The sequence below is a fragment of the Roseibium hamelinense genome (assembly GCF_007830545.1).
GTDB classification, from domain to species: Bacteria; Pseudomonadota; Alphaproteobacteria; order Rhizobiales; family Stappiaceae; genus Roseibium; species Roseibium hamelinense.
Map to the genome: position 1 here is coordinate 57,672 of NZ_VLLF01000006.1, position 115,343 is coordinate 173,014.

Genomic DNA, 115,343 nt, shown 5'->3' on the forward strand with positions numbered 1-115,343 from the left:
TGGGCTGGCGGCGGGTTCCCTACATCTGGATGGGGACTTTGTTACAATTTGGCGGTCTCGCGATCATGCCATTCGCACTGCTTCTTTTGCAGTCTCAAACCACGGGGCCTGAATGGGCCGGACCTGTTGGGGCATGCTTGGCGTTTTTGCTAACCGGTCTCGGGATGCACATGGCTCAGACCGCGGGCCTTGCCTTGGCGACAGATCTGGCAGCCGAGGAGACCCGTCCGCGAGTCGTGGCCCTGATGTATGTCATGCTGTTGGTCGGCATGCTCGCAGCTTCGCTGGTGCTGGGTTGGCTGCTTGCGGACTTCTCGGCAAAGACATTGATACAAGTTGTTCAGGGGGCGGCGGTCGTAACAGTAGCCATCAACATTGTTTGCCTGTGGAAGCAAGAGCCGCGGAACCCTCAGTTTACCCGGACCTACCGTGAAACACTCTCATTTTTCGAAGCATTCCGTGCTTACCGCCAAGACAAAGGCACTTTACGCTTAATGGTGGCTGTTGCACTCGGGTCGGCTGGTTTTGCTATGCAAGATGTCTTGCTTGAGCCCTACGGCGGTGAGGTTTTGAAGCTGTCAGTCAGCCAGACAACGCTGCTCACCGCAATTTGGGCATTTGGAACTCTGGCCGGATTTGGCTACGCAGCGAAGGCGCTGGCGAATGGGCGGAACATCTACAGGCTGGCTGGTCTTGGCATCATCATCGGCGTCTGCGGGTTTTCAGCTATCGTGTTTTCTGAACCGCTGCAGGCCGCCAATCTGTTCCGGTCCGGAACGTTCTTGATTGGCGCGGGCGGGGGGCTTTTTGCCGTAAGTACCTTGCTTGCCGCGATGTCCCTTGCCGATAAGTCCGACAACGGGTTTGCAATCGGCGCATGGGGTGCAGTTCAGGCAACTGCAATCGGTGTCGGTCTGGCATCAGGTGGGATAGTGCGCGATGCGGTCAATGCGCTGGTGCCTGCCGGCGGTGTGGAGGCAGCCCTGCATGCACCGGCGGCCGGCTACGGTGTTGTCTATCATATTGAAATTGCCTTGTTATTTGGAAGTTTAGTGGCGATCGGACCTTTGGTCAGCCGTCACCGCACCGGAACCCAATCCACCCCAGCCCGCTTTGGCTTGGCGGAGATGCCGGGTTGAAGCCGGGAGACATGGAGGAGAAGTGTCATGGAAATCGGAGCCATAACTCAATATATCGATGTCGCGCAGGTGACACTTTACGTATTTTGGGTGTTTTTCGCGATCCTGATTTTTTACATCAGGCTCGAAGACAGGCGCGAAGGATATCCGCTTGAAGCCGATGGCAGCGGAGCATTCAACAAGGACGCCTGGCTTTTTGTTCCGCCAGCGAAAACCTTCTTGCTGCCTCACGGCCATGGCGAAGTCAGCGTGCCGGATGACAAGCGCGATAATCGGGACCGACCCGTTCCGGGTGAAAAAATCGCGAATTTCGAAGGCGCACCTTATGTGCCTACAGCAGAGAACCCGATGCTAAGTTCTATCGGACCGGGGTCATGGGCGGAAAGATCCGACACCGTGGACCTGACTCACGAAGGCGCAGCGAAAATTGTTCCGATGCGAATCGATAAGGACTGGGCAATTGCTGAGGGTGATACGGATCCCAAAGGCATGCGCGTTGTCGGCTGCGACCTCGTGGTGGGCGGCACTGTCGTTGATGCGTGGATCGACCGCTCCGAACAGATGATGCGGTATCTTGAAATCGAAACCGAGGTCGGGGCCGCACCACGTCGCGTGCTTGTGCCGATGAACTTTACAGTCATGCGCAACACCCGCGAACGTGAAAAGATCTTTTACGTGCATGCGATCACTGGAGAACAATTCGCTGATGTTCCGGCGATTGCATCGGACAGCCAGATAACTTTGCTCGAAGAAGATAAAGTCACCGCTTACTATGGTGCCGGACTGCTTTATGCGACGCCGGCGAGGCAGGAGCCCCTGGCATGACCATGCATCCGAATTCGCCAGAACATGATCTGGAACCGGTCCCAGGCCTTCCGGCCCAGCTGCCGGTGGGTGAGAAAATTCTCTGGCAAGGTGCCCCCGACGGTTCACTGGTGGCCCGCCGGGTACTGAAGTCTCACTGGATTGCAGGATATTTCGGCGTTTTGCTGATCTGGACGCTGGTCAGTGGGTTTTTAGACGGGCGTCCATTGGGCGCAATTGCCTTTTCCGGTGGCGCGGTTTTCGTCATGTGCGCCATTGTGATGGGGTTGATTGAACTGTTTGCTTGGGGCGTGCAGAAGACCACGCTTTATACGATCACCAACAAGCGGATTGTCATGCGCATCGGTGTGGCTCTTTCGGCAACGTTCAACTTGCCTTTCAGCCAAGTTGTCTCGGCGGATATGCGCAAGGACGCGAAAGGCCACGGTGATATCAGCCTTGTCATGAAACCCGGGCATCGTCTCTCGTTTCTCGTTTTCTGGCCGCATGTCCGTGGATGGCATGCGGGCAACATGGTGCCGCAACTGGTCTGTCTCAAAAGGGTTGAAGATGTTGCCGCAATCCTCGGCCGGCAGCTGAGCCTGTCATCGGCCCGCGTGCCCTTGCAAGCTGTAGATCAACGGCCAGAAAACGCTTTCGTCAATGGTGCCTCTACGGTAGCTGCGGAGTAAGGAAAAATGGCAAAAAAGCTGTCATACGGAAGTCTGGACCGCAAACCCAAACGCCGCATCGTTCGATTTCCGGTTCTCCCGCTCTATGCAGCCTTTACGCTCATTGGTTTGGCGGTAACTGCAACGGTGTTTGGAACGGTGACTGGCATCGGGACGGTCAAGGACACGTTTGGCCAGCCAACCGCTATTCGGGACATAATCATCACCGGCAGCGTTTCGGAGCCGGTTTATGTATACGACGCCCGCACCGGAGACCTCATCCAGAGCTTTGAAGTACAAGACGGCGGATTTGTACGCGGATCGTTGCGGGCATTGGCTCGTTTGAGATTGGTCAAGGACGCCGACCAGGAAGCGCCCTACCGTTTGATCAGATGGGAAAACGGCGTTGTGTCGCTATCAGACACCGTTAGTGGAGAGCGCATTTACCTTAACGCGTTCGGCCCAGACAATGCAGCGGCGTTTGCAGCGCTGCTCGACAGAACGGGAGGAAGCCGCACATGAGCCTGATTTCAGCTCTTTTTCGACGAAAGGAAACCGTGCCTTGTACCGTTGAGATCAACAATACATTCGAGGCGCTCGGCGCTCATGTAAGGTTCGACGGTGGTGTGACGGTGGGCCCTGGGGACGAAGTGATGGTCGAAGGCGCGCCAGTGGATGTGCCGTATGGAGAAGAACAGACCTTCCGCCGAACTGCGGTTATCACTAGAGCTTCTGGTTTAGAACGGGTCTGGACGCGGGCGACCGGCGATCTCGAATTCATGGAACTTTGCGAATTTTCATTTTCAGAAAGGGCAATAGCATGAACAAGGCACTGGATACTGATATTGTCCAAAAAGACGCCAAGCCCGTTAACGAGACGACGCAAGCGGCGCTTGAATCGACAATGCTCAACCCCCGTTTTTACACCACGGATTTCGATGAGATGGATCGCATCGACGTTTCCGGCGTACGTGCTGAATGGGATGCGTTGATCGAAGAATTGCGATCCGACCCCAACAAAGGGCACTTTAAGCGTACCGCAGATTGGGATGATTTAGACATTGAAGGGCTGCCTGACGATCTCCGCCGAGAGCTGGTCGATTTTCTTGTGTCTTCGCTGACAGCTGAATTTTCAGGCTGCGTGCTTTACAAGGAAATGAAGCGGCGCGGCAAAAACAAAGAGATCTGCGAGCTTTTCGGGTTCATGAGCCGCGACGAATCCCGCCATGCGGGTTTCATCAATGATGCGCTTAAGGACTTTGGAATTGGGGTCAACATGGGCTTTTTGGCCAAGACCAAAAAATACACCTACTTCAGGCCCAAGTTTATCTACTACGCTACCTACTTGTCGGAAAAAATCGGCTACGCGCGTTATATTACAATCTACCGACACCTCGAACGTCATCCCGAAAACCGGATCCATCCGATTTTCAAATGGTTTGAAGAATGGTGCAATGACGAATTCCGGCACGGTGAAGCGTTTTCATTGATCATGCGCTCCGATCCCAAACTCATCAGCGGCCGGAACAAATACTGGATCAAGTTCTTTCTGCTGGCCGTTTTTGCAACCATGTATGTGCGTGATCATGCCCGTCCCGCGTTCCACAAAGCGCTTGGCATTGACATCAACGACTACGACATGAAGGTCTTCCGGTTGACCAGTGAGATTTCCAGACAGGTCTTTCCGTTGGAACTTGATCTCGACAATCCGAAACTGCTGGCTGGTTTCAAGAAGCTTGAACGGATCAATCAAGCGATCTGTGCTGCAGACGAGCGCGGCGGTGCGGGTGGCTGGATCGCTAAAAAATTCCACATGTTCCGGGCGGGATTGTCGTTTGCCGGGCTGTACCTGTTGCCGACAAAGGCGAATGAAATTCCGGCCACAAGCAGACTTCACCCAGTCTGGTGATCGGCTGGTAGAGAGGAAACACGATAGTGTCTGGCGTTGTTGCGGTTGGAATTGCGATCTTCACCTGGTGGTTTGCCACCGGCGTGGTCATGATTCTCGCGCGTCAGGGGGAGCGCCATGCAGGAATGGTCATGGCTCTTGTCACGATTGCAGCGCTTGGCGGACTTGCCGCACTTGCGTTGACGCGCGATAGCCTCACCGCAGTGTCAGCCTATATCGGTTTTTTCGGGGCCCTTATGCTCTGGGCATGGCACGAAACGGCATTCCTGTTGGGGCTGGTTACAGGTCCGCGCCGGGTCGGCCTTGAACAGTCACCGATCGAAAAAAGCCGATTTCGCGCGGCCTTCCGGACCGTGCGCGATCACGAGCTTGCGCTGGCTGCAACAATACTGTTTCTGGGGCTGTTGTTGGGCGGGGCGGCCAATCAGGCAGGACTATGGACATTTATTCTGCTATGGGGCATGCGGCTGAGCACCAAGGTCAATATTTTTCTGGGCGCACCCCATGCTGTGAATGAACTTTTGCCGCATCGACTTTCCTATCTGGAAACTTACTTTCGAACTGATCGTCTCAGCAGGGTGTTCTGGATTTCTTTGACCGGATGCACTGTTGTACTACTGAGCTTGATCGGGGCGGCAGCTTGGGCAAATTCGGAGTACGGACAGATAGTGGCGAGCCTGCTTGCCGCCTTCACCGGCCTGGCTTTGCTTGAACATCTGTTTTTGGTGTTGCCCGTCAAAGACAGCGCATTGTGGCATTGGGCGGCGCGGCTGTGTCCCGCGAAGCTTGAAAAAACTAACAAAACGGCAAATATGCCGGACAAACCAGAAGACTCCTGTCCGAAAACGGCCGGGGCGTAGGCGAAAGGAACGTCTTATGGATCTGAACGGATATCTTGAGGAGCGTCTCAACGCCCTTCATGAGAATGGCAATTACCGTGTATTTGCCGATCTTGAGCGCAAGGCCGGACAGTTTCCGCGAGCGCATCGCCATCGTTCCGACGGGCAAGTCGAAGATGTTACGGTGTGGTGCTCCAACGATTATTTGGGCATGGGCCAGCATGAGAAAGTCACTTCGGTCATGACCGAAGTGATTGCGAAATGTGGTGCCGGCGCGGGCGGTACCCGCAATATCTCAGGGACCAATCACTATCATGTCTTGCTGGAGCATGAGCTGGCCGACCTGCATGCGAAAGAAGCTGCGCTTATCTTTACCTCCGGGTACGTCTCCAATTGGGCGGCATTGGGCACACTGGCTTCTCAGGTCCCAGGAATGATTGTCTACTCCGACGCCCTTAATCATGCCTCCATGATCGAAGGGATCCGTCACGCGCGCTGCGAAAAACGGATCTTCAAGCACAATGATCCGGCAGATCTCGCCAGGCTTATGGCTGCGGACGATCCGCGCGCACCAAAGATGGTCGCATTTGAGAGTGTCTATTCCATGGATGGCGATATCGCTCCGATTGCAGATATCTGCGATGTGGCAGACCGCTTCAACGCAATCACGTATTTGGATGAAGTCCATGCTGTTGGGATGTATGGTCCGCGCGGTGGTGGCGTTGCCGAACGCGAAGGCCTCATGGACCGCGTAACGATCATCGAGGGAACGCTCGGAAAGGCGTTTGGGGTGATGGGCGGTTATATCACGGGTTCAAAAACTATTGTTGATTTCGTGCGCTCTTTCGCGAGCGGCTTTATATTCACAACCGCTCTACCACCGGCGCTCGCCGCTGGTGCTGCAACGTCAATCCGTCATCTTAAGGAAAGCACTTCAGAACGCGAAGCACACAAGGCAGCCGTTGCAAAAGTGCGGGCGGCACTTGACCGGCGGGGTATCCCGCACATGCCAAATCCAAGTCACATAGTGCCGGTAATGGTGGGCGATGCCAAAAAGTGCAAATGGATTTCCGATATCCTTCTCGACAACTATGGGATCTATGTCCAGCCGATCAACTATCCGACCGTGCCGGTTGGGACCGAGCGCTTGCGGATAACTCCTACACCGTTCCATACGGATTCGGACATCGATCACCTCGCTTGTGCGTTGTGTGACTTGTGGTATCAATGCGCCCTCGCTCGGGCTGTGGCCTGACCTCATGTCTGGGGTCGTTTCTTTCACGCTTTTTGCGTTTGAAACGGTTCCTTCCAAGTGCTGGGCATTAGGGCAAATGGCAGTCGCCAAGCGCCATCTTCGAGCTATTCCGCAACTCGAGTTCTTTAGACTAATGGGTACCGGAGCGGGTGCGGGGTTTTCCATACGGCCGAACTTTGGTGTTTTTTCGTTTTTTGGTGTATGGCCAAATATCGATGTCGCTAAGGACCAGCTGTGTGAAGCGCCTGTGTTCAGACGGTACTTTAGCCACGCAAAACGAAGCTGCACGTTTCTCCTGGAGCCGGTATCGAGTCGGGGAGCTTGGGATGGCTTCGAGCTTCCCATTGATGACCCCGCACCGTTCCAGAACTGGCCTGTCGTGGCCTTGACACGGGCGACGATCAATCCGTTCAAGGCGCGTGCTTTCTGGCGCCACGTTCCGGCGATTTCTGACCGGGCGGAGCAGGACAAGGCGCAGTGTTTTATGATTGGCACAGGTGAATTGCCCTGGTTCAGACAGGTGACGTTTAGCGTCTGGCGTGATGAGAAAGCGCTAAGACGGTTCGCGAGACAAACGCAGAGCCATGGCGTTGCTGCAAAGCGAGCATTTTCTGAATCCTGGTTTCTTGAATCTTGTTTTTCTCGGTTTAACCTCTTGGGTATCTCCGGAGATTGGCCAGGACTTCAGAATGTTTCCGAGCTTCTCGAACCGCGGAAAAGGCCGGACCCGCAACGGCTTCCTACACGAAGTGACGAGGTTTTGGTTTGACCCATCAACCAATCATCATCCCGGCAATCGCATCAGATGGCAGCCTGTACCCGGTCGAAAAACTGCAGGCGCACCGGGAGGCTCTATTCCATATGGCCGTGTCGGTGTTCGTGTTTGACGGGCCGCTTTTGCTGATTCAACGCCGGGCGATCGGCAAGTACCATTGTGGTAGCCAGTGGGCCAACACATGTTGCAGCCATCCACATTGGAACGAAGACCACAAAATATGCGCCGAGCGACGTCTAAAAGAAGAACTTGGATTCACCGTTCCACTAACTGAACAGCGGGTGTTCGAGTATTCGGCCGATGTAGGAAGCGATCTTCACGAACATGAACAGGTCACTATGTTCACGGCTGATGTAAACCGGGCAAGCCTTGACATAGTCCCAAATCCCGAGGAAGTCAGTGAAATCCGTTGGGTTGGGGCGAATGACCTTCGCGATGAAATCGCGCGTTCGCCAGCCCATTTTACACCTTGGTTTCGGATTTACATGGACGAATTCCCGGATTTTTCCTTTTAGTTGAACACGATACGCGACCTTCACGAGGGCATATTCGTTTCGTCCGAGGACCAGTCCCTCCGAACTGCCGTTTGCTGCATGCATGGCAAAAAAAACCAGGCTGCGGAACAGCCTGGCCAGTTGCGGGCAAAGGTACGTGCGGGCCCTACTCAGCCAACACAAGTCTGGTTTGTTCGTCGTCTTTGGTCTTGAGCGAAGACGTGTCTCCAGGTGTCTCGGCTGGAGCGAGTGTTTCCGTAACGCCCGGTTGATATGTCGTGTAGTCCGGAACCCCGGTACTTGTCTTTTCGCTCAAAGCATCCATGTAGTCTTGGAGCATAGAGACACCGTAGAGCGGTTTTTGAACGCCGTTGTGGCAAGTTGAACAGCCGACCTTAAATACATCTCCTTCGGGTCCAAGGCGGTTCTCTGGAAATACCGGTGTCAGCCCGACCATATAGTCGTTGTTCAAAGCGCGGCTCATGCGGATGCCATGCCATGCGGTAACACGTTGTGGCGGGCTTTGGTCCCATTCGTTAAACGCACGGCTGTTGTGGCAGGTCGTGCAGTTGGCACCCAGGCTTTCTGACATGTGCATCATCAACGCCCAAGTTGCCTCGGTCTCCTTGGTCGTAGCCGGATTGTCACCTGTTGGAAGGGCGGTATCCGAATGAACGCGGATTTCCTGGTCGCCAAGGAGATAAAGTGCCAAGGCGTTCTGTGGCATCGATGTGCGGCCGACAAACTCACCAACAACGTTTTGACCTGCGCGATAGCCCAGGTCGCCGCCGGCTGGCTTGGGTTCATTGTCGAACCACCAAACGTTCTTTGGTACCGGCTGGCCCCGATGGCAGGTGTAGCAGGTCACCCCGACGTTGGCGACGTGGGCCTTCCAGTCTTCATTGATGGCCTGGTTCATCTGGATCATCCGTCTCGACACTACTTTTGTGTAGACATCGTCGAGTGCGAAGTTCTCCTCATTGTGGCAGTAAGCGCAGCCTTGTTCAGGTGAAACCCATTCGGTGATGGAGGCCATAAACTGGTTGAACTGATCATCCGAGAGATCCCCCAGAACCTGAACGTTTTCGTATATTTCGCCGGCTTTGGGGCCGGAAGGATCCGGATCCCACGGAGCTTCCGGAACCTCGTTTGCGATACGAAGCTCGTTTTCTTTTTCTCGGTCCTTGGTCAGGTACATGCCGGTGCCGCGATAGCCGATTTGCTCGGAATCCACAGGTGGTAAGTCCCAGTCGGTTCTGAAGATCATGGCGGCGCTGAACAGCACGACACCGCCGACCGCGAAGGGTACCCAGAGTTTCATTGTCCCGATCCTCCCAATGCTGGGTCAACGACGGTGCCCCAAGCTTCCGGGATTGGCGTCGGTGCGACGATCCCGTGTTTGATGCCCCAAAGGTACCAATTGTCGACAACCGTGCCGGTCAGCAGGATGCCGATTCCGCCGGTGATCGGTGTCAGTACTGCAAACCACCAGGCCCAGCGGTGTACGGATTCCATTGTAGCGTTGAACCCCATGGTCCAGCGCCAGAACAAAGCGGCGCGTTCAGACGCGGTGCCCCGGTCCGTGATCTGTTCGAGTTCGCGCTCGCCGCCATAGCGGGTTACTGCCAGGATGGTTGCGCCATGCATGGCAAACAACAGAACTGAGCCGTATAGGAACACGATCGAAAGACAATGGAATGGATTGTAATATAGGTTGCCGTAGCGGATTGAGAGAGCTGCGGTCCAATCGAGATGTGGGAAAATCCCGTAGGGCACGGCTTCGGCCCAGCTGCCCATCAAGATGGGCCGGAACAAGCCTAGCACCAAGAACAACCAAATGGCTGCGGCAAATGCCCAGGCGACATGCGTCCCCAATTCAAGCTGCCGGGCCCGAGTGTAGACACGCACCCACCACAACAGCACCGAAGCAAGCAGGAACAAACTGGCGATGAGATACCAGCCCCCCTCGCTGAGCGGGACAAATGGGGAGAGGCCATACTTGGCGGGCGGCGGCTCGAGGGCAACCCAGAATAATTGCCTGATGAATTGGATAGGATCCCATCCGACGGAGGCGAGCATATTGAAGCCCGTGATCACGAACCAGACCGTCCCACACAACAGGGAAGCAGTTCCGAGGAATCCCAGATAAATCGGCCCGATCTGCGCGTTGCCGAACCATCCGGCCAGCCAGTTGAAAAACGGTTTTCCGGTGCGTTCGTCATTGCCACGGGGCAATGGGATTCCAGCTTCAAGCGGGCCGCGGACCTGGATCTGTGTGAAGATGTTTTGATATTCCATGTTCCTATCCTCCTCAGCTCCAGATCGGCAGGTCGAGCCACCAGCTCCACCATTGTGGCCAGCCTTGGTTCCAGAATGGGCCGCTCAAGACGATACAGACCGCGCTCCAGAAGCCCGCATTGAGGGCCAGAACCAGACCGAGCCGGTGGATGCCTAAGGTGCCGATCGAATAGCCAATCGTGTCCCTGAAAAACGTGTCTTCGTATTCTGGGACTTTCACCTCGGCTTTTTTCGGCGGGAACTCTTCAGTGTTACCTGGATTGGCGGCTGACAGGATCAGGCCACCGTGCAACGACAGCGCTAGGGTCGTTGTGAAGAAGAACGTCACAGCGAGCATATGCGCCGGATTGTAGTGGAAGTGCAGATACTGATAGCCAACGTTGGATACCCAGTCGAGATGACTGAAAATCCCGTAAGGGAAGCCGTGTCCCCATGCGCCCAACAGAAACGGCCGGATGACCACCAATGTTACGTAGGCGAAGATCGCGACGCCGAATGCGAAGGGAACATGGTAGCCGATGCCAAGTTTCCGGCAGATTTCAACTTCGCGCAGGGCCCAGGAGCAGAAGGCTCCAATGGCGCACACGGTAATGATCTGCCAGAGCCCACCATCGGCGAGTGGTGCAAGGCCTAGACCATAGCTCAAGTCAGGCGGGTCAATTGAAATACGCCAGATATTCCATGTTGGGCCGAGGGCCGCACCATACAAAATCAGCGCTGTGCCAAGCGTGGCAAAGAAGATCGTCGTCATCCCGAAAAAGCCGAGATAGAACGGCCCGATCCAGAAATCGAACAGATCGCCGCCAATCAGAGTGCCGCCGCGGACACGGTATTTTCGTTCGAAGCTCAAGAGTGCCATCGTACATTCCCCCGATTGCGGTGAACCGGCATGTTGGCCGTTTGGACCAGGTAAGTTTGAGTTCGGAATTGGCTGCGGGCGAACACGGGTGCGCCGTCCGCAGCCAGATATTGGTTTGTCTTCCAACCGTTACCGAAGACCGAGTTGGACCTCGGACCCGACTGGCTGTTGGAGCTGGTTATTGAACCGGTGCACCAACCAGCCAGTTGAAGCGCTCCGTACTCAGCAGGACGAGGTGAATCATCACTGCCAGGCCGAAGAGGAAAACGCCCTGGACGACCAGCGTTTTGCGCGGGTCGAATAGCATCCAGATTCTCCACATTGTGCTTCTCCCTTAGGCTAGTGTTGGAAGGAGCGCCGTGACCGTTTGGCCGACGCCTTCAAGAGACGCATAGCCTTCCGGTCCCGGAATCCACGGGCGCCAAAACCAGACCAGCAAGTGTGCGACGACAGCAACCGCCACAAACAGGAACATGCCCTGGAGATAGTACTTGTGGAACTCCTGCGCCTCGCCTTCGGACATGCCGGTCAGCGAGACGGAATTTGGACTGGACATAAAATTACCTCCTAGTCACAAGCGCTGCGGCACCCCGCAGCCGGGTTGCTTTCGGGTGTCATAAGACGGCCCGTCAGCGGTCACGCCCACCATGACAGAGGGCGATCCTTCATTGCGGCTACACGATGAACGCATAACCTGCGGTTGCGTGGGCAGCTGCCCAGGCTTCCGAAATAAAATTCTGGTCCGTCCGGCGGGGCTGGCCTTTCAGTGCATAGCCGGCACGGCGGAAAATCACCATTGCAAGGCAAAGGATGAAGGACACGGCGACGAGCAGCCGGTATTCCGCGCGGTCTTGCCAATTGTCGATGCGCCCCTTGTGCTTCATTCTGTCCGACCGCATGCGATCCTCCACGTTATGCCGGGCGATGCGCCCGTTGGGTTCAAACTGCATTTCCCAATGCCTTGCGGCGGAACGTCGTTTCGACATCGTCCACCATGACAACGTCCCGGCCTTTGTTGCGGGCCGAAGCTTCCGCTGCATCCCGTAGCCGTTTCGCCGCTGAAATCCGGATCAGGACGGGTTCTTTTGAGATCAAATTTTCCAAATGCTGGGCAGCTGCGTCCTGCCAGCTCACCTCGGCTGCTGCACGGGCAGGCGTTGCTTCGACCTGGTCCATTTCCGTCGACAGGGGAAGAATGTGGAACAGAGCGTCGAACAGGGCATTGCAATATTCCTGCGTAAGCCAGACAGCCCCGGAAAAACCCATAACCGGTGTCCCCGTGTGGCGGCGGATAATGGCGCCGGGAAAGGATACGGGTATGTAAGCCGCGCGGGTTCCTGTTTCGGCGAGATAGAGCCGTTCATTGTAGGATCCGAAGACAATCATCGGCTTGGTTTCAAAGATCTGCCGCCGGATCTTTTCATTGTCGGGTTTTACGCCGGCGGACCTGCGCTGCGAAAAGGCGCAAGGCATGCCAAGATCGTCTTCCAGGAAATTGCGAATGCCGCGTTCATAGGTTTCGCTCGCCACCACGGCAAAGCTTGCCGTGCCGAAAAAGTCTTGCGTTACGGAGCGCCACAGATCCCAAAGCGGCTTCAGTGTTGTGTGCCGCTCCCGCTCAATAAATGGTTCCGGATCGAGGTCGAGCAGTTCTCCCAATTTGCGCAGGAAGGCAGTGGTCGAATGCAGTCCAATCGGAGCCTGCAGATAGGGCCGGTCGAGGCTTTCGCATAATTGGCGCCCGAACTCCCGATAAAGGCATACATTGACTTCCGCATCTGCAAGTCTTGCGACTTCGTTCAAATGGGATCCTAACGGGAACGTCATGTTGACTTCAGCGCCGATGCCCTCGATTAGCCGGCGGATCTCCGCTAGATCAGACGGCATATTGAAGGTGCCGTAGATCGCACCGACGATATTGACTTTTGGTTTTTCACCTTCTTTACGCGGCTTAAGCGCCTTTACTTTTCCTTTGTGCGGCCCGTACTCTGTCCAAAGCCATTTCAGGGCGCGGTCGGCCGATTGCCATTGGTCTTCGTCAATAGTTCTTGGAAGGAACCGCAGGATGTTTGTACCTTCCGGCGTGACACCACCGCCGATCATTTCAGCTATGGAACCGGTAACGACAACTGCCGGCAGTTCCGGATCCAGCACTTTGCGGGCCCGTTTCATAGCCTGTTCGGTGCCATGTTGCCCAAGTTCATCCTCGGACAATCCGGTTACGACAATCGGAAGTTCGTGCGGGGGCAGGGCATCTGTGTAATGCAACACAGAGGTAACAGGCAGATTTTCGCAGCCCACCGGGCCATCAATAATCACCTGAAGGCCCTTGATTGCGGTAAAGGCATAGACCGATCCCCAATAGCCGCCGGCTCGGTCGTGATCGATGATCAACATCCCACGGCCTCCCCGTTGTCGACAGCGTTCTTTGCGACCCTGCTGGTCTTGGCGTGGCGCTTACGCACCGCTTCAAGATCGCTTGGGGTCGTTTCCCATACCCCAGCCTTGTCGCCTTGACCGACACCTTCGAAGAAGGATTTCATGTCATCAAAACGCGCCTTGTTGGCCATCGCGGCATTAATGACACCTGCCAGAGATCCCGCTCCGGCCGGCCCCATCAGCGGCCTGGCCGAAATCAGATTTGTAAAATAAAGAGCTGGCGTTGCTCTCTCTTTGGCGTGCTGCACGACCGGTGTCGTTCCAATGGCAAGATCCGGCAAAAACTCTTCAACCGCTGCAATATCCTGCTCAAGAGATGCGCGAAATTGAACATGAACGCCTTTGGCGCGCAGCCAGTCTGCGTCATCGCGCGACATATCCGTTGAAGGACATGCGCTGCCGACATATCGGACATCGGCCCCGCTCTCGATCAAAAGGCGAGCGACCAGCAGCTCCGAGCCTTCGTAACCAGACAGCGTTATCCGGCCCGAAATTGGGTTCGCCTTCAAAGCTGCTGAAATCGCATGCCGTATCCCGTTGCGCACCTTGTCGACCTGTGCCTGTGGAACATTACAAGTCTGGCCGATCGCCTGAAGCCATGCATCGGTTCCCTCAGCTCCCACCGGTGCTGAGCCGACCACCGGACGGCCGGCCGTCCGGAATTCCCTTATTGATGCGGTGTAGAACGGGTGAATTGCAGCGACCGCAGCGCAATCAAGCGCAGAGTAAAGTTCACGCCATTCTCTGACTGGCGTTACCGGACCGCAGGCAAGCCCCATTGGCTCAAGCAGTTTCCCAATGATGACCGGGTCTGCCGGAAACATCTCACCCAAAAGCGTAACAGTCGGCTTGTCATTGACGCCGTCGCGCGGCGGCATAACCGGGCCCGTTTCGGCTTCCCTACGGGCATAGGCAAGCATAGCGGCAGACAACACATCCTTTGCCTCGGCATGGGTCGGCACACCAAAGCCGGGAACATCAATCCCTACGATCCGAACACCGTCAATTTCCTTTGGCAACATTTGCAAAGGGATGCCAGAGGCGGTTGGAACACACAGATTGGTGACGATGATTGCATCGTATTTTTCCCGATCTGCCATGAGGTGTACCGCATCGCGGATGTCCTCGTAGAGTTTGCCGGTTACAAGACTTTCTGAATTAAAAGGCACATATCCGACCGACCGGCGCGCGCCATAAAAGTGAGACGTGAAGGTCAATCCGTACACGCAACATGCAGAGCCGGACAGAATTGTCCCTACACGACGCATGCGCAGTCCAACCCGGAGCGAGCCAAAGGCCGGGCACATGGATTGCGGCTGGTCATGAGGGCCAACAGGATAGTCCTTGCTGAAGCCTTCGAGCAGCTCTTGCTTGCCTGACGCCATGGCTGCCGCCCGCATTTTCTCCGCCCCTGCATGGCAGGCGGTGTCAACGGTATCTGCCGCCGTTGGGCTTTCCACCTGAGGGCTGGCCATGTTGGTCGAGCGGTCCATGATCCTTACACCGTGTCGTAGATGATTTCGAGGGAAGGTTTGGACAGCGAACTGGCAGCACACATGTCCTCTTCGGTTGCCGGATCCAGAACAATGCCTGAGGTCTTGTCGGATGCTTCGAAAAGCCCGATCAGATCGTCCTGGGACAGTGGTTCAGGCAGGATCGGCGGTGCTTCGCCAAGTGCTGTAGCCAGCTGCCCGAACAACGGCCCCCACTGGTTCTCCGGATGTCCGATGATCTGATAATTCGCGCTTTTGCGCCGGATATCTTCGTGCTGCGGGATGGCGGCGAGCACCGGTATGCCGACCGATTCAGCAAATGCCTGCGCCTCTCCTGTTCCATCGTCTTTGTTGATCACAAGGCCAGCAACGCCAACATTGCCGCCGAGCTTGCGGAAATACTGGACTGCTGAACAGACGTTGTTGGCGACATAAAGCGATTGCAGGTCGTTGGAGCCTACGACCACGACTTTCTGGCACATGTCCCGGGCGATCGGCAGGCCAAAACCGCCACAAACGACATCGCCCAGAAAGTCGAGCAGAACATAGTCGAAGTCCCAGTCGTGAAAGCCTAGTTTTTCAAGCGTTTCGAACCCGTGGATGATGCCGCGCCCGCCGCAGCCACGGCCGACCTCTGGTCCGCCGAGTTCCATCGCGAAAACACCATCCCGCTTGAAGCACACATCGCCGATTTTAAGATCTGCACCCGCCTCTTTCATTTTCGAAGAAGTTTGGATGATTGTCGGGCACGCCTTGCCGCCAAAAAGCAGGGAGGTGGTGTCGCTTTTCGGATCGCATCCGATCAGCAGGACTTTTTTTCCCAATTGCGCGAGCATGTAGGACAGGTTGGCAAGGGTGAAGCTCTTGCCGATGCCGCCCTTGCCGTAGATCGCGATAATCTGCGTTTCCTTGGTGGCTGGTCCGGTTATTGGTTCCGGTAGAGGCGCTGCAGCCTCCTTGCGCAGGGTGTCGTAAACCTTCGAGACACCGTCGGTGATTACGCCGTCGCTCATTGCGGTGTCCTCCAATCAAGTATCATTTTGACGCAGGCCGGATCCCAAAAAGCGGTTTGGTAGGCCGATGGCGCGTCGGAAAAACGGGCTGTGTGTGTGATCAAGCCTTTCAGGGACAGGCGTTCCTGGGCGATCAGTTTTGAAACAGCGGACAAGTCTTCCGGCTTGAACTCGGTCGCGATCTGAATACGTGCTTCACGCATGAAGGCTGGTGCGAATGCAAAAGAAAGCCGCTCGTCATAGAAGCCAGCGAGCGTGATCGTACCGCCGGGCTCCAAATGTGATACACACAAGTCGATAACATCCTGAGTGCCGCTGGCGTCCAGGATTGTATGAAACCGCATGTCCTTCTGGTTTTCTGCGCAACTGACGTTGTAAGGAAATTTGCCGCTTCGGCGCACGGCGTTCTTTTCCCAGACAGCGGCTTGCGGCATATCAAGGGCTTCCATTACGCGAATGACAAGCCGCCCCAAAAGCCCATGACCGATCACAAGATCTGGTGCTTCGGTTCCTGGACGCATCAAAGCGTGATGTGCAGTTGCTGCCAGAGACAGCAATGTGGCATCTGCCTCGAGGGATTCATTTACCGCAATAACACGGGAGGCCGGTGCAATGAGATGTGAAGCTGTAGCGCCAAACAGGCCGGCTGCGTCTTGGTAGCAATTGGCACCTGGAACAAGCACGATGTCGCCGGTCCTATGCTTTCCGGCTGCATCGCCTTTCAAGACGCGTCCAACGGTTTCGTAGCCGGGAACAAGCGGGTAGGTCAGGCCCGGGAAGACGGGCATCGTGCCCTCGAACAGACGTTTCTCAGTGCCTGAACTGATGCCGCTCCAAAGTGATTCCACCAAAACGTCTGCGCCAGACTGCTCCTTCAGCTGAAGGGGTCTTACATCGACCGATTGCGGTGCTTCAAAAAGGACGGCGTTTGTTTCCATGGTTCTTGGCAAGCCTGTATTGTCAGGTTGCGCTCCTCCTAATGTCAGAATAAATGTACATCTCAAAGTGTCAATCAAATTTTACATAGATAGGTGTAAGTGCGGTGTTACGCCTGGACCTCTAAAACCGTTAGAAGCATCGGATTTGACGTCTTTATCAGGCGGAGGCGCTTGAAACCTGCCAGTTTGGTCAAGTCATTGATTTCACATGGTGTGCGGCATCGGCCGCCGCCCATCGCAAAGAGATAAACTGAAAAATAGGCCGCCGAGATCTGTTCGGCCTTCGAGGTGCCGGCCATCGGCTCCGCTATCATAAGCTTGGCGCCAGGTTGCATAGCCTTGCGCACATTACTGAGCAGTCTAATGACAGAATCGTCTTGATGGTCGAACAAGACCCGGATAAGGCAGTAAAGGTCGTGGTCCCGAGGAACCTCATCGTCAAAAAAGCTGCCGCTATGGAAAATGCACCGGTTGGAAAATCCGTGTTTCTCCATGGCCTCTTGCGCCTCGGCGATGACGGCCGGTAGATCGAACAGATGCAAGGAAAGGTGTGGGTGCCGCGTGCCAATTGCTCTTAGAAAACGCCCGGTTCCTCCGCCGATATCGACGATTGTTTTGAAGTCACTGAACCTGCAAGAGGCAGCAATCTCGTCTGCCAGCATTTGCTGGCTAGAACTCATAACCTGCGAATAGGCTTTTGCCTCTGCGCTATCTACGCCGTGTTTTCCAGTATAGCTCCAGAACGTGTGCAATTCTGTGTCACGGTGTCCCGTGTGCAGCAGCTGTTGGGCTTGGAGTAAATCCCGGTAGAGCACATCATGATGGCGGATCATGTCCTGCAAGCCAGCATCCGAAGCAACCACTGCGCCATGGTCGCCAAGTGCGAACATACCATTGTCCAATTTTTGCAAGATGCCGAGCGCTGTTGCTGATTGTAGCCAGGGTTCAAGATTCCGAACAGGGAGATCAAGCCGGGCGGCGATCGCGGGAGCTGGCAAAGGTTGCTGCTTCAGTAAATCCAAAATGCCCGATTTCAAACAGACGGACAGAACCTGCGACTGGACAAATCCACTTATGATCGTCATCAGGTCCGCAGCCCGTGCGTTTGCAAACCGGCGGCCGAACGGCATCCGTCTCAGCCAGTGATGAAAGGCTGGTGTGCTGACCGCGCGTTGACGCAAAAGACGGATCCGGTCCCGCAGTCCGAGGCGGGTTTTGCCATCCTGTGCGGGTGAACCTATCGCAGCGTTTTCAGACATGGCCTTGTTACGCTGCCGATTGAGCCAGTTTCTTTGGCACTAGCCGCTTGGCTTCGCCGAGGATCAATTGCCGGAGCATGTCCGCGCCGGCACATTCCGGGATCGCATCTGCTGCTTTGCGGACGGTTTCCTGCAACAGAGTGACAGCGCCTGCAAGCCCCAGTTCCTCGACAGCATTGGGCCGGGCATGAGCCACGTCCTGGCCCACCGGTTTGCCGAGTTCTTCGATCGTTGCAGCTGTATCGCGTAAATCGTCAGCGACCTGGTATGCTGCCCCGAGCGCTTCTCCTAGTTCAAGCCACTTGAGTGGATCGGCGTTGGACGCAATGGCGCCCGCTGCTGTTGCCCCGGTAAATAATGAGGCGGTTTTGGCGCGGTGATAGTCGCGCAGATCAATTTCCGGCTCGCTTTCCCATGCTTGTCCGGCAACAAGGCCGTGTGGCGTGCCGACTGCGCGGCCAATAGTGGTTACCAGCGGACCAAGTGTCTCAGGCGCCTGAGCACATCCGCGTGCCAATGTTTCAAATGCAGACACAATCAGCCCATCGCCCGCAAGAACAGCGAGCGGTTCGCCGAACTCCGCGTGGACAGAGGAGCGACCGCGGCGCAGATCCGAGTCATCAAAACATGGTAAGTCGTCATGAACGAGCGAGGCGCAGTGAAGCAACTCTATCGCCGTTGCGGCAGCTGTAGCTGCATCCGGGTTGCGATCTCCGGAGGCTAGCGCAACGGCGAGGCATAAGCGGGGCCTGATCCTGGCTCCACCCGGAAAGACTGCGTGTCTCACCGCGGCGCAGACTTTCGGAGGTTTCCCCCCTGCAGTTGCAAATGTGATTGCCTGCTCCAACCCGCGCTCAATGCGATTTTGCAAGTTCATCACACGCCCCTTGTGTCATAATTTCTATACGGTAGACAATGTCAAATAAGATTGACACAATGAAATGGAATGTCAACCAATGTTGACGGAAGTTCTTGGATGATGCTTGAGAAACCGGTCGTAGTTGTTGGGGCAGGCTTTGGTGGCTTGGCGGCCGCAATTCACCTTGCGTCGGCCGGCGAGCGGGTTCTGCTGCTCGAACGGCAAGCCTATCCAGGTGGCAAGGCACGCCAAGTGCCGGTCGGTGGCGCAAGGATCAATGGGGGTCCAACCGTTCTCACCATGCGGTGGGTGTTTGATGATCTTCTGCAGAAGGCGGGCGACACACTTGAGCGCGCAGCTCAGGTGCAGGCTGCGGACCTTTTGGCGCGTCACGTCTGGAACGCCGGCGGTTACCTTGATCTATTCGAGGAGCCTTCAAAAAGTGCCGCCGCAATTGAATCGTTTAGCGATGTGGAAAATGCCGAGGGCTATCTTCGGTTTTGCGCCGACAGTGCAGATGTTTTTGAGAGATTGAAAACGACCTTTATCGACGCGCAACGGCCGGGACCATTCGAGCTGACCCGCCGGATGGGCTTTGGGGACCTTTCGGGCAACTTGAAATTGCGACCTTTTTCTACGCTCTGGAAGGCGCTTGGTGACTATTTCCCTGACAAGCGGCTCAGGCAATTGTTCGGCCGCTATGCTACCTATTGTGGATCATCGCCGTTTGAAGCGCCTGCCACCTTGATGCTGGTCGCGCATGTCGAGCAATGCGGCGGCTGGCGGCTGCCGGGTGGAATGAGTTCCCTGGCTGTTGCGCTTGTTCGGGCAGCTCAAAAGCTCGGTGTCACTTTCCAGTTTGAGACGGAAATCGACAGGATCGATATAGCCGGCGGGCGTGTCCAGGCGGTCAGACTGGCGGGCGGAGATCAGATCGATGCGTCTTCGATCGTCTTCAACGGAGATGTCTCGGCATTGCCGGCACTTTTGCGCCCGGATAATTCAGCCCGCTCTTTCAGCCCGTTAACACAGCAGGAACGATCGCTGTCTGCGGTCACTTTTGCCATGAATGGCAAGCCGACAGACTTCCCGCTGGCCTATCACACCGTGTTTTTTGCATCCGATTACCAAGATGAATTCGATGCTGTATTCCGGCGCGGCACAATGTCTCCTGGAGGCACCGTCTATGTCTGTGCGCAGGACCGTCTGGATGACCAGGCACCTGCGGGTGCCGGCAAAGAGAGGCTTTTGTGTCTCGTTAATGCCCCAGCTGCCGGCGATAGAAACCTGCCGGATCAACAAGAGGTCGCATCATGTCTGAAGACGTCAATCGAACTGATGGAACGATGCGGATTAAACCTCGATCCAGACCCTGCGGACCTGGTCACGACTGGTCCTACGGACTTTCACCGGTTGTTTCCGGCCTCTGGGGGAGCGCTTTACGGTCCGAAGACCCACGGCTGGATGGGGGCGTTCAACCGTGCAGCGAACCGGACCGAAATCCCGGGATTGTATCTGGCGGGGGGCAGCGTTCATCCGGGACCGGGCGTGCCGATGGCAGCGCTTTCCGGGAAACTTGCGGCGGAATGCTTGGTGTTGGACCGCGGTTCGATGCGCCGGTTCCGCCGGGGGGGTATCTTTGGTGGTATGTCGACGGCTTGAGTGAATGCGGGCGTTTCGGGTTGAGCGTCATCGCTTTTGTTGGGTCTGTCTTTTCACCCTATTACGCTTGGTCAGGCCGCAAATCGCCGGAAAACCACGTGTGCATCAATGTTGCGCTTTATGCGCCTTCGGGAAACCGTTGGGCCATGACCGAGCGCGGTCGCGAGGCACTTTCGCGTAATGCTGAGTCATTCAGGGTCGGGCCAAGTTCGCTGACCTGGCAGGATGGTGCTTTGGTGCTCAATCTGGATGAGCGCGCTGTGCCGCGGCCGCCCAAAGAGTGGTATCCGGAGCGCCTGCGCTGCCGAATTCAATTAATACCCAAAGCAGTTACGAGGCGTCAGTTCTGTATTGACGCGCAAGGTGATCACAACTGGTGGCCGATTGCGCCTCTGGCTGACATCTCGGTTGAGTTCGAAGGTGCCCGCGAGAGTTGGACCGGTCACGGTTATCTGGACAGCAATTGGGGTTTGGAGCCTCTGGAGTATGGTTTTGAGTATTGGGACTGGGCCAGAGGCGTCTTGCCGGATGGCCGTGCCGTTTTGATCTATGACGTCAATCGCAAAGACAAGACCCGCCATTGCCTTTCATTAACAGCGTCTGAGGATGGCGCCATTTCAGAGCATGATAAGCCGGCTAAATCCAGTCTGCCACATGGTTTTTGGAGAATGAAACGTAGTGGCCATCATGACGAGGGAGCTGCAGCCGAGGTCCTGTCGACGCTCGAGGATAGCCCGTTTTACATGAGGTCCAAACTGAAAACCCAATTGTTGGGGCAACCTGTTGAGTTAATTCATGAAAGCCTGTCCGGCGACCGGTATGCCTCGCCTCTTGTGAAGCTGATGCTGCCGTGGCGCATGCCACGCAGGTCAGGCTGGTAAGCGGGTCAGGAGTCGGGCGGCGGGTTTTCGCGCTCTTTCCGCTCGCGCTCTTCACGTGCTTTGATATCGCGCTTCAGCGACTTTTGCTGCCAAATGATGAAGGCGATGAACCCTCCGAAAACCAACACAATCTCAAGAAGCGCAGCCTCAGGCATTCAATCCGCTCCGTTCATGGTTTTCCCTGCGGCGCATTTCGGACAAAGCTATCAATTCCAGCATCCGTGCAGCCTTGGCGTCGAGACCATGAACACGCTGAGGCATTGATTTAATGCATGGCTCGGTCAGAAACCGGGTCGCAGGATCGGGCGGCGCGGTATCGCATCTGCGCGTCAGACTCGTTTTCAAGCACGCCAAGCCAACGAGAAATAGTTTTTTCGTGGTGCTGGTATGGGCGCGTCTTGTGATGCTGTCGAATCTGTTCCTTGCAACTTCGTCTCCGATTGCGCGATATATCAGCCCCGCGCTTGTGATCGCGATCCGGCATCCAAAAGGTAGCTCGGCAATACCCGTAAGTGCCCTCTTGTAGAGGATATCGGCCTCGGTGAGCAGCCGCTGCGTCGCACGCCGGATATTTTCAGTTTCGCCGCCGCGTTCAAGATACAGCGGTAAATCATGTTCATCACCGGACAGCCATTTCAGTGGCAGATAAACGCGGGCGTTCAAAGCATCTTCGCCGACATCCCGCGCAATGTTTGTAAGCTGCATTGCTAGACCGAGGTCGGCAGCGCGAGCAAGAGTTGCTGCATCCCGTTGTCCCATCACCAAAGTCATCATGACACCGACGGTTGACGCGACGCGGGCTGCATAGCCCTTCAAGTCCTCCAATGTCTCATAGCGCTTTCCAGCCGCGTCCCAGGCGAAACCCTCAATCAAGGCGTCGGGAAGGTGCCGAGGAATGTCAAAGTGTTTGACCAGGATTGCGAAAGCCTGATCACAAGCCTCTACCGGTTTTTGAGTTGAATAAATCACACTCAGCCGGTTGCGCAGAAGCTCCAAGCTTTCTTGCGGATCAAAGGCATCGTCGATCAAATCATCCGCATTGCGGCAAAATGCATAAAGTGCACGGGCGGCGCATCTCGTGTCGGGTGGTAGAAGCAGTGAGGCGGTCATAAATGACTTCGACCCGTCATTGATTGCAAGGTCACAGGTGCGTTGTAGCTCGGGAGGCAAAGCAAACGGTTTAGGCGTTTTGGCGAGCATGCGGCACCACGGAGTCAAGAATTTTGGCTGAGGAGATAACCCCCGGAAGGCCGGCACCGGGATGCGTTCCAGCGCCAACGATATAGAGGTTTTCCAGCTCTTCGCTTTTGTTGTGCGGCCGGAACCAGGCCAGCTGGGTTAGAAGCGGTTCCATTCCGAAGGCCGCCCCCTTGATCGATAAAAGTTCGTTCTTGAAGTCGACCGGTGTCATCAGTTTTGACGTCACCACGTGATGCCCAAGGTCCGGCAACATTTCTTTTGCCAAATACGCTTCAATTCGTTGGCGGTAGCGCTCCACAAGATCCGAAGTCCATGTGAATTCGGCTTCCAGGTTGGGCACCGGCGACAGCACGTAAAAACTGTCACACCCATCCGGCGCCATTGACGGGTCGGTCGCTGTTGGCCTGTAGAGATACAGACTGAAGTCTTCGGCGAGCACTCTCCTGTCAAAAATATCGGTCAGAAGACCCTTGAAGCGTGGGCCCATGACCACTGTATGATGATCAATATTGGGATATGTCCTGTTTGTTCCGAAATACCACACGAAGAGACTCATGGAGTGCTTTGCCCGATCGATCTTTGCGGCTGTCCATCGTTTAGCCCGTTGAGTCTTCAAAAGGTTCTTGTATGTCCAGCCGGTGTCCGCGTTTGAGACGACAATCGACGCAGGGATTGTGGTGTCGTCGCTGAGCGTAACTCCCGATGCTCGACCTTTGTCTTCGTCGATCCTTGCAACTTCGGCGTTGCAAATCACTTGTCCGCCTTGCCCGTCGATCAGATTGCACAACCCCTCCACAAGGGCGTGTGTGCCTCCCATGGCATAATGAACGCCATATTGTTTTTCCAAATAGGAAATGAGACTCATCATGGCGCTGGTTCGCAGCGGGTTGCCTCCAATAAACAGCGGATGAAAGCTCAAGGCTACGCGCAACCGCGGATCTTTGATGTGGCGTCCCACAAGGTTGAACACCGAGCGATCGGCGCGCCTTCTGATCAAATCCGGCAACACGGCTGCCATAGCGGCCAAGCTCCCGATTGGTCGATCCACCATGCCTGTAAAGCCTGCTTCGAAACAGCGGGCACTTTCTTCAAGGTAGCGCTCATAGCCTGCAACATCCCCGGGGCTGAGGCGGCTGACCTCAGCCCTAATGCGGGTTTCATCTGCAGATGGCCGGAATTCGGATCCATCATCGAAACGGACGGCGTAGAACGGGTCAAGGGCGACCAGTTGAACATCATCGGCCAGGGTCTTGCCGCATAATTTCCAGAGCTCTTCCAGAACGAATGGGGCCGTAATGATCGTCGGCCCCGCATCGAAGGTGAAACCATCCTGGCGGAACCGGCGTGCCCGCCCACCCGGCTGATCAAGCCGTTCCAGGACAGTGACGCGATACCCACGGGCTCCAAGGCGGACTGCAGCTGCCAGCCCGCCGAAACCCGAGCCGATGACCACTGCATGTGACCTGCCATCTTCGGCATTGCGTTGTAGAGCAATATGGCGCTGATACGTCATGGGTGTTCCAATCGGCTAGTTGCGGTGAAGAGCGGCTAAGCTGCTGCTTTCGACGTCTCCCGGATCAAATTTGCGACGATTTGCGGTTCTTCTTCATGGACAAGGTGCCCGCCGTTTTGAACGCACAAGAATCGTCCATTTGGCAAACTGTGCGCCGCTGCCTTGGAAACACGTGCCGGAACCATGCGGTCATCCCGGGCGGCGATCAGCAGCGTTTCGCTTTCGATTGTTCCAAGGTCTTTGATAAGCGGCGCCAGGTCCCAGCCTGCCATCATCCCGAGCGCTCCGCGGACATGTTTGGGCGTGTTAAACAGATGGCGGTAACAAGTCATGCTGTTTGCTGGCACATGCGATCCGGTGGCGCGGATCAGGCGGTCAGACAGGCCCCCAAACCGCGCTTGAAATGCGAAAACCCGAGGGGTTAGGGGATTGGCAAACAAGAGTTTTGCCAGGGGCGACAGGATGCTGGCGCCTGCAATCTGTTCCAATGCGCTGTTGACCCCGAAAATATTAGTGTTTGCTAAGGTGCCGGTTTTAGAAAGCTGAAGCAGGACCGCTGCCCCTGCAGAGTGACCGACTGCGTTAGCTGGCCGAATGTCCAGTGCGTCGAGCAGTGCCGTAAGCGCGGCTGACATGCCTGGAAGGCTCAGCTGTTGAGAAGTCGCATTGCGTGTGAAGCCGTGGCCAGGCAGATCCGGAACAACGACATGCCAATCCTCAGAGAAAAGACGGGCAAGCGGACCCATGGAGTGGCCTGATGCTCCGGTGCCGTGCAGCATAAGGCATACCGGCTGCGCGGTGTTCCCGAAGAACTGAACGTGCCAATCGATGTTGGCAGCGCGCACAAGACGGCTTTTGTTGCGATCAGGCCATTGTGCTGTTTCCAGTTGCCGCGTCAACCAATCCGGACGGGATGGGGCGCTGCGACCATGTGCTGCATTGGCGTTGGTTTGTGGCGGCGGGGAACGTGTCATGTCTTTTCTGCCAGATGGCGGCTGACAATCTGCGATACGGCGGATGCAGTGACATGCGGCAAGGCGCAGTACTCAGCCTCCATCGCCTTGGCTAGATCCAGAGCCAACGGCTTCGGCCGGGCCGCGATGTCGATAAAAATGGACCTGATACCCAATGCAGCGCCTTGCCGGGCCAGCTGAACAGCTTCCTCGGATGCCGATTTGCGGTCCACGTTTCCAGCAAGGCTGATATTGCCGCGCCCGTCCGTAAGGTAGACGATTAGGGGCGTCTGTCCCCTCTGTTTTGCGTGTTCGGCCAGTTCAAGAGAACGCATGATACCGCTTGCCAAAGGCGTTGCTCCACCGCCTGGCAGCGCTGCAAGGCTTCGCTTCGCTCGCACCAATGACCGGGTTGGCTCAAGCAGCGTGTCAGCGGATGTTCCGCGAAACGCGACAAGTGCGACACTGTCCCGGCGGACATAACAATCGGCAAGGAGCAGCTCTACGGCGCCCTTTGCTTCCGCGAGCCGGGACAGTGCTGTCGACCCCGAGGCGTCGACAGCGAAGATGGCAGTGGTTTCCGATCGATGCTTGAAACGTACAAACCGGAAATCTGTGGGTGAGATGCGCAGGCCAAGATCCGCCGTCCAACCCATTTGAAGTGCAACTGGGTTCCGCAACCTCTGCCAGGGTATCGCAGCCCGCAATGTGGCCGAAATGTTGGGGCGGACGCCTGAAAAAGGTGCTTTTGCTGTCAGCCCAACCGGGCGGCCCCGGCTGCTTTTTAAGGTTCGGTTTCCTGATTTTCCGGTCTTCGCATTGCGCAAGGCTCTCGACTTTTTGTCGCTATTCAGAGCACCGGTAATACTCGCGTTTGCCGCTTGAACATTCACCAGAAGGTCTTCCAGGTCGGAAAGCGTTTCTGGAAACTTGTCTGTGTTCTGGTCGGCTTCTTGTTGGGATGATTGGCTGTCTGATTGCTGGTCCGGTGTGGCTGCGTCCTCCGTGGGCGCTTCAGCGACTTCAGGAATGGCTATATCTTTGAAGACAAGCCGCGCAGCATGCGCGAGATGACTGTCGGTCGCGTCGTTGCGGCCATCGAGTGCGGCAACCATGCGAGCGATTTTTGAAAGCCCGATTTGAACGCGGAGTGACCCTGAGCCAAGAAGAACAGCCAAATCGGAAATCTGCTGTTGTTGCTTGTCTGACAGCGTAACCTGCTGCCAATCAACAGGCTGATTGGTGCGATTGCCTCGGCCAGTGTCCATTGTCTCAATGGTTTTCAAGTCGAGGCCGTCGACACAAACATCCAAGACTAAGCGCTCGGAAAGAACAGCGGGAAGCTGCGGCTGCTCGTCTCCTGCCTCGTCAAAGGCGACGATCACGCTTCGGATGGCGCCGCCTCCCTTTTGGGTGTCTTGCTGCAGAGTGCCCTCGGCAGCCTGGGCCAGAAGCGAGGCCGATGCCGCCTCCAGGCGCTCGGCCATAGAAACCAGAATGTAGCCTCTGTTGGCGCGCTCCAAACTGCCGACCCTGCGGGTGATCCGTCCGGCGACAAGGGATGCGACAACGTCTATATCGCTACGTAGATTTTCCGGCGTGCAATTGGACGGAATTCGAACCAACGGCCGCTCATTTGGGATGCTTGATTTTAGATAGACCAGCCACTTTTCACGTGCCGGAGAGGGACTACCCCGTACCCTCGCAGACACACCTGCGTCTGGAAAGTGTGTCAGAAGGCGCGCGGCGAGCAATGCGTCTTGCCATTTTTGCTGTCCGGCAGCGATATTGCCGACGGTATCAGGCATTTCCCACCGTCATTTGACTGACCTCTCCAAGGGCCCGGCTTACCCGCGCCGTCGATCCGGCTTCGTCCAGTGGATCACGGCGCAGCCTGTGGCACAGAGCCATTGGCGCAACTGAAACCGCGTCTTTCAGCGTCACAGTGCTACGTTTTTCGAAGGCGGCGTGTGCGCGCGCCGCACGGATCAGAGTCAACTCGCCTCGAAGACCATCGATCCCGAGCCGCAAACAAAGCTCTGCACAAAATGCGAAGACACTGTCCGGAGTTTCCATGTCCGGGATCAGTTTGCGCGCAGCAAGTACTCTCCGCTGGAGTTTTTGATCCATCGCCGCCCAATCAGCGCAAAAACTACCTGTGCTGGCTTCGTAGGCCTCCCGCCGCTTAACGACCTCTACGCGCGTTTTGACATCCTTCGGCGAGGAGACGTCAACTGACAGTCCAAAGCGGTCGAGGAGCTGTGGCCGGAGTTCGCCTTCTTCGGGATTTCCGCTGCCAACCATAATGAACTTTGCCGGATGCCGGACGCTCAAGCCTTCGCGTTCGACAACATTCGTCCCGGAAGCCGCGACGTCCAACAGCAAATCGACCAGATGGTCTTCCAGCAGATTGACTTCATCAATGTATAAAAAACCTCGATGGGCTTTGGCGAGGAGGCCGGGGGCAAAACTCCGTTCTCCTTTGAGAAGAGCTTTTTCAAGATCGAGAGCGCCGCAGACGCTGTCTTCGGTCGCGCCCAGTGGCAAGTCGACGATCGGGGCGGTCACTTTCACTTTTGCAGGTTTTGGGGAGCTGTTGCAGATCGTGCATTCCGATGACGGGTGGGCTGGTACACAATTGTAGGAACAGCCTTTGCGTGTCTCAATTTTCGGCAATAAATTTGCAAGTGCACGCACAGCAGTTGATTTGCCTGTTCCCCGGTCTCCGAAAACCAGTACACCACCGAGCGCAGGCTCGATCGCGGCCAGCAGCAAGGCGTGTTTCATTTCGTCTTGACCGACAATCGCGGAAAAAGGAAAGGGGCTTTGCATGATGTTGGGCCCTTCGCGTTCTGTAGTCACCAACCGGACCAGTCCGGCATAGCATGAAGTGTCAACTAGATTATACAATATTGCCGGGTCTGCAATGCGTGGAATTGCAGGGTGCCTGTTGAGTTGCGCATCAATTTGACGAGTGGCAACATGTTTTAATGAGTATTATTTTCATAAAATCAATAATTTATATGCTTTTTAAGGCGCTTTCTACGGGCGGGGTTAGTTTTGTTTCTGGCAAAAAAGTGTACAAAAAAGTTTACATAATTGTCTTTTGGGTTGACTATCTCTGGTGACAGACTGCGTTCGGAAGGCTTTGAGAGTGCTTTAAAGGGGCAGTTGCCCAGAGAGGATGCCATGCAAATGACGAAGCCGGTGCAAAGCTCCACTCCATTGCTAGACCAGGTGGATGACCCAAAACAGCTCCGGCGCATGTCGGACGCGCAGCTCTGTCAATTGTCGAAGGAGCTTCGCGCTGATACCATTTCGTCGGTCTCACGCACTGGCGGTCACTTGGGGTCAACGCTCGGCGTGATCGAGCTCACAGTTGCGATCCACGCTGTTTTCGATACACCCCGTGATAAGTTGATTTGGGATGTCGGGCATCAGGCGTATGCGCATAAGATTCTGACTGGCCGCAGGGCGCGCATGGCGACGCTTCGCAAGGAGGATGGCCTTTCCGGCTTCACAAAGCGCTCTGAAAGCGAATACGACCCGTTCGGTGCGGCGCATTCATCAACATCGATCTCGGCAGGCCTTGGTTTTGCAGTGGCGCGCGACATGGGAGCTGACATTGGAGACGTGGTGTGCGTTATCGGTGATGGTGCCATGTCGGCGGGGATGGCCTACGAGGCAATCAACAATGCCGGCGCTTTGGGCAAGCGTTTGTTCGTTGTCTTAAACGACAATGAGATGTCGATTTCACCGTCTGTCGGCGCTGCCTCCTCTCACTTCGCGAACTTATGCCGGACATTGCCGGTTGTCGAGATTGACCGGTTTTTGAAAAGGGGCGCAAAGTTGCTGCCTGATCCGCTTCGCATAGGCATGGAGCGGACCCAGCGCGCCATGAAGGAGCTGGCGGGGTCTGGCAATATCTTTGATCACTTGGGCTTCCAATATTACGGACCGGTCGATGGTCACGATGTGCCGGATCTGGTCGCGCTGCTGCGCGCTCTGAAAACGCATGGTGAGGGGCCAATACTGATCCATGCTGTGACCAGAAAAGGAGCAGGGTATGACCCTGCCGAGCAGTCGAACGACAAGTTTCACGGGGTTGGAACATTCAATCTTGTCACTGGCGCGCCGGACAAGCCCTCGGCCAAAGCATCACCGCCTTCCTACACCAAAGTGTTCGGCGACAGTCTCATCAAGGAAGCGGCACAGGATCCGTCGGTGGTGGGCATCACAGCAGCAATGGCTTCCGGCACGGGAATCGCGGCCTTTGCAAAAGCATTTCCGGACCGGGCCTACGATGTGGGCATCGCCGAGCAACATGCCGTGACTTTTGCCGCCGGGCTGGCTGCGGGCGGTATGCGACCTTTCTGTGCGATTTATTCCACTTTCTTACAGCGGGCGTACGATCAAATTGTGCATGATGTTGCTCTTCAGGACCTGCCAGTGAGATTCGCAATTGACCGGGCTGGCCTGGTTGGTGCGGACGGGCCGACGCATGCTGGTGCCTATGACCTTGCGTATCTATCAAATCTGCCAAGGTTTACGGTCATGGCGCCGGCTGATGAAGCCGAACTTGTTCACATGGTGGCAACAGCCAGGGCATATGACCACGGTCCGATCGCGTTCCGGTATCCACGAGGTGCGGGAACGGGTGTTGAGCTGCCGGAAAAGACAGTCGAATTGGACATTGGCAAAGGTCGTATTGTGCGCGATGGTCGGACAGTTGCGCTCTTGACCCTCGGTCCGCGACTTTCGGAGGCACTGGCTGCCGCAGATATGCTCAATGCCCGGGGTATATTCCCGACAATTGCTGATGCACGGTTTGCAAAGCCGCTGGATACCGAGCTTGTAGAGCGTCTTGCGCGCAGTCACGACCTTCTCATTTGTGTGGAAGAGGGGGCTGTTGGCGGGTTCGGATCCCATGTGCTGCACCATTTGGCGGATGCTGATTTGATCAATTCTGGGTTGCAAATCCGGAGCCTGACTTTGCCGGATGAAAATATCGCGCAGGCTTCGCCGGAAGCCATGTACGCAAAAGCACGATTAGACGCTAACAGCATTGCAAAAGTGGTTTTGAGATGTTTATCTATTGATCAAGGCGAGGGAGTTGAAAAGTCACTTAAAGTGACATTCTAAAAAATTTGGTACATTCCTTCGTTTTTAACGAGGTCTTTGCGGATGACTTAATATGACTGCTGATCAGCATAATAAAAAGCGTCAGTGGCATTGGTTTAAACCCGAAAGATCAGTGTTTTTTGCGACGGGAGGCAGCCATGGTCACAGACGGTTGGGTAACCAGCATACAACGTCTAGGCGAGGTTGCAGATTTTGAGTTTGGGAGCGCCACCGCTGCCGACAAGGGCTTCACAATAACTGATGAGACCATGCAATTCGGTGGCGATGGCGGCTTCAGCAGCTTTGCCGGGTTTTCGAATGAAGCCGGTCTCGGTTCAAATCCATGCCAAAACACCTTTACTGCGCGGGACAGGACATCGTTGTCCAACGCAATTTGCGCACATGTCTTTGAGCGGGTTGCTCATGAACATGATCATGTACCCGGGTTTCCATCCAAGGCCCCGTCTGGGAGCCTTCCGCGCGCATGCGATCGTCTGATCGCTGATGGGCCGCTATTGGATCCGGATTTTTTCGATGCGCTCAGCCGGGCGCTTGTCGAACCGGACGAAAAAGATTTTCAGGAATGCGCCTACAGACTGGAGCGTTCTGGCCACTCTATCATCGGAATCTGCGAATTATTCGTTTTGCCACTTGCCAGAAATTTGGGGCAGGCTTGGGCGAATGATGTGCAAGACTTTGTGTCTGTTGCGGTTGCCAGCACTCGCCTGCAATGCTTCGTAAATCACTTGGCCGCCGTTTATGCCGCACCTGTTCCCGATGAGGGTGAGCGCACAATTCTGCTGGCACGGATGCCGTTAAATTTTCACGTGCTTGGGATGACCGTTCTTAATGCTTGTTTCGCCGAAGCGGGATGGAACGTGCTCGGCGGCTCCGATATGGAGGCGGGAGCGCCGGTGCTGACTCTCTTGAAGGCAGAACACGTCGATGTGCTGGGGCTTTCGATGGGCACCCAAACGACGGACACGGATTTTGAGCTGTTCTGTGGACGTGCAGCTGCATGTTCAAAAAATCCCAATCTACGCATCGCGGCGGGTGGCATCAAAGTGATAAAGGATCCGGCTCATTTCATGTCATTAGGAGCCGATTTTGTTGCAAACAGCCCCGGAGATGCACTTCGCAAATCCGCGGCTGCCTAAAATTGCGGCGCATCCTCACGAAGACGTGTGTGGTCAAGGCAATGTGGGCATCGGGTAAGCTTTCGCAGACACATTCAATATTGGGAGGGTGTTTTGCGGAACCTATGCTGTTGTTTTGTCGTGGCGTCGATGCTGGTTTCGCTCTGGGCTGCATCTTCATCTGCATCCGCAGAAGAGCTTGATCTTGAACTTGTGCTCCTTGCCGATGCAACAGGCTCGATCGATGAGGCAGAAATCAAGTTTCAGCGTCAGGGTTATGCCACTGCGGTAACGGATCCGGCTGTTTTGTCAGCAATTGCCAGCAATGCGTATGGTAAAATTGCAATAACATATGTTGAATGGGGCAGCGCCAATTCGCAAGATGTGGTGGTTGGCTGGACCGTAATTGATGGGCTCCCGGCGGCACAGGAGTTCGCTGCTGAATTAATGGCCGCCCCGCGCCGCGCTTTTGGGCGGAACGCTATTGGCGCGGCCTTGCTAAAAGGTAAAGACCTGATTGACAGCAATGATATTATGGGATTGCGCAAGGTGATCGACTTGTCGGCCGACAGCGCCAACAACTGGAATGGTCCGACGATCCATGAGGCACGTGAGACCGTCGTCAATTCCGGTATTGTAATCAACGGACTGGCGGTTTTGTGTCGGCATTGTTCTGGCCGTCCGATTTCCTATGATCTCGAATCACGCTTTGCTTCAGAGATCATCGGCGGCCCTGGGTCTTTTGTCGTTACGGCGGATAATCCGGAAACCTTTGCCAGCGCAGTTCGCAAAAAGCTCATTCTCGAGATCGCCAGCAATGTTGATGTTGGTCGCAAGCTCGCTCAAATCGCGATTCAGAAATGACGCTGACCCGGGCGGGTGTCGCCAAGATCCATCATCTGTCACGTGTTCTCGTAGGAAATCTGAAACCGGCACGCCGGATGCCCCATCGCGCAGCACTCGGTTTCGATGACTTTAGCGTTCGCATCAACAAGGGCGTTGAATAACCGCTGAAACACCATGGCGTGCCAGATGCATTGTGGGGAAGCCGCATTTTCGCCGCGGATCAGTGGATTATCCTTCAATGTAAAGGTCAGCGGGTTTTGAGATGTCACCCGAAACTCACCGGAACCTGCAAATGTCCAGGCATGTTTTGCAACCGCTTGCGCCAAAAGCCGGCTTGCCAGGAAGTCAGGAAGGGCCTTGAGAAGCCATTTTGCAGGCGCGGGAATGCGATTGGCCAGAATATAGTCGCCCGTTTGATAGCCGGCGCGTTTGAGAATGCCGATCGACGTTTTTGCATAACAATGCCGGACAGTGTTATGCGCGGTTGCTGCAACCGTTTCGGGGATCATGCTCGTCAGGTCCGGTAAAGGAACCAGACCCGCTTTCCGTTCGAAATCGCTTCTCAGCTCAGCCCCACCCTCTTTTGTGAGAACATCGAGTAGCTGCGAAACAGCATTCGGACCTATGAGGCTCTCTGTGCTGGCCGAAGCAATGGAGGGGGTCATGCATTTTCAGTCATTTGCTGCGTGCCGCCGCCGCAGGCTGTTACTTGCGCGGCGGTATTGGCGCGCATCCTTGCCCGCTCCTTACCCTGAAGCTTAATGGACTCACGCCGTTCTGCGGCCCGTGCCGCCCGGTCAGCGGCCGACTCCCAGTCTTCCAGCTGGGCCTCGGCGAGCGTGCGGGTTTCATCGAAATCGAAATGAACCTTGTTTTTTGTCTGGGGGCCCCAGTACCCCGCCTTTCCCAGGTCATAGAAGGTGCGTGCGAATCCGGCCTTCAAGAACGCCTTCAGACAGCCAAGCAGGTATCGGCGCCGGAAGCCTGTTCCCCGCCAAGGATAATGAAACAGTGCTTTTTGCATGTAAAAGCGCCGGTAGTTTTTCATTACTCCGTTAAGCAGCTCACCCCGGCTCATCGCAGCTGGCTTCATGATCGGCGTGACAAAGTTGTATTTTGAGAAATCGAAGATCTCGACCTGGTCCTTTATTTCTTGGAACAGAGGCGTAAACGGCCACGGTGTGTACATGGCCCAATTGGCAAGATCCGGCTGCCAGTCCCAGGCCATCTGGTAAGTTTCTTCCAGTGTCTGCTCGGTTTCATTATCGAGCCCGACAATAAATTGTGCTTCAACGAAAATGTCAGCTTCGCGCAGAAGCCGGATCGCTTCCTTGTTGTCAGCAACCTTGGTTTCCTTGTTGAATTGGTCAAGTTTCAACTGGGCTGCGGCTTCAGTGCCCAGGCTGACGTGAACAAGGCCCGCCTTGCGGTAAAGCGGCAAAAGGTCCTTGTCACGCATGATATCTGTCACGCGCGTATTGATGCCCCATTTGACCTTCTCGGGGAGGCTGCGGGCGATCAGCTCCTCGCAGAATTCAACAAATTTTTTGCGGTTGATGGTCGGCTCCTCGTCCGCGAGAATGAAAAAGCCGACATCGTGGTCCCGCACCAACCCCTCAATCTCATCAACAACCTTCTGTGGATCGCGAACCCGGTAGTCCCGCCAAAACTTCCACTGTGAACAGAAGGAGCAGGTAAACGGGCAACCCCGGGCCAGATTCGGGATTGCGACGCGTGTTCCCAGGGGGATGTAGGTGTATTTATCCCACTCCAGAATGCTCCAATCCGGATCGATTGCGTCGAGATCCTTAACGGTTGATGCTGCGGCGGTGGCAATGATCTTGTTGTCATCTTTGAACGCGATGCCTTTGATTTTCGATCGGTCTTCTGGCCATCGGTTTTCGGCAACGGCTTTCATCAGGTCGATGACAATTTCCTCACCTTCGCCGCGAACGATGACATCGACCCAAGGCGCTTCGCTGAGGACCTGCTTGTACATGAAGGTCGCATGCACTCCGCCGAGCATACGTAGTGCATTTGGGGCGACTTCTTGGGCGAGTTCAAGAATGTGTTCGGCGGCATAAATAGAAGGAGTGATGGATGTAACGCCGATAACATCCGGTGCAACCGCGGAAATGCCATCGCGAATGCCTTCGTCATCGAGATGGTTAGTCATTGCATCCAAAAAATGGATGTCGTCAAAGCCTGCGTTTTTTAAGCTACCCGACAGATAGGCCACCCACGCTGGTGGCCAGTTTCCGGCGATTTCGGCTCCGCCGGAGTGATAGTTCGGGTGAATAAAAAGAATGCGCATGGCCAATCCTCCGATGTGTAAATAAAGATTGACACATCCGGCGTCCTTTTTGATTGACATGCATCAATGTCAAGTCATGGCAACAGTCAGTGTGCGGGCAATCCTTCTCTGCTGAGCAATCATCACGCGGTGTTGAAGACTATGCAAAAACCGGACTAGCGGGCTACGCAAGATACAGATACCGTTACGTTCGTCTGGAATGATTTAAATCACAGTTTGAAGGGTTTAACGGTCCGGCCTTGTCAGCCACCCTACACAAGCCCGTCATGTCGATATGATTTGAGAATTCTGAACTGACCTGAGCAAATGCGGTCCATTGGAGAGGGGGCACTGCGTAATGGCAACGGGTCTACTGATGCTGGCGACCTTCACGGTCTGCTACACATTGCTGGCGAAAACGCTTGCAACCACGGTTTTTACCGCACCAATCCTGTTTCTGGGCTTGGGGTATGTGCTTGCCATGACCGGTATGATGCCGGTTGGAGAGGCAGAGCATTTGCTCCATATCGTTGCTGAACTCGCCCTCATCATTCTTCTGTTTCTCGATGCAGCGCAAATCAACTTGAAGGCGCTTCGCCGCAAATTCACCTGGCCGCTGCGGATGCTTGTGATCGGCTTGCCGCTTTCAATCCTGTTTGGGACCATCGCGGCGATACCATTTCTTGCAGGCCTTCCCTTGGTTGCCGCAATGCTTGTTGCGGCTATTCTTGCGCCGACGGATGCGGCACTGGGTCAGGCGGTAGTCACCAATCCGCTGGTTCCCGAGCGTGTCCGGCGCGCGTTGACGGTTGAAAGCGGATTGAATGACGGCTTGGCGCTTCCGGCAATCTTGCTATTTGCGAGCCTAACCGCCGAGATGATGGATGCTGACGCCACAAACTGGGCACTGTTCGGAGCCAAGCAACTGATTTTCGGACCGATTGTCGGCGTCTTTCTCGGGTACGTCGGCGGCCAGCTGTTCCTGTTGGCCAAAGCACGGAACATGACTTCTGTCACTATAGAAGGCATTGGCGCAATTGCCATGGCGGGTGGAGCCTACCTCGCGGCCGGAGAAGTCGGCGGAAACGGCTTCATCGCCTCGTTTGTTGCCGGACTCTTCTTTGGAAATGTCGTTAAAGGCCAATGTCCGTTCATTTACGAGTTTACCGAGAGCGAGGGGCAAATGCTGACTTGGGGCGCTTTTTTCCTGATTGGTCTTGCATTGGTCCCTGCGGCGATCCTGCACCTCAATTGGCAGATGCTGGCAATCATTTTGGTAAGCCTTTTCGTGGTGCGTCCGCTTGCGATCTGGATCTCTCTTATCGGTTCGGATGCTGCACCGGCTACGAGACTGTTTTTTGGCTGGTTTGGGCCGCGCGGACTAGCAACAGCACTGTTCGCATTGGTTGTCGTTGATCAGATCGATCACGAGTTGGGCGAGACCATTTTGATGCTGGCCATAAACGCTGTTTGGATCAGCTCCGTCCTGCACGGTGCGACAGCGGTGCCGGCCGCGAAATGGTTTGGCGCCTATATGGCTCGCCGCGAAGAAGCGCCAGAAGCGCAGCCGGTTCCGGACATGCGGAAAGAGAGCTTTTTGTGAGACCACTTGGGTCTTGGCAGCTGCCGAGACATCTCTAGTTGAGGGGGAAACATGAACGCGAAAGAAGTGGCCAAACGCAGTACGTTGCCGGATCGTGAGCCGCAATATGCGTTGGTTGGCGATGTCGATCTGGTCGTTGTGCGTTTCGGCGAGGAGGTGTCTGTGTTCTACGGGCGCTGCCTGCACCGTGGTGCGTTGATGTCCGATGGATATGTGGACGGTGACAATCTGATTTGCGGTGTCCACTATTGGGACTACCGGATCGACAGTGGTATATCGGAGTACAACAATTCTGAAGCCTTGCCGAAATTCAACAGCTGGCTCGAAGGCGACAGCATTTTGGTCGACGCGGACGAAATTGCTTCTTGGGCAGAGCAGAACCCGCAGCCATTTGATCGCGAAGCTTATCTCGGGCTTTATGCGGACACCAGCCATGGCACCGAAGAAGAGCCTTATAACAAGCTGATCCAGCAATATGCCAAAGACGGGCTCAGCAAGACTGGCCATCATGGTGTTGTGGACGCCATGGGCGTCCCGCGCGTTGAGTTGCCCGATTGGGACGACATTCAGCTGCTGACCGCTCAAATCGCCGCCTTTCCTCTACTCGATGATGAAGCTGTCGGGACGGATGTCGTCATCGGGCCAAACGCACAAAAACCGTTGCGGCTCAAGATTCCGCTTCTTGTGTCCGACATGAGCTTTGGAGCCCTGTCCGAACCTGCAAAAATCGCGCTGGCCCGCGGGGCGGAGTTGGCTGGCACCGGCATCTGTTCGGGCGAGGGGGGAATGCTACCAGAAGAGCAGGAAGCCAACTCGCGTTACTTCTATGAACTTGCCTCGGCACGTTTTGGCTTTGATTGGGAAAAACTTGGCAAGGTGCAGGCGTTTCATTTCAAAGGTGGGCAAGGTGCCAAAACCGGCACCGGCGGACATTTGCCCGGCTCCAAGGTGCAGGGTAAGATCGCTGAGGTGCGTGGGCTCAAAGAGGGCGAAGATGCGATTTCCCCGCCGCGTTTTCCCGATTGGAATGATTGCAGCCAAGTCAGAGACTTTGCAGATGAGGTTCGAAGCCGCACGGGCGGTATCCCGATTGGCTACAAGCTGTCTGCTCAGCATATCGAGAAGGATATCGATGCAGCCCTAGAGGTTGGTGTTGATTACATCATCCTTGACGGCCGGGGCGGTGGCACCGGTGCTGCGCCGATCATTTTCCGGGACAACATTTCTGTGCCGACCATTCCGGCTCTTGCCCGTGCGCGCCGGCATCTCGACAAGTTGGGCCGGTCTGATGTTTCGTTGGTCATCACCGGGGGGCTGCGAAAACCGGCTGATTTCGTGAAAGCAATGGCGCTGGGGGCCGATGCTATCGCGGTCTCCAATGCTGCAATGCAGGCAATTGGGTGTATCGCAATGCGTGCATGCCACACCAATAATTGCCCGGTCGGGATTGCGACCCAAAAGCCGCACCTTGTGAACAGATTGGTGATCGAGAAATCAGCCCGCCAACTGACCAATTTTTTTGAGGCCTCTGTTGAACTGATGCAGGTAATGGCGCGTGCTTGCGGGCACCGGCACTTGTCGGAGTTCTCGATCAACGATCTGACAACATGGAAACGCGAGATGTCGGATTTGTCCGGGGTCGCCTATGGCGGCGTTGCATAAGCCGATTGATACGAGGGAGACAGTTTATGGATGCACAAAACCTCGATTGGATTTCGGTGGGCAAAATCAGTGATCTCCCGGAAGGCCGGGTTAAAACTGTAACGGCTCGAACCACTTCCATCTGCCTGTCGCATTTTGACGGCCAGTGGGCCGCCATGGACAATCATTGTCCTCATCAGGGCGGGCCCTTGGGCGAGGGCTCAATCGAAAGGGGAAGCGATGGAAAGTGCTGGATCAGATGTCCCTGGCATGGTTGGGATTTCGATCCGATATCCGGCACGCCTCCAGGAGGTCATGAGGACACCGGACAAAAGCTTTATCCGCTTAAAATCGAGGCAGAGGAAATCTTTATTGGGCTCGAGCCCGAGCCTGAGCGAGAGCGGACAGTCTCCGATGTTATGGCCGAGACCATGGTCAATTGGGGTGTCAAACGTGTGTTCGGTATGGTCGGGCACTCGAACCTGGGGCTCGCCGAAGCTTTGCGCAATCAAGTCAACAAGGGCGCTCTGGGGTACGTCGGCATCCGGCATGAGGGAGCTGCCGCCTTTGCTGCCTCCGCCTATGGCAAACTAACTGGCAAGCCAGCTGCCTGCCTGACCATTGCAGGGCCTGGCGCGACAAACCTGCTGACCGGCCTCTGGGACGCGAAAGTCGACCGCGCGCCAGTTCTTGCGCTGACAGGTCAGGTGCAAACTCAGGTGTTCGGTCCGGGCGCCTTTCAGGATATCGATCTGAAGTCGGCCTTTGAGGCGGTCTCCCGGTTTTCTCAACCGGTTCTTCCTTCGTCCAACCATGCAGAGCTCATGTCGCTTGCGCTCAAGAACGCTCTTGTCGAGCGGGATGTGTCCAACCTTATTTTCCCTGATGATGTTCAAACAATACCGAGCGACGCACCAGCTCGCGGCCCCGAAGGCCGTCTCGGCCGGACAGATGTTTCGCCGGCAGCAGCAGACTTAGAAGACGCTGCGCGAATGATCAACGAGGCGAAACGGCCTGTTATCGTACTGGGCTATGGCGCCATTGAAGTCCGCGAGCAGATCATCGCATTTGCGGAAAAGATCGGCGCTCCGGTCATGACGACTTTCAAGGGCAAAGGGTTGATACCGGACACGCATCAGAATGCTGCAGGTGTACTTGGCCGGTCCGGAACGCCGATTGCCAGCTGGTTCATGAACGAAGCCGATCTGATCATTGCTCTGGGTTCGTCCTTTTCCAATCATACCGGTATTGCGCCTTACAAACCTATCATTCAGGTCGATTTCGAGCGCATGCAGCTTGGAAAATTCCATGCCGTAACACTGCCGGTCTGGAGTGAACTCAGCGCATTTTGCGGCAGTCTTATGCCGAAGGTTGGCAAGGCACCGGGTGCTGATGACCAGATTGCCGAAAACGTAGAGCGGTGGCAGATCTGGCGCGATGAGAAGGAAATGCGTTTGGCAGAACATCGCGGCCAGGGCATCCATTCCGCAGCGCTCTTCAAGGCCTTGACGGATGTGTGTCCTCAAGATGCAGTCATCCCTGTAGACGTTGGCAACAACACCTATTCCTTCGGCCGCTATTTTGAACCGCGCGGGCAGCGCATCCTGATGTCCGGCTATCTCGGGTCAATCGGCTTCGCCCTTCCTGCCGCGCTGGGGGCTTGGTGCGCGACTCAAGACTCTGATGAGTTTAAGGGCCGCAAGGTGATTTCCATTTCCGGCGATGGCGGGTTTGGCCAATACGCCATGGAATTCACAACCGCCGTGAAATACGGGATGAACATCACGCACATCCTGCTGAACAACGGCGAACTCGGTAAAATCTCGAAAGAGCAAAAGGCAGGGGAGTGGCCGGTGTGGGAGACAAGCCTCACAAATCCATCATTTTCCGCTTTTGCACGACTGTGCGGCGGCCATGGAGTGCGCGTCACAGAGGCCGACCAGCTGCATGATGCGCTCTCAGAGGCGTTTGCACACAAGGGGCCATCCCTCGTCGAGGTGATGACAGACGCGGATTTGGTGTGAAATACTATCGGGAAGCAAGGTCTAAACGGCTTTGTTTCCCGCAACGAGATTGCGAGCACTGAGGAGGCTGCACGTGGAAACGAGTGCGTTTCTGATCGATATCGGGCGTTACTATTTGATTGTCGGCGTTGTTGTTGCCGCCTTTTTTTTAGGTATTGGAATTGACCGGATAGACCCCTCTTCCCGCGGGTCTTACGCGTTCCGTCCACTTCTCATTCCCGGCATATGTCTTCTGTGGCCATTGGTCTTGTACCGATGGTTGGCCCTAGAAAAAAAGTCAGGTGATGGAGAAGGCTCATGAAGCGCGCGCATCGTGTTGCTCATGCAAGGATCTGGACGATCCTGGCATTTGCGCTGCCCTTGGCTTTGTTCGCAGTCTTGGCTTTGCGGCAAACGGTTCCGCTTGACCGGCCACCGGTTCTCATCAGCGCCCCAGAAGGGGAGGCGGTCCAATGAGCGTTAAATATGCGCCAGTGTTGTGGAACCGGAACAAGTATCTTTACGACGCAGTGCTTTTGGCGGGAGTAATTGGGTACATCTACCTTTATACCAGCGTCGGTCCCTTCTATCAGGATGTGACACGGCCCATAGATGGTGCTGTACTGCGAATGCGCGCGTTCGGGAGTTGCGCGTTTTTGATGCTGACGATCATTTTGTGCATCGGTCCGCTCGCTCGGCTGGACCGTCGGTTTTTGCCGCTACTGTATAACAGGCGTCATTTCGGTGTGCTGACTGCAGCCGTCGCTGCGGTTCATGCAAACTACGTTTTAGGTTGGTACTTCAACTTCAGTCCGACTGACCGGTATGTCGCTCTGCTGTCGTCAAACACAAGTTACGGTCAGGTCTTGGGTTTTCCTTTTGAAACCTTGGGGATCGCTGCACTGTTGATCCTGTTCATACTGGCGGCCACCAGTCATGACTTTTGGCTCAGCTTTCTGGGAGCGCCGCTTTGGAAGGCGCTGCACATGCTGATTTACCCGGCCTATGCGTTTGTCGTGCTCCACGTTGCGCTGGGTGCTCTTCAGGGTCCCGATGATCCGGTCTTCACAAGTGTTGTTGCTGCAAGCGTATTACTGGTGGGCGGGTTGCACTTTGCAGCTGGCCGGGCGGAGATGGCGGCCGACAATTATCAGGCGGATGCAAGCTCAGAAGTCGAGGCTCTGGAACAAGGCGGCTGGATTGTTGTCTGTGATGTTGGCGAGATTGAAAGCAACCGCGCCAAGGTCGTTTCGGTGCCTGGCCACGACCGGGTAGCTGTCTGGAAATACAAGGGCAAATTATCTGCACTCAGCAATGCGTGCGCTCATCAAAATGGACCGCTTGGTGAAGGCCGGATAATTGACGGGGCCATAACTTGTCCCTGGCACGGCTATCAATATCAGCCTGAAGATGGCCGATCTCCCGCGCCATTTACGGAAAAAATCTCAACCTACAGATTAATGCTGGTCGGAACAACGATCCTGCTGGATCCGAACCCTCAAGCGCCGGGCACTTATGTCGAGCCGGTCGTCATTGGAGAAGCGTCATGAGCTCCCAAAGAGACAAGCCGTTTTTCGTCGGCTATCTGCCGATCCCGAAGCAATTGGTTGCGTTTCTTGGCGTGTTTGCCGTTTGTTTCGTTGCCGGTCTAGGACTCGCCGCACTGGCATTGTCCTCGACACAGGACGATCCTGGCGACGGAGCTTTTCAATGGGGCGCCCCGTTTGAAGAAACTGGGTTCCTCGAACTCCGGCCTTACCCCGTATTTCGCACAACGGGTGCCGAAGGTGGCGCTCCGAAAACCTATATGCTGACCGGTCAGGGCAAGCGCGGCGTATTCGATCAGGCGCGGGAGAACCAAGGTGTGGCGGTGACCGTACGCGGCGTTCCGGTAAAGCGCGGCGACTTGACCATGGTTCAAGTCGGCGGGGTGACGCAGGTTGAAGATGCTGAGGGGGCATTTGACATGTCGGAACCTGTCCCGCTTGGAAGATGGCGGCTGAGTGGTGAAATTTGTGATGGCAAGTGTTATGCCGGGGCCATGCGTCCGGGACGCGGTCTTGCGCACAAGGCGTGTGCAGACCTGTGTATCACCGGGGGAATACCGCCCGTGTTTGTCTCTACCGGGCCGGTTGCGGGTCGGAACTTCTTCTTGATGACTGATGCAAACGGCAACGTCATGGGAGATGAGATCAAGGATCTGCTGGCGCTCTATGTCGAAATCGAAGGCGATGTCGAGCGACTGGACGATCTTCTTGTTTTCAAGGCAGATATGGATACGGCAAGGGTGCTGAGATGAGTGCAGATAAACCCTCGAACTGGAAAAGCATCTCAATTACTGCTGCGGTGACGTTGTTGTTTGTTGTCGCGAGTTACTTCGTTTGGTCGGAAGGAAATCAGCTCGCTCGCAAATTCGCTGGTGGTACGGTGTTGGCTGATTTGCGGTTTCTTTTCGGTTTTCTGGCGGTCTTTCTGTTTCTCAGTCTTGCGCAAGCGCTTATGTCAAGGTTTCTGAAGTAATCTCCGTCTCGTTGGTTCATGTCTATTCTGAAGTTCAATATTGGTAGCCTTTACGGTGATATTTAACTAGGTCTTTTTTACGTGTGGGTAACCTAACTGCGATTTCGTTATCGATATTTCGTAAAAACAGGATCTCTAACGAGTTTAGTCAGTATTTGGAAATATTTTTGAGGGACCGTCCTCCCAGTTCAAACTTGGGAGCAGTCATGAACTTCTTCAAATCTCTTGCGGCTGGTGCCTTCGCAATTGGTGCTATGGTTTCTTTTTCCGCTCATGCAGATACCGTCAAACTCGCTGTTGGTGAGTGGGCGCCCTATGTGGGGTCGGAACTCGAAGGCAACGGTTTGCATTCGCAAAAGGTGGCCGAAGTCTTCACGTCAGGAGGACATGAGGTCGCATATGATTATTCGACCTGGAACCGTGCATTGGAGTTGACAAAGCGCGGCGACATGGTTGCGACATTTCCTTGGTCACACACGGAAGAGCGCGAAGCCGACTTCATCTACCCGAAAACCCCAATCGAAGAACAGAAGGACGTTGTCTTTTACCGGAAGGACAAGTTCCCGGATGGTTTGACCATCACATCGCTCGATGATATAGCCGCGCAAGGTTTGAAGGTCGTTGGTATCACTGGTTACTGGTACAACACTCCACTGGCCGATGCGGGTGTTGATATCCACGAAGTCGCCAGTGATGATCTCGCCTGGAAGTTTCTCGAAGGCGGACGTGCCGATGTTTTCATTGAAAATGAGGTTGTCGGCAACCTAATGAAAGACAAGCTTTTTGGTGACGGTGCTTCCGAGCTCGCGGCAACGGATGCTCTGCGGACCGTGCCCATGTATATCATGTTCAGCAAAGCACATCCGGACGGCGCAAAGCTGGCTGAAATGTGGGACGCGAACGCAAAGTAAGTGTTCCATTTCAAGAATAAGCGAAACCCCGGCTCCTGCCGGGGTTTTTGTTTTCTGCCAAAGGCATTCTTCCGCCGATCATGTTCCTCCTTGACTTCCATAGCCAGTCTCGGCACACTATTTGGAACGATCCAAAAACTTGAAACGCCTGCATTCGCTGGCGCTGGGAGGTTTTATGAAGTGGGGCTTGATCGGTGCGAGCACGATCGCATCAGAATGGATGATCGGCGCCTTCCGTGCTGCCGGCGGAGATGTTGTCAGTGTTCTCAGTTCGGATCCAAGCCGGGCCGCTGAATACAGCAAAGCCCACAGTATTGCACGGGGAACCGCCAGTCTGGACGAGCTGCTATCCGATCCTGAAATTGAGGCTGTTTACATCTCCACGACAAATGAAAAACACTTTCCGCAGGCTATAGCGGCGATAAAAGCCGGCAAACATGTCCTTTGCGAAAAGCCGCTGGCCATGACGTCAAAAGATGCCGCCGAGATGGTCCGCGCGGCCAAGAATGCAGGTTTGGTTTTTGCGACCAACCACCATCTCAGAAATGCCGGATCCCATTTGGCAATCAAAGACGCGGTAACATCCGGCCGGATCGGCAAGGTTCTGAGCATTCGTGTATTTCACGCCGTTTATCTTCCGCCGCACCTGCAGGGGTGGCGGATTGACAACCCAGCCGCGGGCGGAGGGGTTATCCCCGACATCGTGGTTCATGATGCGGACACTGTTCGATTTCACTTAAACGAAGACCCAACTGATGTAGTTGCAATGTCGGCGGAATCCGGGCTCGGGACTGGCGTTGAAGACAGCTGCATGTCCATTTGGCAGATGCCCTCCGGCGTCATGGTCCAAACCCATGAGAGTTTCACCCACAAATACACTGAGTCGGGCTTAGAAATTCACGGGACAGAGGGTTCGGTTGTCGCCCGTAATGTGATGACTCAAAGACCGGTTGGGGAGATTGTGCTGGTCACCGAAAGCGGTCGAGAGAGTGTCGGTTTCGCTGACCACAATCTTTATGAGCGGGCAGTCGCCCTGTTCTCCGAGGCCGTCGCCGGGCAAGGCCGTCCGTCTGCGGATGGTGCCGATGGGGTCAAATCACTTGCGGTTGCCGAAGCCGTAGCGAGGTCCGCCCGGACCGGGCAGCGCACCAAGGTCGTTTACGAGGAAATCTGAATTATGACCGGCAAGATCGTTTCCGCCGCGCAGGCAGTTGCGCGGATCACAGACGGTGCAGTTGTTACGGTTTCGTCCTCGTCCGGCCTTGGATGCCCTGATGCTGTTTTGGAAGCTCTAAGCAAGCGGTTTGATGTCGAAGGACATCCGCGGAACCTTACGACTTTGCACCCGATCGCCGCAGGAGACATGTATGGCGTGAAGGGTGTCGATCACATCGCAAAAGAGGACCTGCTATCTACGATCATTGCGGGGTCTTATCCATCTGGACCGTCATCGCTTCCGATGCCGAACATTTGGAAGATGGTCGTCGAAAATCGTGTCGCTGCGTATAACGTGCCGTCCGGGATCATGTTCGACATGCACCGTGATGTTGCGGCCCGCCGCCCGGGTGTTTTGACGAAGGTTGGCTTGGAGACCTTTGTAGACCCGGTCCGAGAAGGCTGCGCGATGAATGACGTTGCAGCGGACAAACCAATCGTTTTTCGTCAAAACTTCGCAGGGGACACCTGGCTGCATTTCCCGAACATCGTTCCGAATGTCGCAATCATCCGTGCCACCACAGCAGATGAACACGGCAACCTGACCTATGAACACGAGGGGGCGACCCTTGGATCGCTCGATCAGGCAATTGCGACCCGCAATCACCGTGGGCTTGTCATTGCCCAGGTAAAGCGTGTCACTGCAACTGGATCATTGCGCCCTCATGACGTTCATGTCCCCGGGCATCTTGTCGACCTTATCGTCGTTGCCCCGGATCAGAAACAGACGACCGAGACCGATTACGATCCCGCAATCTCGGGCGAGATTATGCGGCCGTGGGACAGTTTTTCACTGGCAGACCACGGTGTCGAAAAAATCATTGCCCGGCGCGCTGCGATGGAGCTCCAGGCGGGCCAAACAGCGAACCTCGGATTCGGGATTTCTGCCCTTGTGCCGCGGATTTTGCTGGAGGAGGGGCATGCCAGGTCCGTGACCTGGGCAATTGAGCAAGGGGCTGTCGGCGGCATGCCCCTGACCGGTTTTGCTTTCGGATGTGCGTCTAATGCGGATGCCTTTGTGCCCTCGCCGAACCAATTCGCTTATTTTCAAGGCGGTGGTTTCGATGTGTCCTTCCTGTCGTTTCTTGAAGTGGACACCAAGGGAAATGTGAATGTCTCGAAACTGGGTAAAAAACCATATCTCACAGCCGGGTGCGGCGGCTTTGTGGATATTACTGCGCACGCGCGGAAAATCGTGTTTTCCGGCTTCTTTGAAGCCGGCGCTCAGCTGGATATCAGGCCCGATGGTTTGAAGGTTGCCTCAAAAGGTAAATTTACAAAAATGGTAGAAGCGGTCGAGCATGTCACCTTCGCGGGACAGCGGGGGCTGCAGACTGGACAGGACGTGCTTTATGTGACCGAGCGCTGCGTGATGCGGCTGACGGAAGATGGGCTGGTCGCGACTGAAATCATGCCCGGTATCAATCCTCTAGCTGACATTGTCGGTGCGTCGCAAGGCCGAGTACAGCTGTCTGAACAGGCAATCACCATGCCGACATCCTTGCTGTCGGCGGAGCCTATGGGGCTTGAGCTGTGAGTAGGGTTGACCTGGATATTGCCGGGCATATTGCCACGTTGACGCTGAACAATCCTGACAAGCTTAACGCCTTTACACCGCAAATGTTGTCTGACCTGGAGCGTCATTGTGCCAACTTGGAAGGCCAAGTGGATGTAGTCGGTGTCCTTATTAAGGCTGCGCCAGCGAAAGCCTTTTGTGCCGGTGCAGATATCATCGCTTGGAAAGATATCCCGCCGCTAGAGTTCGCGCGTTGTTGGGTGCGCGATGGCCACCGGATATTCGACCGTCTGGCCCGCCTTTCGAAGCCGACGATCGCGGCCATCGGAGCACATGCCTTCGGTGGTGGCTTGGAACTCGCCGCAGCCTGCGATCTGCGTGTCGTTGCACCGCGGGCGAGCCTGGCCCTGCCAGAACCGCATATTGGAATTGTTCCGGGGTGGTCAGGCACTCAACGCCTTGCACGGCTGATACCGGAGCCCGTGCTTAAAGAAATGGTGTTATTCGGTCGCCGGATATCCGCTGAACGGGCCCAAGCTATCGGTTTTGTCGCAGACGTGAATGAAAACCCGGAAGCGCTGGCACGGCAGATTCTCGAAAAACTGGTTGAAACGTCAGCTCGGGCGACAGAGGTCGCAAAATATATGGTCCATGCAGCGGTTGGAGAAGACCGTTCGGCGATGGTCGAGGCGCTCGGAAGCGGCATGATCGGCGCAAGTCAGGACAAAATCGAAGGCGTGGCCGCCTTCGCGGAAAAACGCAAACCCGAATTTCCCGGAACCTAATTCATGTCAGATATCACTGTTGTTGAAGCCGGCAAGCTCAATCTGCCGGAAACTACATTTACCGGCCGGCACCTGATTGGTGGCTCATGGCTGGACAGTTCAGACAGCGCAACCTTCGAGAGATTGTCGCCCTCCCACGGACATGTCGTAAGCGTTAGTGCGAACGGCGGGGCAACAGAAGTCGAGGCCGCGATAATGTCTGCGCGCAAAGCGTTCGACGAGGGTGTATGGAAAAAAATGTCCGGCAAGGACCGATCAACGCTTCTGCTAACGGTTGCTGATCTTATTTCCCAGAATCGCAACCGTATTGCGTTGTTTGAAACCCTCGAAAGCGGCAAGCCGATTACTCAGGCGAAGGCTGAAATCGAAGGTGCGGTCGATATTTGGCGCTACGCGGCAGCGCTTGCAAGAACGCTTCACGGCGATAGTCACAACTCGCTTGGCGGCGATATGCTGGGGATGATCTTGAAAGAGCCAGTTGGTGTTGTCTCAATGATAACACCTTGGAATTTTCCGTTCCTGATTGTTAGTCAAAAGCTCCCCTTTGCGTTAGCTGCTGGTTGCACGGCCGTTGTCAAGCCGTCTGAGCTGACCCCGTCGACAACGGTCATCCTGGGCGAGTTGATCCAGGCAGCAGGCTTTCCCGCCGGTGTCGTGAACATCGTTTTGGGTTACGGCGATCCGGTTGGATCTTCCATGTCAACGCATGAAGCCGTCGATATGGTTACGTTCACCGGCTCGACTGCTGTTGGAAAGAAAATTGTCGAAGCAACGTCCGCGTCTTTGAAAAAGGTGTCGCTGGAGCTTGGAGGCAAAAATCCGCAAGTGATTTTCCCTGATGCGGATCTCGATCAGGCCGCAGACGCAATCGTCTTCGGAGTCTATTTCAACGCTGGCGAATGCTGCAATTCCGGCAGCCGGATTATCGCGCACGAAGATGTGGCTGAACTGCTGACGGAAAAGGTGGTCGAACTTTCGCGCAAGGTGCCGTTTGGCGATCCGCAGGATCCGCGAACGCAGGTCGGTGCGATCATCTCTGAAGCGCACAACGATAAGATCGCCGGATATGTGAAAGCGGCCAGCGACGCGGGCGCTGACATTCGGCTCGGCGGTCAAGCACTGGAAGTGCCGGGCTTAACCGGCAGGTTCTTCATGCCAACGGTCGTTTCGTCACTCAGCGCCGATATGCCGATTGCCAGGGAAGAGGTTTTTGGGCCTGTTCTGTCAGTTCTGACCTTTACGGAATTCGATGAGGCCGTGTCTTTAGCGAATTCCACCAGTTACGGTCTCTCGGCCGGTGTTTGGAGCGAAAATGTTCACACATGCCTTTCGTTTGCGCGAGAAGCCCAAGCGGGAACGGTTTGGACCAATACTTGGATGGACGGTTATTCTGAAATCCCGTTCGGTGGGGTGAAGGAAAGCGGGCTAGGCCGGGAGCTTGGGAGGTATGGAATAGAAGAATTTCTCGAGACCAAATCGGTTCTTATGCGGATTGGAAAAACGAGAGCTGCCTGGGTTCAAAAATGATTGAGATCTTTGCACGCCGAGAACCCGCCTTCTGGCGAGAGCAGGACTTGGGTGTCGCTTGTCGGGGCTCCTGCAATCCGGCGCAGCAAAACCTCTGCCATGGCTCGGCCGGTCGCTTTCAGATCTTCGTTGATAGTTTCAATTTTTGGGCGGAAGTAGTTGGAAATCGGCGACGCACGTTTGGCGACTACATCGACCTCCCGCCCCTGGGTCAAACCAGCGTCTTGAAGGGCAGCCATGGTGATCAGGGCCATCACTTCACCGACACAGACGTAACCATCTGGCGCATGGTGTCCCGTGTGCAGGCCGCGCAGGGTCTCCGCAATAAGGTCGGGGGCGCTGTCGAGGTCAATCCGATCCGGTATGGTCAGTTTGATCCCGTGGTTGCTGGCTGCCTGCCGGGCTCCAAACCGGAGATGCTGGCTGAAGGTGAAGCGCTCCTGCGGCATGACCATGCAAATATGTTTGCGGCCCTTTGCGACCAGCCGGTCGACAGCCATCCGCGCGAACACTTCATTGTCGAAGTCGACAAAGGGGTGCGGCGTCGTGAAGTCGGTTCGGCCATGCGTCGCAAAGGGAAAGTTGTGCTCCAGCAAATAGCGGACGCGTTCATCAAAACACTCTGTCCGTGTGAACACGATGGCGTCGGCAAGAGAGTTGCGGCGGATATTCCGGATCACTTCGAGCCGATCCTCCGCCAGCCTGTCCGGAGTAATGGTAACGGCATAGCCGGTGCCGGCCAGACCGTCGGTCATGCCACTCAGGAACTCGGAGGTAAAACTCAGAAACTCGTGCGTGGTGTTAAGCAGAAGGCTAATCACCTTTGTGCGGCCGGTTCTCAGTCTCTGCGCCGCCCGATTCGGCACATAACCGAGCCGATGGGCGATATCAGCCACCTTCTGCCGTGTATCCTTTGCAATACGCGGGTCGTCGGCGAGGGCACGAGAGACCGTCGTTACGGCAAAACCGCTCTCTTCGGCCACCGTTTTCAAAGTTGGACGCACGGTTTGATCCGCTGGTTTTTCGTCGATATCGCCCACCATTTCGCGCGGTGTACCCGTTCTCGTGATTGCCAAGGAGGAGAATTTCAAGTCACTTAGTGTAAGCAGGTAATTTGTAACGTTGCAACAAGGAACGATTGTGCACTGCAATGCCGCAGTGCAGCATAATAACTAATTGAATTAAAGAGAAAAAATTACTGTTCAATGCAAACTGAAAAAGGCATTGACATTCGATGGTTTTGCAACGTTACAATATAGACTATCCGACAGTGGGCCGGCGTGCCTACCCGTCGAAGAGCCTAAAAGGCTGAGTTAGGGAGGAAATTCCGCATGTTGAAATCACTTAAGTTGGGCGTGGCCGCTCTGGCATTGACCGCCGGTGTAGCGCACGCAGAAGACGTCGAGGTTCTGCATTGGTGGACGTCGGGCGGCGAAGCTGCCGCTTTGAACGTTTTGAAAGATGACCTGAGCGGTCAGGGCATTGGATGGCAGGACATGCCGGTTGCCGGAGGCGGTGGCACACAGGCCATGACTGTGCTTCGTGCCCGCGTCACGTCCGGCAACCCGCCAACAGCAGTGCAGATGCTCGGTTTTGATATTCAAGACTGGGCCCAGGAGGGTGCTCTTGCTGACCTGAACATTCAAGCAGGACTAGAAGGCTGGGATTCTGTGGTTCCGGAGGCTCTGCAGAGGTTCGCCAAGCATGACGGCAAATGGGTGTCTGCGCCGGTCAACGTGCATTCCACGAATTGGGTTTGGGCAAACAAGGCCGTTCTGGACGAGCTCGGTATCGATGTGCCTCAGACATGGGATGAGTTTGTTGCGGCACTTGAGAAAGTAAAAGCAGCCGGCAAGACACCGATCGCTCACGGCGGTCAAGCTTGGCAGGACGCAACGGTGTTTGACGCCGTAGCCATGTCAACCGGCGGTCCTGAATTCTACCAAAAAGCCTTCATCGATCTGGACCCGGACGCTCTGGGGTCAGGCACAATGAAGGAAGCGTTTGACCGTATGGCGGTTATCCGCGAGCACGTGGATGACAACTTCTCGGGTCGTGACTGGAATCTGGCAACTGCAATGGTCATCAATGGCGACGCCGCGTTCCAGATGATGGGTGACTGGGCCAAGGGCGAATTCCTGAACGCCGGGAAGACCCCCAATGAGGACTTCCTTTGCTTCCGCTTCCCAGGCACTCAAGAGCAAGTCACTTTCAATGCTGACCAGTTCGCGATGTTCGCGCAGGGACCGGAAGTCGGCAAAGAGCAAGCTGCTCTTGCGACCGCGATTCTGTCTCCGTCCTTCCAGTCAGCCTTTAATGTCGTAAAAGGTTCTGTGCCTGCGCGGACCGACGTTTCCGACGAAGCATTCGATGCTTGCGGCAAGAAAGGCATGGCGGATCTGAAGGCTGCCGCAGCCAGTGGCAACCTATATGGCTCCATGGCGCATGGTCACGCCAATCCGGCGGCTGTCAAAAACGCAATGTATGACGTGATCACTGCCCACTTTAACGGCGAGTACGATTCGGAAACAGCCGTCGAAGAAATGGTGAGCGCAGTCGAAATCGCGCAGTAAGCGCGGCCAAAAATCATAAGAAAGGGGCGGGCCATCGGAGCCCGTCCCGTTTTTGGGGAGACATCTTTGCATGACGCAGTCGGTTTCCGCGCGAAAGGGGTCAGGCGACTGGCTTCGTGAGGCGCTGCCGAAGATCGTGCTCAGCCCCAGTCTCGCGCTGGTGTTGATCTTCGTCTACGGGTTCATCTTTTTCACGTTCTACCTGTCCTTTACCGACAGCCGGTTGCTGCCGAGTTTCGGTTGGGTCGGCGCGGAAAACTATGACAAGCTGTTTAGCCTCCGAGCTTGGGACATTGCCGTCAACAATCTTTTGGTATTTGGCGGGCTGTATATCCTGATCTGCTGCGCGCTGGGGCTCGGACTGGCGATCCTTCTCGATCAAAAGATCCGTTCGGAAGGCTTCATACGGACCATTTATCTTTATCCGATGGCGCTGAGTTTCATCGTTACCGGAACGGCATGGAAGTGGTTTCTTGATCCCGGCATCGGCCTTGAAGCGGTGGTCCAAAGCTGGGGGTTCACCAGCTTCGAGTTCGACTGGATCAAGAACCGAGATATGGCGATCTACACCATTGTCATTGCAGCCGTTTGGCAGACCTCCGGTTTTGTCATGGCCATGTTTCTTGCTGGTTTGCGCGGGATCGACAATGAAGTCCTAAAGGCGGCACAGATTGATGGCGCATCGAACTGGGCGCTTTATCGCCGGATTGTAATCCCACAGCTTCGGCCTGCCTTTATGTCGGCCTTCGTGGTGCTGGCTCATATGGCGATCAAGTCCTATGATCTTGTCATTGCACTGACCAACGGCGGTCCTGGCCGAGCGACAGAATTGCCTGCCACCTTCATGTATTCTTACACCTTTACGCGAAATCAGATGGGTATTGGTGCCGCATCTGCGACCATCATGCTGATGACGATCGCCGCGATAATTGTGCCCTATCTGTGGTCCGAACTTCGGGAGAAGAAATAATGGCTGGCGGCGCTTCCGATACGGTTGTGCGAACTGGACGTGTTTCCCGGTTCGTCATCTACACTGTGCTGATCGTTTTTTGCATTTATTACCTTCTGCCGCTCTACGTCATGGTGGTGAACTCGCTTAAGCCGCTCGACGAAATCCGCGGCGGCGGCATGCTGTCCCTGCCACAGACCTGGACACTGGCTCCCTGGGGCAGCGCCTGGTCGACGGCGCAAATCGGCATTGAAGCGACCGGTCTCAGACCTTACTTCATGAATTCCATCTTGATGGTGGTTCCGGCGGTTGCGATCTCCACGATTTTGGGTGCTCTGAACGGGTATGTTTTGACCAAGTGGCGCTTCCGTGGGGATACCATCATTTTCGGCCTCATGTTGTTCGGGTGTTTTATACCCTTCCAGATGGTGCTGATTCCGATGGCGCGCATGCTGGGCCTCATGGGACTGGCCGGAACTGTGCCTGGACTGATCTTCGTTCACCTCGTCTACGGCATTGGTTTTTCGACGCTGTATTTCCGCAACTATTATGCCCAGTTCCCGACAGAACTTGTCCGGGCCGCAATGATCGACGGTGCCGGCTTCTTCAAGATCTTCCAGCGCATCATGCTGCCGTCGTCTGGTCCAATTGCCGTCGTTTGTATCATCTGGCAGTTTACAAACATCTGGAACGACTTCCTGTTCGGCGCCAGCTTTGCTGACTTTGACAGCCAACCGATGACGGTTGCGCTCAACAATCTCGTCTCCTCCTCCACCGGGGTGAAGGAATACAACGTCCATTTTGCCGGCGCGATCATGGCCGCGCTTCCGACCCTTCTAGTCTACATCGTCGCAGGGCGCTTCTTCGTCCGCGGTTTGATGGCCGGGTCCGTGAAAGGGTAATCCAATGGGTTTTCTTGATATCAAAAATGCCACCAAGTCCTACGGTTCCCTGCAGGTCCTGCATGAAACTAACATTGCCGTGGAAGAAGGCGAGTTCCTTGTGTTGGTTGGGCCTTCGGGCTGCGGAAAGTCGACTTTGTTGAACATGATTGCAGGGCTGGAAGAAGTTACCAGCGGCGAAATTGCTATCCGAGGCAACCGGATGAACGAAGTGCGTCCGGCGGAGCGGAACATCGCTATGGTGTTTCAGTCCTACGCCCTCTACCCGAATATGAATGTTGCGCAAAACATTGCATTCGGTCTTGAGATGCATGGTGTGCCGAAGCCTAAACGCGAAGAAGCCGTCCGCGATGTTGCCGAGTTGTTGCAGATCACTAAACTGCTTGACCGGAAACCTGGCCAATTGTCTGGCGGTCAACGCCAGCGCGTGGCCATGGGCCGCGCGCTCGTACGGGACCCGGACGTCTTCTTGTTTGATGAGCCGCTGTCGAACCTTGATGCGAAGCTGCGTGTCGATATGCGCACTGAGATCAAGAAGTTGCACCAAAAGCTTGGCACGACGATTGTTTACGTGACCCATGACCAGATCGAGGCTTTGACCCTCTCGACGCGGATCGCAGTGATGTTCGGCGGGTATGTTCAACAGCTTGGCACCCCGAAAGAGATCTATGACGACCCGGCAAACATGTTCGTTGCAGGGTTCATGGGCTCGCCGTCAATGAACTTGTTCCCGGCAAAAATTGCGGTCGCGAACGGCGTGCCGCAGGCGGAATTCACTCTCGTCGATGGAAAAACCGGTGCTCTGCCGCTTCCCAATCCTGCCATGGCCGAGCACGATGGCCGGTCGGTCATTCTCGGGATCCGACCGGAAGCAATTACCGACCTTGACGGTGCCGACCGGAACAGCAAGGCCATCCACCAGGTTGAAGCCCGTGTTGAAGTTACCGAACCTGCAGGTTCGGATACGTTTGTGGTAAGTGAATTTGGCAGTAAGGAGATTACTGGCCGTTTTCGTGCCGATGTTGTGGTTAAGCCGGGTGACATATTCCCTTTCGCCATCAACATGGACAAGGCTGTGCTTTTTGATCCCGAGACGGAAAACCGCATCCGCTGAATAATTCTGAAAAGCGCAGATTGCACTGCGCTTTTCTTTGTGTTCAAATTTGGAACGTTCTAAAAATAGAAGTCGGGACATTTTGGTGAGGAAATGAACCCAGATATCATCATCATCGGCTCCGGAATGGGGGGGGCGAGCCTGGCGGCCGGTTTGGCACAGACAGATGCGTCGATTCTTATGCTGGAGCGGGGCCACCAAATTTCCGACACGCTGGAGGCAAAATCGCCGCGCGCTGTCTTTGCAAGCGATCATTTCCTGCCCAACGAGACCTGGTTGGATGAGGCGGGACGTCAGTTCCGTCCGGGCAATCACTACAATGTCGGTGGAAACTCAAAATTTTACGGTGCGGTGCTCATTCGATATCGTGAGCAGGACTTCGGCGAGGTCGAACATGAAGACGGTGTGTCTCCTGCGTGGCCGATAACCTACCAGGATTTAGCACCTTGGTATGACCAAGCAGAAGCTCTTTATCAGGTGCGCGGTACGACCGGCCAGGATGTATGCGAACCGGGGCGGACGTTTCCCTATCCGCATGCCCCGGTGCCGGACGAGCCATCGATCGCCGAAGCTCGTGAGCGTCTAAGGGCGACGGGCCTGAGCCCGTTCTCGCTGCCGCTTGGGGTCGATATTGCGGCCTGGACCGCAAAACGCAGAACGACGTTTGACGGTTTCCCCGATACACGCTCGGGAAAAATGGATGCGGAGACGTGCGGTCTGGCCACAGCACGAAGTAACCCGAACTTTGAGCTCAGAACCAATGCGCGCGTGGTAAGACTGGAGGCCTGCAGCAACGGACGCATCGAGCGGGTTGTTGCCTTAGTCAATGGCGAAGAACAGAAGTTTTCGCCAAAAATTGTTGTTCTGGCCGCTGGTGCCATACAGTCTGCGGCGCTTCTTTTGGCATCTGACGTGGCGAACAAATCCGACCAGGTCGGGCGCAATTATATGAACCATAATGCGAGTGCGATCCTCGCAATTGATCCAAGGTTCAACAATACCAGCCAATACCAAAAAACGTTCGGCGTGAATGACTATTATTTCGATGATGGTGCAGGTGGCTATCCCTTGGGAAACATACAGCTGCTCGGGCGGGTAACCGGCGATATTCTGCGCGGCCAGATAAAGGGAGTGCCCGGCTTCCTGCTCGATTGGGTGTCGCGCCATGCCGTAGACTTTTACGCAATTACGGAGGATTTGCCGGATCCAGAAAGCCGGGTGACCCTTGAGGGGAATCAAATCAGATTGAGTTGGAAACGCAGCAACCTTGGACCGCACAAACGTCTTGTACGAAGGTTTGCAAGGGATCTTAAGCGCGCCGGCTTCCCGATAGTTCTGAACCGCCTTTTTGATGCTTCCGTTCCGTCCCACCAATGTGGGACGGTCCGAATTGGCCGTGATCCGGCACTGGCACCGCTGAGACCTGATTGCCGTGCCTTCGACCATCCGAACCTTTATGTGGTTGACGCCGGTTGCCTGCCGACGTCCGCAGCCGTGAATCCAGCCCTGAGTGTTGCAGCTATGGCCTTGCGCGCCGCCGATACCATCAAGCATCAGGAGTTGGGCGTATGAAGCGCATCGCACTTGTGACAGGTGGTCAACAAGGCATTGGCCTTGGAATATCCGATGCTCTTGTAAAGGCCGGGTTTGAGGTGGTTTGGGCCGCCGAACTTCCCGAAGACGCTCAGAGCGTATGCGTGGGCAAGGAGTTTCTGGGGTCCAATGTGACGTATTTCCAGCACGATCTGAGGTGCATCGGCAGCACTGGCGATCTTCTTGATCGCATCGAACGGGAAAAGGGCCCGGTAGCCGCGTTTGTATCAAACGCAGGCGTTCCGCCAAAAGTGCGGGGGGATATGCTCGAGATGGCCCCTGAAAACTTTGATTATGTCATGGATGTAAACTTGAAAGGGGCTTTTTTTCTTGCGCAGCAAGTGGCGCAACGGATGCTCCGCCAACCCGCCGAGACCTACCGTTCAATAACATTCGTGACGTCGGTCAGCGCCGAATTGGTCTCGGTTGAGCGTGCCGAGTACTGTCTTTCAAAAGCCGCGGCGTCTATGATGACGAAGCTCTTTGCCGCGCGCTTGGCGGAGGCCGGGATCGGCGTTTTTGAATTGAGGCCCGGCATCATAGAAACTCCCATGACGTCAGGTGTGAAAGACACCTATACAACGCGGATTGAACAGGGGCTTGTGCCTGCGCGCCGGTGGGGGCAGCCCGCGGATATCGGTTCTGTTGTCGTTCCATTGGCCCACGGGCAATTCGCCTTTGCAACAGGCTCGGTCATTGCCGTTGATGGCGGCCTTTCCATTCATCGGCTTTAAGGGCGGACCTCATGACTGAGACATTCGATTTCATAATTGTTGGTGGCGGGTCGGCCGGCTGTGTGCTTGCTGCACGACTTTCTGAAAACCCTGATGTGCGCGTCTTGCTGCTGGAGGCAGGAGGGCGCGACCAACATCCCTATTATCATGTGCCGGCCGGTTTTGCGAAAATGACCAAGGGCATTGGGAGTTGGGGTTGGCACACCGTGCCGCAAAAGCACATGCAGGGTAAAGTCTTCCGGTACACCCAGGCGAAAGTGATCGGCGGCGGGTCAGCGATCAACGCGCAGATCTACACGCGCGGCAGCCGACTCGATTATGACGAATGGCGGCAGCTGGGCTGCGAAGGCTGGAGCTACGACGATGTTCTGCCCTATTTTAAAAGAGCAGAAGACAATGACACATTCGAAAACGACTACCATCGCAAGGGTGGCCCGCTCGGTGTCTCTCAACCGGTCGCGCCTTTGCCGATTTGCGAGGCCTATTTTGAGGCCGCCGCTGCACTTGGTATTCCGCGCAACCAGGATATGACCGGCGAGAAGCCCGATGGGGTCGGATACTATCAGCTGACACAGCGCAATGCCCGTCGTTCTTCCGCTGCTATGGCTTATCTCGCGCCTAACCGGGGCCGGAAAAATCTGGTTGTTCGAACTGGCGTTCAGGTCCGCAGGATTGCTGTCGAAAACAGCCAGGTTTCGGGCGTTGAGCTCGTCGACGGGACGCGCATCCTTGCAGCGAAGGAAGTCATTTTATCGTCAGGTGCGATTGGGTCGCCGCGCCTTTTGCAGTTGTCCGGCATCGGACCTGCAAACGAATTGGACCGTATCGGGATACGCCCGATCCTCGACCAGCCTGGTGTCGGATCGAATTTACAGGACCACTTGGACCTTTACACAATTTGCGAGGTCAGCGGTCCGCACACTTATGACAAGTATGCAAAGCTGCATTGGTCGGCGGTGGCCGGGCTGCAGTACCTTTTCACAAAGACAGGACCAGTGGCCTCCAGCCTATTTGAAACGGGTGGCTTTTGGTATGCGGATCCCGAGGCACGGTCACCGGATATACAGCTGCATCTGGGTCTGGGAACCGGAATAGAGTCCGGGGTTGCCTCCATGCCGAATGGCGGGGTTACCTTGAACGCCTGCTATCTTCGCCCGCGCTCGCGCGGAACGGTACGCCTCAAGAGTGCAGATCCGGCGGATGCGCCGCTGATTGACCCAAACTACCTTGAAGACCCGCGTGACAAGGAATTGTCCATTGAGGGCTTGAAACTGGCGCAGAGAATTCTGGCTCAAGAACCGCTCAAACCATTCATCAAGGCAGAACGTTTGCCGGGACCAAACGTTAAAACAGACGCCGAGTATTTCGACTTCATCTGCGAACACTCCAAGACCTCCCATCACGCAGCTGGCACCTGCCGAATGGGGTCGGATCCGGATGCGGTTGTCGATGTGCGGTTGAAGTTCAAAGGTTTAACTGGCTTGAGGGTGGCCGACGCCTCGATCATGCCGACGGTCAACTCATCGAATACAAACGCTCCTGCAATCATGATCGGCGAGAAGGCTGCTGACATGATCCGAGCAGACAATGGGATTTCCTGACATGCTGTTGCCGACCCCTGAAGGAACGCTTGCTGACTACATGTTGACAGGTGTGGCATTGCAGCCGCGTTCACCGAAATGCGCCTTCTCACGAACCGTATTCGCTGCGGCCCACGTCGTTTCCGACCCCCTGCGGGAACGCGACCCTTGGGTCGGCCGTCCGGCAGTCGACTGGGAAAACACACTGCGGTTCCGGTATTGGTTGTGGGATCAGGGGCTCGGGTTGGCGGAGGCGATGGACACCGCACAACGGGGTATGGGTGTCGACTGGTTGACTGCAAAAGAGTTGATCGAGCGCACTATGTCTGAGGCAAAGGCGCATCCTTTGAAACCGCGTGTCGCATGCGGAGCTGGCACAGATCACAAGACCCTTGGAGAGCTTGGCGACGCACATGCTGTCATCACTGCGTATGAGACGCAGATGTCTGCAATCGAAGCGGCCGGTGGCCAAGTCATTATAATGGCAACTCGGGCCTTGCCGGCCATTGGTGCCCAGCCTGAAACCTATAAGTCCGTCTATGACCGGCTGTTGTCTCAGGCGCGCGAACCCGTCATCTTGCATTGGCTCGGGGATATGTTTGATCCCGCCCTCAAAGGCTATTGGGGAAGCGAGGCATTCGAAGACGCCACTGAAACTGTACTCGAAATTATCAAGGCGCATGAGGCGAAAGTTGACGGGATCAAGATCTCGTTGTTGGAGCAGAGTAAAGAAGAGCGGTTTCGAGCGCGTTTGCCAGATGGTGTCCGGCTCTACACGGGGGATGATTTTAACTACGCGCCTTTGATTGAGGGGGACGGAACCCATCATTCCCATGCTCTACTAGGGATATTTGCGGCGATCGCACCTGCTGCGGCCCAAGCGCTTGAGGCGTTGGCTCAAGGCGACAGGCAGACCTACCATCGTTTGCTTGCTCCGACAGTTCCGCTTAGCCGCGAAATATTTCGGGCCCCGACCCAGTTTTACAAGGCTGGGATCGCTTTTCTTGCCTGGCTAAATGGTGCGCAGTCGCATTTCATCATGCCAGGCGGATTTCAATCTTCCCGTGACATCACTCATTATGCTTCACTGTACCGGCTTGCGGATCAGGCGGGCTTGTTGTCTAAAACCGATCTGGCAGAAACACGGATGCGGCAGCTGCTGGCGCTCCATGGTATATGAAGGACTGGATGCGGTGTGAAAAAGCGGCCAACCATCATAGATGTTGCGCAGGCGGCAGGGGTCTCCAAATCAACCGTTTCGCTCGTGTTACAGGAAAGCCCGCTCGTTAAGGCAGAGACCGTTGAACTGGTGCGCAAAACCATGGCCCAGCTCGGCTACGTCTACAATCGGGCGGCCGCCAATCTGCGCTCTGCAAATGCGGGGCTCATAGGACTCGTCATCAACGATCTGCGCAACCCGTTTTTCACCGAATTTGCCACCACCGCCCAGATGGCTTTTTCCGCAAAAGGTTACGCGACCGTGCTTGCGAATACGGATGAGGATACAAGCCTTCAGCTTCAGGTTGTTGGGTCGATGATCGAGCACGGCGTGTCCGGAATCCTGATTTCGCCGAGTTATGGAGATGAAAGACTCTGCTTCGATCTGCTTGCCCGCGCACAGGTTCCGACAATGCAGGTTTTGCGGCACGTTGACCGGCGATGCGACCTTTTCCCTCTTTTTGCGCCGGACAATCACCGCGGTGCCATTCTGGCGACCGAACACCTGCTTGATGCAGGGGCAAAAAAGATTGCGTTTGTCGGCGGGCTTGAAGGCCGCTCTATTACAGATGAACGGCTGTCCGGCTATCTTGAAGCCATTCAAGAGGCAGGTCTTGAACCAATCCGGATGCTAGGCCGGTCTTCAAGAACGTTCGGCCGGGAAACGGCTATCGATTTGTCCGAAAACCATCCCGACATCGATGGTGCTGTTTGCTTTAACGATCTTGTCGCGCTCGGCATGCTCTCGGGCTTCAATCAGATCGGCCGACAAGCCGGCCGGGACTTCAAGCTGATCGGTTTTGATGACATTGAAGAGTGCAGTGAAGTGTGGCCGAAGCTTTCTTCGGTTAGTTGCGACATCAAGGACTTTGCCGCTGAAGCGGCCGTCACCATGCTCGGCTGGCTTGAAACTGCGAAAAAGCCGGAGCCTGTACGGCGCGGTGGTGTGGAATTGGTTGCCCGAATGTCGAGTTTGGGAAATGTTTCCATATGAGCTTGTCCCCACGCGAAACTCTGTTGCGCCTGTTCGACAAAGCGGTAGAGGTTGCAGACCCGACTAGGAGTCTTGCTGATTATCTGCCTGAAAAGCCTCGTGGCAGGTGTGTTGTCATTGGTGCGGGAAAGGCATCTGCACGCATGGCGGAAGCGGTGGAAGCCGTTTGGGGGCCATGCGAGGGGGTTGTCATTACCCGCTACGGCTATGCCCGCCCTTGCCAGTATATCGAAATTGCGGAAGCAGCGCATCCCGTGCCGGATGCAGCCGGGCTGGAGCACACCCAACGGCTGCTCGCGCGGCTGGAAGGCCTGACTGAAGACGACTTCGTTCTCGCCCTGATCTCTGGTGGCGCTTCGGCGCTGTTAACAGCGCCGGCTGGCCAGATCACGTTGGCTGAAAAACAGGCTGTGAACGAAGCGCTTCTGGCCTCGGGCGCGCCGATCGGACAAATGAACATCGTCCGCAAGCATCTGAGCTGCGTTAAAGGTGGTCAGCTTGCGGCTGCGGCGTGGCCGGCGAAACTGCTGTGTTTGATGATCTCCGACGTTCCGGGCGACGATCCGGCGCTTATCGGATCCGGGCCAACCGTTGGCGATAACAGCACTGGCGAGGATGCGCTATCGATCATTCGGCAGTGGTCAATTGATGTGCCAAGATCTGTTGCTCGCGTTCTGTCAAAAAAGACTGGCGTGCTGGGGACAGACGATCCGAGGCTTTCAAACGTGACAAATACGGTTTTTGCTGCACCGTCCCAGTCCCTCGCTTCTGCTGCGGATCTCGGGATTGAACTCGGATTGCAGCCTGAAGTGCTTGGCGATGCCATTGAAGGAGAGGCGCGGGAGATCGCGGAGCAACATGCTCATCTGGCGATCTTGAGACAGAAAAACTTGAAAGCCAATAACTCTCCTCTTCTCTTGCTGTCCGGCGGTGAGCTGACCGTGACGCGGCTCGGCAATGGTGTTGGCGGTCCGAACGCGGAATACGCGCTGGCTCTTGCCCTTGCGCTCAACGGGCAAGTGGGCATTCATGCGATCGCTTGCGATACGGACGGGGTCGATGGTGCAGCAGACGTCGCCGGCGCGGTCATTGACCCCTCGACACTGGCGCGTGCGCACCAAATTGGTTTGGATGCCACCGCATACCTTGCGCGGAACGATGCGCACAGCTTTTTCGAAAAACTCGGCGACCAGGTTGTTCCTGGTCCGACTCTGACGAACGTGAACGATTTCCGAGCCTTACTAATTTATCCGGAGACCTGACGTGATCAAACACTGTGTATTCCTATCCCTGGCGGATCCGGCAGACTTATCGGTCTTGGATGAGCCCATGCAGCTTCTTGAAAGCCTGGGTCAGTCGGTTCCCGGCATGATCGGGTTCGTCCACGGCCCAAACAAAGACTTTGAGAATAAGACGCCCAACCATCAATACGGGTTTGTTTGCACATTCAATGATCGAGAGGCGCATCTGGCCTACGAGAAACACCCTGTTCACCAGAAAGCCGGCGGAATGCTGATTGCCGCGTGCGCTGGTGGATATGAAGGTATTTTGGTGGCTGATATTGAAGCCGAGTAATACCGATTTGTGCTTCGATGCGTTGATTTTTGATTGCGACGGCACACTCGTCCAGACAGGTGATATGCATTTCACAGCCCTCTCATCCGCCCTCTCACGCCAGGGCATCACGCTCGCGCGCGCCTGGTATGCGGCACGAGGCGGCTTGTCGCGCATGCAGCTGCTTGATGAGTTGGAGACTCAACACAACCGCAAACTGGACCGTGAGAAACTAATCTCCGAGAGCGTTGGGCATACAGTGAAACTTGCGGCCGGTTCTAAACCGAATGAACCGGTCGCTGAAATTGCCCGCGTTCTCCACAGCCGAGTGCCGATGGCCGTTGCGTCGAACGCCGAAGGCGAAATTGTAAATGCCGTCTTGGCGGTGCATGGCTTGGGAAAATATTTCGACACCGTTGTGACAATTTCCGACGTCACGCATCCCAAACCTCATCCTGAAATTTTTACAGCCACCGTCACCCGGTTAAAAGCCGCCCATACGCGGACCCTCGTCCTGGAGGACAGTCAACAGGGCCTGGAAGCCGCCAATGCGGCGGGTGTGTCTGTCCTTGATGTGCGCGACAGCAGCGCTTTAGGTGCCTTCAGAAGCTCTCTGGGGTTGTAAAAACCAAGACCCTACATGCCAATGACGAGGCGAGTCTTGTCAGGCCAAAAGGCGTAGCACTCGCCGAGTTCCGTGGCCATAGGGAGCGGCGTGTCATACACCCAGCCAACCTCTTCACCATGCGCCGCAACATAACGCGCATCGCCCTTGATTGGGCAGTGGGTCGATTTCTCAACTGGAGTGAAATCAAAGACAATGTCTTTGACCGGAATATAAATCACCGGATCGTACACTCCGTGGCCCACCTCGAGGACACGCTTCGCGGAATGACTGTCCGCCAAGAGACAGTCGCCGTGAAAAACGCGGACCCGCTGCTTCACGGGTTTGATCACCATGAGATGGTTGGGGTCATGCGGATTGCGCGCGGCGCTTTCAAAAGCTGGCGCGGATATGAGGTTTGCTTTGAGTGCCATGATGTCCCTGCTGGTCTGATCACATGAACACTTGGGCACACGACAAAAGAGGTCAAACCCCGAAACGGTCCCGCAGGCGGTAAACAAGAACTGAAGGTGCGAGAAACCATGGGTTTCCTGAGTACAAAGGTCTCGTCGGGAAGGATATGCGCTCCAACGGGGACAGTGCTTTGTCAAACCCAGCTGCCTTGCGTCCCATACGCATGCCGAGATAGCTCGCCATACCGACGCCTGACCCGCAATAACCCATGGCATGAAACAGCCCGTTGTCTTCGGCGCAGTGAGCCAGCGTATCGAATGTGTAGCCGACGAAGCCCATCCACGAGTGGCTGACCCGGGTTTTCGCCAGTTCAGGAAACAGGTCGACCAGATCATGATGCAGCTTCACCGCACTCTTGCGCGGATCGGTCTCGCTCAAGGAGACCCTACCACCGAACAAGACGCGCTTCCGGTCGGGTGACAGGCGGTAATAGTATACCAGTCTGCGTGTGTCCGACCAAATCCGATTGGTGGGGAACGCCTTGGCGACTAAATCCTGATCGAGTTCCTCTGTTGCAATCACATAGGACCCGATTGGGATGATACGCCGCTGGTGGTGGCGAGAGAGAGGCCCGGAATAGCCATTGGTCGCCAAAATGACTTTGCCGGCCTTTACTTGCCCCGACCGGGTCGATAACCGGAAGCCGGTGCTGAGCCGTTCGATCGATACAACCGGGCAATGGCTTTTGATAAGTGCGCCCGCACTCAACACGCATCGCAGCAGCGCCGGATGATACTTGCCGACATCTATGCTGCAGTGATGTGGAAACACCATGCCGCCATGGTACGCATCGGTGCCAAGCTCATTGGCCATGTCTGCCCGTGGCACCATGAACGCATCGGTTTTCCAAACCTTATGGCCAGCCTCGCAGTCGCGGGCCAGCTTATCGTAAAGATGCGGCTTATGCGCACCGTGGAACCGGCCGACCTCTTCAAAGCCGCAATCAAGGCCTTCTGTCCGCATCAATTCATGCATGTAGTCGAGCGATGCCTGGCCTTCCTGCAGGATGGCAATCGCAGTCTGGGGCCCGTATCGCCTTTCAAGTTCGGAATAGGTTGGCTTTACGCTGGTTGAGACTTGGCCGCCATTCCGAGTACTACAGCCCCATCCCAGAGCTTCTGCGTCTAAAACAAGGGTCGACAATCCCGCTCGGCTGGTCTGCAAGGCAGAGTTCAGACCGGTATAACCCGAGCCGATGACAACGACATCTGCTTCTGCTGGAAGGTCCGTCTGTTTGGCTTCCAAAGGGCTGTGCGCATCCCACCAATAAGGCGTAGCTTTGAAGTCTTCGGTGAACAAGCTTGCGTTCATCCTCGCCCCCTTACGCAGCCTTATGGTCCTCAAGAATAAGGTCAGCGCCTTTTTCACCTACCATGATTGCCGGCGCATTTGTGTTGCCCGAAGTCACTGTCGGGAAAATTGATGCATCAACAACGCGAAGTCCGCGGACGCCATACACCCGTAACCGCGCATCGACCACATCCACGGTGTTGTCTGGTCCCATCCGGCATGTACTGACCGGGTGGAAAACAGTCGAACACCGGTTGCGGACATCCTCCAGCATGTCCTCATCGGACTGAACCTTTGGACCTGGCGAGATTTCTGCGTCAATAACCGATCTTAGTGCCGGTGTGTCTGCCAGTTTGCGCATCAATTTGCACCCCTCGACCATCTCAACGAGATCGTGGTTCGTGCTCAAAGAGTTGGGATGGATTTCGGGTGTGTCCGTGGGATGGGCTGTGCGGAGCGCTATGTGTCCCCGGCTGGAGGGCCGTGTTGGCTGGAAACCGAGCAGGAAGCCGGGAAACGGGTCAGGGTTCATCAACGGGCGCTGCCCTTTCGGCGCTTTTGTATAGCTGACCGGCGAGAAATAGAGCTGCATGTTTGGTCGTTCGCGGTCAGGATTGGATCTCACAAAACCGCCGGCCTGATTGAGGCTCAGGGCCAGAGGGCCGCCGCGCGTCATGACATAGCGTATGCCCTGAAGCAGCTTGCCCCACCAGGGATAGAGCTGGTTGTTCAGGGTAGGCACCTTTGAACGATAGAGGTAATCGAGGCCGAGGTGATCTTGCAGGTTTTGGCCGACACCTGGTCTATCAATCGCAACTTCGAGACCTTTTCCCTTCAGTTCTTCGGCTCGACCTATACCTGACAACATTAGGATTTGAGGGCTGTTTACAGCTCCCGCGCTTAAAATCACTTCCCGTCGTGCAGCAATGGTGTGGTCTACATTGTGTCGGCGATAGACAACCCCCGTCGCACGCTTACCGTCCAAGAGCACTTTCAACGTGTGAGCATACGTCTCTACTGTTACATTCGGCCGTCTCTTGGCTGATGACAGATACGCCCGTGCGGTGGACATGCGAAGCCCTGATTTCGCCGAGATTTGATAGCAACCGACCCCCTCTTGGTCCGCGCCGTTGAAATCATCATTGAGCCGGAAGCCCGCCTCCTTGCCAGCTTGAAGGAATGTATCGCACAGAGGGTGCGCATTGCCGCCGATTGACGAGACATGAAGGGGCCCGCCGCTGCCGCGATAGTCGCATGTACCGCGGTCGTTATGTTCGCTTCGTTTGAAATAGGGAAGTACATCGGACCAGCCCCATCCCGGGTTTCCGAGTGCTTTCCAATCGTCAAAGTCGGCATGCTGCCCGCGGATATAAACCATGGCGTTGATGGAGCTGGAGCCGCCGAGCACTTTGCCGCGCGGCCAATAGCCCTTCCGGTTGTTGAGGCCGGGGTCAGCTTCCGTCTGGTACATCCAGTTTATGCCGCGGTTGTAGAAGGCCTTACCGTAGCCGATGGGCATCCAGATCCAGAAGTTTAGATCCGACCCGCCGGCCTCAAGAAGGCAAACGGTGTACTTCCCGTTTTCCGAAAGCCGGTCTGCAAGCACACAACCAGCGGACCCGGCGCCAACAATCACAAAGTCAAATTCACGCATTTTGGACTACTGCTTTGTCTTGTCGCGCTGAACGAGGATGGACACCAAGGCCAACAGACCGGAGCCGACCATCAAGAAGAATGAAACCGCGTTGAGCACCGGTGTGGAGCCGACTTTTGCCATCCGGTCATACATAGTGATCGTCAAAGGCGCTTCGGAACCAACGAGGAATAACGTCGTGTTGAAGTTCTCAAAGGAAACAAGAAATGCCACGATCCCGGCCGCGATCATGGCGGGGCGCAGGAACGGCAGAGTAATGGTTCTGAGCACGCGGGCCCGGCTTGCCCCCAGATTGAGGGCCGCTTCTTCCATTGTCTCATCGAATTTTTTCAGGCGCGCGGTGATTACAAGCGACGTGATTGTGGTGATGAACGAAAACTGCCCCATGACAACAAGGAAGATGCCCGGGCGCAGAAACTCGAGGTCAAGTCCCCAGACATCTTCAGCGTAATTTGCCGTGTCGCTGGCCATGACCAGGATGGAGATGCCGAGAATAACGCCCGGGATCACAAGCGGAACGACCATCATGATGTAGAAGAAATTCTTGGCCGGGAAGTTGCCGCGCACAAACAGGAATGCGTTGGTCGTTCCGACTAGGATCGACAGTGCGGCAACGATAACGGCGATCACAAATGAATAATATAGTCCGCGCAGCAGCCGGTCATCGTGAAACATGCCCAGCTTTGGCTCGGTGTCGTTGAAGAACCAGTCCAGCGTAAATCCTTGCCATGGGAGGGCGGGAAAAAGGCTATCGTTGAAGGCGAATGCACCCGCAGCCACGAGCGGCGCGGCTAGAAAGATGAAAAACGCAGCAACATAGAGCCGGTAGCCGAGAATAAAGGCCGTGGTTTTGTTTTGAGATAGCATGACCCAGTCTCCTCAGCTCTTCGCAACGGTGTTGGCGAGGGTTTGTCCGCTGAGCTTGAGCCCGAGCCAGATAACGACCGAAGTGAACAGGAGGAGCAGAATGCCGAAGGCAGCCCCTGCTTCCCAGTTAAACCGGGTGATGAACTGATTGTAGATTTGCTCGGTGAACCAGCTTGAATTCTTGCCGCCAAGCAGGATCGGCGTCAAATAAGATCCCGCAGTCAGCATGAACGTGACGATGCAGCCTGAGACGATGCCCGGCATTGCATACGGAACGATGATCTTGCGCAGGACCGTGAAGCCATTGCCTCCAAGATTGTACCCCGCCTCTATCATCGAGTTGTCCATGCCGTCCAGGGTCGAAACCAGCGGGACAATCATGAACAACATGACCGTGTAGACCAAACCGACGATGACCGCAGCGTCATTGTAAAGGAATTCGATCGGTTGCCCGGCGATTCCGCTCCACACCAGAAAACTTGAGATAATTCCGGTTTCACGAAGAAGAAGGATCCAGCCGAAGGCTCGGATAAGATCGCTCACCCATAGCGGGATGAGGCAGAGCAAAAACAGTGCACCACGCGTGCGGTTGCTGGCTAGCTTGGCGATGTAATAAGCGATCGGAAAACCGATGATCAACGCAAGAGCGGTCACCAGAAGTGACATGGAACCGGTGCGCAGCAGCGTATTCCAGTAGATTGGCTCGTTGATGAAGTCGAGGTAGTTGGCGAACCCGAATTCATAAACCCGCGGCGCGACTTTCTCGCGCAAGGAAAGGGCCACCATCCCGATATGCGGCAGGATTATCAAGAGGATGATCCACAACGCGAATGGAGCAAACAGGAGGTAAAGTGTCAGACGTTTAAAGTCTTTCTGGAGCATCAGGACGCTCCTTGCGCCGCAAAGCACATTGCCTGTTTCGATGACCAGACAAGGCTTACCTCTTCGCCTGGTTTTACGTCATCATTGCCGGTAAGTGTTACGTCCGCTTCGATCAGTTCACCTTTAGCACTTCGTACGAGGACCCGGCTGTTTGCACCGTTGAACAATAGGCTGTCGACCACACCGTCCATGCTGTTGTCTGCGGCTTCGCCGGTGCCAACAGAACCGGTTTTCCGGACTGTATGGATGAACTCTGGCCGGACGAAAATGTCGACCTCAGTACCTTCACGAATGGTTTCCCCGTGCGCGGCTGTGAAAGCCATCTCCAGCCCTTGCTCGGTTGCAACCTTGCCGCCGCTGCCATCGCTCGTTTTGACTTTTCCGGACCAGCGATTGCTGTCGCCGACAAAGCCGGCAACAAATGCGGTGCTTGGCCGATGGTAGAGCTCTTGTGGGGTGCCAATCTGCTCAAAGCGGCCTTGGTTCATGATTGCCACATTGTCCGACATCACAAGTGCCTCGGACTGATCATGCGTGATGTAAACGAAGGTTGTGTTGAACTGATGCTGGAGCAGTTTCAGCTCGATCTTCATTTGTTCGCGCAGTTTCAAGTCAAGAGCGCCGAGGGGTTCGTCGAGCAGCAGTACATCTGGATCCAGTACCATGCAGCGGGCAATCGCGATGCGCTGCTTCTGCCCGCCCGACAACTGGTGGATTTCGCGCTCTGCGACATCTGGCAGAGCGATCCGCTCCAGAACGTCATGGACTTTTTTCTTGATCTCCGAGTTGCTGACGCCATTGCACCGCAGGCCGTATGCAATGTTTTCGAAAACATTCATCATCGGGAACAGCGCCAGATGCTGGAAGACCATCTTCACATTGCGCTTGTTCGGCGGTGTTCCTAGGACTGACTTGCCTTTGATCTGAATGTCGCCGCCGGTTGGCTCCTCAAAGCCTGCAATCATGCGCATCAAGGTTGTTTTACCGCAGCCGGAGGGCCCAAGAATGGAGAAGAACGAACCGCTTGGAATATTGAACGAGACATCTTTGACCGCGCGAAACGCGCCAAAGGATTTGGCTATGTTGATGCATTCGAGATCGAACATCGGGGAAGTCGTCATGGGATGGGGCCAATTACAGGGAAAAGATAATTCAGGGGGACACCACCATCCGGTCGTATCCCCCATTCAGTCGGGCCGGGTGGCCAAACCGGGAAAGGTTTAAGAGTGGCGAAGGCCCTTTCCGGTTTTCTCGCCGATGACTGGCTTGTTAGCCGCCAGTTGCCGCCTTGATCTTCTCAAGTGCGCGACCTTCCATGTCTTCAACCCCGGGAGGAATGTTTGCGAAGAACTTGAGGTTGTCGATATCCGCGTCCGTAAAGGCTGCATTGACCGCGGCCTTCTTGTCTTCAGGCAAAAGATCCTTCGCGCCTTTGACAGAGGCAATGGCACCTGTGCTTGCGGACATGATGGTTACGTTTTCCGGACGTAGAACGAAGTTAATCCACTTGTAGGCGGCGTCATCTGCCTTGCCTTTGCGCGGAATAGCAAACGTATCGATCCAAGCCAGAGCGCCGGTCGAAGGTGGTACAAACGTGATATCCGGGTTCTGATCATAGATCTTGTAAGCCGTCGAATCCCACGTTTCGGAACCGACAATTTCGCCCGACAACATCATCGCCGTCAGGTCATCGCCGCTATTCCAATAGGCTTTAATGTTGGCTTTGCACTCGATGAGTTTTTCTGAGACCTTGTCCAGAATGCCTTGGTATTTTTCCAGATCCGAATATGCCGCAAATGGGTCCTCTCCCATTTCGTAGGCCATGCCGAGGATAATGGTGCGCTTTAGGCGCATAGACGTGCGGCCCTTGTATTGCGGATCGCACAGATCGCCCCAGGATTTAAGGTCAGGGGCTTTTGTTTTGTCAGCCATCAGGCCGGACGTGCCCCACTGGTGCGGGACCGCGTAAACTTCACCATCGATGGTCGTGTTTTCCTTGACGCCCTCCAGAAGCTTGGCCTGCATGGCGTCTGTGTTTATCTTGGAAAGATCAAGCGGTTTGTAGATGTCATACTCAAACTGTGCAGCGTAAATGCGGTCGTGGCTGGGTTGGGCCAAATCGTATCCGGCGCCACCGGTTGCTCGCAGTTTCGCAATCATCTCTTCGTTGTTGGAGAAGGTGACCTCGACATCAATGTCAGGATACTCTTCCTCGAACTTTTCGATGAGCGCTTCCGGCGCATATGAGCCCCAAGTCAATAGCCGAAGTGTTTCGGCCTGTGCACTGCCCATGCCTCCCAGCATGGTCGCCGCAAGCAGCCCGGCAACTGTAGTTTTGATCCGCATTGTATCCTCCCTAGAAATGCAGTCGTATCCTCAGAAAACTGGTAAAAAGACTAGGTCTCGATTGGACTGTGAAATATATCCATTCCAGATATTTTTACAGACCAATTCTAGCTTCCGGAGCGTCAGATCATTACAGAATCTTGTGGAGGACATTGATACCTTTACGGATTTCGTCGGGCGGTGTGCTGCCAAAGCCGAGAACCAAGCCATTCAGGTTCTTTGATTGCAATTCGTATTTGCTAAGACCAGAGATTGCAATTCCCGCGTGGGCAGCTTTTTCAACCAAGACTTGTTCATCGAGGCGCCGGTTTAACAGACCGACAGCGTGGAAGCCGCTCTGTGTTTGCTGAACGTCCAGCAGCCCAGCCAGCTTTTCAGCTTCGGCGATCAGGACATCGTGGCGTTCCCGATAAAGCTGCCGCATGGCCCGGACGTGCGTGGCAAACATGCCTTCATCCATGAAATCTGCAACGATGGCTTGGGTCACGGTTGGAACGCCGCTCAGCCAAGCCTTGCAGATCCGTTCAAAGCCCTCGACGAGACCTTCAGGGGCCAAAATGAATCCCAGCCGCAAAGACGGAAACAGCGACTTGGAAAATGTGCCGACATAAATGACCCGTCCTTGGGTATCGATGCTTTTAAGGGTCGGCGGCGGCTGGTCGCCATAGTAAAATTCACCGTCGTAGTCGTCTTCAACGATCATGGCATCGGCATCGTTCGCTGCCTTGAGAAGTGCGAGGCGCCGGGAAAGACTCATCACATGGCCAAGCGGTTGCTGGTGAGACGGCGTGACGAATGCTAAACGAAAATGCGGCGCTTTTTTCAAGCCGTCGTCCACGCACAAGCCTTCATCATCGACCGCAACTGGAACCGGCATAGCTCCGATTGCGACAAACGCGTTGCGGGCCCCAATTGCGCCTGGGTTCTCGAACCAGATCGGCTCACCCGGATTCACCAGCATGCCACCGACTAGGGAAAAGGCGCGTTGTGCGCCGTTGGTAATGAAAATCTGGTGCGGGTCGCACTTTATGCCGCGTGAGGCGTTGAGTTGGCGGGCAATCGCAGATCGCAGCGGCGCATATCCGAATGGCTCACCATAGCCGGTGACATGATCGCGTTCCTTGCGCCAATGCCGGGCTGAGAGTTTTGCCCACTGTGCCATTGGAAAATCATCAAGCGCTGGCAGAGCAGTAATAAATGCCTTTGATTGATGTGGAAGGCGGGATCTGGGCCCGAAATCCGGCACCGCATGAATTGCAGCGTGCGAAAGACGCGGCTCGGCCATGCGGGCTGGGTTTCCGACCGGCGTCATGCTGAGTGGCTTTTGCGCAGCAAGGGCAGGGCTGACATAGGTCCCGGCTCCAACACGCGATACAAGCAGGCCTTCTGAGATAAGTCTTTCAACCGCGTCAATCACCGTGGTCCGCGAGACGCCGAGTTCGCTTGCTAGCGTTCGGGTTGCGGGCAGCCGTTCTCCAGGCGTGACCCCGCCTGACAACAAGAGCTCCCGGAGCCCCATATACAGCTGAACAGAAATACGGCGGTCTGACGACTTGTCGATGCGGATGGAGGAAAGCAGTGCTCCTGCGTGTCGTTTCAAGCGGCCTCACAGATTGGTATGGCAGTTTCAGCAAAACGGATATGTGAAATAGGCCAATTTCAGTTAGCCTTGGCAACATAAAAATTTCCAGCACAAGAATGCCTGAAGAAAACACTGAGCCAATCCATGAAAATCAAATCGATCGAAACATTCACGAATGAGTTCGTGTGCTTTGTGCGAGTCACGACGGATATCGGAGCGCAGGGGTGGGGGCAGGTTGCGCCCTATTATGCTGATATTACTGCCGAGGTCGTGCATCGCCAGGTCGCTCCATACGCTCTTGGCGAAGATGCGGCCGACATTGCTTACATGATGGATATGATTCCCGAGCGCGAACACAAGTTTCCAGGCTCCTATCTTCGGCGTGCAATGGGGGGCTTGGACACTGCATTGTTCGATCTTCGCGGAAAACTGGAAGGCAAGCCCGTATGTGAACTTTTGGGCGGGTCACCTGGCAAAGTGCGCGCTTATGGCTCCTCCATGAAACGCGATATCACGCCTCAGGACGAAGCGGCGCGGCTGAAAAAACAACAGGATGATTTCGGCTTCACTGCGTTTAAATTCCGCATCGGAGCCGAGTGTGGACGTGACCAGGATGAATGGCCGGGGCGCACCGAAGAAATCGTGCCAACTATGCGAAAGGCCTTTGGCGACGAAACACAGCTGCTTGTTGACGCCAATTCCTGCTACTCGCCCGCCAAGGCGATCGAGGTTGGCCGATTTCTTCAGGAACACGGCATTTCCCACTACGAAGAGCCATGCCCATACTGGCATTACGACCAAACGAAGCAAGTGACCGATGCGCTGGAGATTGACGTTACCGGTGGCGAGCAAGATTGCTCACTGGTCGACTGGAAGCGCATGATCGATCAACGCGTTGTCGACATTGTCCAGCCGGATGTGTGTTATTTGGGCGGAATGCTGCGCACGATGCGTGTCGCCGAAATGGCTCACGATGCGGGAATTCCGTGCACGCCCCATGCCGCCAATTTGTCTTTGGTGACCCTGTTTACCATGCATTTGCTGAGGGCAATCCCAAATGCGGGTAAATATCTGGAGTTTTCGATTGAGCAGGAAGACTACTATCCTTGGCAGTATGACCTGTTCGTCTCTTCACCATTTGACATCATTGATGGGCACGCCACGGTAACGAACGCGCCCGGTTGGGGGGTCGAGATCAATCCGGACTGGCTTGCGCGTTCGACTTACAAAATCAGCAGCCTGGAGGTTTGAAATGACAAGTGCTGAAACACTTGCGGCCAAAGTTCTTGAAACCGGTTGCCTTGAAGGCTTGCCTGCTGGTCATTTCATTGACGGCAGCTTCACATCAGCGACAAACAACAAGACGCTGGAGAGTTTCGATCCCGGCCGAGCAAAAGCCTTCGCGGTGTTTGCGGCCGGTAGCATCGAGGATGTCGATCAGGCTGTTGAAAGTTCTAAAAGGGCATTTGAAAACACCTGGCGTGATACCGCACCGGTGGAACGTGCCCGTATCCTTCTAAAAACATCAGCACTCATTCTGGAAAACCTGGATCGGCTTGCGGTCGCCGAAACGCTCGACAGCGGCAAACCTTTGCAGGAAGCGCTGGGCGACGTTCGCGGAGCCGCCCGGACCTTCGAATATTATGCCGGAGCTTGTGACAAACTGCAGGGAGACAGCTTCCCGCTGGCCGGCGACTACATTGGGTATTCAATCCACGAACCGGTGGGTGTCACGGCGCATATCATCCCGTGGAATTTCCCGATTTCGACCGCAGCGCGCGGGTTTGCTCCGGCACTTGCAGCGGGATGTACTGTTGTTGCAAAGCCTGCGGAGCAGACGCCATTCACTGCGCTTATGCTTGCTAAAATCCTTTTTGATGCCGGCTTGCCTAGCGGCGTTTGCAACGTGATCACCGGATTGGGTGCCGAAGTTGGCGCGCCTCTTAGCCGGCATTCGAGCGTTGATCACATCACCTTCACCGGTTCTGTCCAAACCGGGCGCGCGGTCATGACTGCAGCGGCTGAAGAGATCACCCGTGTTGTATTGGAACTCGGAGGAAAGTCGCCTGTTGTCGTGCTGAATGATGCGAATCGTGCACAGGCGATCAACGGTGTTATTGGCGCCATCTACGAAAACGCGGGTCAGATTTGTTCTGCGGGCTCCCGGCTCGTGATTGAGCGCGGTATTCATGCAGGGTTCGTAGAAGAACTTGTCGACCGGGTGAAAGCTCTAAGGATAGGACATGGTTTGACGCAGCCAGATTTGGGGCCCGTCAATTCAGCTGCGCACTTGGAGAAGATCTCCGGATTTGTCGAGCGCGCACGACTGGGGGGCGCGACCATTGCAACGGGCGGTTCGGTCACAGAAGATCCGTCGACAGGCGGAGGCTGGTTCTACGAGGCCACCATCATTGACCAGGCGCAGCCGGAGGACGAGGTGGTGCGCGAAGAGATTTTCGGCCCGGTTCTCACCGTTCAGGTCGCCGAGGATGCGGAGCATGCGCTGACCCTTGCAAATGATTGCCAATACGGCCTTGTTGCTGGGATCTATACCGAGAATTTTGGCCAAGCGCATCAATTGGCCAAGCGGATTGATGCAGGTCAGATTTATATAAATGAATATTTTGCTGGCGGTATTGAAGTGCCTTTCGGCGGAAACAAAAAGTCAGGCTTTGGCCGCGAAAAAGGACTTGAGGGAGTAAGATCCTACTGCAAAACCAAAAGCATCGCGGCGAAAATAGCGTGATGTTTCGCGGGCGGCGTATCGGCCGCCCGTATTCCATGAGCTGGTGCGTCAGGACACTTATTGGACCTGGCTGGCCATCTGTTGCCGCGAATAATAGACAGCAAGACCCTCAATATCGGCATCGGTCAGGTTATGAGCCTCAGACATCATCGGGTTCCAGCTTCCGTCATTGCCACGGCCGCCGTTTTTGAACTGTGTTAACTGCCGGGCCAGGTAGGGCTGATTTTGCCCATGGATGATCGGTGCAGCTTCGCTTGGACGCTGTCCAAGGTGACAGGATTGGCAGGCCGGTGTCCTCGTCGCTTCTATTCCGTTCTCACCGATATCCTTGCCACGGTCATAAGCAGTTTGGGTCGCCGCATCCATCGAGCTTGGTGTATCAGCAAGATATGTGACTGGTTGACTGGCGAAGTATTGCGCCAGGACCGTTATTTGGTCGGGTGACAGCTGACTGGCTGCCTGCTGCATGAAACCGCTTTTCCGCTCTCCGCTCGCAAAGGCCTTGAGCGCTGCTTCAAGATACCTTGCTTCCTGCAGGCTTAGATTCGGTGCTTCGCCGAGTGTCGGTTCGCCAGATCCGTCATATCCATGGCATCTCGCGCATACGGCAACCGGATCGCTGGAAATACGTTCATCGTACAGCCCAGTTGCTGGCGCTGCATAGTTGTAGTCTGCAGCCGGAAAGGTGTTGCGTGCCGTGTTCGAAGGTTCAAGGGGTATGGTGCCGGGTTGATAGGAAGGCTTCGGCCAAGTCGCACCGGCCGGAGCAGACACCGAAATTAACTGTGCGTAGGCTTCGCCGGTCATATCCGGAAGGCCGCGGACAAACGACACCATCGTCCAAACGTCGTCATCACGGTCCTGGGTCGGCCATGACGGCATGGCGCTGAACTTCACGCCGTATTTCAGAATGACGAACAGCTCTTCGTCAGAGAATTCATCGACCACTTCGGGTAGGAACTGCGGGCGAGGTCGAATAGAAAGTGACGTTGCCGACTGCCCGATATTCGGCCCGCCGTGGCAGTTTGAACAAACCATTGCAAAATGCTGGGCGCCGAGTGCAACGCGCCCTTGCGAACCAAGGTCGGCAGGCGGTGTTAGCTCAAGCGCATGCGTGGACACATATCTCTTGAACACAAAATGCAGGAGATTGTACGCACCGATCCCGTGAGGTTCGCTGGCTTTCAGACTTATGAGGCCGCTGAGGGCTAAGCCTCCACCGATCACGCCACCGGCGACGGTAAGTACGCCAATGCCCAATAGGGCGTTCTTGATCAGTCCCATGCGCGTCCTCCTGCTTAGCCGTCTGGTCGAGCAACCCGTTTACCTAGCCAGTCCTGAAGTGTGCGAGAGCTGCCCGGGGCAAAACCATAATCCGATGGTCTCACAGAAGCCGGTAAGTGTGAAGCAAGGTTGACAGTATAGTGTGTAATTAATTGAAGCGATGACTGTTGGTGTGCTGATCAAAGCGGGAAACGAATAAAAGCGTCCCAGAATGTACAATGTGACGGAAATCCGACTGGGTGCAACTAGATCAGGGTTCCCTCGATATGCTCCAACCGCTTTTGGCATGCTTTTCCGTGAAGCTTCCCGTTGCTCAGCGCGGCCAGCTTTTCGCGCGCTTTTTCGCCAAGTTGTCGCGTCCCAGCGGGATCACCGGCAAGATTTTCGAGCTCTTCAACAAGTGGCGCGATTTTTACTTCAGACCAAATGTAGTTTGGCCTGATATCGCCAATTGCTGCGTTTCCCACATGGGTTTTGAAAAAGGGTAGCGGGCGAGCATGGCCGCCGGCTATGAACTCTCTGGGTCCAGAATAGTCTGTTGCAGCAACCGGAATGCCGCGCATCATGGCTTCAATGATCCCGCGGCCAAGCCCCTCGCATCTATGGGGGGAGACGAATACATCGAACGACCTGATGAGTTGGTCCATTTCCTCAGCCCCCAGAGCCTCGTTGATCATTGTGATTCTTGGGTCTTTTGATGCAAGTTCTAGGAATTCATCGACCTCATCCTGCCTGACATAGTGCGCTGGTTCGTACTTGTACTTGAGTGTTAAATTCACATGTGCGTTCGGTTTGTTTGCAAACGCTTCCAAAAAGGCGAGGATGAGGGCCTTCGGATCCTTTCGTTGAATGAGTGAATTGCAATCGAAAAAATAACCAAAGGTGAAAGGCTTTTCAGCGGATCTGCTGTTTCCTGAATGTGCGCCCGGCTCAATGTGCAGCGGCATTTGGATGACTGGCTTGTCTGTGTGGTTGCGAAATATGTTATTAAGAAAGCTGTTCGAGACCCAGACTTCGTCAAGAATGTCAAGTCCAATTTGCTGTGTTTCCGGAAGGTCTTCAAACTCCCAATAAGGAGCTCCTATGTTGTATTTGCCTTCCAGGAGTTCTGGAAATTGGTCCTTTATTAGCCGTGTGGCCGGAAGGTTCTGGCAAATCAAGTTTATTGGGTATTTGGGCTCTGACTGAATGAGCTTGTCAATCACAGGATCGGATATTGTTGACTTCAACGAGCTATAATTCTTTGAAATAATGCAGACTTCTACGCCAACCGAGGTAAGTGCTTTGACTTTGTCGCGCAATTCCTGACCAAGTCCGTGAAGCCCGCAAGGCATTCCAATGACATTCACACCTGTCATGGAAATTGCTGCCTAATTTCCTGAATTCGATTGAGCATTCTCTTGCCAGTCGCAAAATTTGAAAACTCTGCCACAATTGTTTGCTTGCCGGCACGAGCTACCCGCTCACGAAATACACCATCGTCCTTTAGTTTTCGCATAAAGTGGGCTGCATGTTCGATGTTCGGTTCAGCCCAGCGTTGTTTTTGGTGATGATATTCATTTCCGGTCATTTCCAGCAGCTCATAGTCTACAAGACAAGCATTCTGGGGGGACATGAAGTCTAGGTTGCCAGAGTAGCCGGTCCCAATCGTTGGCTTTCCATATCCCATCGCCTCTGCCATGGTCAGTCCGAACCCCTCCGCGCGATGTAGAGAAACAAAAGCATCGCAGGCGAGATAGAGGTTCGCTAAATCATCTTTGTTGTAAATGCCGTCGAGCAGAACAACCCTCGAATCCGCCGCAATCTCGGCGAGAAACTCATCGTACTCGCGTTGGAAGATGTGCTGGCCGGGGCGCTTCATGCATTTGAAGATCAGTGAAACGGATTTGTCGTTGTCTTCAAATGCTTTTCGGAAAGACGAATAGACAGCATGCGGATTTTTTCGCGTTAACGTTGAATCCACGCTGAAGGTGAACAAAAAACTGAAGGTTCGATCCGGTATGCCAAAATACTCGCGTGGGACGAGTTTTGACGGGTAATGAATGGAGACGGGAATCGGCATTGCCTTCACCGGGATGTTCATTTTTTTCCGGGCTGCGTCTGCGATGAACTGTGAAAGGCCCCAATACTCTTGGATATCGCGGGTGTCGGCCAAGTATTCCGGTAAATTCTCTAACTCCCAAGCGCCGTAGCATATGTTGTACCGATCCTTCAGAAATCCCGTGCCACCTGTCTCAATTAAGCGCGAAATTCGCCGAACGTCGCCGCAGAAGATACTCACGTCTGAAGTTTTTGATGCACCGGGAGACGGGTATTTGGCGTTTTCCAGGTGTTCTGAGTTGTTTAAATTGAGAAGGCTTGGGGGGGCATAATCTTCCACCTTGCTGCTTGCGGCATGGGCTTTACCGAGTGCTGAGCAGACGTTCCGGGTCATGACCGCGAGGCCTGTCTCAATCCGATGTGGCCCGAGCACATTGGCGATCGCCGGTGTCTTCTCCGGATAGTTGCTGTCCAAAACAGATCGGAAGCTAATTGCTCGTGCGTGAAATGTAGCGCCTTCTGGCTCAATTGTTACCGAGATTACTGTTTGATTTTGAAGCCAGCCGCGTTTGAGCGGGATATTCAGCTTACTTGCCGATTGACCAGAGCAAATAACACGTTGGGTCGCTAGTTCTGCTTCGCTGGTTGCAATTCTGACCAACGCGGACTGGGAAGCTGAGATTGCTGCCTTGGTATCTAGTTCGATAACCAGGGTTTGGTCGGTATCAGGCGTTTTCTGATAGTAAAAAGCCAGAGACGCCTGCTCAGTGAAAGTGAGAGTGCCTCCGTCAAAGTTCCATCCATTGACTAGCAATGGTGAGGCGGGAGACAAGTATTTTGCTTCAATAGTTTTGTTTTGATGAACCGGTTCGCCGCATTTAGCAGGGAGCAAGCGGATGGTTTGCACCATCAGGGCCAGACGCCGCCGATCGTGATTGTTTGGATCGATCGAGTTCGGACTGTTTCCGCCGCTTATATCGAGTTCCATGACGAGGTCGCCAAGCGCAGGAATCTGATGTGCTAGCACCGGAATGCGGATTGAACGCGTTTCGAGGTTCTCGAATTTTTCGCGCCTCATAATAGATGGGGCGACTTCATCATGTATCACAAAATCACAGATCACCGGGCTTTCCGGTGTTGCCATCGCCATAACAGTCAGCTCGATTTCGCAGTCTGCACTCACACCTGAGGGAAACTTTAAGTGTAAACGGCAGTCGCCGGCATCGGTCCAGCAGTGATCAGCGAGTCCCGGATACCATGCGTCTCCCAATCGCATCTGCCTTGCCTGTTTGCTATTGCCGAAAACGACCTCTGTATTGAACGAAAGTTCGGGCGCCAGGGGGTTTACACCTTCAAGCAGGCCACGATCCGACCAGGAAATTCCAAGCAGCTTTTTGATCGAAAACTCGTTGCGCAGTGCCTTGGGTAAAGGAGTTGTGTTCGAAGTCGAAGTGTCGCGACTCGGATGCAGGAGTTGCTCCCAAAATGCGCGCGATAGCGAGCCAATGTCGTATGCCGGTTCGGCACTCTGGTCCTGCCAATGTGCCCCAAACGGGATCGGTTTTTTTCTGAAATAGGGCGCTTCGCTCAGAATACTGGATGTTTGCGCCGCAACAGCGTTGATGTTTGGGGATGACATCAACTTGTACGCATCAACATTGATCGCGACGATGTTTCCGAATTTAGCAAGAAACTCGATCTGCTGCCTTGCATCTTGAGCATAGGGGTGCGGTTTGAAGTAAACCGTCTGATGCGAACGGCAGAGTTGGTCTATTTCCTGCTCAAAATCTTGTAGCCTGATTTGCCCGTTGGCCCCGATCAGCGCTGCATCGTTGGAGACCTGTCCAAAAAGGGCCGCGGAATTTTGATTGAAAGGTAAGAGGGGATCTTTTTGTGTCCGCGCAGTTCTTAGTTGTGCGCCGAATTCCAGGTTCTCCCTCGGCACTGCAAACTCGGAGATATCTTCAGCTTTGATCGCATTAGACTGCAGAGAGAAAAGATAGTCTGGCATGAACCGCAGAGGGTGAATGGCAAACGACACATATGGTACAGCCAGCTTGTTAAGCGCATCAACGAGAATTGGCGGAATTTCGAATCCCACGATTAAACGATCAGAGGTGATCGGCGCCAAAACCTCGAGGAGTTCTTGGCAAGCTTCTTCCTTGTAAAGCTTGACCCAGCCTGAGAAAGAAACTGTGCACCCGTACATTTCATAAATTTGCCGAACCGGCATCGATATCGAGCGTTCACCTAGATCCGTTGCATCTTCGCTCCATAACCCCGTTTGCATCGGTCCAGAAAAGACCTCTTCCAATACAGGCCGGAACCAAGTGCCAACAACTTCCGCAATATTGTTTTGAAAACTTTTATATGGGTTATATTCAATATGGTTTACTCTCAGAAAGTCTGAGATGAATAATGGCTTGAGATTGCGATGTATTTGAATGTTCAGGCTCATATATAACTGTTTTCTTGAATGTGGTTATACATTCTCTGTTGAGGACCCGATCCCCAAAAATGCGCAGTTTGGAATTTGACATTGGTATGTTGAAATTGAATGTTATTCAAATACTTCGGGTTCCGTGAGCCTGTCTATTGCTTCAATTCCCCACCTTTTTCGCTTTTTGTCTTGAAACGCCGTTGAGACATCAACGCGGCGGCAATCTATTGAAAGGCTGCGCTGGGGTCTGTAAGACCGGGATCAATACTCATTAAAATCCCACAAATGATGTACCAATCCTTTGGAGCTATCGGTCGAGCATGAACCCTGAAGATCTATTCCGTAAATACGCGGCTGAAAAAGGCCAGCTGTCAGCCAAAGACGGTTACTTCACTAATTTTCTTGGCGTTTTCACGCGTGCCGATATTTTTCCTCCGCATCGACCATTGTCTGGACAGGTCTTTGCCGACCTCCCTATCCGTGGTGACGGTGTGTTTGGTGGTTACGGTGATTATTTCTCACTTTTTTCAGCACTAGACAAACGGGCTGGTCAAGAGACGCTCACGGTCTGCGAGCTTGGCGCAGGTTGGGGGCCCTGGACGTCTGCATCAGGCGTGATCGGGCAACGCATGGGCTTCAAGCGAATTAATCTCGTTGCGGTAGAAGCGGACCACGAAAAATTCCAATATTTGCAAGAGCATCTGGCGTTTAATGGACTTACTGGAAAAAGTAATATCAATATCAGGCTGTTAGAAGGTGCAGCCTGGCACCAGAACACGACTTTGCATTTCCCGCGGGCGCTGCGGACGGAAGACTATGGAGGGCGTGTAACCGATGGTGCTCATTCGGTTGACTATCGCGGTATGCAATATGAATCTGTAGAAATCCCAGCCCACTCCTTGGAAGCCATTTTCGAAGGTCTCGACACTATCGATTTCCTTCACGTTGATATCCAAGGGGCAGAGTATGAAGTGCTCAGCAGAAACAAGGATTTGCTGGAACAAAAAGTACGCTCCATTTTCATCGGTACCCACTCGCGCAAGATTGATGCGCAAATGCTCGAGCTATTCTTCGAATGGGGGTGGGATGTTCCCCGTCTGGTGCCCTGTGTTGTCACATATGATCGCACAAAGCCCACACTGGAGGGCATGACAGCGGCGGATGGTGAAATGTTTGTCACCAATCCGAAACTGTATTGACCGCCTTAGGTCTGGATTGAAGGAATGTCGCGACTAGTTGATTTCAGTATACGGTCTGAAGCCTGAGATCGCTGCTGAGGTGGACTATGTCCGCTCTTGCGCCTTCGGAAAATCTTCCGATTTGTCCTGACAATCCAATCAGTTTGGCTGGCCATGACGTGGCCATGGCCAGCGCCTGTTCAACTGGCACAGCGCAGAGCTGCACCAGGTTCCGGATCGCGGTTGCCAGATCAAGATGCGCGCCGGCCAGTGTGCCGTCTTCCAGAGTGAGCCGGTGACCGCTGCGGATGATTTTCCGGTGATTGAGCAAAAAGTGATCGATATCCGATCCGGCGGTGGCCATGGCGTCGCTGACCAGGAAGATCTGCCCAGGTCCCTGTTTGGCACGCAAGGCCAGCCGCATGCTGGCTGAGTGCACGTGGATCGTGTCGGCGATCAGGCCCGCGGAAAGGTTCCCCAGATCCAGAGCAGCGCCGACAACGCCGGGCTCGCGATTGCCGAGCTGGCTTTGGGCGTTGAACAGATGTGTCACGCAGCGTGCACCCGCCTCTGCGGCTGTCCGGCATATGTCATAACCGGCATCGGTGTGGCCGAGCGAGACAATCACACCTTTTTGGCAAAGGGCCCGGATCTGCTCGCAGGACACGCTTTCGGGCGCGACCGTAATCTTGAGGACCGGCAGCCTGTCCGCAGCTTCAAGCAGGATCAAGAGGTCTTCAGCGCTCATCTGGCGGATCAAGTCCGCGGAATGAGCGCCCTTGCGCGCCAAGGATAAATGTGGACCTTCAAGATGCAGACCGGTAATTCCCGGAACGCGGGCTTCAATCGCCTGTTCGGCGGCGCGGATTGCAGCATGTACATGCGCCGTGTCATCGGTGATCAGGGTCGGCAAGATCGAGGTTGCGCCCAGTGTCCGGTGCGCCTCGGCGATTGTCTTGAGTGTGCCGAGGGTCGGCGCATCATTGAACATGACACCGCCGCCGCCATTGACCTGCAGATCTACGAAGCCGGGTGCGAGAATGCCGCCGTTCAGTTCGACCCGTTCATAGGTGGGTGGAATTGTCTCTGCTCTGACGAGACATTCAACCGTTCCGCCATGTGTGAGAAGGGCGCAGTCCTTGTGGATACGTTCGCCATCAAAAATGCTGGCACCAACAAACGCTTTCAGGCGGGCGCTCATACTGTCTCCGTAACCTTGTTCAGGTGCCGCGGTGTGTCCGGATCAATGCCACGGGATGTCGCGAAGGCTTCAACCATGGCGTAGAACGAGACAATCAGGGGCAACGGGTCGAGCAACGGATGACCGGTGCGGACATGGGGTAGCATGGCGGCTTTGCTCAACGCGGATGTTGTTGCGAAAACCCGGGCGCCTTTCCGGCTCAGCGCGTCCGCCGTTTCGGCGATGGCCGCTTCGGCGGCGTCCCCAGCGGCAAAGCCAAGCACTGGGAAAGCGTCTTCAACAATCGAAACCGGACCATGCATGACTTCGGCCGATGAATAGCTTTCGGCGTGCAACTGGCATGTTTCCTTGAATTTCAACGCCGCCTCGTTCGACATGGCAAGCGTTGTGCCGCGCCCGAGCGTGAAGAGCGATCGGGTCGAGCCGATTGCCTCCCGAGCCTCCGGCCAGTCAAGTTTGGCGGCTTGTGCCAACTTTTCCGGCAACGCTCTGATCGCGGCCAGCAATTTGTCGTCCTTTTTCCAAAGCGCGAGCATCAAAATGCCGGCAAGGGCGGAATTCAAGAATGTCTTTGTGGCCGCCACGCTCAACTCCGGCCCAGCGTGGATATCTAGAGTGTGGGCTGAAGCGCTTGCCAACGGAGAGGCTGGGTTGTTGGTCAGGGCGAAGGTCAGCGCACCATCACGTTCGCAGGCTTTTGCCATCTCGACGATGTCCGGGCTTTTACCCGATTGAGACACCGAGATGCACATGACGTTTCGCAGCTTGAGCTGAGCCTTGTAGATGGAGGCAACGGATGGCCCAATCGAGGCGACAGGCAGCCCGGCCAGCAACTCGCTGGCATATTTCAAATACGTACAGGCATGGTCGGAAGACCCGCGCGCCACGGTCACGATGAAGGCTGGATCCGCCGCACGCGCTGCATGTGCAGCCGCTTCGATGGCGCTCCACCCCTCAGTCAGCAGGCGTTCGACAGCGACCGGAATTTCCGAGATTTCCGTGCGCATTTTCGTTTTGGTCAAGGACATGGCAAGCCTGGGTCAGGATAGGCGGAGCTCTGCCACGAAATCGTAGGCATCGCCGCGGTAAATGGAGCGGGTGAACTCAACGACCCGCCGGTTGGCTAGATAAGACGTGCGCTCAATGCGCAGGCCCGCAACACCGGGCTCAACGCCAAGCAGATCTGCGTCGGCACGGTCGAGATTGATGGCTGATATCTTCTGGATTGCCCGTTCCGGACGGTTGCCGGCGCGCTCCAACACCTCGTAGAGCGAGGTGGTCACGATGTCCGGATCCGGCAAAATATCGGAGGGCAGGGAGGCGCGTTCGATCGCCATCGGCTTGTCGTTCGCCATGCGCAGGCGGGCAAGGCGCGCAACCTGCTCGCCGGACGACAAGGCAAGTGCAATGGCCTCATCCGGTGTCGGGGCAAAAAGCCCGCGGCCAAGCCACTCGATCCTGGAGGATAGTCCACGGCGGGTCATGTCTTCGGTGAAGGACGTCAAGCGGGACAGGGACTGCTCGACCTTGGGCGTGCCGTCTGAGACGAAGCTGCCCGACCCCTGTTTTTGGACGATAATCCCCTTGTCGACGAGGTCCTGCATAGCGCGGCGGACCGTGACCCGTGACAGTCCGGTGAGTGCGGCGATTTCGCGCTCCGCCGGCAAAGGTTCATTCGCGGCCATAAGGCCGCTTTCAATGCTTTCTTCAAGCCGCCGGCGCAGCTGCACATAGCGTGGGCCAGACCCGCTGCCCATCCAGCTCTCAGGGTTCAGGAACTCTTCAATGGTCATGACAAAGCTCCGGCGTTTTCGGCGACACGCTCTGCAAGTAGCAAAGCACCATCAAGGGCTGTTCCTTTGGCCGGGGTCAGGCTCGCGGTGACGTTCGCCGGCAAATGCGGCTGGTAATGCGGCGCAAGTCCGCCGAGAAGGCAAAGGGGTTCACCCGGGGTCCAGCTGAGCGCGTCAAGGCAGCGCAAAATATAATCTGCGCCCTCGGACATAAGGACCCTGCCATTCAGGTCGTTGGCGCTTGCTGCTTCCACAACCAGCGGAGCCAATTCGGCAAACTGAGACGGTTTGGCCTGTTTTGCAAAGGTCAGCAGGGTCTCCAGATCTGCGTCGAAACGCTGCCAGGCTGCGTCAATGAGATCACTGTAGGGAGCTAATCCGTCCAGCCAATGAAGCGTTCGGCCCAGAAGCATCTTTCCCAACCAGCAGCCCGAGGCCTCATCGCCGAGATCGGCGCCGTAGCCGCCCAGGATCTTCAACCCGCTTTGCGATTGGCGAGCGACAAAAGAACCGGTTCCGATTCCCGCGACGGCGCCGTGATCGGTGCCAAGCGCGCCAACAACGGCACCGCGCCGGTCGTCTTCGATCAGAAGGGCTTTTATGGGAAGCGCCTGTTCAAGCTCTTTAGCCTGCTGCCGGTTTACAATGCCGGCAAGGCCCGCGTAGCAACGAGCCTCGTTGATGTCCTGTTGTGAAAGCTGTGCCTTTTCCCGCAATGCGCTCAAGCCCTCTTTAAGAGTGGTGAGCGCTGTGGCGCGGTCGGTATGAGTGTTTGCTCCTGCCAGCACGATCTCATGGTGCTCGCGATTGGTCTTAATGGCGAACCGGCATCGTGTGCCGCCGCCATCAATTCCAATCAGAATATGTGAAGCTGGCTTGCTCATAAAATACCTATACAATACCAATATGCCGAATGAAAGCGAAAAATCCTGAAAATTCCGCACAATAGCGGCTGAAATGCTTTCTCAAAAATAAATGGTAGACAAAAGGTATCTTAAAGGTATTATTTGTGGATCAGCGGGAGCTTTTGGCAGTGCAGGAATTGCGTCAAACAGAACAGTTACACGGCAATGCGATTGGGCTTGATACCTTGCCGCCCGGTGAAATTGCGGCCGCGATTGTTGGCGGTCAGGCGCAGGCTGTTGCTGCTGTCGACGCCGCCTTGACCGAACTGACCCGCGCAGCTGACCTGATGGTTGAGGCGATGCGTGGGCAGGGGCGGCTGATCTATGCCGCCGCGGGTTCGTCAGGACTGATGGCTCTTGCAGATGCGGCAGAATTGTCCGGCACCTATGGCATCGCGCCGGACCGCATCCTGTTTTTCATGGCGGGCGGGGTCCCGGTGAGCGGTCACATGCCAGGTCATACAGAAGATGACCGCGAGGCGGCAGGCCGCGACGCTGAAATTGCGCGTCAAGGAGACGTCGTTATCGCTTTAACAGCGAGTGGCACGACGCCTTATCCTGTCGAATTTGCATCAAGGGCACGTTCACGCGGTGCGAAGACGATTTGCCTTGCGAACAATCACGACGCGCAAATATTTGCTGAAGCCGATGTTGCGGTATGCCTGCCAACGCCAGCTGAAATCGTGGCCGGCTCGACCCGTCTTGGAGCTGCAACCGCCCAAAAGGCGGCGTTGAACACCATGTCGACCCTGATGGGAGTCCGCTTGGGGCACGTCCATGATGGCATGATGGTCAATCTCGTTGCGGACAATGAAAAACTGCGCGAGCGGGCAGCAAACATCGTCAGCCGCATTGCTGGGGTCGATCTGCAAACCGCTTTCAAGAGCCTGGAAACGGCGAAAGGCGAGGTCAAACCCGCCGTTCTTATCGCGCGGGGAGCCCCATCGCTCGACCGCGCCCAACAACTGCTCGCGGACACTGAGGGGTATCTGCGGACAGCTATCGCTCGACTGTGAACCGGCGCCGCCGGTCCTTAAAACCTATTGGGAGGTTTCTAATGAAGCGCAAAAGTCTCTGTATTGCCCTGCTGGCAACAACCCTCTTGTCCGGCCCTGCTTTCGCAGAGGACGTCACGCTGACCATCGAGAGCTGGCGCAACGACGACCTGACATTGTGGCAGGACAAGATCATTCCGGCTTTCGAGGCAAGCCATCCGGGCATCAAGGTCAAGTTTACCCCGTCCGCCCCGGCTGAATATAACGCGGTGCTTAATTCGAAGCTGGATGCGGGCAGTGCCGGAGACCTGATCACTTGCCGCCCGTTTGATGCTTCGCTCGCTCTTTATGACGCTGGCCATCTGGTCGATGTGTCGGGGCTTGAGAACATGTCGAACTTCTCCGATGTCGCGAAGTCCGCATGGCAGACGGATGACGCATCGGCCACCTTCTGCGTGCCGATGGCCTCGGTGATCCATGGTTTTATCTTCAACAAGGAAGCCTTCGAGGAAGTTGGCGTCGAGGTTCCAGAAACCGAAGCCGAATTCTTTGCCGCGCTTGATAAGTTTAAGGAAGATGGCTCCTACATCCCGCTTGCCATGGGCACGAACGACCAGTGGGAAGCGGCGACCATGGGCTACAACAACATCGGCCCGAACTACTGGAAAGGCGAGGAAGGCCGTCTTGCGCTGATCAAGGGCGAGCAAAAATTGACCGACGATCAGTGGGTTGCGCCCTTTGCCACGCTCGCCAAATGGGGCGCGTACATGGGCGATGGCTACGAGGCGCAAACCTATCCGGACAGCCAGAACATCTTCACGCTGGGCCGTGCTGCGATTTATCCGGCTGGCAGCTGGGAAATCACCGGTTTCAACGCTCAGGCCGATTTCGAAATGGGGGCTTTCAAGCCGCCGGTGCAAAATGCCGGTGACACCTGCTACATCTCGGATCACACGGACATCGCAATCGGCTTGAACGCAGACAGCCCGAACGCGGATGCTGCCAAGACCTTCCTGAACTGGGTGGGGTCCGAAGAGTTCGCGACGCTTTATGCAAACGCACTGCCGGGCTTCTTCTCCCTGTCGAACCATAACGTGTCCATGGAAGATCCGTTGGCGCAGGAATTCGTGTCCTGGCGCGGTGAGTGCGAATCCACCATCCGCTCGACCTATCAGATCCTGTCCCGGGGTACGCCAAACCTTGAGAACGAGACCTGGGGCGCCTCGGTGGCCGCGATCAAGGGAACGGAAACGCCTGAACAGCTTGGTCAACAGCTGCAGGAAGGCCTCGCAAGCTGGTACGAGCCGCAGCAGTAATCTGTCGACCTGATTCCGGCTCCGGGCTTTGTGTCCGGGGCCGCTTTTGCAAGCGGCCGGGAGGAAACCGTGAAGTCTTCGCGCATAAAATGGCATGTGGTCGTGTTCTTGGCGCCAGCGGTTCTGGTCTACACCGCGATCATGATCTTCCCGCTGTTCAACACATTGCGGCTGGCGCTCTACACGGAGACCGATCAGGTCCGGGTGTTTGTCGGGTTGGCGAATTTCATGACGCTGTTTGGCGATCCGCGCTGGTCTGAGAGCTTCTGGAATGCCCTGGGCAACAATTTCTGGTTCTTCCTCGTCCACATGCTGGTTCAGAACCCGATCGGGATTGCTCTGGCGGCAATCCTCAGCCACCCAAGATTGCGTTTTGCAAGCTTTTATCGGTCGGCGATTTTCGTGCCGACGATCCTGTCCTTCGTCATCGTCGGCTTTGCCTGGAAATTGATCCTCTCGCCTATTTGGGGGATCGCGCCGGATATGCTTTCGGCTGTCGGGCTAAAAAGCCTGTTTGCGCCCTGGCTCGGAAAGGAAGAATACGCCTTGACGACGCTGGCGCTGATCTCGGTCTGGCAGTTTGTCGGCATCCCCATGATGCTGATCTATGCCGCACTGCTCTCCATCCCGGAAGAAATCTTGGAGGCCGGTGAGGTCGACGGCATCACGGGTCTGTCCGCGTTCTGGAAGATCAAGCTGCCGCTGATCCTGCCGTCGATCGGGATCATCTCGATCCTGACCTTTGTCGGAAATTTCAATGCCTTCGACCTGATTTATGCCGCTCAAGGAGCGCTCGCCGGGCCCGATTTCTCGACCGATATCCTCGGCACCTTCATGTACCGGACGTTCTTCGGCTTCCAGCTTCAGCTGGGGGATCCCCATATGGGGTCGGCGATAGCGACCGCAATGTTCGCGATCATTCTGGTCGGTGTGTGCGTTTATCTGTTCGGCATTCAAACGCGCCTCAAGCGCTACCAGTTCTGAGGAGCGTTTCAAGATGAACAAGGCCCGCCAAAACCCGGTCAACGTCATCGCCGCCCATGGTGCGTTGATCCTCTACACCCTGATCGCGCTGTTTCCCGTCTTCGTGATTGTGATCAACAGCTTCAAGAGCCGCAGAGACATCTTCCGTGAACCGCTGGCCTTGCCGGACGCGGACAGCTTTTCGATGATCGGGTATCAAACCGTACTCAAGCAGGGCGACTTCTTTCTGTATTTCCAGAACTCGCTGATTGTCACCGTCTGCTCGTTGTTCTTTATCTTGCTGTTTGGGGCGATGGCCGCGTTCGCCTTGTCCGAATACCGGTTCAAGGGCAACACCTTGATGGGGTTGTATCTGGCGCTCGGCATCATGATCCCGATCCGGATCGGCACGGTCGCGATCCTTGACCTGATGGTTCAAACGGGACTGGTCAACACACTGTTTGCGCTCATCCTTGTCTATACGGCACAAGGCCTTCCTCTGGCGGTGTTCATCCTGTCCGAGTTCATGCGCCAGGTGTCGGAGGATCTCAAAAACGCCGGCCGCATTGATGGGTTGAGCGAGTACACGATTTTCTTCCGGCTGGTATTGCCGCTTGTACGGCCTGCCATGGCGACCGTGGCGGTCTTCAACATGATCCCGATCTGGAACGATCTGTGGTTCCCGTTGATCCTCGCGCCAGCAGAGGAAACCAAGACGCTGACGCTTGGCAGCCAGGTCTTCATCGGCCAGTTCGTGACGGACTGGAATGCGGTCTTGTCCGCATTGTCGCTGGCCATCCTGCCTGTCATGGCGCTTTACGTGATCTTCTCGCGCCAGCTGATCCGCGGCATCACATCGGGAGCCGTCAAATGATCCGCGTTCTTGTCATAGGTCTTGGCAGCATGGGGCTTAGTCATGCGCTGGCGCATACGCGCGGGCGGTCCGAACTGGTTGGGCTGATGGCGCGCGGACCCCGGCCGGATCTGCCGGAAGCGCTGGATGGCGTGCCCTATTTCACCGATCTCGACGAGGCGTTGGCGGAAACACGGCCCGACCTTGTTGTGGTGGCAACCTACACCGAGAGCCACAAGCCGTTTGCCATGAAGGCGATGCTGGCGGGAGCCCATGTCTTTTGCGAAAAACCTCTGGCCGCAACGGTTGAAGACGCCAACGTGATGGTGGCAATGGCCAAACAGACGGGCCGCAAACTGATGATCGGCTACATCCTGCGCCACCATCCAAGTTGGCAGCAGTTTGTTGCCGAGGCGCGCGCGCTGGGCGGGCCGTATGTCTTCCGGATGAATCTCAACCAGCAAAGCAGCGGGGCGACCTGGGAAACCCACAAGCACCTGATGTCATCGGTCAGCCCGATCGTTGATTGCGGTGTCCACTATGTCGATGTCATGTGCCAGATCACGGACGCCATGCCGGTTCGGGTCCATGGGATCGGTCTGCGTCTGTCCCATGAAATCGCCGAGGACATGTACAATTACGGCCAGTTTCAGGTGGCGTTCTCCGATGGGTCTGTCGGCTGGTATGAGGCCGGCTGGGGGCCGATGATGTCGGAGACAGCCCATTTCGTGAAAGATGTGGTCAGTCCGAAAGGCTCGGTATCGATCGCAGACGTCAAGGAGACCGGCTCCGACGATGTCGACAGCCACACCGCAGTTGGAAAACTGCTCGTTCACACGCTGTCCGGCGACCGCCTGGTCGACTTTCCCGGTGAGCCGGGCCATCAGGAGCTGTGCGATGCAGAACAGCTTGCCATGATCGAGGCGATTGAAAATGACCTCGATCTGACCCGTCACATGAATGACGCCGTGCAATCTCTGCGGATTTGCCTTGCCGCGGACGAGAGCATCCGCACCGGCACCCCGATAGACCTTTCCGGAGCCTGACCCGATGACTGCGCTTACACTTTCAAACGTCAACAAGTCTTTTGGCGCCGTGCATGTCCTGAAAGACATCAATCTCTCGGTTGAGGAGGGCGAATTCGTTGTCTTCGTCGGCCCGTCGGGCTGTGGCAAGTCCACGCTTTTGCGTGTGATCGCAGGGCTGGAGGACGCGACATCTGGAATCATAGACATTGGCGGGACGGTGGTGAATACGGTGCCGCCGGCAAAGCGTGGCATTGCCATGGTGTTTCAGTCCTATGCGCTTTATCCGCACCTGAATGTGCGCGACAACATGGCGCTCGCGCTCAAGCAAGAAAAACGCCCCAAAGCGGAAATTGAAAAGCGGGTTGCCGAGGCCAGCCGTATGCTGTCGCTTGAAGCTTATCTTAACCGCCGCCCGGCCGAACTGTCCGGCGGGCAGCGGCAGCGCGTTGCCATTGGCCGCGCCGTGGTGCGCGAGCCAAAGCTGTTCCTGTTTGATGAACCCTTGTCGAACCTGGATGCCGCCTTGCGCATGAACACGCGGCTGGAGATTGCCAAGCTGCACCGTCAGCTGGCAGCGAGCATGATCTATGTGACGCACGACCAGACCGAGGCGATGACACTGGCGGACAAGATCGTCGTTTTGCGCGACGGCCGGGTGGAACAGGTCGGCAGCCCGATGGAGCTCTACAACAATCCGGCCAACCGTTTCGTTGCGGAGTTTTTGGGCTCCCCGTCGATGAATTTTGTCCCTGCAGAGCGGCTCGGCGGCCCGGCCGACCAGGAGATCGGCATCCGCCCGGAACATGTTCAAATCGCAGAGTCAGGGGTTTTGTCGGGGCCGGTCGTGCATGTCGAGCAGCTGGGCGGCGACACCAACATCTTGGTCGATATCGGCTATGAGATGCCGTTTACCGTGCGCATGTTTGGCCAGTATCCGGTTGGGACTGGAACGACCGTCAATCTCGCTTTTTCTACCGAAAACACCTACCGCTTTACACGGGACGGCGTCCGACAGGTTTAGGGCTGTTTTGATCTCATTGCGATCGTCGGTATTTTCATTTGTCTGCTTTACTTGAAATGGCCTCAGAAGCCACCGCAGCATGTCTGCGGTGTTGCTGTGTCGATTTATTTTTCTACTTTTGCGCGAGATTGCATAAAGATTAGCGATTTGTAATGTGTGAAAAATGAGCAGAGTATGAGTTGCACACCATGCATTTTTTCTCTTTATTCGGATGCTTTTTTCAAGTTAATTTGAAGAAATATGCCAAAAAATTATTGAGTCTCTGTCACTTTTTAAGAAAATAAAACAATTGGTCAAAAAATATATTGCACTGCAAAAAATATAGGCAACTTCCCGTGTCGCAAATTTGAAACAATGAATTTGCCCAAAGGGGTGGCCGAACCGGTGTGGTTCGTGTTTTGTTACCAGCATGTCGCAGAACAACATCTCGCACTCTTACGAATGCCGGGATGCTACGTACGGGAATTGCTGCCCGCGCGGCAATGAATAGAACCGGAAGGGGAGACATATGACAAAGTCCAAAGACACTGAGTTACTAAATCGACTTGAGCAAGCCGCCCGCACCGGCGGCATCACGAAACGTGAATTCATCCGATATTCCGTACTCGCAGGTGTGACGGCTTCAACAGCGACCGGCCTTTGGTCCACAAAAGCCAAGGCGCAGCCGAAGTCCGGCGGGACATTTCGCTGGGGTATTCACGACGGCAACACTTCTGATTCACATGACCCAGGCACCTATCTCACCCGGGTGATGATCTTCCTGGCCCACACACACCGCAGCTTCTTGACCATGATCATGGGTGACGGCTCCTTGGGGCCTGACCTTGCAGATTCTTGGGAAGCCAGCGCTGACGCGTCAACGTGGACGTTCAAGATCAATGAAAACGCTTCTTTCCACAGCGGTAAGAAAGTGACCGCCGACGACGTGATCGCGTCTTTGAATCACCACCGCGGTGACGACACCACGTCAGCAGCCAAGGCGCTCCTGTCTGATGTTGTCGACATCAAAAAAGACGGCGACTACACGGTGATTGTTGAGCTGACAGGCGGCAATGCCGACTTCCCGTGGTTGATGACCGACTATCACCTGGCCATTTGCCCAGCGAATGAAGACGGTACGCTGAACTGGCAGTCGGGCGATGGCTGCGGACCGTACAAGATCGAGAATGGTGAATTCGGTGTGCAGTTTAGCCTCAGCAAGCATGATGGCTGGCATGGTGAAGGCGCCTACTTCGACAATGTTGAGCTGATCACACTGAATGATCCGAACGCACGTCAAACGGCGCTCGTGACAGGCGATGTGGACGCGGTTTCATTGATTGAGCTCAAGACAATGGGCTTGCTGCAGCGCAATCCGAACATCACCATCCACAATATCCCGTCGGCTGGTGCCATTACGCTTCCAATGCATTGCGACACAGCTCCGTTCGACAATGTCGATGTTCGCAAGGCGCTAAAGCTTGCAATGAACCGCGACGACATCATCGAAAAGATCACCTTTGGTGCATCCACCAAGGGCAATGACTTCCACCATTCGCCGGCACAGCCGTACTGGCCGGATGGCATTCCGCAGCATGACTACGATCCGGACCAGGCGAAGTCCTTGCTGAAGAAGGCAGGTGCAGAAGGCCTCACAGTTTCGCTAAGCACAGCAGACAGTGTCTATGCCGGTGCAGTTGATATGGCCGTACTCTATGCAGAGCATGCCAAGGCTGCAGGTATGAATATCAACGTCGTGCGTGAGCCAAACGATGGCTACTACTCAGATGTTTGGTTGAAGAAGCCGTTCTGCCTTGTTTCTTGGGGCGCGCGTCCAACGCCGGACGTGATGTACACCCTGGCCTACAAGGATGATGCTGCGTGGAATGAATCCCGCTGGAAAAATCCTGAGTTCAACGAGTTGTTGATCAAGGCGAAGGCTGAGCTGGATGACAACCTCCGGGCAGAAATGTACCGGGATATGGCGATCCTTGCGAAGGATGATGGCGGAACGATTATTCCGTTCTTCAACAACTTTGTGTACGCCAACAGCTCCAAGGTCGGCACGCCCGATCAGCTTGCGGCCAGCTGGGAAAATGACGGCGCTCGCGCCGCAAGCCGCTGGTGGTTTGAATCCTGATCCAGACGGGATTTCAGGCCGACAATTGATCGCCTGAACACGAATACAGAGGACCGGCCCGCATTCTGGGCCGGTCCCCACTCCAAAGCACTGGCTCCGCTGAAAGCCAACGTCAAGAAAACAGGACGCGGAGCCAAAATGTGCCGGCCTATTGCGGGGCGGGCGTCCACATTCTGGAGGGACATATGGGGGACATCCTACAGCTGGTCCTGAAGAGACTTGGCTTAGGTGTGATCACGCTTCTCGTGGTTTCTATCCTGATCTTTTTTGCAGTTGAACTTCTTCCCGGCGACATCGCGCAAGCGGTTCTCGGCCAAGGGGCCACCGACGAGACCGTGGCGGCCTTGCGGCAGAAACTCGGCCTCGACCAGCCTGCTATCCTGCGCTACTTCCAATGGCTCGGCGGGGCCTTGACCGGAGATTTTGGCGTATCGCTGGTGTCGGGCGAACGCGTGAGCGCGGCGATTACCGATCGGTTTGTCAACACGCTATTCCTTGCGTCTTACGCTGCCGTGATTGCGGTTCCGATCTCGATCATTCTGGGTGTTATCGTTGCGCTGTTGCGCAATACGTTATTCGACCGTGTGGCAAACGTCGCCACACTGACGTCGATCTCGTCTCCCGAGTTCTTTCTCGGCTACATACTGATCCTGTATTTCGCCGTCAAGACAAGCTACTTCCCTGCGATCGCGAGCCTCAGCGCCGATATGACTTTTGGCGAGCTTCTTCACCGGACGTTTCTTCCTGCGTTGACGCTGGTACTGGTCGTGACTGCCCACATGATGCGCATGACGCGCGCTGCCATCATCAATCTGCTGGCTTCGCCGTATATCGAGATGGCGCGTCTCAAGGGGGTCCCGCCCTGGAAGATCATCGTAAAGCACGCATTGCCGAACGCATGGGCACCAATCATCAATGTTGTTGCCCTGAATTTGGCCTATCTCATCACGGGGGTTGTCCTCGTTGAGGTTGTTTTCGTGTATCCGGGGATTGGCCAGCTGCTGGTAGATGCGGTTGCCAAACGCGACTTCCCGATTGTTCAGGCATGCTGCCTTATTTTCGCAGCAACCTTCATCCTGCTCAACCTTGCAGCAGATGTTGGGGCCATCTTGACCAATCCGCGTTTGCGGCATCCAAAGTGAGGGCAGCGATATGAGCACATTCGTTATCGGCTACTACGCGCTGCTGATTGGGGCATCTTGCCTTGCGGCGTTTTATCAGAAACGGCAAATCTTTATTCTGGTCTTTTCCCTGACTTTGGTTTCCTTCGTCATGGGAATCATTGGCGGCGTTTCGGCCCTGCGTTTCATTACGATCGCCGCCGGGCTTCTGGCTCTTGCCGCCGGAACGTCATTCGCATTCCGAGAGTTCCTCATTATCATCACCCCCGGAAGGCGTGGCGAAGGAATTGCGGACAGCTCCGTTGACGGCGGCCTTTGGCATGTTCGTTATTTTCACATATGCAATCGCCGGAATATTCGCGCCTGTGATCGCACCATTTGGCGAGGCTGAAGTCATTTCATCGGCTTTTGCACCGCCTGATGCAAACATGCTTCTGGGTGCCGATCAGCTTGGCCGCGACATGTTTAGTCGCATCATTTATGGGGCACGAAATACCGTCGGACTTGCGCTCCTTGCGACCATGCTTGCATTTTTGATGGGGGCTTTGGGCGGGTTGCTGGCTGCAACCAAGGGCGGCTGGTTTGACCAGTTCATGGGCCGGCTCGCCGACGTTATCATGTCGGTTCCATCTTTGATCTTTGCGCTCTTGATGCTGAGTATCTTCGGAACCAACCTGACAGTTATCGTCGTTGTCGTTGCCGTGATCTACTCACCGCGCGTCTTCCGCTTGACCCGTGCTGTTGCCGGCAACGTTGTCGTGATGGACTATATCGAGGCTGCCAAGCTGCGCGGTGAGGGAACTTGGTACCTAATCCGCAAGGAAATCCTTCCGAACTCAACAGCGCCTTTGATCGCCGAGTTCGGCCTGGAATTCTGCTTTGTCTTTCTCTTGATCGCCGGTCTGTCTTTCCTCGGTCTTGGCATTCAGCCGCCGACCGCGGACTGGGGGTCCATGGTGCGGGAAAACGCGACGCTGATTTCCTTTGGTGAAATCACGCCGTTGATCCCAGCCGCAGCAATTGCGCTTCTGACCGTTGCTGTGAACTTTGTTGTTGACTGGATGCTGTTCCGGTCTTCTGGCCTGAAGGAGGTTTGAGCATGGTTCCGAAAAAAGATGTCCTGCTCGAAATCAAGGATCTTCGGATTGAGGGCTATTCGGATGAGAAGTGGATCGAGATTGTCCATGGCATCGACCTTACCCTTCATAAGGGTGAGGTGCTGGGTCTGATCGGCGAGTCTGGCGCTGGCAAATCAACGATCGGCCTGGCATCGATGGGCTTTGCCCGCGACGGGTGCCGGATTTCCGGTGGCTCGATTGAATTCGACGGCATGGAGCTGACCACCACCCCTGAAAACGATCTGCGTGCTCTTCGCGGTTCCCGGATTGCTTACGTTGCTCAATCTGCGGCCGCATCCTTCAATCCGGCACATCGTATCATTGATCAGCATACCGAAGCCCCGATTCAGTATCGGATCCAGAAACGGGTTGAGGCGCAAGAGGATGCGATGGAGCTGTACCATCGGTTGCGGCTACCGAATCCGGACGAGATCGGGTTTCGTTATCCGCACCAGGTGTCAGGCGGGCAGCTGCAGCGGGCAATGACCGCGATGGCCATGGCGTGCCGGCCGGATCTGATCATTTTCGATGAACCGACCACGGCGCTGGATGTGACAACGCAGATCGAGGTGCTTGCAGCGATCCGTGACATTGTCGATCAGTTCAATACGGCTGCGATCTATATTACTCACGACCTCGCTGTTGTTGCGCAGATGGCTGACACCATCAAGGTGCTCTTGAAAGGCGAAGAGGTCGAAGAGGCGCCGACCGCGCAGATGCTCGACAAGCCTAAAGAGGAGTATACCAAAAGCTTGTGGGCTGTTCGCAGCTTCAAGCGTCCGCAAAAACAGCGTCCAACAGGTGCAGACGCCGTGCCGATTGTTTCGGTGCAAGGCATTGACGCTGCTTATGGCAAGACCAAGGTCCTGGATGACGTGTCCTTCGACATCTACCCGGGCATGACTGTTGCTGTTGTTGGCGAATCTGGTTCTGGCAAATCGACGACGGCCCGGTGCATCACCGGGTTGCTCCCGCCAACAAAGGGCAAGATCCTTTTCAAGGGAGAAGAGTTGCCTGCGCGCTATCAAGACCGTTCGAAAGATCAGTTGCGACAAGCGCAGATGATCTACCAGATGGCCGATACTGCGCTTAATCCTAAAATTAGGATTTGCGATATCATCGGCCGCCCGGCGCAGTTCTATAGCGGGCTTCATGGCGGAGCTTTGAAAACACGCGTAGATGAGCTTTTGGACTTGATCGAACTTGATCCGGCCAAATTCTACAGCCGCTATCCGCCAGAATTGTCGGGAGGCCAGAAACAACGTGTCGGCATAGCGCGGGCCTTGGCTGCTGATCCCGCTTTCATAATCTGCGATGAGGTTACAAGCGCACTGGACCAACTGGTGGCTGAAGGAATTTTGAAGCTGCTCGATCGGCTTCAACAGGAGTTTAATCTCGCCTACATGTTCATCACACACGATCTTGCGACTGTGCGCTCAATCGCGGACGAGGTTGTTGTGATGCAGCGCGGCAAGGTCGTCGAGCAGGGGCCAAAAGACGAGATGTTCACACCGCCCCACCATCCTTATACAGACCTGCTTTTGTCGTCGGTGCCGGAAATGGACCCGAACTGGCTCACAACACTTCTCGAAGAACGCGGTGTTGACGACATTGGCGAAGCGGCCGACGTATAACGCAACAAGAACCCCCGTGCACCGCATGGGGGTTCGCTTTGGGTCAATCTAAAGTGTTCGGGCGTTCTCAGCCGACCATCATGTAGCCAGACAAAACCATAGCGCCAACCAGAACGGCATAAACGCCGACAACTGCTTGCCAAGAACCACTGTGCTGTCTGTACTCACGGATCCAATCATCACGGGTCATTCCGACCTCCTAAACTGCCCAAAACCGACGTTGGGATGATGCGTTTGCTGTTAGTGCGACAGGTAGACGAGGGGGGTTAAGATTTCAATGCACAGATTTTAAAAACTGTCTGCTTTTTCCGCATAGCTGATTTGTTTGTTATTCAGATGGTGCATGACCCGTTAAACTGGGGCGCCAAATCGGCTGAAACGCGACGAAAATACGATCTAGACCCGCCAAAATCATGCCTAGCCATACTGTTTTTGACCGCTCCAAAAAACTCTGTTGGAGTGCCCTTGGCAAAATGGCTTGCTGTTGGCTCACCATGAGTGGCGAGCGGGACGGATAAGGAAACGGCTTGCCATTTCCAGTTTCTGACGCACTACTGGTGAGATGACAAACGGGTAGAGATCTTCCAAGCCCATAGAGCGGTTCACATGATTGAGGGCAATGCCCAAGTCCAGCGCCTCCGACAGCCAGTCCATTTCCCGGGGTGCGGGCGGAGACTGCCGCTGAACTGCCATACCCACGGCCCGCGCACTGTCGATCACATCCCATAGGTGAAGCACATGCGATGCTGTCTCTGCCCAGTCTTCGTGCGGATGGCTGGAGGCATAGGCGGTTATGTAGTTGTCACGCCAATTGGATGCAGGCCCTTGCGCATAGTAATTATCGAGTGCTGAACCGTAGTCCGTTGCCTCGTCACCGAAAAGAGCGTGAAATTCTGGAAGAAATGCGGTCTCGTCTGACAGCCGGATAAACAAGAAATGCGCAATTTCATGCCGGAAATGGCCGAGCATCGTTCGGTAGGGCTCGCTCAAGTTCTCTCTGCGCCGCACGATTTCTGTTGGATCTGCCTCGGCGACATCGATCACAATATGCCCGTCCGCATGACCCATGACCGGCTGGCTTCGGCCGAAGGTGCCGCGTTCAGCGAGTAGGTCAAAACTAGGGCGTGGTCCGGGATCGCCTGCACTGAACCAACCGATACTGATTAAATTCGCGAGCACCCACCGTTTTGCCGCTTCGGAAATTTTCCAGAGTTCTTGGTTTTCTTCCAAGCCGATATCCGGGGTCGTTATGGTCATTTGGCAAGATGCGCAAAGAAAACGTCCACCGCAGGTCGCCCAGTTGCACGAAATTTGATCGCGGTTTTCGCAAGCGGGTGCACTATCTCGCATCTCGTCCGCATCAGGATCATAGAAAAGCTCCGTTCCGCAGGTGCATGCAAGATTTTCGAAATAAACAGTCCCACGGCACTGAGGGCATTTATAGAGACGCATTTCATTGCCCTTTTTCGGTTTTTGCGTTGTCAGCGCCAATGCTGTCGCCCGACTAATTCACGGGTTTTCGCGCATGCCTTGATCAGTTCAGCGCGGAACGACATCGACGCTTTGTTTTGTTGTCTGGCTACCGGATGTTCGCAGGACACCCTTAACGGGTGCGATATCGCTGTAGTCGCGACCACGCGCGACCACGATATGATCTGATCCGACCCTAAGCGCGTTCGTCGGATCGTATTCGACCCAGCCGATCTCAACGCCGCACCATGCGCGGACCCAGGCGTGCATGGCGTCTGCGCCTTCCAGACGGTCCATACCTTCAGGTGGCAAAGTTCTCAGAAAACCGCTGACATAGCCAGCCGGAATGCCGATGCTTCGCAAACACGAGATCATGATGTGGGTGAAGTCCTGACATACGCCGTGGCGGTTTTCAAAGGCTTCAAGCGCGGCCGTCTCGACCGTTGTTGCCTCGGCATCGAATGCCATATCGTCGTAAAGCGCTTTGCCGATCGCTTCAACCGCGCTGAGCACGGTCATGTCGCTGTGCGTGTGTTGCAATGCGTAATCGTGAAACAAAAGGTCCGAGACTATCCTGGGAGATGCGCCTAAAAAATGGACCGGTTGGTCCGGCGACATCGATCGCACTTGGCTGATTTCCGTGGGCAAAATCCGCAAGGGCGGCGATATATCCAGGCCGACTGGTGCTGCCATGCGATCAATGCGGGCTTGAACATTAAAGGCGATCTTGGACAACGGCGCCCGGTAAGCGACTTCGGTGACATTATTGCCGAAAAAGTCGGTTCTATCCCTACGTTCATCCGGGTGTGGTTCCGGGTGCAAGGCGCCGAGAATAAGTCGTTGTTCGCCTTGTATGATTGCAGGAAGCAAGCGTAGTGTATGACGTCCCGCATCTGCCCGGCTGCCATATTCATACGAGATCGAAAGAGAGATGTCGTAAATCACGCAGGCCTCTCCATTGCATATAGGTTTCGGAAATATCTTCAGACAATTCTGCGATCGCTTCGCCAATCTCCCTGAGCCGATCCGGTGTTAGGGTATCCGGTTTCGAGATGGCCAATGATGTATGCACTTCGAGAACGGCACGTGATAGGTCCGACAGCTGGCCGTGCTTGTCAGCGCCTGGCAACTCGGTCAAATGTTCTTTAAGTTCGTTTAGCTGATAAAGGATTGCCCGTGGATTGCGGGTGTCAAGCGCCAGAAGGTCGAGGACTGGAGGGCTGCTCATGGTGACCGTGTAGCGGCGGGTCATTGACATTGAGCTGTCGGCGACTTCAAGGACCAGCTCCAGCGAGCCTTCGGGTGCGTTCGGTTCTGTGAAATCGGCAAGCAGTTGCGCCGTAGCATACGCCCGCTCCAGTGAACGTCCGATCCCAAGAAAACGCCAGCCCGTGAGCCGGTACATGTTTTCATGCACTAGTCCCGAAAATCCAGTGATCTTGCGCAAAAGCAGTCCCATGTCCTGAACGGCGTCTTCGCGGGTGCGTATGGACGATTGCATGATTTCAGCGGTTTGGGCCAGATCTGTTAAGGCCAGCCATCCATCTTGTGAAAACCGCTCTCGCACTTTGCTCGCGCTCAAGACGGCCGAGTTAAGTGTGGTCTTCAGCCCGTCCGGAACATTCTTGGTTGGATAAATGTCCAGGACCTTCAGGAAGGTTCGGGCCCGGGAGACAAGTGGAGCCTCCGGGTCGTCAGCTTCAGACAGGCGCGTGTGATAGGCGCGTAACATACGTATGACCGCCTCGGCACGCTCTACATAGCGTCCGAGCCAAAACAGGTTGTCAGCAGCTCTTGAGGGAAGTACGCCCGGCTGGGTGCGAACGTATTGGGTCTGCTGCCGCTTGAACAGCGTGTCTCCGTCCACGGACGGTTTTCCGCTGATCCAGACATCCGCGGCAGATCCTCCGGCCTGCATCGCGATTGCGCTCGGATCGTTTGTTTGGCCGATACGGGCAAAACCGCCCGACATCACCTCCCACCCGGTTTGAGTTCGCGCAAGAAACACACGCAAGCTCATGGGGCGCGGCGTGAGGGCCCCATCGGAATAAGCCGGTGTGGTGGACAGGGTCACAGCTTCCTGGGCAACAAGCTGGTGCCCATTGGTGTCAAGCCAGCTGTTGATTGTTTGGTCGCTCACCGCTGTTTGCTGATCCTTGATGGCCTTGCTATCAGACACCTCGAACGGAAGCGCGGTTGAAAGAGCATTGCTGAACAACATCCGTTCGGCGTTGCCGGCGACGTAGTGTCGGGCCGCCTCACTGCCGCACCACCATGTCGCAACATTTGGAAGTTTCAGGGGCTCGCCGCGCCACGCCTCGCAAATGCGCGGCAAAAACGCAAGCAGTGCACGGGTTTCGACAACGCCTGCGCCGAGGGCATTGACCATAGTCACGCGCCCCGAACGCACTGCTTCGATAAGGCCTGGTGTTCCAATTCGGGAGTTTTCGTTAAGCTCCAGCGGATCCGCCCAGGCGGCATCCAGGCGACGCCACAACACGCTGATCGGGTGCGATCCTGTTACCGTGCGCACCATGAGCTTGCCGTTTTCGACCGTTAGGTCCTCACCCTCCAGCAGCATGAAACCAAGGTATCGGGCAATGTAGGCGTGTTCGAAGTAGGTATCGTTGTGAAGACCAGGGGTGAGGACGGCTGCCCGGCTGTTCGGTTCGGCCCGCAAGTCCAGCAACTGGTCCCGAAAGCGGCGGAAAAAACCCGCCAGACGCTGAACGTTGGCGCGCGCGAAGAACTCGTTAAAAATGCGCCGCGTCGCTACCCTGTTTTCCAAAGCAAATCCGGCCCCGGAAGGGGCCTGTGCCCTATCGCCCAGGACCCACCACATGCCATCTGGTCCGCGCCCGATTTCGAATGCGAGGAAATGCAGAAAATGGCCCGATCCCGGCGTAACGCCGACCAGTGGACGGAGCCATTCGGGGCTCTGTCCGAGCAAACTTGCCGGCAAATATCCGTCGGCAACGAGCTGGTTTGGTCCATAAAGGTCTGCAACAATGTCTTCAAGCAACTCTGCGCGTTGTATCAAGCCAGTGGCAATCGTATTCCACTCATTGGCGTCGATAATGACTGGGATGTGGCTGAGCGGCCATTCCCGTTCGGCTGCGACTTGATCGCCGTATTGACGATAGAAAACACCGGCATCTTTCAGGTATTGGTTCCCGCGTGCAAACCGCTGAGCGATGCTGTCCGCCGACAAGTTGGACAAGTGTTTGAGGAAGGGTCTCCAGACCGGGCGGACCTGTCCTTCGGCATCCAGCAATTCGTCTGAAACACCGTTCAGCGGAACGTAGGATGCGATCAGGTGGTTGATTTCCCCTGTGTCTTGAGAGGCCCTTGAGGTTGTCATTGAGCTAGGTTCCAGCAGGTCGTCTCAAGTCGAGCGTTAACGGAAACTCCGGATGTGGCAAGTCCTGCGACGGTTCAAAGGAACCAGGACTGTGTCCGTGCGCTTCGAAACGGGCCAGACGCCGCGCCTGGGCCTCGTTCCCGTTGACCGGGAATGTCTCATAGTTCCGGCCGCCCGGATGAGCAACATGATAAACGCAGCCGCCGATGGCTCTATTGCTCCAGCAGTCGTAAATGTCAAAGGTTAATGGGGCATCGACAGGATGTACGGGATGAAGGGCCATCGCCGGTTGCCATGCTTTGAACCGAACGCCGCCGACGGAGACGCCATTGGTTTCGGTCTTGCGCAAGGGTACCGGACGCCGGTTGCAGGTTACCCGGTACCGGTCGGGATCCGTTGCGGTCAATTTGACCTGCAGCCGCTCTGTCGAGCTGTCGGTGAAGCGGACCGTACCGCCGATTGCACCGGTCTCGCCCAGCACGTGCCATGGCTCCAGCGCCTGTCGGATTTCCAAACCGACGCCCTCAACCTCAATTTCCCCACAGAAAGGAAATCTGAATTCGCTCTGCGCCAGAAACCATTCAGGACGCATAGAAAAACCATGTGACGTCAAATCCTGGAGCACTTCCAGAAAGTCGGTCCATACGAAATGCGGTAGCATGAACCGGTCGTGGAGAGACGTTCCCCAACGTGTGAAGTTACCGCCGATTGGGTTTTCCCAAAACATCGCAATCAGTGCTCTGATAAGGACTTGTTGGGCCAGGCTCATGCGCGGGTCGGGGGGCATTTCGAAACCGCGAAACTCGATTAGTCCCAAGCGGCCTGTTGGGCCGTCGGGTGAATAGAGTTTATCGATGCAGATTTCGGCCCTGTGGGTGTTGCCTGTGACGTCCACCAGCATGTTCCGCAAAAGTCTATCGACGAGCCACGGAAATGCTGTTGGACCTTCATCTGGCCGCTTGATTTGAGCAAGGGCCACCTCTAGCTCATACAAGCCGTCATGCCGGGCTTCGTCAACTCTTGGGGACTGGCTAGTCGGCCCGATGAAGAGACCGGAGAACAAATAGGACAGGCTTGGGTGACGCTGCCAGTACAAAATCAAGCTACGAAGCAGGTAGGGGCGCCTCAAAAAAGGGCTGTCTAGCGGTGTTGCGCCACCGACGACGACATGATTTCCACCACCGGTTCCGGTGTGCTTGCCGTCGATCATATATTTGTCGGCGCCGAGCCGGCATTGCCGGGCCTCTTCATAAACAGCCTCCGTCGTCGAAACGCAGTCTTTCCAGTTTGAGGCCGGGTGAATGTTCACCTCGATCACGCCAGGATCTGGGGCCACACGAATTACATTCATGCGGGGGTCTGCCGGTGGCGCGTACCCCTCGATATGGACTTTCAGCCCTAGTTTTTCTGCCGAGCTTTCGGCACAGGCGACGAGTTCGAGATAGTCCTCGATGCGTTCAACCGGCGGCATGAAGATGCAAAGGCGGCCATCACGAGGCTCAATGCTCATGGCCGTCCGCACAGCACTGGCGCCGATATCGGCTCCCAGTGTTTGCTCGTGACGCTGCTGTTTTTCATCTGACGCCGAAAAATGGGCGACATCTTGCGCGCGTTCATCCGGCTGCGGGCCTACAGGGAACTCCGGGAGCGGCCCTTTCGGCTCTGTCGGATCTGCCATATTGATGTAGGGATATTGTGCCGGCGGCACATAAGGTAGTGCTTCCAAGGGCAAGCGGAACCCGACCGGACTGTCGCCGGGTATGAGAAAAAGCGCGTCGCGGCGCAGTCTCCATCGCTCGGAACGCCAACGTTTACCGCCCGCTTTCGACTGCCAACGCTGGATCGGCAATACATAGCCGCTGGGCGTTGTTAGGCCCCGGTCAAAGACCTTCGCAATCCTGTGACGGGCCTCAGGATCCTCCAGTTTGGAATTTTGCGGCGATACGTTTTCCGGAAGCTGAGCTTCCTTAACGAGCCACTCTGCCGGATCCTCAAAAGCAGGAACGACGAAGTCGGCCTCAAGGTCGAGGGTCCTGGCCATGGTTTGCAGCAGGGCTTCGGCCTCTCGCGGAGATGCCGCGGTGGGATCGGCCTCTTCGGCAATGAGGTCTGGATTGTTCCAGATGGGCTTGTGGTCGCGGCGCCAGTAAAGCGAAAAAGTCCATCGTGGCAGGGTTTCGCCCGGGTACCATTTGCCTTGCCCGTAGTGAAGGAACCCGCCAGGCGCAAACCTTTTACGCAATCGGCGGATCAGCTTGTCGGCAAGACCTCTTTTTGTGGGGCCAACGGCATCGGTGTTCCATTCGGCCGCTTCAAAGTCATCGATCGAGACAAAGGTCGGTTCGCCGCCCATGGTGAGCCGGACATCACCGGCTTGCAGCTTTGCGTCAACCTGTTCTCCCAATTTGTTAAGTGCATGCCAGGCGTCTTCGGAAAACGGCATCGTAATTCGCGGGTGTTCGGCGACCCGTGCCACTTTCATGTCGAACGAAAAATCAACCTCAGCAGCACTCGCCAATCCGACGATCGGCGCGGCGTTCCGGTAGTGAGGCGTTGCAGCGACCGGGATGTGGCTCTCGCCCGCCAGAAGACCTGAAGTCGGATCTAGCCCGATCCAGCCGGCACCGGGCAGATAGACTTCAACCCAGGCATGGAGATCGGTGAAATCATGGTCGGTTCCGGACGGGCCATCCAGCGCTTCGAGATCCGGCTTCAGCTGAATGAGATATCCGGAAACAAAACGGGCGGCAAAACCGAGGTTTCTGAGTGCTTGAACCAAAAGCCAGCTGGAATCTCGGCAAGAGCCGGTGCCTTTCTCAAAGGTTTCTTCCGGGGTTTGAACGCCCGGCTCCATTCGAATGATGTAGCCGACTTCACTTGCGATACGCGCGTTGAGATTGACAATAAAGTCGACGCTGCGGATCCTGTCTCTTGGTGTTGCTTCAAGAAATGCCTGTAAATGCGGCCCGACCGGTTCCGTCCGCCGGTATATTTCGAGATCATCTCGCTGATCTTCCGGATAGTCGAACGGCCAATGCTCGGCGGTTTCTTCGACAAAGAAATCAAATGGATTGTAGACCGACATGTCTGCGATCAGGTCGACTTCGATCTTGAATTCGCGCACTGGCTCAGGAAACACGAACCGGGCAAGCCAGTTGCCATAAGGGTCCTGCTGGTGATTGACGAAATGATCGCTTGGGCTGACTTTTAGCGAATGCGATATGACTCGTGTTCTGCTGTGGGGCGCAGGCCTAAGCCTAATGATCTGGGGGCTTAACACGACCGGCCGGTCGTATCGGTAGTGGGTCAAATGGTAAATGCTGGCGCGTATCGACATCGTCCACCCAAGATCATTCAAAGAATGACCGCAGCGTTTCACAAAAGACCGCAGCGTACCATGCCTTTTTCAAGTTTGATTGAGTGCATGCATCCTTGTCGAGCCATCGGAATGTTGATCCGTACCCGCGAGAAGTCGCTTTGCCTTTCCTGGCGTTATTCGCGCTCGCCGACCCGACGGCCCGCTCCGCTTGGCGGCGTGAGCCGCGAATGAGCGTCTGCATATTCGGCCAATCGGGCCTGAACCTGCGGTCCGGGCAGAGCTGTTTTGCGGGTTGTCAGGTCGACATGCAAAAGCAGTGTCTCAACGGTTGCGGCGGCCGTTCCCTTGCTGCCGTAAAGCGTGTGGAACAAATGCAAAGTCTTGCCCGAGCCTTTCAGCACCTGCGTGGTGATGGTCAGACGTTCGCCTGCCAATAGCTCTTTGAGATAGCAGATGTGGTTTTCGACGGTGAAATAGCTCCGGCCTCCAGCGATGTATTCGGCATCCGCGCCGATCATTTCCATGAACCGGTCCGTTGCCGCTGCTGCGGCTTCAAGATAATGGGTTTCGTTCATGTGTCCGTTGTAGTCGGTCCAGCTCTGTGGGATTACCCGGTCGCCTGTGACGGGCAGGGCAGTCGGCCCGGCAGTGGGAAGCTGCTGCTCATGCTGGACCAGAATGCCGCCTGCTCCGGTGCCGGTTTTTTTCAATGCGCGCATCATGCCGACGAGATTGTCATCGCGCAGGCGTTCCAGCTCGCGGATTGACAGGTGGCCGGACTGAGAGTCCGATTGACCGGCGATCAGATCGACAAGTTCATCTGTAAACTCTGGAACATCCATCAGCTTTGTCCACGGCCATGCGAGCGCAGGGCCGAACTGGGCCATGAAATGCTTCATACCGGCTTCACCGCCAGCAATGCGGTAGGTTTCGAACAGCCCCATCTGAGCCCACCTGATACCAAAACCCATTCGAATTGCTTCATCGATTTCTTCCGTTGTTGCAACACCGTCCTTCACCAGCCAGAGGCTTTCGCGCCAGACGGCCTCAAGCAGCCGGTCGGCGATATGGGCATCGATTTCCTTGCGCACTGTGAGCGGAAACATGCCGATGGATTTCAAGAGGTTTGAAGCGTGGGCCGTTTGGTCCGCGTCGCCGACAAGTTCGACCAGCGGCAGCAGGTAGACCGGGTTGAATGGGTGGGCGACGATGGCCCGCGCACCGTTTGCGTTCAGTTCAGACGGTTTGAAGCCGGAGGTCGACGACCCGATTACCGCAGCCGTGGCAGCGTTCTCCGAAAGGGGGCCCAGGACTTTGTGTTTCAGCTCCAGCCGTTCCGGCACGCTTTCCTGAATCCAGTCCGCGTTTTTGGCGGCGCGGGCAAGGTCGTCCTCAAAAGTCAGTGTTCCTTCCGGCGGTAGGGCTCGGTCATACAAGCCTGGCAAGCTGCGGCGCGCATTCCCGATAGCCTCGCCAAGCTTGCGCTCGGCCTCCGGGTCAGGATCATGAACGGCGACATCCCAGCCGTTGAGAAGAAACCGGGCGGCCCAACCGCCGCCGATGACCCCGCCGCCGATAATCAGAGCTTTCATTGCGGCGCCCTCTTGGTCAGACCGAGTTTGTGGCGCACGTCCTGCGGCCCGATTATTTTTGCGCCCATGCCCTCGATAACGCCAACCGCCTTTTCGACCAGTTGCGCGTTGGTGGCGAGCACACCTTTTTCGAGGAACAGATTGTCTTCCAGTCCGACCCGGGCGTTGCCACCAGCCAACACAGCCGCTGCGGCGTAAGGCATCTGATCCCGCCCTAGACTGAAGGCTGACCACATCCAGTATTCTGGGATTGCGTTGACCATGGCCAAAAACGTGTTGAGGTCGTTCGGGGCGCCCCAGGGCACGCCCATGCACAGCTGAACAAGGGCTGGGGAGGTGAGGGTGCCTTCGCTGACAAGCTGTTTGGCAAACCAAAGATGCCCGGTGTCGAACGCCTCGATTTCCGCTTTGACGCCCAAATCGGTCATCATGCCGCCCATGGTGCGCAGCATTCCGGGTGTGTTGGTCATGACATAATCGGCTTCGGCAAAGTTCAACGTGCCGCAATCCAGCGTGCAGATTTCCGGCAGGCATTCCTTGATGTGGGCCATGCGGGCGGTAGCGCCGATCATGTCGGTCGCTTCTTCGTTCAATGGGAAGGGGGCTTCGGGCGACCCGAACACGATGTCGCCGCCCATCCCGGCCGTCAGGTTGAGCACCACATCCACGTCAGCGGCGCGGATCAGATCGGTCACTTCCCGGTAAAGATCCAAGCGCCGCGACGGCGTGCCGGTTTCTGGGTCGCGCACATGGCAGTGAACGATGGCTGCACCGGCCTTTGCCGCGTCGATCGCGCTGTCGGCAATCTGTTTGGGGCTGCGCGGCACATGCTGGGACTTGTCCTGCGTGCCGCCCGATCCGGTGACGGCGGCGGTGATGAAAACCTCCCGGTTCATGGCTAACGGCATTGTTGTCTCCCTTACTGGCCTTTCCAGACCGGATCGCGTTTCTCGGCAAAGGCGCGGGCGCCTTCCTTTTCGTCTTCGGACCTGTAGAGCGTCTCCACTGTTGCAAATTGGCTTTTGGTGATCCGGTTCATGGCGTCCTGAAACTTCATGTCTTCGGCTTCGCGGACGATTTCCTTGATGGCGGCATAAACAAGCGGCGGGCCGGAGGCGAGCAGTTCGGCCAGCTTCCACGCTTCGCTCATAAGGTCATTTGCCGGGTAAGTATGATTGATCAGGCCCCACCGGGCGGCCTCTTCCGCCTCCAGCCAGCGGCCGGTGAACAGCATTTCCATGGCGATGTGATAGGGGATGCGTTTGGGCAGCTTGAGGCTTGCCGCATCGGCGACTGTCCCGGACCGGATTTCCGGCAAAGCGAATGTGGCATGGTCTGCCGCCAAGATCATGTCCGCGGACAGTGCCAATTCCAGGCCGCCGCCGCAGCAAATGCCGTTGACCGCGGCAACCACCGGCTTGTTGAGCCCCCGCAGCTCCTGCAATCCGCCAAATCCGCCTTTTCCATAGTCGCCATCGACCGCGTCCCCGCAGGCGGCCGCCTTCAGGTCCCAGCCCGGGCAGAAGAATTTTTCGCCGGCGCCGGTGACGATGGCCACACGCAAGTCGGGATCATCGCGGAATTCGGTGAATACCTCGCCCATGATCCGGCTGGTGGCCAGGTCAATGGCATTGGCTTTCGGCCGGTCCAGCGTGACCGCTAGAATATGGCCCTTTCGTTCAGTTTTGATCGGGTTAAGGCTCATGAAATTCTCCGCAGGTGATCAGAGCATCGGCCGCGATCGCGAAATCTGCGCCGCATAAGAGCGGGTTGATTTCGATCTCGGCAACCGGCTCCGACAGCGCATAGGCTTGCACTGCCATGACAGCGTCGATGATGGCCTCTAGGTCGCAAGCGGATGCGCCCCGGTAGCCGTCCAGAACCCTTGCATATGATAGTGTTTCGAGCGCGGCTTCGACGTCGGTGCGCTCAACCGGCAGCAGCAGAGACGCTCGGTCATTCAAGATCTCGGTCAGGACACCGCCCGCCGCTAGGGTTAGCACAAGGCCATGGGCAGGATCGTTGATCACGCCGACCAGAAGTTCGGCCAGAACGTCCGTCACCATCTCTTCAATCAAAAAGCTGCCGGCCGGCATGGCACACGCCGCGGTCATGACCGCGTTTTTGTCCTGAAGATTGAGCGCTACCGCGCCAGCTTCGCTCTTGTGGGCAATGCCGAGACCCTTCAGAACCACGGGAAATAGCAGTTCCTGCGCTGCCAATGCCGCCGATGCAGGGCAGTCGGCACGCCGGTTTTGCGGCACACGCAGGTGAAAGGCGCTCAAAGCGCGTTTTGCGGCCTCTTCGTTCAAGGTTTTCAGGCTGTCCGGCACATGCGGGCGGTGGATCGGATGGGGATTAGGGGCTGCCGCAGCGGCGTAGGCCGCCTCGAGCGCGCCCATCGCATCGCGCAATCCGCTCAGTGGCACGATTCCGTTGCCGATGAGCTCGGCGGCCAGTGCCTCGGGCATACCCTCGCTCAGGGAAGTGAGCACGGCAAACGGCTTCCCCGACGCAGCTTTCGCGCGTTTGACCGCTTCCACGGTCTTCAGCCAGGCCGCCGGGTCACAGCGGTCCAGGCGCGGGATGTCCAAAATGACGATGCCGAGCGCGGGCGGACCATCCATCATGGCCGAAAATGCTCGGCTCATCGCGTTGGCATCGCCCCATATGTAGGTGTGATAGTCGAGCGGATTTGCTAGGGCGACCTTCGGCCCGAGCGCCTCCCGCAGGCCGGCTTTCTGGCGGTTCGATAAAGCAGGAAAGCTGAGGGTCGTGTCTATGGCAAGGTCTGCGATCAGTCCTGCTTCGCCGCCCGAACAGGAGAGAGAGGCAAGATCGGGGGAGGCCAGGGCTCCGGCCACATGTACGACTTTCAGGGCTTCGAGCAGCACGGGCAGATCCCGTACCTCCGCGATGCCGAGCCGTTCAAAAAGCGCGGACGCGCCGGCTGAACTTCCGGCCAGAGAGGCGGTATGCGAAACTGTTGCGGCGCGCGCCTGCTCCGATCGGCCCACCTTAAGCGCAACAACCGGTTTGCCGAGCGCGTGCGCTTTGCGCGCGAAGGCCTCGAATGCGGTAAGATCATCGATGCCTTCAATGTGAAGACCAATCGCGGTCACCCGGTCATCATCCAGGAGCGCGGACCCGATTTCGGAAATTCCAATCTGGGCCTGGTTTCCTGCTGTGACAAGATAGGCCACTGGAAGCCCTCGCGTCTGCATCGTGAGGTTCAGTGCAATGTTGGATGATTGGGCGACAATGGCCACGCCCTTCTTGACGCGCGCCAAGCCGTGTTGGTCCGGCCACAGGGCGGCCCCGTCGAGGGCGTTGATGTAACCATAGCAATTCGGGCCGAGGATCGGCATGGCCCCTGCAGCTGCAATCAGATCGGCCTGAAGGCCGGTCCCGTCGCTTAGTTCTTCTGCTGCTTCTTGGAAGCCGGAGGCAAAGCATATGGCTCCGCCAGCTCCCATTGAGCGCAGTTCCTGCACTATTTTGACAGTCTTATGGCGGTTGATGCCCACAAAAGCCGCGTCAGGCGGCCTTGGGAGGTTGCTGAGGCTCGGTACGGCTCTACAGCCTGCGATTTCCGTCCGTTGCGGGTGAACCGCCTCCAGCGTGCCTTGAAAGTCGTTTGCGTGGCACGCCCGGATGACGTTCTCACACCAGGTGCCGCCGCCGATGACGGCGATGTATTGTGGTCGCAGCAACCTATCGAGCCCACGGAAGGTCATCGGGTCAGGCTCCAAGCGGGCGGAACAGGTCGCGGCTGATGATATGCCGCTGGATTTCGCTGGTGCCGTCCCAAATGCGCTCCACCCGGGCATCGCGCCAGAACCTTTCGATCGGGAAATCGGTCATCAGTCCCATGCCGCCGAAGATCTGCAGCGTTGTGTCGGTAACGCGGGCGAGCATTTCTGTGGCGTAGAGCTTGGCACTTGCGATTTCCCGGTTCGCCGGCAGCCCCTGGTCAAGGCGCCAGGCACCGGCAAGTGTCAGCCAGTCGGCGGCATCGATCTCGGTAATCATGTCCGCAACCTGAAACCCGACGCCCTGAAACTTCGCGATCGGCTGACCGAACTGCCGGCGCTCCGCCGCATAGGATAGGGCATGATCGAAACACCGGCGGGCGCGGCCAACGCTCATGGCGGCAACCGTGAGCCGCGTCGCATAAAGCCACTCATTCATCACCTCAAACCCGCCATCGACCGCGCCGAGCACCTGAGCGTCCGCTACTCGGCACTGGTCGAAATACAGGATGTAGTTCTTGTAGCCGCGATGGCTGACGGAGGCGTAGCCCTCGCGCACCTCAAACCCGGGTGTGCCGCGGTCGACAAGAAAGCAGGTGATCCGCTTTTTCGGGCCTTTGGGCGTGTCGTCGACGCCGGTTGCGACAAATACTATGAAAAAGTCGGCGTGTTCTGCGCCTGAGATAAAGTGTTTTGAGCCAGTGATCACCCAATCACCACTGTCGCGTACGGCCTGGCACTTCATGCTGCGTACATCCGATCCGGCATCCGGTTCGGTCATGGCAAGCGCGTCCATCTTTTCGCCGCGCACAGCGGGAAGAAGGTATTTTTCCCTTTGCGCGCCCCGACAGGCCATCAAGATGTTTTGCGGACGACCGAAAAAATGGGTCAGTGCCATCGATCCGCGGCCAAGTTCACGCTCGACCAGCGTGAAATCCAGATGGCTCAAGCCCGCGCCGCCTACCTCCGCAGGGAAATTGCAGGCATAGAACCCCAGATCGATACATTTCTGTTTCAGCGCTTCGCCAAGTGCGTGCGGAACCTCTCCGGTCTTTTCGACAAAGTCTTCATGCGGGTAGATCTCGTTTTCAACGAAAGACCGGACCGTTGAAACGATCATTTCCTGCTCTTCGTTCAATCCGAATTGCATCTGCGCGTTTCCCTTGTGTTACTGGTCGCAGAATGAGACAAGTCAGCTTGGCATTATGTGCGGCTTTGGGTGTCTTTCATGCAGAATTGGCAAGTTTCGCCGGGGACGGACCGCATCGTGGTGCTCCTGTTCGATAACTTTTCGAACCACTGTCTCGCCAACACGGTTGAGCCGTTCCGGGCCGCGAACACCATTGCGCGGGCTCCGCTCTACACCTGGCGGTTCCTGAGCCTGTCCGGAGGGGCCGTCACCTCGTCCAGCGGCCTGCCCGTCGAGACCGCCTGCTGGTCGGAGGCGCCGCCGGAAGGGGATTATCTCTTCCTGATGCCGAGCTATGGATTTGAGGGGCTCGCAACTGGGACCCTCGCAGGTGCGTTGAAAGCCGCACGGGGCCGTTTCAGGACGTTGGTCGGCTGCGATACTGGTGCTTGGCTGCTGGCGCGGGCTGGTCTCCTAGAGGGCAGGACAGCAACCATTCATTGGGACGAGTTGACGCGCTTTGCCGAGGCATTTCCCCAAACGGACACGGTTGAGGACCGGTTTGTGTTTGATAGCGATCTGGCGACCTGTGGCGGTGCATCGACGGCGATGGAGCTTGTTCTGGAGATCATCAAGACCCGCCACTCGCCGATGTTCGCGCTGGAGGTTGCTGCCCTATTCATGCATGGCGACAAGCTAGACCTGCACAATCCGTTTCAGCGGCTCACAGCCGGCAGGCTAGTCAGCAGCGCCGCAGCCATCATGCGCCGGCGGATCGAAAGCCCGCTGGCGATCGATGCGCTGGCCGCCAGTCTCCATGTCGGCCAGCGTGAGCTGGAGGAGGCCTTTGCCGGCGAAATGCAGCGTACGCCGCGCGCGGTTTACAAATCGATCCGCTTGCGGGAGGCACGCCGGCTGGTTGAGCTCACCACGCTTTCCGTTGCGGAAATCGCCACCCGCTGCGGCTACCAGAATGCCAGTGCCATGACCCGCGCCTACCGTTCCGAATTCGGCGTAACGCCAAGAGAGCACCGGTCATAGCAAAAGAATTCGGTATTTCGTTGCGCCGGAAATTGTCTCTGCCATCTGACAAAAAGCCCAGTGTTTTTGGTGTGTTCTAAAAAGCCTCATCTGCACCCTCAGACAGTATTCTTTTAGAACAATACTCCTTTCTGTCTGTCTGATATTCAGTTTTGCGCAAGTTTTTAACGATACAACCTCAACGTAAATTTTGTTGATTTGGGGGTTGCAATGACTGATTTGAAAGTAACACTCACCGACGCGCTTCAAAAAACGCTGGGACAGAAAGGTGTAAATGCCTACGCGGTTTATTTTGATACTGCAGGTAATTCACCTAGCTGGACGACGCTTGTCAATAACGGGTCAGTCCAGTCCGAGGGGGTCCAAACTATTGACCTGCCCTTTCCTTATAACGGCGGAAAAATCTATTTTTTAATTCAAAGCGAAGACCCATCAGGACCGCAAACAGACCTGCAAACTGTCATTGCGAAAGAAAGTGAAATCACCTGGCAACATGGCGAAACCTATCAATATCGTGTTGATAGTTTTGAAGTTTCGCTTCTGGGAAAAAGCGGGGATGCAGGCAATTTAACCTCTGTTCAGGGCTTCGGTTTGTCGATGGAGCTGTCTGTCAGCTACGATAATGGAAACGCAACCCAGACGCGAAGTTATGCGATCAGTGGGGATGATGTTTTCGGCAAAATCAAAGAGATCAACTCATCTGCCATCCACACATTCACCGGCGGACCACTCAAGGGAGACAATCGGGCGGCTATCTCACCTTCTGAAGCCGTCGGCCTAGCTCCACCGGACCCGACATTTAGCACCAGTGACTGGAACGCGTATGTCGAAAGCCTTCAAGTTGCCAACACCGGTATAGAAGTGGCAGGCTTCTTTAACGGCGCTAAAGATGGCAATGACATCTACCATAATGCCGGCTTTTTCGGATACGCGCTTGAGTGGTCCGAAACCGATAAAGCTTTTTGGTTGAATCCAACCGACTCGAGCCACGTCAAGGGATCGATTAAAATAACCGCTGAAGCGCTCGAGAACAGCATTTATTCGACACTTGGCAATGTTGAAATATACACCAATTCGACCGATGGCATTCCCTATGACATCCAAGGGTCCAAGTTAGCAAACCAGAGTGAGATGAACTCGGGTGCCAATACCCAATGGGGCGAGGTCCTCACTCAATTCCTGACAGGATTTACAGGTGGCTACTACGGCACGGAAGGAGCTTCACTCAATTCGGAGGTCGCGGACACGATAGATCTCAATAAGAACTGGAACTGGGACCCAGTTTACGCTTTCGGAAACAATCTATCTGGAGATGGTCCCAAGTTTTCCGATCCTTACTCTGAAATCTTTTTTTTCAATTCAAATTCCTACGGGTCCGGATATTCTGACAATCTCATGGACGCCTACGCAAAAGGCGGTCCGCTAATACCAGTCGCAGAAACACTGGAAAGCGGTACCGTTCAAAACGTTTCGCAAATTGATCTGACAATTTATGACGATAGTGAAACGCCTTCAGGCTACACTACGCCCGTTATCTATAACTATATTGCGCCCCCAGGTCACACGGACTTTCTGACCAAACAGGCCGATCCAACATCCTACACGCCTGCAACATTTGGCGCGAATACCGCTGCCAACATTACCCTTAACTTCTTCAATCAAAACGTGGTGTTGAAGGACGATACGTCTATAACGCTTGAGATTTTTGATGGCCTTGTAAAAGGAAAAGAGATCTTTCGAACCATCGAGTTCAATGTTCCGGCAGGTGAAAACCTATGGCAAAATTGGCAGATTGTTAAAAACCAACACGGTGTTTGGGGGGCGAATATAGTTCCTGACACCGCGCAGACCACTGGCGCCATGGTGATTTCAAGTCTTCCAACAGCCGAAAATGGAACCGGGTGGTATCGTATTACAGTCGGTGATGGGGATGCAGCTAAAACGTTCAATCTTTACACGAAGACACAGAACGGCGCTTTTCTGAATCCTAGTTACACAGGACAAGAAGATAGCCTGGCAATTGATGGCTTGGCGTTGTTGGCACCATCAAATGTCGCAGGTACCCCAGAAACACTCGACACTTTTGCAGTAAATTTTCTTTACAGTGGAAGCACGACCCTCGATCCGTCGTTGTTTGACTGGAACACGTCTTCGTCCCACGTGAGTGAAATTGCAACTCTGCCGGCTGCAGCTGTCGCAGGAACACTTAACGCAGACCAGTTCACGGCGCTTTCCAATCAGACGCAGTTGAGCACGAACAGTGTAAGCTCCAATCAGGCTCAGCTTGCATTTGGATGGACCGGTACGAACTCGGACCCTAGTGTTGGCAGCTGGATATCCGGCTACACCAACAAGATCAGCGCGCTGAACTTGGTACAGGTGTCGTTTTTTCAAAGCGGTCAGGCGGTGCTGACACCAGTCTATGCGGAGGCCGACATCGATGGCCGCTGGGAAACCGTGCTTTCAAAGACGCTGGGTAACGGAACTTTTGTTGTTAAGACAACAGAGCATATCAAAGACGGCGTAAATGTTGGCGGTCAAATCGGCGCACAGTCCGATGCCTTGAACGTGACCGTCATTCTGACTGACTATGCATTGCGGACTTCCGGATCAGGTCAGGGGATTACTTTGGACATCCCAGAGA

General features: G+C 55.6%; 102 protein-coding genes and 1 pseudogene (2 of these 103 cut by a window edge). 56 read left to right on the top strand and 47 right to left on the bottom strand.

Annotation, left to right across the window (positions count from 1 at the left end):
* The 10 genes from JM93_RS12890 to JM93_RS12935 form a co-directional block, all read left to right on the top strand.
* Positions 1-1,139, top strand: the 3' portion of a protein-coding gene (locus tag JM93_RS12890; protein ID WP_145344023.1) for a BCD family MFS transporter. It extends 307 nt beyond the left edge of the window; 1,139 of the gene's 1,446 nt are visible here — the last part of the coding sequence; the start codon falls outside the window, past its left edge; the stop codon is at positions 1,137-1,139.
* A 27-nt stretch (positions 1,140-1,166) separates the two neighbouring features.
* Positions 1,167-1,964 (top strand): photosynthetic reaction center subunit H, encoded by a 798-nt coding sequence (gene puhA / locus JM93_RS12895; RefSeq protein WP_145344025.1) that lies wholly within the window; start codon positions 1,167-1,169, stop codon positions 1,962-1,964.
* On the top strand, positions 1,961-2,635 hold the full coding sequence (puhB, locus tag JM93_RS12900) for a photosynthetic complex putative assembly protein PuhB (RefSeq protein ID WP_244300837.1): 675 nt from the start codon (positions 1,961-1,963) through the stop codon (positions 2,633-2,635). Before puhA ends, puhB begins: the two co-directional genes overlap by 4 nt.
* Before the next feature lie 6 nt (positions 2,636-2,641).
* Positions 2,642-3,136 (top strand): photosynthetic complex assembly protein PuhC, encoded by a 495-nt coding sequence (gene puhC / locus JM93_RS12905; RefSeq protein ID WP_145344027.1) that lies wholly within the window; start codon positions 2,642-2,644, stop codon positions 3,134-3,136.
* Positions 3,133-3,438, top strand: coding sequence for a hypothetical protein (locus JM93_RS12910; RefSeq protein ID WP_145344029.1), 306 nt, complete (start codon positions 3,133-3,135; stop codon positions 3,436-3,438). The genes puhC and JM93_RS12910 overlap by 4 nt, the downstream gene beginning before the upstream one ends.
* Positions 3,435-4,523, top strand: a complete 1,089-nt coding sequence (acsF, locus tag JM93_RS12915) for a magnesium-protoporphyrin IX monomethyl ester (oxidative) cyclase (RefSeq protein WP_145344030.1) — start codon at positions 3,435-3,437, stop codon at positions 4,521-4,523. The genes JM93_RS12910 and acsF overlap by 4 nt, the downstream gene beginning before the upstream one ends.
* Positions 4,524-4,549: 26 nt before the next feature.
* Positions 4,550-5,383 (top strand): putative photosynthetic complex assembly protein PuhE, encoded by an 834-nt coding sequence (gene puhE, locus JM93_RS12920; protein ID WP_155197641.1) that lies wholly within the window; start codon positions 4,550-4,552, stop codon positions 5,381-5,383.
* A gap of 16 nt (positions 5,384-5,399) precedes the next feature.
* A complete protein-coding gene (gene hemA, locus JM93_RS12925; protein ID WP_145344034.1) occupies positions 5,400-6,617 on the top strand; it encodes a 5-aminolevulinate synthase in 1,218 nt (405 codons plus the stop codon).
* Between the two features lie 76 nt (positions 6,618-6,693).
* Positions 6,694-7,386: a spheroidene monooxygenase gene (locus tag JM93_RS12930; protein ID WP_145344036.1), complete on the top strand. Its 693-nt coding sequence runs from the start codon at positions 6,694-6,696 to the stop codon at positions 7,384-7,386.
* On the top strand, positions 7,383-7,907 hold the full coding sequence (locus JM93_RS12935) for an isopentenyl-diphosphate Delta-isomerase (RefSeq protein ID WP_208995152.1): 525 nt from the start codon (positions 7,383-7,385) through the stop codon (positions 7,905-7,907). The genes JM93_RS12930 and JM93_RS12935 overlap by 4 nt, the downstream gene beginning before the upstream one ends.
* Positions 7,908-8,052: 145 nt before the next feature.
* Here JM93_RS12935 and pufC read toward each other — a convergent pair whose 3' ends face one another.
* From pufC to JM93_RS12995, 12 genes are all read right to left on the bottom strand, one after another.
* Entirely contained in the window at positions 8,053-9,207 is a 1,155-nt protein-coding gene (gene pufC / locus JM93_RS12940) for a photosynthetic reaction center cytochrome PufC (RefSeq protein ID WP_145344038.1), read from the bottom strand.
* Positions 9,204-10,184 (bottom strand): photosynthetic reaction center subunit M, encoded by a 981-nt coding sequence (pufM, locus tag JM93_RS12945; protein WP_145344041.1) that lies wholly within the window; start codon positions 10,182-10,184, stop codon positions 9,204-9,206. Before pufM ends, pufC begins: the two co-directional genes overlap by 4 nt.
* A gap of 13 nt (positions 10,185-10,197) precedes the next feature.
* Positions 10,198-11,043 (bottom strand): photosynthetic reaction center subunit L, encoded by an 846-nt coding sequence (gene pufL / locus JM93_RS12950; RefSeq protein WP_145344043.1) that lies wholly within the window; start codon positions 11,041-11,043, stop codon positions 10,198-10,200.
* Positions 11,044-11,221: 178 nt separating this feature from the next.
* A complete protein-coding gene (gene pufA, locus JM93_RS12955) occupies positions 11,222-11,365 on the bottom strand; it encodes a light-harvesting antenna LH1, alpha subunit (protein ID WP_145344045.1) in 144 nt (47 codons plus the stop codon).
* A 12-nt stretch (positions 11,366-11,377) separates the two neighbouring features.
* Entirely contained in the window at positions 11,378-11,599 is a 222-nt protein-coding gene (gene pufB, locus JM93_RS12960) for a light-harvesting antenna LH1, beta subunit (protein WP_145344047.1), read from the bottom strand.
* A gap of 118 nt (positions 11,600-11,717) precedes the next feature.
* On the bottom strand, positions 11,718-11,942 hold the full coding sequence (locus tag JM93_RS12965; RefSeq protein WP_145344049.1) for a hypothetical protein: 225 nt from the start codon (positions 11,940-11,942) through the stop codon (positions 11,718-11,720).
* 40 nt (positions 11,943-11,982) lie between these two features.
* Positions 11,983-13,440 (bottom strand): chlorophyllide a reductase subunit Z, encoded by a 1,458-nt coding sequence (bchZ, locus tag JM93_RS12970; RefSeq protein ID WP_145344051.1) that lies wholly within the window; start codon positions 13,438-13,440, stop codon positions 11,983-11,985.
* Complete coding sequence (gene bchY, locus JM93_RS12975) at positions 13,434-14,957, bottom strand: chlorophyllide a reductase subunit Y (RefSeq protein WP_244300845.1); 1,524 nt, start codon at positions 14,955-14,957, stop codon at positions 13,434-13,436. Before bchY ends, bchZ begins: the two co-directional genes overlap by 7 nt.
* A 23-nt stretch (positions 14,958-14,980) precedes the next feature.
* Positions 14,981-15,988, bottom strand: a complete 1,008-nt coding sequence (locus JM93_RS12980) for a chlorophyllide a reductase iron protein subunit X (protein WP_145344055.1) — start codon at positions 15,986-15,988, stop codon at positions 14,981-14,983.
* Entirely contained in the window at positions 15,985-16,926 is a 942-nt protein-coding gene (gene bchC, locus JM93_RS12985; RefSeq protein WP_145344057.1) for a chlorophyll synthesis pathway protein BchC, read from the bottom strand. Before bchC ends, JM93_RS12980 begins: the two co-directional genes overlap by 4 nt.
* A gap of 107 nt (positions 16,927-17,033) precedes the next feature.
* Entirely contained in the window at positions 17,034-18,185 is a 1,152-nt protein-coding gene (locus JM93_RS12990) for a methyltransferase (RefSeq protein ID WP_145344059.1), read from the bottom strand.
* Between the two features lie 7 nt (positions 18,186-18,192).
* Positions 18,193-19,062: a polyprenyl synthetase family protein gene (locus JM93_RS12995; protein WP_145344061.1), complete on the bottom strand. Its 870-nt coding sequence runs from the start codon at positions 19,060-19,062 to the stop codon at positions 18,193-18,195.
* Between the two features lie 99 nt (positions 19,063-19,161).
* On the opposite strand from JM93_RS12995, the gene crtD reads away from it, so the two are divergent.
* Together crtD and JM93_RS13005 are read left to right on the top strand one after the other, a co-directional pair.
* Positions 19,162-20,706, top strand: a complete 1,545-nt coding sequence (crtD, locus tag JM93_RS13000) for a 1-hydroxycarotenoid 3,4-desaturase CrtD (RefSeq protein WP_341873632.1) — start codon at positions 19,162-19,164, stop codon at positions 20,704-20,706.
* Positions 20,631-21,587 carry a carotenoid 1,2-hydratase gene (locus JM93_RS13005; RefSeq protein ID WP_244300838.1) on the top strand — a complete coding sequence of 319 codons (957 nt, stop codon included), beginning with the start codon at positions 20,631-20,633 and terminating at the stop codon, positions 21,585-21,587. The genes crtD and JM93_RS13005 overlap by 76 nt, the downstream gene beginning before the upstream one ends.
* Positions 21,588-21,592: 5 nt before the next feature.
* Here JM93_RS13005 and JM93_RS21735 read toward each other — a convergent pair whose 3' ends face one another.
* The 6 genes from JM93_RS21735 to bchI are packed head-to-tail and all read right to left on the bottom strand — an operon-like array spanning position 21,593 to position 28,085.
* On the bottom strand, positions 21,593-21,742 hold the full coding sequence (locus tag JM93_RS21735) for a hypothetical protein (protein ID WP_155197640.1): 150 nt from the start codon (positions 21,740-21,742) through the stop codon (positions 21,593-21,595).
* Positions 21,735-22,787: a phytoene/squalene synthase family protein gene (locus JM93_RS13010; protein WP_145344063.1), complete on the bottom strand. Its 1,053-nt coding sequence runs from the start codon at positions 22,785-22,787 to the stop codon at positions 21,735-21,737. The genes JM93_RS21735 and JM93_RS13010 overlap by 8 nt, the downstream gene beginning before the upstream one ends.
* Positions 22,768-24,300: a phytoene desaturase gene (locus JM93_RS13015; RefSeq protein ID WP_145344065.1), complete on the bottom strand. Its 1,533-nt coding sequence runs from the start codon at positions 24,298-24,300 to the stop codon at positions 22,768-22,770. The genes JM93_RS13010 and JM93_RS13015 overlap by 20 nt, the downstream gene beginning before the upstream one ends.
* Before the next feature lie 35 nt (positions 24,301-24,335).
* On the bottom strand, positions 24,336-25,274 hold the full coding sequence (gene bchO, locus JM93_RS13020; protein ID WP_145344068.1) for an alpha/beta fold hydrolase BchO: 939 nt from the start codon (positions 25,272-25,274) through the stop codon (positions 24,336-24,338).
* On the bottom strand, positions 25,271-27,061 hold the full coding sequence (locus tag JM93_RS13025; RefSeq protein ID WP_145344070.1) for a VWA domain-containing protein: 1,791 nt from the start codon (positions 27,059-27,061) through the stop codon (positions 25,271-25,273). The genes bchO and JM93_RS13025 overlap by 4 nt, the downstream gene beginning before the upstream one ends.
* On the bottom strand, positions 27,054-28,085 hold the full coding sequence (gene bchI / locus JM93_RS13030) for a magnesium chelatase ATPase subunit I (protein ID WP_145344072.1): 1,032 nt from the start codon (positions 28,083-28,085) through the stop codon (positions 27,054-27,056). The genes JM93_RS13025 and bchI overlap by 8 nt, the downstream gene beginning before the upstream one ends.
* Before the next feature lie 363 nt (positions 28,086-28,448).
* Here bchI and dxs point away from each other — a divergent pair, with 363 nt between their 5' ends.
* From dxs to JM93_RS13045, 3 genes are all read left to right on the top strand, one after another.
* The gene (gene dxs / locus JM93_RS13035; protein WP_145344464.1) at positions 28,449-30,395 is read left to right on the top strand and encodes a 1-deoxy-D-xylulose-5-phosphate synthase; all 1,947 of its coding nucleotides are present in this window, start codon (positions 28,449-28,451) and stop codon (positions 30,393-30,395) included.
* Positions 30,396-30,532: 137 nt separating this feature from the next.
* Entirely contained in the window at positions 30,533-31,531 is a 999-nt protein-coding gene (locus JM93_RS13040) for a cobalamin-dependent protein (RefSeq protein ID WP_145344074.1), read from the top strand.
* Between the two features lie 93 nt (positions 31,532-31,624).
* Positions 31,625-32,374 (top strand): DUF1194 domain-containing protein, encoded by a 750-nt coding sequence (locus tag JM93_RS13045; protein WP_208995154.1) that lies wholly within the window; start codon positions 31,625-31,627, stop codon positions 32,372-32,374.
* Positions 32,375-32,412: 38 nt separating this feature from the next.
* Here the strand turns inward: JM93_RS13045 and bchJ are convergent, their stop codons facing one another.
* Both bchJ and bchE read right to left on the bottom strand, forming a co-directional pair.
* The gene (gene bchJ, locus JM93_RS13050) at positions 32,413-33,021 is read right to left on the bottom strand and encodes a bacteriochlorophyll 4-vinyl reductase (RefSeq protein WP_145344076.1); all 609 of its coding nucleotides are present in this window, start codon (positions 33,019-33,021) and stop codon (positions 32,413-32,415) included.
* Positions 33,018-34,670 (bottom strand): magnesium-protoporphyrin IX monomethyl ester anaerobic oxidative cyclase, encoded by a 1,653-nt coding sequence (bchE, locus tag JM93_RS13055; protein ID WP_145344078.1) that lies wholly within the window; start codon positions 34,668-34,670, stop codon positions 33,018-33,020. Before bchE ends, bchJ begins: the two co-directional genes overlap by 4 nt.
* Positions 34,671-35,007: 337 nt before the next feature.
* On the opposite strand from bchE, the gene JM93_RS13060 reads away from it, so the two are divergent.
* From JM93_RS13060 to JM93_RS13115, 13 genes are all read left to right on the top strand, one after another.
* The gene (locus tag JM93_RS13060) at positions 35,008-36,252 is read left to right on the top strand and encodes a cation:proton antiporter (protein WP_145344080.1); all 1,245 of its coding nucleotides are present in this window, start codon (positions 35,008-35,010) and stop codon (positions 36,250-36,252) included.
* Between the two features lie 51 nt (positions 36,253-36,303).
* A complete protein-coding gene (locus JM93_RS13065; protein ID WP_145344082.1) occupies positions 36,304-37,914 on the top strand; it encodes a glutamate synthase-related protein in 1,611 nt (536 codons plus the stop codon).
* 26 nt (positions 37,915-37,940) lie between these two features.
* Positions 37,941-39,917, top strand: coding sequence for a thiamine pyrophosphate-dependent enzyme (locus tag JM93_RS13070; RefSeq protein WP_145344084.1), 1,977 nt, complete (start codon positions 37,941-37,943; stop codon positions 39,915-39,917).
* A 73-nt stretch (positions 39,918-39,990) separates the two neighbouring features.
* Positions 39,991-40,218, top strand: coding sequence for a hypothetical protein (locus tag JM93_RS13075; protein ID WP_145344086.1), 228 nt, complete (start codon positions 39,991-39,993; stop codon positions 40,216-40,218).
* Positions 40,215-40,373, top strand: coding sequence for a hypothetical protein (locus JM93_RS21740; protein WP_170230648.1), 159 nt, complete (start codon positions 40,215-40,217; stop codon positions 40,371-40,373). The genes JM93_RS13075 and JM93_RS21740 overlap by 4 nt, the downstream gene beginning before the upstream one ends.
* Positions 40,370-41,446, top strand: a complete 1,077-nt coding sequence (locus JM93_RS13080) for a Rieske 2Fe-2S domain-containing protein (RefSeq protein ID WP_145344088.1) — start codon at positions 40,370-40,372, stop codon at positions 41,444-41,446. Before JM93_RS21740 ends, JM93_RS13080 begins: the two co-directional genes overlap by 4 nt.
* On the top strand, positions 41,443-42,195 hold the full coding sequence (locus JM93_RS13085) for a hypothetical protein (protein ID WP_145344090.1): 753 nt from the start codon (positions 41,443-41,445) through the stop codon (positions 42,193-42,195). Before JM93_RS13080 ends, JM93_RS13085 begins: the two co-directional genes overlap by 4 nt.
* Entirely contained in the window at positions 42,192-42,416 is a 225-nt protein-coding gene (locus JM93_RS13090; RefSeq protein WP_145344092.1) for a hypothetical protein, read from the top strand. Before JM93_RS13085 ends, JM93_RS13090 begins: the two co-directional genes overlap by 4 nt.
* Positions 42,417-42,622: 206 nt before the next feature.
* Positions 42,623-43,327 (top strand): substrate-binding periplasmic protein, encoded by a 705-nt coding sequence (locus JM93_RS13095; RefSeq protein WP_145344093.1) that lies wholly within the window; start codon positions 42,623-42,625, stop codon positions 43,325-43,327.
* Between the two features lie 175 nt (positions 43,328-43,502).
* On the top strand, positions 43,503-44,501 hold the full coding sequence (locus JM93_RS13100) for a Gfo/Idh/MocA family protein (RefSeq protein ID WP_145344095.1): 999 nt from the start codon (positions 43,503-43,505) through the stop codon (positions 44,499-44,501).
* Positions 44,502-44,504: 3 nt separating this feature from the next.
* Positions 44,505-46,079 carry an acyl CoA:acetate/3-ketoacid CoA transferase gene (locus tag JM93_RS13105; RefSeq protein ID WP_145344100.1) on the top strand — a complete coding sequence of 525 codons (1,575 nt, stop codon included), beginning with the start codon at positions 44,505-44,507 and terminating at the stop codon, positions 46,077-46,079.
* Complete coding sequence (locus JM93_RS13110; protein ID WP_145344102.1) at positions 46,076-46,843, top strand: enoyl-CoA hydratase/isomerase family protein; 768 nt, start codon at positions 46,076-46,078, stop codon at positions 46,841-46,843. The genes JM93_RS13105 and JM93_RS13110 overlap by 4 nt, the downstream gene beginning before the upstream one ends.
* A gap of 3 nt (positions 46,844-46,846) precedes the next feature.
* The gene (locus tag JM93_RS13115) at positions 46,847-48,370 is read left to right on the top strand and encodes an aldehyde dehydrogenase family protein (protein WP_145344104.1); all 1,524 of its coding nucleotides are present in this window, start codon (positions 46,847-46,849) and stop codon (positions 48,368-48,370) included.
* On the opposite strand, the gene JM93_RS13120 is transcribed toward JM93_RS13115, so the two are convergent.
* Positions 48,361-49,446: a LacI family transcriptional regulator gene (locus JM93_RS13120; protein ID WP_208995156.1), complete on the bottom strand. Its 1,086-nt coding sequence runs from the start codon at positions 49,444-49,446 to the stop codon at positions 48,361-48,363. The two genes, JM93_RS13115 and JM93_RS13120, sit on opposite strands and share 10 nt — an antisense overlap.
* A 255-nt stretch (positions 49,447-49,701) precedes the next feature.
* On the opposite strand from JM93_RS13120, the gene JM93_RS13125 reads away from it, so the two are divergent.
* The 12 genes from JM93_RS13125 to JM93_RS13180 all read left to right on the top strand — a co-directional run bounded on the left by JM93_RS13125 (position 49,702) and on the right by JM93_RS13180 (position 62,206).
* Positions 49,702-50,943 (top strand): ABC transporter substrate-binding protein, encoded by a 1,242-nt coding sequence (locus tag JM93_RS13125; RefSeq protein ID WP_145344106.1) that lies wholly within the window; start codon positions 49,702-49,704, stop codon positions 50,941-50,943.
* A gap of 70 nt (positions 50,944-51,013) precedes the next feature.
* Positions 51,014-51,913 carry a carbohydrate ABC transporter permease gene (locus JM93_RS13130; protein ID WP_145344108.1) on the top strand — a complete coding sequence of 300 codons (900 nt, stop codon included), beginning with the start codon at positions 51,014-51,016 and terminating at the stop codon, positions 51,911-51,913.
* The gene (locus tag JM93_RS13135) at positions 51,913-52,794 is read left to right on the top strand and encodes a carbohydrate ABC transporter permease (RefSeq protein WP_145344110.1); all 882 of its coding nucleotides are present in this window, start codon (positions 51,913-51,915) and stop codon (positions 52,792-52,794) included. Before JM93_RS13130 ends, JM93_RS13135 begins: the two co-directional genes overlap by 1 nt.
* A 4-nt stretch (positions 52,795-52,798) precedes the next feature.
* Positions 52,799-53,908 (top strand): ABC transporter ATP-binding protein, encoded by a 1,110-nt coding sequence (locus tag JM93_RS13140; protein ID WP_145344111.1) that lies wholly within the window; start codon positions 52,799-52,801, stop codon positions 53,906-53,908.
* Positions 53,909-54,001: 93 nt separating this feature from the next.
* Positions 54,002-55,480, top strand: coding sequence for an FAD-dependent oxidoreductase (locus JM93_RS13145; RefSeq protein WP_145344113.1), 1,479 nt, complete (start codon positions 54,002-54,004; stop codon positions 55,478-55,480).
* Positions 55,477-56,235: a 3-ketoacyl-ACP reductase gene (locus tag JM93_RS13150; RefSeq protein WP_145344115.1), complete on the top strand. Its 759-nt coding sequence runs from the start codon at positions 55,477-55,479 to the stop codon at positions 56,233-56,235. Before JM93_RS13145 ends, JM93_RS13150 begins: the two co-directional genes overlap by 4 nt.
* 11 nt (positions 56,236-56,246) lie before the next feature.
* Positions 56,247-57,836: a GMC family oxidoreductase gene (locus JM93_RS13155; protein ID WP_145344117.1), complete on the top strand. Its 1,590-nt coding sequence runs from the start codon at positions 56,247-56,249 to the stop codon at positions 57,834-57,836.
* Position 57,837: 1 nt separating this feature from the next.
* Entirely contained in the window at positions 57,838-58,995 is a 1,158-nt protein-coding gene (locus tag JM93_RS13160) for a dihydrodipicolinate synthase family protein (RefSeq protein WP_145344119.1), read from the top strand.
* 15 nt (positions 58,996-59,010) lie between these two features.
* Positions 59,011-60,027, top strand: a complete 1,017-nt coding sequence (locus JM93_RS13165) for a LacI family DNA-binding transcriptional regulator (RefSeq protein WP_145344121.1) — start codon at positions 59,011-59,013, stop codon at positions 60,025-60,027.
* Positions 60,024-61,289: a glycerate kinase type-2 family protein gene (locus JM93_RS13170; RefSeq protein WP_145344123.1), complete on the top strand. Its 1,266-nt coding sequence runs from the start codon at positions 60,024-60,026 to the stop codon at positions 61,287-61,289. The genes JM93_RS13165 and JM93_RS13170 overlap by 4 nt, the downstream gene beginning before the upstream one ends.
* 1 nt (position 61,290) lies before the next feature.
* On the top strand, positions 61,291-61,602 hold the full coding sequence (locus tag JM93_RS13175) for a Dabb family protein (RefSeq protein ID WP_155197638.1): 312 nt from the start codon (positions 61,291-61,293) through the stop codon (positions 61,600-61,602).
* Positions 61,544-62,206, top strand: coding sequence for an HAD family hydrolase (locus JM93_RS13180; protein ID WP_145344126.1), 663 nt, complete (start codon positions 61,544-61,546; stop codon positions 62,204-62,206). Before JM93_RS13175 ends, JM93_RS13180 begins: the two co-directional genes overlap by 59 nt.
* 11 nt (positions 62,207-62,217) lie before the next feature.
* Here the strand turns inward: JM93_RS13180 and JM93_RS13185 are convergent, their stop codons facing one another.
* From JM93_RS13185 to pdxR, 8 genes are all read right to left on the bottom strand, one after another.
* A complete protein-coding gene (locus JM93_RS13185) occupies positions 62,218-62,619 on the bottom strand; it encodes a DUF427 domain-containing protein (protein ID WP_145344128.1) in 402 nt (133 codons plus the stop codon).
* Positions 62,620-62,671: 52 nt separating this feature from the next.
* Positions 62,672-63,970, bottom strand: coding sequence for an NAD(P)/FAD-dependent oxidoreductase (locus JM93_RS13190; protein ID WP_145344130.1), 1,299 nt, complete (start codon positions 63,968-63,970; stop codon positions 62,672-62,674).
* A 10-nt stretch (positions 63,971-63,980) separates the two neighbouring features.
* Entirely contained in the window at positions 63,981-65,603 is a 1,623-nt protein-coding gene (locus JM93_RS13195) for a GMC family oxidoreductase (RefSeq protein ID WP_145344132.1), read from the bottom strand.
* Between the two features lie 6 nt (positions 65,604-65,609).
* Complete coding sequence (locus tag JM93_RS13200; RefSeq protein ID WP_145344135.1) at positions 65,610-66,470, bottom strand: ABC transporter permease; 861 nt, start codon at positions 66,468-66,470, stop codon at positions 65,610-65,612.
* Between the two features lie 12 nt (positions 66,471-66,482).
* On the bottom strand, positions 66,483-67,352 hold the full coding sequence (locus JM93_RS13205; RefSeq protein WP_145344137.1) for an ABC transporter permease: 870 nt from the start codon (positions 67,350-67,352) through the stop codon (positions 66,483-66,485).
* Complete coding sequence (locus JM93_RS13210) at positions 67,352-68,473, bottom strand: ABC transporter ATP-binding protein (RefSeq protein ID WP_145344140.1); 1,122 nt, start codon at positions 68,471-68,473, stop codon at positions 67,352-67,354. The genes JM93_RS13205 and JM93_RS13210 overlap by 1 nt, the downstream gene beginning before the upstream one ends.
* A 148-nt stretch (positions 68,474-68,621) precedes the next feature.
* Positions 68,622-69,698, bottom strand: coding sequence for an extracellular solute-binding protein (locus tag JM93_RS13215; RefSeq protein WP_145344142.1), 1,077 nt, complete (start codon positions 69,696-69,698; stop codon positions 68,622-68,624).
* 130 nt (positions 69,699-69,828) lie between these two features.
* The gene (gene pdxR / locus JM93_RS13220; protein WP_145344144.1) at positions 69,829-71,298 is read right to left on the bottom strand and encodes a MocR-like pyridoxine biosynthesis transcription factor PdxR; all 1,470 of its coding nucleotides are present in this window, start codon (positions 71,296-71,298) and stop codon (positions 69,829-69,831) included.
* 126 nt (positions 71,299-71,424) lie between these two features.
* Between pdxR and JM93_RS13225 the strand changes: the two genes are divergently transcribed.
* Positions 71,425-72,531: a mandelate racemase/muconate lactonizing enzyme family protein gene (locus JM93_RS13225; RefSeq protein ID WP_145344146.1), complete on the top strand. Its 1,107-nt coding sequence runs from the start codon at positions 71,425-71,427 to the stop codon at positions 72,529-72,531.
* A gap of 1 nt (position 72,532) precedes the next feature.
* Entirely contained in the window at positions 72,533-74,026 is a 1,494-nt protein-coding gene (locus JM93_RS13230) for an aldehyde dehydrogenase family protein (protein ID WP_145344148.1), read from the top strand.
* 57 nt (positions 74,027-74,083) lie between these two features.
* Here JM93_RS13230 and JM93_RS13235 read toward each other — a convergent pair whose 3' ends face one another.
* The 3 genes from JM93_RS13235 to JM93_RS13245 form a co-directional block, all read right to left on the bottom strand.
* Positions 74,084-75,310, bottom strand: coding sequence for a c-type cytochrome (locus JM93_RS13235; RefSeq protein WP_145344150.1), 1,227 nt, complete (start codon positions 75,308-75,310; stop codon positions 74,084-74,086).
* Between the two features lie 245 nt (positions 75,311-75,555).
* Positions 75,556-76,668 (bottom strand): glycosyltransferase family 4 protein, encoded by a 1,113-nt coding sequence (locus JM93_RS13240; RefSeq protein ID WP_145344152.1) that lies wholly within the window; start codon positions 76,666-76,668, stop codon positions 75,556-75,558.
* Positions 76,665-79,808: a glycosyltransferase gene (locus tag JM93_RS13245; RefSeq protein ID WP_145344154.1), complete on the bottom strand. Its 3,144-nt coding sequence runs from the start codon at positions 79,806-79,808 to the stop codon at positions 76,665-76,667. The genes JM93_RS13240 and JM93_RS13245 overlap by 4 nt, the downstream gene beginning before the upstream one ends.
* A gap of 302 nt (positions 79,809-80,110) precedes the next feature.
* Between JM93_RS13245 and JM93_RS13250 the strand changes: the two genes are divergently transcribed.
* Positions 80,111-80,989 (top strand): FkbM family methyltransferase, encoded by an 879-nt coding sequence (locus JM93_RS13250; protein WP_145344155.1) that lies wholly within the window; start codon positions 80,111-80,113, stop codon positions 80,987-80,989.
* Positions 80,990-81,032: 43 nt separating this feature from the next.
* Here JM93_RS13250 and nagA read toward each other — a convergent pair whose 3' ends face one another.
* Genes nagA through JM93_RS13270 form a run of 4 tightly spaced genes read right to left on the bottom strand, consistent with a single transcriptional unit; the run spans position 81,033 to position 84,846 of the window.
* Complete coding sequence (nagA, locus tag JM93_RS13255; RefSeq protein WP_145344157.1) at positions 81,033-82,169, bottom strand: N-acetylglucosamine-6-phosphate deacetylase; 1,137 nt, start codon at positions 82,167-82,169, stop codon at positions 81,033-81,035.
* Positions 82,166-83,197: an SIS domain-containing protein gene (locus JM93_RS13260; RefSeq protein WP_170230650.1), complete on the bottom strand. Its 1,032-nt coding sequence runs from the start codon at positions 83,195-83,197 to the stop codon at positions 82,166-82,168. The genes nagA and JM93_RS13260 overlap by 4 nt, the downstream gene beginning before the upstream one ends.
* Positions 83,198-83,209: 12 nt before the next feature.
* Entirely contained in the window at positions 83,210-83,962 is a 753-nt protein-coding gene (locus JM93_RS13265; protein ID WP_145344161.1) for a GntR family transcriptional regulator, read from the bottom strand.
* Positions 83,959-84,846: a glucosamine kinase nucleotide-binding domain-containing protein gene (locus JM93_RS13270; RefSeq protein WP_145344163.1), complete on the bottom strand. Its 888-nt coding sequence runs from the start codon at positions 84,844-84,846 to the stop codon at positions 83,959-83,961. Before JM93_RS13270 ends, JM93_RS13265 begins: the two co-directional genes overlap by 4 nt.
* A 149-nt stretch (positions 84,847-84,995) precedes the next feature.
* Between JM93_RS13270 and JM93_RS13275 the strand changes: the two genes are divergently transcribed.
* From JM93_RS13275 to JM93_RS13325, 11 genes are all read left to right on the top strand, one after another.
* Positions 84,996-85,883 (top strand): N-acetylmuramic acid 6-phosphate etherase, encoded by an 888-nt coding sequence (locus tag JM93_RS13275; protein ID WP_145344165.1) that lies wholly within the window; start codon positions 84,996-84,998, stop codon positions 85,881-85,883.
* A 41-nt stretch (positions 85,884-85,924) separates the two neighbouring features.
* Positions 85,925-87,178, top strand: a complete 1,254-nt coding sequence (locus JM93_RS13280) for an ABC transporter substrate-binding protein (protein WP_145344167.1) — start codon at positions 85,925-85,927, stop codon at positions 87,176-87,178.
* Positions 87,179-87,247: 69 nt separating this feature from the next.
* On the top strand, positions 87,248-88,162 hold the full coding sequence (locus tag JM93_RS13285) for a carbohydrate ABC transporter permease (protein ID WP_145344168.1): 915 nt from the start codon (positions 87,248-87,250) through the stop codon (positions 88,160-88,162).
* 13 nt (positions 88,163-88,175) lie between these two features.
* Entirely contained in the window at positions 88,176-89,015 is an 840-nt protein-coding gene (locus JM93_RS13290; protein WP_145344170.1) for a carbohydrate ABC transporter permease, read from the top strand.
* Positions 89,012-90,040, top strand: coding sequence for a Gfo/Idh/MocA family protein (locus JM93_RS13295; protein ID WP_155197637.1), 1,029 nt, complete (start codon positions 89,012-89,014; stop codon positions 90,038-90,040). The genes JM93_RS13290 and JM93_RS13295 overlap by 4 nt, the downstream gene beginning before the upstream one ends.
* Positions 90,041-90,044: 4 nt before the next feature.
* Entirely contained in the window at positions 90,045-91,043 is a 999-nt protein-coding gene (locus JM93_RS13300) for an ABC transporter ATP-binding protein (protein WP_145344172.1), read from the top strand.
* Between the two features lie 508 nt (positions 91,044-91,551).
* Positions 91,552-93,162, top strand: coding sequence for an ABC transporter substrate-binding protein (locus JM93_RS13305; protein WP_145344174.1), 1,611 nt, complete (start codon positions 91,552-91,554; stop codon positions 93,160-93,162).
* 185 nt (positions 93,163-93,347) lie between these two features.
* Positions 93,348-94,304 (top strand): ABC transporter permease, encoded by a 957-nt coding sequence (locus JM93_RS13310; protein ID WP_145344176.1) that lies wholly within the window; start codon positions 93,348-93,350, stop codon positions 94,302-94,304.
* A 10-nt stretch (positions 94,305-94,314) separates the two neighbouring features.
* Positions 94,315-94,674, top strand: a complete 360-nt coding sequence (locus JM93_RS13315; RefSeq protein WP_145344177.1) for a hypothetical protein — start codon at positions 94,315-94,317, stop codon at positions 94,672-94,674.
* On the top strand, positions 94,604-95,380 hold the full coding sequence (locus tag JM93_RS13320) for an ABC transporter permease (RefSeq protein WP_145344179.1): 777 nt from the start codon (positions 94,604-94,606) through the stop codon (positions 95,378-95,380). The genes JM93_RS13315 and JM93_RS13320 overlap by 71 nt, the downstream gene beginning before the upstream one ends.
* 2 nt (positions 95,381-95,382) lie before the next feature.
* Positions 95,383-97,035: an ABC transporter ATP-binding protein gene (locus tag JM93_RS13325; protein WP_145344181.1), complete on the top strand. Its 1,653-nt coding sequence runs from the start codon at positions 95,383-95,385 to the stop codon at positions 97,033-97,035.
* Positions 97,036-97,102: 67 nt separating this feature from the next.
* Here the strand turns inward: JM93_RS13325 and JM93_RS22280 are convergent, their stop codons facing one another.
* The 11 genes and pseudogenes from JM93_RS22280 to JM93_RS13370 all read right to left on the bottom strand — a co-directional run bounded on the left by JM93_RS22280 (position 97,103) and on the right by JM93_RS13370 (position 111,679).
* Positions 97,103-97,225 (bottom strand): hypothetical protein, encoded by a 123-nt coding sequence (locus JM93_RS22280; protein WP_280114427.1) that lies wholly within the window; start codon positions 97,223-97,225, stop codon positions 97,103-97,105.
* A gap of 299 nt (positions 97,226-97,524) precedes the next feature.
* Positions 97,525-98,292, bottom strand: a complete 768-nt coding sequence (locus JM93_RS13330) for a putative zinc-binding metallopeptidase (RefSeq protein WP_208995187.1) — start codon at positions 98,290-98,292, stop codon at positions 97,525-97,527.
* A gap of 99 nt (positions 98,293-98,391) precedes the next feature.
* Positions 98,392-98,487, bottom strand: a pseudogene (locus JM93_RS22415) (zinc-ribbon domain-containing protein); the annotation flags it as partial.
* A gap of 87 nt (positions 98,488-98,574) precedes the next feature.
* A complete protein-coding gene (locus tag JM93_RS13335) occupies positions 98,575-99,450 on the bottom strand; it encodes a transglutaminase family protein (RefSeq protein ID WP_145344185.1) in 876 nt (291 codons plus the stop codon).
* Positions 99,416-101,866, bottom strand: a complete 2,451-nt coding sequence (locus JM93_RS13340; protein ID WP_145344187.1) for a circularly permuted type 2 ATP-grasp protein — start codon at positions 101,864-101,866, stop codon at positions 99,416-99,418. The genes JM93_RS13335 and JM93_RS13340 overlap by 35 nt, the downstream gene beginning before the upstream one ends.
* 4 nt (positions 101,867-101,870) lie before the next feature.
* Positions 101,871-105,203: a transglutaminase family protein gene (locus JM93_RS13345; RefSeq protein ID WP_145344189.1), complete on the bottom strand. Its 3,333-nt coding sequence runs from the start codon at positions 105,201-105,203 to the stop codon at positions 101,871-101,873.
* A gap of 155 nt (positions 105,204-105,358) precedes the next feature.
* Entirely contained in the window at positions 105,359-106,777 is a 1,419-nt protein-coding gene (locus JM93_RS13350; protein WP_145344191.1) for a carnitine 3-dehydrogenase, read from the bottom strand.
* A complete protein-coding gene (gene bcoG / locus JM93_RS13355) occupies positions 106,774-107,685 on the bottom strand; it encodes a 3-dehydrocarnitine:acetyl-CoA trimethylamine transferase BcoG (RefSeq protein WP_145344193.1) in 912 nt (303 codons plus the stop codon). Before bcoG ends, JM93_RS13350 begins: the two co-directional genes overlap by 4 nt.
* A gap of 11 nt (positions 107,686-107,696) precedes the next feature.
* Complete coding sequence (locus JM93_RS13360) at positions 107,697-108,482, bottom strand: carnitinyl-CoA dehydratase (protein ID WP_145344195.1); 786 nt, start codon at positions 108,480-108,482, stop codon at positions 107,697-107,699.
* Positions 108,472-110,514, bottom strand: a complete 2,043-nt coding sequence (locus JM93_RS13365) for an acetate--CoA ligase family protein (RefSeq protein WP_145344197.1) — start codon at positions 110,512-110,514, stop codon at positions 108,472-108,474. The genes JM93_RS13360 and JM93_RS13365 overlap by 11 nt, the downstream gene beginning before the upstream one ends.
* Before the next feature lie 4 nt (positions 110,515-110,518).
* Positions 110,519-111,679, bottom strand: coding sequence for an acyl-CoA dehydrogenase family protein (locus tag JM93_RS13370; RefSeq protein ID WP_145344198.1), 1,161 nt, complete (start codon positions 111,677-111,679; stop codon positions 110,519-110,521).
* 78 nt (positions 111,680-111,757) lie between these two features.
* Between JM93_RS13370 and JM93_RS13375 the strand changes: the two genes are divergently transcribed.
* Positions 111,758-112,699, top strand: coding sequence for a GlxA family transcriptional regulator (locus JM93_RS13375; protein WP_145344200.1), 942 nt, complete (start codon positions 111,758-111,760; stop codon positions 112,697-112,699).
* 210 nt (positions 112,700-112,909) lie between these two features.
* On the top strand, positions 112,910-115,343 hold the 5' portion of the coding sequence (locus tag JM93_RS13380) for a hypothetical protein (RefSeq protein ID WP_145344202.1). Its footprint extends 893 nt past the window's final position; the window shows 2,434 of its 3,327 coding nt (coding positions 1-2,434); its start codon is at positions 112,910-112,912; the stop codon falls past the right edge of the window.

Coding starts and splice junctions, on each gene's coding strand:
- puhA (WP_145344025.1), top strand. CDS start 1,167: ATGGAAATCGGAGCCATAACTCAATATATCGATGTCGCGCAGGTGACA.
- puhB (WP_244300837.1), top strand. CDS start 1,961: ATGACCATGCATCCGAATTCGCCAGAACATGATCTGGAACCGGTCCCA.
- puhC (WP_145344027.1), top strand. CDS start 2,642: ATGGCAAAAAAGCTGTCATACGGAAGTCTGGACCGCAAACCCAAACGC.
- JM93_RS12910 (WP_145344029.1), top strand. CDS start 3,133: ATGAGCCTGATTTCAGCTCTTTTTCGACGAAAGGAAACCGTGCCTTGT.
- acsF (WP_145344030.1), top strand. CDS start 3,435: ATGAACAAGGCACTGGATACTGATATTGTCCAAAAAGACGCCAAGCCC.
- hemA (WP_145344034.1), top strand. CDS start 5,400: ATGGATCTGAACGGATATCTTGAGGAGCGTCTCAACGCCCTTCATGAG.
- JM93_RS12930 (WP_145344036.1), top strand. CDS start 6,694: ATGGCAGTCGCCAAGCGCCATCTTCGAGCTATTCCGCAACTCGAGTTC.
- pufC (WP_145344038.1), bottom strand. CDS start 9,207: ATGAAACTCTGGGTACCCTTCGCGGTCGGCGGTGTCGTGCTGTTCAGC.
- pufM (WP_145344041.1), bottom strand. CDS start 10,184: ATGGAATATCAAAACATCTTCACACAGATCCAGGTCCGCGGCCCGCTT.
- pufL (WP_145344043.1), bottom strand. CDS start 11,043: ATGGCACTCTTGAGCTTCGAACGAAAATACCGTGTCCGCGGCGGCACT.
- pufA (WP_145344045.1), bottom strand. CDS start 11,365: ATGTGGAGAATCTGGATGCTATTCGACCCGCGCAAAACGCTGGTCGTC.
- pufB (WP_145344047.1), bottom strand. CDS start 11,599: ATGTCCAGTCCAAATTCCGTCTCGCTGACCGGCATGTCCGAAGGCGAG.
- JM93_RS12965 (WP_145344049.1), bottom strand. CDS start 11,942: ATGCGGTCGGACAGAATGAAGCACAAGGGGCGCATCGACAATTGGCAA.
- bchZ (WP_145344051.1), bottom strand. CDS start 13,440: ATGTTGATCATCGATCACGACCGAGCCGGCGGCTATTGGGGATCGGTC.
- bchY (WP_244300845.1), bottom strand. CDS start 14,957: ATGGCCAGCCCTCAGGTGGAAAGCCCAACGGCGGCAGATACCGTTGAC.
- JM93_RS12980 (WP_145344055.1), bottom strand. CDS start 15,988: ATGAGCGACGGCGTAATCACCGACGGTGTCTCGAAGGTTTACGACACC.
- bchC (WP_145344057.1), bottom strand. CDS start 16,926: ATGGAAACAAACGCCGTCCTTTTTGAAGCACCGCAATCGGTCGATGTA.
- JM93_RS12990 (WP_145344059.1), bottom strand. CDS start 18,185: ATGTCTGAAAACGCTGCGATAGGTTCACCCGCACAGGATGGCAAAACC.
- JM93_RS12995 (WP_145344061.1), bottom strand. CDS start 19,062: ATGAACTTGCAAAATCGCATTGAGCGCGGGTTGGAGCAGGCAATCACA.
- crtD (WP_341873632.1), top strand. CDS start 19,162: ATGATGCTTGAGAAACCGGTCGTAGTTGTTGGGGCAGGCTTTGGTGGC.
- JM93_RS13005 (WP_244300838.1), top strand. CDS start 20,631: ATGCTTGGTGTTGGACCGCGGTTCGATGCGCCGGTTCCGCCGGGGGGG.
- JM93_RS21735 (WP_155197640.1), bottom strand. CDS start 21,742: ATGCCTGAGGCTGCGCTTCTTGAGATTGTGTTGGTTTTCGGAGGGTTC.
- JM93_RS13010 (WP_145344063.1), bottom strand. CDS start 22,787: ATGCTCGCCAAAACGCCTAAACCGTTTGCTTTGCCTCCCGAGCTACAA.
- JM93_RS13015 (WP_145344065.1), bottom strand. CDS start 24,300: ATGACGTATCAGCGCCATATTGCTCTACAACGCAATGCCGAAGATGGC.
- bchO (WP_145344068.1), bottom strand. CDS start 25,274: ATGACACGTTCCCCGCCGCCACAAACCAACGCCAATGCAGCACATGGT.
- JM93_RS13025 (WP_145344070.1), bottom strand. CDS start 27,061: ATGCCTGATACCGTCGGCAATATCGCTGCCGGACAGCAAAAATGGCAA.
- bchI (WP_145344072.1), bottom strand. CDS start 28,085: ATGCAAAGCCCCTTTCCTTTTTCCGCGATTGTCGGTCAAGACGAAATG.
- dxs (WP_145344464.1), top strand. CDS start 28,449: ATGACGAAGCCGGTGCAAAGCTCCACTCCATTGCTAGACCAGGTGGAT.
- JM93_RS13040 (WP_145344074.1), top strand. CDS start 30,533: ATGGTCACAGACGGTTGGGTAACCAGCATACAACGTCTAGGCGAGGTT.
- bchJ (WP_145344076.1), bottom strand. CDS start 33,021: ATGACCCCCTCCATTGCTTCGGCCAGCACAGAGAGCCTCATAGGTCCG.
- bchE (WP_145344078.1), bottom strand. CDS start 34,670: ATGCGCATTCTTTTTATTCACCCGAACTATCACTCCGGCGGAGCCGAA.
- JM93_RS13060 (WP_145344080.1), top strand. CDS start 35,008: ATGGCAACGGGTCTACTGATGCTGGCGACCTTCACGGTCTGCTACACA.
- JM93_RS13065 (WP_145344082.1), top strand. CDS start 36,304: ATGAACGCGAAAGAAGTGGCCAAACGCAGTACGTTGCCGGATCGTGAG.
- JM93_RS13070 (WP_145344084.1), top strand. CDS start 37,941: ATGGATGCACAAAACCTCGATTGGATTTCGGTGGGCAAAATCAGTGAT.
- JM93_RS21740 (WP_170230648.1), top strand. CDS start 40,215: ATGAAGCGCGCGCATCGTGTTGCTCATGCAAGGATCTGGACGATCCTG.
- JM93_RS13080 (WP_145344088.1), top strand. CDS start 40,370: ATGAGCGTTAAATATGCGCCAGTGTTGTGGAACCGGAACAAGTATCTT.
- JM93_RS13085 (WP_145344090.1), top strand. CDS start 41,443: ATGAGCTCCCAAAGAGACAAGCCGTTTTTCGTCGGCTATCTGCCGATC.
- JM93_RS13090 (WP_145344092.1), top strand. CDS start 42,192: ATGAGTGCAGATAAACCCTCGAACTGGAAAAGCATCTCAATTACTGCT.
- JM93_RS13095 (WP_145344093.1), top strand. CDS start 42,623: ATGAACTTCTTCAAATCTCTTGCGGCTGGTGCCTTCGCAATTGGTGCT.
- JM93_RS13100 (WP_145344095.1), top strand. CDS start 43,503: ATGAAGTGGGGCTTGATCGGTGCGAGCACGATCGCATCAGAATGGATG.
- JM93_RS13105 (WP_145344100.1), top strand. CDS start 44,505: ATGACCGGCAAGATCGTTTCCGCCGCGCAGGCAGTTGCGCGGATCACA.
- JM93_RS13115 (WP_145344104.1), top strand. CDS start 46,847: ATGTCAGATATCACTGTTGTTGAAGCCGGCAAGCTCAATCTGCCGGAA.
- JM93_RS13125 (WP_145344106.1), top strand. CDS start 49,702: ATGTTGAAATCACTTAAGTTGGGCGTGGCCGCTCTGGCATTGACCGCC.
- JM93_RS13130 (WP_145344108.1), top strand. CDS start 51,014: ATGACGCAGTCGGTTTCCGCGCGAAAGGGGTCAGGCGACTGGCTTCGT.
- JM93_RS13135 (WP_145344110.1), top strand. CDS start 51,913: ATGGCTGGCGGCGCTTCCGATACGGTTGTGCGAACTGGACGTGTTTCC.
- JM93_RS13140 (WP_145344111.1), top strand. CDS start 52,799: ATGGGTTTTCTTGATATCAAAAATGCCACCAAGTCCTACGGTTCCCTG.
- JM93_RS13145 (WP_145344113.1), top strand. CDS start 54,002: ATGAACCCAGATATCATCATCATCGGCTCCGGAATGGGGGGGGCGAGC.
- JM93_RS13150 (WP_145344115.1), top strand. CDS start 55,477: ATGAAGCGCATCGCACTTGTGACAGGTGGTCAACAAGGCATTGGCCTT.
- JM93_RS13155 (WP_145344117.1), top strand. CDS start 56,247: ATGACTGAGACATTCGATTTCATAATTGTTGGTGGCGGGTCGGCCGGC.
- JM93_RS13160 (WP_145344119.1), top strand. CDS start 57,838: ATGCTGTTGCCGACCCCTGAAGGAACGCTTGCTGACTACATGTTGACA.
- JM93_RS13170 (WP_145344123.1), top strand. CDS start 60,024: ATGAGCTTGTCCCCACGCGAAACTCTGTTGCGCCTGTTCGACAAAGCG.
- JM93_RS13185 (WP_145344128.1), bottom strand. CDS start 62,619: ATGGCACTCAAAGCAAACCTCATATCCGCGCCAGCTTTTGAAAGCGCC.
- JM93_RS13190 (WP_145344130.1), bottom strand. CDS start 63,970: ATGAACGCAAGCTTGTTCACCGAAGACTTCAAAGCTACGCCTTATTGG.
- JM93_RS13195 (WP_145344132.1), bottom strand. CDS start 65,603: ATGCGTGAATTTGACTTTGTGATTGTTGGCGCCGGGTCCGCTGGTTGT.
- JM93_RS13200 (WP_145344135.1), bottom strand. CDS start 66,470: ATGCTATCTCAAAACAAAACCACGGCCTTTATTCTCGGCTACCGGCTC.
- JM93_RS13205 (WP_145344137.1), bottom strand. CDS start 67,352: ATGCTCCAGAAAGACTTTAAACGTCTGACACTTTACCTCCTGTTTGCT.
- JM93_RS13210 (WP_145344140.1), bottom strand. CDS start 68,473: ATGACGACTTCCCCGATGTTCGATCTCGAATGCATCAACATAGCCAAA.
- JM93_RS13215 (WP_145344142.1), bottom strand. CDS start 69,698: ATGCGGATCAAAACTACAGTTGCCGGGCTGCTTGCGGCGACCATGCTG.
- JM93_RS13225 (WP_145344146.1), top strand. CDS start 71,425: ATGAAAATCAAATCGATCGAAACATTCACGAATGAGTTCGTGTGCTTT.
- JM93_RS13230 (WP_145344148.1), top strand. CDS start 72,533: ATGACAAGTGCTGAAACACTTGCGGCCAAAGTTCTTGAAACCGGTTGC.
- JM93_RS13235 (WP_145344150.1), bottom strand. CDS start 75,310: ATGGGACTGATCAAGAACGCCCTATTGGGCATTGGCGTACTTACCGTC.
- JM93_RS13240 (WP_145344152.1), bottom strand. CDS start 76,668: ATGACAGGTGTGAATGTCATTGGAATGCCTTGCGGGCTTCACGGACTT.
- JM93_RS13245 (WP_145344154.1), bottom strand. CDS start 79,808: ATGAGCCTGAACATTCAAATACATCGCAATCTCAAGCCATTATTCATC.
- JM93_RS13250 (WP_145344155.1), top strand. CDS start 80,111: ATGAACCCTGAAGATCTATTCCGTAAATACGCGGCTGAAAAAGGCCAG.
- nagA (WP_145344157.1), bottom strand. CDS start 82,169: ATGAGCGCCCGCCTGAAAGCGTTTGTTGGTGCCAGCATTTTTGATGGC.
- JM93_RS13260 (WP_170230650.1), bottom strand. CDS start 83,197: ATGTCCTTGACCAAAACGAAAATGCGCACGGAAATCTCGGAAATTCCG.
- JM93_RS13265 (WP_145344161.1), bottom strand. CDS start 83,962: ATGACCATTGAAGAGTTCCTGAACCCTGAGAGCTGGATGGGCAGCGGG.
- JM93_RS13270 (WP_145344163.1), bottom strand. CDS start 84,846: ATGAGCAAGCCAGCTTCACATATTCTGATTGGAATTGATGGCGGCGGC.
- JM93_RS13280 (WP_145344167.1), top strand. CDS start 85,925: ATGAAGCGCAAAAGTCTCTGTATTGCCCTGCTGGCAACAACCCTCTTG.
- JM93_RS13290 (WP_145344170.1), top strand. CDS start 88,176: ATGAACAAGGCCCGCCAAAACCCGGTCAACGTCATCGCCGCCCATGGT.
- JM93_RS13295 (WP_155197637.1), top strand. CDS start 89,012: ATGATCCGCGTTCTTGTCATAGGTCTTGGCAGCATGGGGCTTAGTCAT.
- JM93_RS13300 (WP_145344172.1), top strand. CDS start 90,045: ATGACTGCGCTTACACTTTCAAACGTCAACAAGTCTTTTGGCGCCGTG.
- JM93_RS13305 (WP_145344174.1), top strand. CDS start 91,552: ATGACAAAGTCCAAAGACACTGAGTTACTAAATCGACTTGAGCAAGCC.
- JM93_RS13310 (WP_145344176.1), top strand. CDS start 93,348: ATGGGGGACATCCTACAGCTGGTCCTGAAGAGACTTGGCTTAGGTGTG.
- JM93_RS13315 (WP_145344177.1), top strand. CDS start 94,315: ATGAGCACATTCGTTATCGGCTACTACGCGCTGCTGATTGGGGCATCT.
- JM93_RS13320 (WP_145344179.1), top strand. CDS start 94,604: ATGTTCGTTATTTTCACATATGCAATCGCCGGAATATTCGCGCCTGTG.
- JM93_RS13325 (WP_145344181.1), top strand. CDS start 95,383: ATGGTTCCGAAAAAAGATGTCCTGCTCGAAATCAAGGATCTTCGGATT.
- JM93_RS22280 (WP_280114427.1), bottom strand. CDS start 97,225: ATGACCCGTGATGATTGGATCCGTGAGTACAGACAGCACAGTGGTTCT.
- JM93_RS13330 (WP_208995187.1), bottom strand. CDS start 98,292: ATGACCATAACGACCCCGGATATCGGCTTGGAAGAAAACCAAGAACTC.
- JM93_RS13340 (WP_145344187.1), bottom strand. CDS start 101,866: ATGACAACCTCAAGGGCCTCTCAAGACACAGGGGAAATCAACCACCTG.
- JM93_RS13345 (WP_145344189.1), bottom strand. CDS start 105,203: ATGTCGATACGCGCCAGCATTTACCATTTGACCCACTACCGATACGAC.
- JM93_RS13350 (WP_145344191.1), bottom strand. CDS start 106,777: ATGAAAGCTCTGATTATCGGCGGCGGGGTCATCGGCGGCGGTTGGGCC.
- bcoG (WP_145344193.1), bottom strand. CDS start 107,685: ATGCCGTTAGCCATGAACCGGGAGGTTTTCATCACCGCCGCCGTCACC.
- JM93_RS13360 (WP_145344195.1), bottom strand. CDS start 108,482: ATGAGCCTTAACCCGATCAAAACTGAACGAAAGGGCCATATTCTAGCG.
- JM93_RS13365 (WP_145344197.1), bottom strand. CDS start 110,514: ATGACCTTCCGTGGGCTCGATAGGTTGCTGCGACCACAATACATCGCC.
- JM93_RS13370 (WP_145344198.1), bottom strand. CDS start 111,679: ATGCAATTCGGATTGAACGAAGAGCAGGAAATGATCGTTTCAACGGTC.
- JM93_RS13375 (WP_145344200.1), top strand. CDS start 111,758: ATGCAGAATTGGCAAGTTTCGCCGGGGACGGACCGCATCGTGGTGCTC.